At 46.9% G+C, this 86,017-nt stretch carries 75 protein-coding genes and 1 pseudogene; 37 read left to right on the forward strand and 39 right to left on the reverse strand.

What is annotated here, in order from left to right; translation table 11 throughout:
• The first annotated feature begins 223 nt into the window (after window positions 1-223).
• Window positions 224-1,186 (forward strand): integron integrase, encoded by a 963-nt coding sequence (locus LRP50_RS17660; protein WP_274165772.1) that lies wholly within the window; start codon window positions 224-226, stop codon window positions 1,184-1,186.
• Window positions 1,187-1,407: 221 nt separating this feature from the next.
• Here LRP50_RS17660 and LRP50_RS17665 read toward each other — a convergent pair whose 3' ends face one another.
• Window positions 1,408-2,922 (reverse strand): fumarate hydratase, encoded by a 1,515-nt coding sequence (locus LRP50_RS17665; RefSeq protein ID WP_274165844.1) that lies wholly within the window; start codon window positions 2,920-2,922, stop codon window positions 1,408-1,410.
• A gap of 315 nt (window positions 2,923-3,237) precedes the next feature.
• On the opposite strand from LRP50_RS17665, the gene pabB reads away from it, so the two are divergent.
• The 4 genes from pabB to LRP50_RS17685 all read left to right on the forward strand — a co-directional run bounded on the left by pabB (window position 3,238) and on the right by LRP50_RS17685 (window position 8,364).
• Window positions 3,238-4,605, forward strand: a complete 1,368-nt coding sequence (pabB, locus tag LRP50_RS17670) for an aminodeoxychorismate synthase component I (protein ID WP_274165773.1) — start codon at window positions 3,238-3,240, stop codon at window positions 4,603-4,605.
• 49 nt (window positions 4,606-4,654) lie between these two features.
• Window positions 4,655-5,350, forward strand: a complete 696-nt coding sequence (locus LRP50_RS17675; RefSeq protein WP_274165774.1) for a CoA pyrophosphatase — start codon at window positions 4,655-4,657, stop codon at window positions 5,348-5,350.
• Between the two features lie 202 nt (window positions 5,351-5,552).
• Window positions 5,553-6,818: a serine/threonine transporter gene (locus tag LRP50_RS17680; protein ID WP_274165775.1), complete on the forward strand. Its 1,266-nt coding sequence runs from the start codon at window positions 5,553-5,555 to the stop codon at window positions 6,816-6,818.
• Window positions 6,819-7,002: 184 nt separating this feature from the next.
• Complete coding sequence (locus LRP50_RS17685; protein ID WP_274165776.1) at window positions 7,003-8,364, forward strand: L-serine ammonia-lyase; 1,362 nt, start codon at window positions 7,003-7,005, stop codon at window positions 8,362-8,364.
• Between the two features lie 226 nt (window positions 8,365-8,590).
• On the opposite strand, the gene LRP50_RS17690 is transcribed toward LRP50_RS17685, so the two are convergent.
• The 4 genes from LRP50_RS17690 to LRP50_RS17705 all read right to left on the reverse strand — a co-directional run bounded on the left by LRP50_RS17690 (window position 8,591) and on the right by LRP50_RS17705 (window position 13,194).
• On the reverse strand, window positions 8,591-9,172 hold the full coding sequence (locus tag LRP50_RS17690; protein ID WP_028023403.1) for an RNA polymerase sigma factor: 582 nt from the start codon (window positions 9,170-9,172) through the stop codon (window positions 8,591-8,593).
• Between the two features lie 333 nt (window positions 9,173-9,505).
• Window positions 9,506-10,729 carry an L-lactate MFS transporter gene (locus tag LRP50_RS17695; protein WP_274165777.1) on the reverse strand — a complete coding sequence of 408 codons (1,224 nt, stop codon included), beginning with the start codon at window positions 10,727-10,729 and terminating at the stop codon, window positions 9,506-9,508.
• A gap of 429 nt (window positions 10,730-11,158) precedes the next feature.
• Complete coding sequence (gene nfsA, locus LRP50_RS17700; protein WP_274165778.1) at window positions 11,159-11,881, reverse strand: oxygen-insensitive NADPH nitroreductase; 723 nt, start codon at window positions 11,879-11,881, stop codon at window positions 11,159-11,161.
• A gap of 131 nt (window positions 11,882-12,012) precedes the next feature.
• The gene (locus LRP50_RS17705) at window positions 12,013-13,194 is read right to left on the reverse strand and encodes an iron-containing alcohol dehydrogenase (RefSeq protein ID WP_274165779.1); all 1,182 of its coding nucleotides are present in this window, start codon (window positions 13,192-13,194) and stop codon (window positions 12,013-12,015) included.
• A gap of 319 nt (window positions 13,195-13,513) precedes the next feature.
• Between LRP50_RS17705 and LRP50_RS17710 the strand changes: the two genes are divergently transcribed.
• From LRP50_RS17710 to LRP50_RS17725, 4 genes are all read left to right on the forward strand, one after another.
• Window positions 13,514-13,777, forward strand: coding sequence for a GrxA family glutaredoxin (locus LRP50_RS17710; RefSeq protein ID WP_274165780.1), 264 nt, complete (start codon window positions 13,514-13,516; stop codon window positions 13,775-13,777).
• Between the two features lie 243 nt (window positions 13,778-14,020).
• Window positions 14,021-15,706 carry an aspartate:alanine antiporter gene (locus LRP50_RS17715; protein ID WP_274165781.1) on the forward strand — a complete coding sequence of 562 codons (1,686 nt, stop codon included), beginning with the start codon at window positions 14,021-14,023 and terminating at the stop codon, window positions 15,704-15,706.
• A gap of 178 nt (window positions 15,707-15,884) precedes the next feature.
• Complete coding sequence (locus LRP50_RS17720; RefSeq protein WP_274165782.1) at window positions 15,885-16,559, forward strand: response regulator; 675 nt, start codon at window positions 15,885-15,887, stop codon at window positions 16,557-16,559.
• A gap of 5 nt (window positions 16,560-16,564) precedes the next feature.
• The gene (locus tag LRP50_RS17725) at window positions 16,565-17,908 is read left to right on the forward strand and encodes an ATP-binding protein (RefSeq protein WP_274165783.1); all 1,344 of its coding nucleotides are present in this window, start codon (window positions 16,565-16,567) and stop codon (window positions 17,906-17,908) included.
• Between the two features lie 253 nt (window positions 17,909-18,161).
• Here LRP50_RS17725 and pgsA read toward each other — a convergent pair whose 3' ends face one another.
• From pgsA to uvrY, 3 genes are read right to left on the reverse strand one after another with little or no spacing between them, the layout of a single operon-like run.
• Window positions 18,162-18,713 carry a CDP-diacylglycerol--glycerol-3-phosphate 3-phosphatidyltransferase gene (pgsA, locus tag LRP50_RS17730; protein ID WP_274165784.1) on the reverse strand — a complete coding sequence of 184 codons (552 nt, stop codon included), beginning with the start codon at window positions 18,711-18,713 and terminating at the stop codon, window positions 18,162-18,164.
• Between the two features lie 43 nt (window positions 18,714-18,756).
• Window positions 18,757-20,583 carry an excinuclease ABC subunit UvrC gene (gene uvrC, locus LRP50_RS17735; RefSeq protein WP_274165785.1) on the reverse strand — a complete coding sequence of 609 codons (1,827 nt, stop codon included), beginning with the start codon at window positions 20,581-20,583 and terminating at the stop codon, window positions 18,757-18,759.
• Between the two features lie 14 nt (window positions 20,584-20,597).
• Window positions 20,598-21,242, reverse strand: coding sequence for a UvrY/SirA/GacA family response regulator transcription factor (gene uvrY / locus LRP50_RS17740; protein WP_274165786.1), 645 nt, complete (start codon window positions 21,240-21,242; stop codon window positions 20,598-20,600).
• 364 nt (window positions 21,243-21,606) lie between these two features.
• Here uvrY and LRP50_RS17745 point away from each other — a divergent pair, with 364 nt between their 5' ends.
• Both LRP50_RS17745 and LRP50_RS17750 read left to right on the forward strand, forming a co-directional pair.
• Window positions 21,607-22,338, forward strand: coding sequence for a type 1 glutamine amidotransferase (locus tag LRP50_RS17745; RefSeq protein ID WP_274165787.1), 732 nt, complete (start codon window positions 21,607-21,609; stop codon window positions 22,336-22,338).
• Between the two features lie 172 nt (window positions 22,339-22,510).
• Entirely contained in the window at window positions 22,511-23,398 is an 888-nt protein-coding gene (locus LRP50_RS17750) for a sulfotransferase family protein (protein ID WP_274165788.1), read from the forward strand.
• An 80-nt stretch (window positions 23,399-23,478) separates the two neighbouring features.
• Here the strand turns inward: LRP50_RS17750 and adiA are convergent, their stop codons facing one another.
• Window positions 23,479-25,776, reverse strand: a complete 2,298-nt coding sequence (gene adiA, locus LRP50_RS17755; protein ID WP_274165789.1) for an arginine decarboxylase — start codon at window positions 25,774-25,776, stop codon at window positions 23,479-23,481.
• A gap of 549 nt (window positions 25,777-26,325) precedes the next feature.
• Window positions 26,326-27,678, reverse strand: a complete 1,353-nt coding sequence (gene potE / locus LRP50_RS17760) for a putrescine-ornithine antiporter (protein WP_274165790.1) — start codon at window positions 27,676-27,678, stop codon at window positions 26,326-26,328.
• Window positions 27,679-28,841: 1,163 nt separating this feature from the next.
• On the opposite strand from potE, the gene LRP50_RS17765 reads away from it, so the two are divergent.
• Both LRP50_RS17765 and uraH read left to right on the forward strand, forming a co-directional pair.
• Window positions 28,842-30,056, forward strand: coding sequence for an MFS transporter (locus LRP50_RS17765; protein WP_274165791.1), 1,215 nt, complete (start codon window positions 28,842-28,844; stop codon window positions 30,054-30,056).
• 295 nt (window positions 30,057-30,351) lie between these two features.
• Window positions 30,352-30,705, forward strand: a complete 354-nt coding sequence (gene uraH, locus LRP50_RS17770) for a hydroxyisourate hydrolase (RefSeq protein WP_274165792.1) — start codon at window positions 30,352-30,354, stop codon at window positions 30,703-30,705.
• A 73-nt stretch (window positions 30,706-30,778) separates the two neighbouring features.
• On the opposite strand, the gene LRP50_RS17775 is transcribed toward uraH, so the two are convergent.
• Both LRP50_RS17775 and LRP50_RS17780 read right to left on the reverse strand, forming a co-directional pair.
• Window positions 30,779-31,330 (reverse strand): cytochrome P460 family protein, encoded by a 552-nt coding sequence (locus LRP50_RS17775; RefSeq protein WP_274165793.1) that lies wholly within the window; start codon window positions 31,328-31,330, stop codon window positions 30,779-30,781.
• A gap of 9 nt (window positions 31,331-31,339) precedes the next feature.
• Window positions 31,340-31,963 carry a cytochrome P460 family protein gene (locus LRP50_RS17780; RefSeq protein ID WP_274165794.1) on the reverse strand — a complete coding sequence of 208 codons (624 nt, stop codon included), beginning with the start codon at window positions 31,961-31,963 and terminating at the stop codon, window positions 31,340-31,342.
• 100 nt (window positions 31,964-32,063) lie between these two features.
• On the opposite strand from LRP50_RS17780, the gene LRP50_RS17785 reads away from it, so the two are divergent.
• Window positions 32,064-33,008: an AraC family transcriptional regulator gene (locus LRP50_RS17785; protein ID WP_274165795.1), complete on the forward strand. Its 945-nt coding sequence runs from the start codon at window positions 32,064-32,066 to the stop codon at window positions 33,006-33,008.
• A 96-nt stretch (window positions 33,009-33,104) separates the two neighbouring features.
• On the opposite strand, the gene LRP50_RS17790 is transcribed toward LRP50_RS17785, so the two are convergent.
• The 3 genes from LRP50_RS17790 to LRP50_RS17800 are packed head-to-tail and all read right to left on the reverse strand — an operon-like array spanning window position 33,105 to window position 35,917.
• Complete coding sequence (locus LRP50_RS17790; RefSeq protein WP_274165796.1) at window positions 33,105-34,400, reverse strand: TRAP transporter large permease; 1,296 nt, start codon at window positions 34,398-34,400, stop codon at window positions 33,105-33,107.
• The gene (locus LRP50_RS17795) at window positions 34,397-34,903 is read right to left on the reverse strand and encodes a TRAP transporter small permease (RefSeq protein ID WP_028023385.1); all 507 of its coding nucleotides are present in this window, start codon (window positions 34,901-34,903) and stop codon (window positions 34,397-34,399) included. The genes LRP50_RS17790 and LRP50_RS17795 overlap by 4 nt, the downstream gene beginning before the upstream one ends.
• 9 nt (window positions 34,904-34,912) lie before the next feature.
• A complete protein-coding gene (locus LRP50_RS17800; RefSeq protein WP_274165797.1) occupies window positions 34,913-35,917 on the reverse strand; it encodes a sialic acid TRAP transporter substrate-binding protein SiaP in 1,005 nt (334 codons plus the stop codon).
• Window positions 35,918-36,203: 286 nt separating this feature from the next.
• Between LRP50_RS17800 and LRP50_RS17805 the strand changes: the two genes are divergently transcribed.
• From LRP50_RS17805 to LRP50_RS17820, 4 genes are read left to right on the forward strand one after another with little or no spacing between them, the layout of a single operon-like run.
• Window positions 36,204-36,848 carry a GntR family transcriptional regulator gene (locus LRP50_RS17805; RefSeq protein WP_274165798.1) on the forward strand — a complete coding sequence of 215 codons (645 nt, stop codon included), beginning with the start codon at window positions 36,204-36,206 and terminating at the stop codon, window positions 36,846-36,848.
• 41 nt (window positions 36,849-36,889) lie between these two features.
• On the forward strand, window positions 36,890-37,954 hold the full coding sequence (locus tag LRP50_RS17810; protein WP_274165799.1) for a Gfo/Idh/MocA family protein: 1,065 nt from the start codon (window positions 36,890-36,892) through the stop codon (window positions 37,952-37,954).
• Between the two features lie 34 nt (window positions 37,955-37,988).
• Window positions 37,989-38,450, forward strand: a complete 462-nt coding sequence (gene aroQ, locus LRP50_RS17815; RefSeq protein ID WP_274165800.1) for a type II 3-dehydroquinate dehydratase — start codon at window positions 37,989-37,991, stop codon at window positions 38,448-38,450.
• Window positions 38,447-40,300, forward strand: a complete 1,854-nt coding sequence (locus tag LRP50_RS17820; protein WP_274165801.1) for a bifunctional sugar phosphate isomerase/epimerase/4-hydroxyphenylpyruvate dioxygenase family protein — start codon at window positions 38,447-38,449, stop codon at window positions 40,298-40,300. Before aroQ ends, LRP50_RS17820 begins: the two co-directional genes overlap by 4 nt.
• A gap of 158 nt (window positions 40,301-40,458) precedes the next feature.
• Here the strand turns inward: LRP50_RS17820 and LRP50_RS17825 are convergent, their stop codons facing one another.
• Both LRP50_RS17825 and LRP50_RS17830 read right to left on the reverse strand, forming a co-directional pair.
• Window positions 40,459-42,270 (reverse strand): M28 family metallopeptidase, encoded by a 1,812-nt coding sequence (locus LRP50_RS17825; RefSeq protein WP_274165802.1) that lies wholly within the window; start codon window positions 42,268-42,270, stop codon window positions 40,459-40,461.
• Between the two features lie 325 nt (window positions 42,271-42,595).
• Window positions 42,596-43,027, reverse strand: a complete 432-nt coding sequence (locus tag LRP50_RS17830; protein ID WP_274165803.1) for a GNAT family N-acetyltransferase — start codon at window positions 43,025-43,027, stop codon at window positions 42,596-42,598.
• A gap of 555 nt (window positions 43,028-43,582) precedes the next feature.
• On the opposite strand from LRP50_RS17830, the gene LRP50_RS17835 reads away from it, so the two are divergent.
• Complete coding sequence (locus LRP50_RS17835) at window positions 43,583-45,223, forward strand: MFS transporter (protein WP_274165804.1); 1,641 nt, start codon at window positions 43,583-43,585, stop codon at window positions 45,221-45,223.
• 87 nt (window positions 45,224-45,310) lie between these two features.
• Here the strand turns inward: LRP50_RS17835 and LRP50_RS17840 are convergent, their stop codons facing one another.
• The gene (locus LRP50_RS17840; RefSeq protein WP_274165805.1) at window positions 45,311-45,805 is read right to left on the reverse strand and encodes a DUF2867 domain-containing protein; all 495 of its coding nucleotides are present in this window, start codon (window positions 45,803-45,805) and stop codon (window positions 45,311-45,313) included.
• Between the two features lie 393 nt (window positions 45,806-46,198).
• Here LRP50_RS17840 and LRP50_RS17845 point away from each other — a divergent pair, with 393 nt between their 5' ends.
• Window positions 46,199-47,419: an NRAMP family divalent metal transporter gene (locus LRP50_RS17845; RefSeq protein ID WP_274165806.1), complete on the forward strand. Its 1,221-nt coding sequence runs from the start codon at window positions 46,199-46,201 to the stop codon at window positions 47,417-47,419.
• Between the two features lie 182 nt (window positions 47,420-47,601).
• On the opposite strand, the gene LRP50_RS17850 is transcribed toward LRP50_RS17845, so the two are convergent.
• The 8 genes from LRP50_RS17850 to LRP50_RS17885 form a co-directional block, all read right to left on the reverse strand.
• Complete coding sequence (locus LRP50_RS17850) at window positions 47,602-48,612, reverse strand: aldo/keto reductase (RefSeq protein WP_274165807.1); 1,011 nt, start codon at window positions 48,610-48,612, stop codon at window positions 47,602-47,604.
• 241 nt (window positions 48,613-48,853) lie between these two features.
• Complete coding sequence (locus LRP50_RS17855; protein WP_274165808.1) at window positions 48,854-49,801, reverse strand: Gfo/Idh/MocA family oxidoreductase; 948 nt, start codon at window positions 49,799-49,801, stop codon at window positions 48,854-48,856.
• Window positions 49,798-50,712 (reverse strand): class III extradiol dioxygenase subunit beta, encoded by a 915-nt coding sequence (locus tag LRP50_RS17860; RefSeq protein ID WP_274165809.1) that lies wholly within the window; start codon window positions 50,710-50,712, stop codon window positions 49,798-49,800. Before LRP50_RS17860 ends, LRP50_RS17855 begins: the two co-directional genes overlap by 4 nt.
• Window positions 50,705-51,214 carry a protocatechuate 4,5-dioxygenase subunit alpha gene (gene ligA / locus LRP50_RS17865; protein ID WP_274165810.1) on the reverse strand — a complete coding sequence of 170 codons (510 nt, stop codon included), beginning with the start codon at window positions 51,212-51,214 and terminating at the stop codon, window positions 50,705-50,707. Before ligA ends, LRP50_RS17860 begins: the two co-directional genes overlap by 8 nt.
• A gap of 35 nt (window positions 51,215-51,249) precedes the next feature.
• Window positions 51,250-52,299 (reverse strand): amidohydrolase family protein, encoded by a 1,050-nt coding sequence (locus LRP50_RS17870; protein WP_274165811.1) that lies wholly within the window; start codon window positions 52,297-52,299, stop codon window positions 51,250-51,252.
• Entirely contained in the window at window positions 52,296-53,006 is a 711-nt protein-coding gene (locus LRP50_RS17875; RefSeq protein ID WP_274165812.1) for a 4-carboxy-4-hydroxy-2-oxoadipate aldolase/oxaloacetate decarboxylase, read from the reverse strand. Before LRP50_RS17875 ends, LRP50_RS17870 begins: the two co-directional genes overlap by 4 nt.
• A gap of 10 nt (window positions 53,007-53,016) precedes the next feature.
• The gene (locus LRP50_RS17880) at window positions 53,017-53,889 is read right to left on the reverse strand and encodes an amidohydrolase family protein (RefSeq protein ID WP_274165813.1); all 873 of its coding nucleotides are present in this window, start codon (window positions 53,887-53,889) and stop codon (window positions 53,017-53,019) included.
• A 101-nt stretch (window positions 53,890-53,990) separates the two neighbouring features.
• Window positions 53,991-55,067 (reverse strand): 4-oxalomesaconate tautomerase, encoded by a 1,077-nt coding sequence (locus LRP50_RS17885; RefSeq protein WP_274165814.1) that lies wholly within the window; start codon window positions 55,065-55,067, stop codon window positions 53,991-53,993.
• A 123-nt stretch (window positions 55,068-55,190) separates the two neighbouring features.
• On the opposite strand from LRP50_RS17885, the gene LRP50_RS17890 reads away from it, so the two are divergent.
• Window positions 55,191-56,084, forward strand: a complete 894-nt coding sequence (locus tag LRP50_RS17890; protein WP_274165815.1) for a helix-turn-helix domain-containing protein — start codon at window positions 55,191-55,193, stop codon at window positions 56,082-56,084.
• Window positions 56,085-56,221: 137 nt separating this feature from the next.
• Here LRP50_RS17890 and LRP50_RS17895 read toward each other — a convergent pair whose 3' ends face one another.
• Window positions 56,222-56,692, reverse strand: coding sequence for a phosphatase PAP2 family protein (locus tag LRP50_RS17895; RefSeq protein WP_274165816.1), 471 nt, complete (start codon window positions 56,690-56,692; stop codon window positions 56,222-56,224).
• 493 nt (window positions 56,693-57,185) lie between these two features.
• Here LRP50_RS17895 and LRP50_RS17900 point away from each other — a divergent pair, with 493 nt between their 5' ends.
• From LRP50_RS17900 to gltS, 4 genes are all read left to right on the forward strand, one after another.
• Entirely contained in the window at window positions 57,186-58,199 is a 1,014-nt protein-coding gene (locus tag LRP50_RS17900) for an adenosine deaminase (RefSeq protein WP_274165817.1), read from the forward strand.
• A gap of 96 nt (window positions 58,200-58,295) precedes the next feature.
• On the forward strand, window positions 58,296-60,095 hold the full coding sequence (locus tag LRP50_RS17905; RefSeq protein WP_274165818.1) for an amidohydrolase: 1,800 nt from the start codon (window positions 58,296-58,298) through the stop codon (window positions 60,093-60,095).
• Between the two features lie 303 nt (window positions 60,096-60,398).
• On the forward strand, window positions 60,399-61,637 hold the full coding sequence (locus LRP50_RS17910; RefSeq protein ID WP_274165819.1) for a glycosyltransferase family 87 protein: 1,239 nt from the start codon (window positions 60,399-60,401) through the stop codon (window positions 61,635-61,637).
• A gap of 412 nt (window positions 61,638-62,049) precedes the next feature.
• Complete coding sequence (gene gltS, locus LRP50_RS17915) at window positions 62,050-63,276, forward strand: sodium/glutamate symporter (RefSeq protein WP_274165820.1); 1,227 nt, start codon at window positions 62,050-62,052, stop codon at window positions 63,274-63,276.
• Window positions 63,277-63,496: 220 nt separating this feature from the next.
• Here the strand turns inward: gltS and LRP50_RS17920 are convergent, their stop codons facing one another.
• Together LRP50_RS17920 and LRP50_RS17925 are read right to left on the reverse strand one after the other, a co-directional pair.
• Window positions 63,497-64,624, reverse strand: coding sequence for a GGDEF domain-containing protein (locus LRP50_RS17920; RefSeq protein WP_274165821.1), 1,128 nt, complete (start codon window positions 64,622-64,624; stop codon window positions 63,497-63,499).
• Between the two features lie 329 nt (window positions 64,625-64,953).
• The gene (locus tag LRP50_RS17925) at window positions 64,954-65,856 is read right to left on the reverse strand and encodes a LysR family transcriptional regulator (protein WP_274165822.1); all 903 of its coding nucleotides are present in this window, start codon (window positions 65,854-65,856) and stop codon (window positions 64,954-64,956) included.
• A gap of 105 nt (window positions 65,857-65,961) precedes the next feature.
• Here LRP50_RS17925 and LRP50_RS17930 point away from each other — a divergent pair, with 105 nt between their 5' ends.
• The gene (locus LRP50_RS17930) at window positions 65,962-66,831 is read left to right on the forward strand and encodes a DMT family transporter (RefSeq protein WP_274165823.1); all 870 of its coding nucleotides are present in this window, start codon (window positions 65,962-65,964) and stop codon (window positions 66,829-66,831) included.
• Window positions 66,832-66,854: 23 nt separating this feature from the next.
• Here LRP50_RS17930 and LRP50_RS17935 read toward each other — a convergent pair whose 3' ends face one another.
• Window positions 66,855-67,268: a GNAT family N-acetyltransferase gene (locus LRP50_RS17935; protein WP_274165824.1), complete on the reverse strand. Its 414-nt coding sequence runs from the start codon at window positions 67,266-67,268 to the stop codon at window positions 66,855-66,857.
• 524 nt (window positions 67,269-67,792) lie between these two features.
• Here LRP50_RS17935 and LRP50_RS17940 point away from each other — a divergent pair.
• The 6 genes from LRP50_RS17940 (at window position 67,793) to LRP50_RS17965 (ending at window position 73,265) form a co-directional block, all read left to right on the forward strand.
• Window positions 67,793-68,902: a tetratricopeptide repeat protein gene (locus LRP50_RS17940; RefSeq protein WP_274165825.1), complete on the forward strand. Its 1,110-nt coding sequence runs from the start codon at window positions 67,793-67,795 to the stop codon at window positions 68,900-68,902.
• A 15-nt stretch (window positions 68,903-68,917) separates the two neighbouring features.
• On the forward strand, window positions 68,918-70,432 hold the full coding sequence (locus LRP50_RS17945; protein ID WP_274165826.1) for a 4Fe-4S dicluster domain-containing protein: 1,515 nt from the start codon (window positions 68,918-68,920) through the stop codon (window positions 70,430-70,432).
• Window positions 70,432-70,743, forward strand: coding sequence for a hypothetical protein (locus LRP50_RS17950; RefSeq protein ID WP_274165827.1), 312 nt, complete (start codon window positions 70,432-70,434; stop codon window positions 70,741-70,743). Before LRP50_RS17945 ends, LRP50_RS17950 begins: the two co-directional genes overlap by 1 nt.
• Window positions 70,744-70,872: 129 nt before the next feature.
• Window positions 70,873-72,093, forward strand: a complete 1,221-nt coding sequence (locus LRP50_RS17955; RefSeq protein ID WP_274165828.1) for an FMN-binding protein — start codon at window positions 70,873-70,875, stop codon at window positions 72,091-72,093.
• The gene (locus LRP50_RS17960; protein WP_274165829.1) at window positions 72,090-72,308 is read left to right on the forward strand and encodes a hypothetical protein; all 219 of its coding nucleotides are present in this window, start codon (window positions 72,090-72,092) and stop codon (window positions 72,306-72,308) included. Before LRP50_RS17955 ends, LRP50_RS17960 begins: the two co-directional genes overlap by 4 nt.
• A gap of 81 nt (window positions 72,309-72,389) precedes the next feature.
• The gene (locus tag LRP50_RS17965; protein ID WP_274165830.1) at window positions 72,390-73,265 is read left to right on the forward strand and encodes an AraC family transcriptional regulator; all 876 of its coding nucleotides are present in this window, start codon (window positions 72,390-72,392) and stop codon (window positions 73,263-73,265) included.
• Between the two features lie 103 nt (window positions 73,266-73,368).
• Here the strand turns inward: LRP50_RS17965 and LRP50_RS17970 are convergent, their stop codons facing one another.
• Both LRP50_RS17970 and LRP50_RS17975 read right to left on the reverse strand, forming a co-directional pair.
• Complete coding sequence (locus LRP50_RS17970; RefSeq protein ID WP_274165831.1) at window positions 73,369-75,369, reverse strand: methyl-accepting chemotaxis protein; 2,001 nt, start codon at window positions 75,367-75,369, stop codon at window positions 73,369-73,371.
• A 423-nt stretch (window positions 75,370-75,792) separates the two neighbouring features.
• A complete protein-coding gene (locus LRP50_RS17975) occupies window positions 75,793-76,323 on the reverse strand; it encodes a hypothetical protein (protein WP_274165832.1) in 531 nt (176 codons plus the stop codon).
• A 542-nt stretch (window positions 76,324-76,865) separates the two neighbouring features.
• Here LRP50_RS17975 and LRP50_RS17980 point away from each other — a divergent pair.
• The 4 genes from LRP50_RS17980 to LRP50_RS17995 all read left to right on the forward strand — a co-directional run bounded on the left by LRP50_RS17980 (window position 76,866) and on the right by LRP50_RS17995 (window position 80,757).
• On the forward strand, window positions 76,866-77,468 hold the full coding sequence (locus LRP50_RS17980) for a VOC family protein (RefSeq protein ID WP_274165833.1): 603 nt from the start codon (window positions 76,866-76,868) through the stop codon (window positions 77,466-77,468).
• A 107-nt stretch (window positions 77,469-77,575) separates the two neighbouring features.
• On the forward strand, window positions 77,576-78,859 hold the full coding sequence (locus tag LRP50_RS17985) for a HupE/UreJ family protein (RefSeq protein ID WP_274165834.1): 1,284 nt from the start codon (window positions 77,576-77,578) through the stop codon (window positions 78,857-78,859).
• Window positions 78,860-78,978: 119 nt separating this feature from the next.
• A complete protein-coding gene (locus LRP50_RS17990; RefSeq protein ID WP_274165835.1) occupies window positions 78,979-80,028 on the forward strand; it encodes an FUSC family protein in 1,050 nt (349 codons plus the stop codon).
• A gap of 162 nt (window positions 80,029-80,190) precedes the next feature.
• Window positions 80,191-80,757, forward strand: coding sequence for a hypothetical protein (locus tag LRP50_RS17995; RefSeq protein WP_274165836.1), 567 nt, complete (start codon window positions 80,191-80,193; stop codon window positions 80,755-80,757).
• A 185-nt stretch (window positions 80,758-80,942) separates the two neighbouring features.
• Here LRP50_RS17995 and LRP50_RS18000 read toward each other — a convergent pair whose 3' ends face one another.
• Entirely contained in the window at window positions 80,943-81,371 is a 429-nt protein-coding gene (locus LRP50_RS18000; protein ID WP_420791236.1) for a GFA family protein, read from the reverse strand.
• Window positions 81,372-81,588: 217 nt separating this feature from the next.
• Between LRP50_RS18000 and LRP50_RS18010 the strand changes: the two are divergent.
• Window positions 81,589-81,732, forward strand: a pseudogene (locus LRP50_RS18010) (IS4 family transposase); the annotation flags it as partial.
• A 245-nt stretch (window positions 81,733-81,977) separates the two neighbouring features.
• On the opposite strand, the gene LRP50_RS18015 reads toward LRP50_RS18010, so the two are convergent.
• The 6 genes from LRP50_RS18015 to LRP50_RS18045 form a co-directional block, all read right to left on the reverse strand.
• Window positions 81,978-82,286 (reverse strand): hypothetical protein, encoded by a 309-nt coding sequence (locus tag LRP50_RS18015; protein WP_274165838.1) that lies wholly within the window; start codon window positions 82,284-82,286, stop codon window positions 81,978-81,980.
• Between the two features lie 157 nt (window positions 82,287-82,443).
• Window positions 82,444-82,842, reverse strand: coding sequence for a hypothetical protein (locus LRP50_RS18020; RefSeq protein WP_274165839.1), 399 nt, complete (start codon window positions 82,840-82,842; stop codon window positions 82,444-82,446).
• A gap of 133 nt (window positions 82,843-82,975) precedes the next feature.
• Window positions 82,976-83,374 carry a VOC family protein gene (locus LRP50_RS18025; protein ID WP_274165840.1) on the reverse strand — a complete coding sequence of 133 codons (399 nt, stop codon included), beginning with the start codon at window positions 83,372-83,374 and terminating at the stop codon, window positions 82,976-82,978.
• Between the two features lie 638 nt (window positions 83,375-84,012).
• On the reverse strand, window positions 84,013-84,894 hold the full coding sequence (locus LRP50_RS18035) for an NAD-dependent epimerase/dehydratase family protein (RefSeq protein WP_274165841.1): 882 nt from the start codon (window positions 84,892-84,894) through the stop codon (window positions 84,013-84,015).
• 161 nt (window positions 84,895-85,055) lie between these two features.
• Window positions 85,056-85,316: a hypothetical protein gene (locus LRP50_RS18040; protein WP_274165842.1), complete on the reverse strand. Its 261-nt coding sequence runs from the start codon at window positions 85,314-85,316 to the stop codon at window positions 85,056-85,058.
• Between the two features lie 134 nt (window positions 85,317-85,450).
• The coding region (locus LRP50_RS18045; protein WP_274165843.1) for a hypothetical protein at window positions 85,451-86,017 on the reverse strand (567 nt) is incomplete at its 5' end.

Raw genomic sequence — 86,017 nt, forward strand, 5'->3', positions numbered from 1 at the left:
ATTTTAATAGACATCAAAATGGTGTATTTAAACACCCCGAAGTGTCTCATAATAACGAACTCCCACTTTTTAAAAGTGAGCAACATATTGTTTTCATGTATTTTATTATGCACATCTCAAACTGGTTAAGTGAAAAAGCCCCAAAACGGTCTTCGCGAGTATTATGCACCGACATTGGCTAAGCTGGATGTATTCACAGTATCCAATAAGCAGAAAAACAGCAATGACATCGCCCTTTCTTCAAATGGTAAGCGAAAAAATGTATGTGCAACGCTACGCGAAACGAACCATACAAACGTACCTTCATTGGATCTCTGCTTACATTCGCTTTCATCAAATGCGTCACCCTTCAACAATGGGCGACAAGGAAGTTGAAGAGTTCCTCAATGATCTCGTTAACATAAAAGATGTTGCGGCAAACACCCAAGCACTGGCACTAAACGCCTTGGTCTTTCTTTACAAAGACATCCTTGATAGTCCGCTATCTCTTAAGCTGAATTTCGTATCAAGCCAAAAAAAGCAAAAGCTTCCTGAAGTGCTCACCCAGAGTGAAATAAAAAGGTTCTTAGAATACTGCCCGACAAAGCATCATCTTGCCTGCTCGCTCATGTACGGCAGTGGGCTACGCCTAATGGAAACCGTACGTCTGCGTGTTAAACATGTTGATTTTGATTTTCGCTGTATCAAGGTTATCGACGGCAAAGGCGGTAAAAACCGAGTCGTGACACTCGCACCAGAGCTATTCAATGCCCTTCGAGCCCAAATTCAACAAGTCGATTATGTGTTGAACCTAGATAATAACAATCCGCGTTTCTCCGGCGTATGGATGCCACACAGGCTTCGAGAAAAATACCAAACCCAATCCCGCGCATTGCCATGGCAATACCTGTTCCCGTCCCAAAATCTCAGCGAAGACCCTGAAAGTGGTCTCGTTCGCCGCCATCACATTGACGAAAAGCAGGTGCAACGAGCCGTACGAACAACCACAAAATTGGCTGACATAAAAAAACATGTCACGCCACACACATTGCGCCACTCATTCGCTACACACCTACTGCAATCAGGGGCTGACATACGCACCGTCCAAACTCAATTAGGCCATTCGGATGTACGAACCACGCAAATCTATACGCATATACTTCAAAATGGTGCGCAGGGTGTTACCAGCCCACTATCTCGTATCTAGCCACGCTACCGCCCCTAAGCGGAAGCTCAGTCATTCGTATGTTGAAAGAAAACATGTTATCGCCGTGTGACAATTATTGGAGGGCACGAAGTGATTTTTGCAGGAGAATTCTAAAAGATAAGAATCAAGAAAAGGGATTCAACAGAATAACGTTACGAAATATAAGCAAAAAAAACCGCAGCCTAAGCCGCGGTTTTTACACTCGTTGAGTTTGGTAAAAATCAGTCATCCATTTCAGCGATTTTTACTTTCCAAGTATCAGGGCCAATTTGGTGCGCATTGTCACCGCGTGAATCCACGGCAACCGTCACTGGCATATCTTCCACTTCAAACTCATAAATGGCTTCCATACCTAAATCTTCAAACGCGACCACGCGGGCTTTCTTAATCGCTTTAGCCACAAGGTATGCAGCACCACCCACAGCCATCAAATACACGGCTTTGTGCTGTTTGATTGACTCAACAGTTGCAGGGCCACGCTCCGCTTTACCAATCATGCCCATTAGGCCCGTATCACCCAGCATCATCTCGGTAAACTTGTCCATACGCGTTGAAGTCGTTGGGCCTGCAGGGCCAACCGCTTCATCACCCACAGCGTCAACAGGGCCAACGTAGTAGATAAAGCGTCCGTTAAAGTCGACACCGTCTGGCAAGCCTTCACCGTTATTCAACATTTCTTGAATACGCTTATGTGCTGCATCACGACCGGTCAGAATCTTGCCGGACAGCAGAACGGTTTCGCCAGTTTTCCATTCTTGGATATCATCTTTACTGATGCTGTCTAGGTTCACTCGGCGTACATTGTCGCCAACTTCCCACGTCACCTCTGGCCACTCTTCCAGTTTGGGTGGTTGAAGATCTGCAGGGCCTGAGCCATCAAGGGTAAAGTGAACGTGGCGTGTTGCTGCACAGTTAGGGATCAAACAAACAGGTTTTGATGCCGCGTGGGTTGGCGCTGTTTTTATTTTCACGTCAACAACCGTGGTTAATCCGCCCAAGCCTTGAGCGCCAATACCCAGTTTGTTCACACGATTAAAGATATCTAAACGCAGTTCTTCTTCTGCGTTTTCTGGACCACGATCGATCAACTCTTGAATGTCGATATGTTCCATTAAAGATTCTTTCGCCAGTACCGCTGCTTTTTCTGCCGTACCGCCAATGCCTATGCCTAGCATGCCCGGCGGGCACCAACCAGCACCCATCGTAGGCAAGGTTTTCTCTACCCATGCCGCGACATCGTCAGATGGGTTTAGCATGACCATTTTGGTTTTGTTTTCAGAACCGCCGCCTTTGGCTGCAATTTGAATTTCAACAGTATTACCCGGCACCATGTTGATGTGAACAACCGCTGGTGTGTTGTCTTTGGTGTTTGAGCGTTTGCCCGCGGGGTCGGCAACAACAGAAGCACGCAATGGGTTATCAGGGTTGTTGTAAGCACGACGCACACCTTCATCAACCATTTGTTGAACCGTCATATCACCTTCCCACTGAACATTCATACCAATGTTCACAAAACAGGTGACGATCCCCGTGTCCTGACAAATCGGGCGTTTACCCTCTGCAGACATGCGAGAGTTAATAAGAATTTGCGCGATGGCATCTTTTGCTGCTTGGCTTTGTTCCTTGTTGTACGCCTTTTCTAGGGCCTGAACAAAGTCGATAGGATGATAGTAAGAAATGTACTGCAGGGCGTCAGCGACACTGTCGATGACGTCTTCCTTACGAATGACAGTCATAGTTGCCTCTTTCATTGTTATGATTCCTTGGCGCTGCTTGCTCGCTTATTGATGCGAGCTAAACAGGGCTTCCAGTAAAGCGTTTGTATTATCAAAGCGTAGGCCGCTTTTTAAACAGCGACCTTCCGGTGTCTCTATTTATCAATAACGCTCACTCGGGCTTCATGCCCAAAAACGCGTGACTGTTGCTTTCCACATGGTGATCAGAGCTCAAACTGTCGATAGGTGACGTGAGAATAAACCCCGCGAATATGATACTCTTACGACTCTATCAGCGCCAATTGACGCTTCAATGCCGATCACAAAAACACGAAAATGACTGAATCCAGACGTACGCACCTCGCTTTGCAGTTTCTTGAGTACTCTCCGTCAGCACTCACGTCACTCTTTTCCCGTATTGAGCACCTTCCTTGGGCCATGCTGTTGCAGTCTGCTGCGCAGTCTCACCCTGATAATCGGTTCGATATTTTGGTTGCAGATCCTATCGCAACGCTGTGCCATGAAAATGGCATTAACCAGATTCGTCATCGCGACGGACGGACTTCAGCAAGTGAAACCGACCCATTTGAAGAACTCCACGCGCTGCAAACGTCCTTACTGCCGACGCTAAAACCTATTGAACCATGGCCCTTTTTGGGCGGAGCACTTGGGTATTTCAGCTATGACTTAGGGCGTCAGGTTGAAGTGCTGCCATCATTGGCAGTGAAAGACATTGATATTCCAGACCTTGCTATTGGCATTTATGATTGGGCGGTCATTGCGGATCACCAAGAAAAGCAGCTTGTTGTTATTCAGCCTCAAGGTGATCAACGCCTTGCATGGCTTGATAGCCATCATGCGCATGAAAAAGCGAATTTCAAACTGGAAGGGCCGTGGCAAGCCAACATGACACCGCAAAGTTACACAGAGAAATTCGATCGTGTTCAGGCATATCTTCAATCAGGCGACTGCTATCAAATAAACTTGGCGCAACGATTTGAAGCGCCTTATCACGGCAGTGAGTGGGAAGCTTATCAACGGCTGGCGCGCATCAATGGTGCCCCCTTCTCAGGGTTCATGCGTATGGATGATTGCGCCCTTCTATCGGTGTCACCCGAGCGATTCTTACAATTGCATGGGCAACAGATAGAAACCAAGCCAATCAAAGGCACGCGACCACGAAATGATGACCCAAAACGAGACGCTGAAAACATTCGCTGCTTGCAACATGCGGAAAAAGATCGCGCCGAAAACCTCATGATTGTGGACTTGCTCCGTAACGATATTGGAAGAGTGGCCTCGCCGGGTTCCGTAAATGTGCCTAAACTTTTTGATATTGAGACATTTCCAGCCGTTCATCACATGGTCAGTACTGTAACGGGAACACTCTCAGAAGATAGCCATGCCACCGATTTACTTCGTGCATGCTTTCCAGGTGGTTCAATTACAGGTGCACCAAAAGTACGCGCCATGGAAATCATTGAGGAGTTAGAACCTCACCGTCGCAGTATTTATTGTGGCAGCATGGGGTACATCAGCCGTTGCGGCACGATGGACACCAGCATCACCATTCGCACATTGGTGTGTCATAAGCAGCGCGTTTATGCATGGGCAGGTGGCGGAGTGGTAGCAGACAGCGAAGCCGCTTCGGAATATCAAGAAACATTAGACAAACTCAGTAAGATATTGCCGACGTTGTCATAGCCCAAATCTTCTTCGTTAACAGGGCCTTCGAAACACTCAGGAAATGCGCATGGACAAAGCAACACGGATGACAGATACCACCACGTTGAATCACTCAACGCTTCCCGCGCCAACTCAGCGTAAGAGTCCCATGCGCCCTCTTTCCCGACACTGGCTCGTACAGCGATTTAGCTTAAGTCCGGGCTGTCAGTATGACGAACGGGTCATCAGGCGCGCCACAGATGCCATGAAGCGCCAAACGCAAACTGAATTACGTCCCGCCGCCGTGATGATAGCCCTTGCTGAAAGACAGGGAGAATTGCACGTCTTGCTGACTAAACGTGCTACGCATTTAAAACACCACCCAGGGCAAATCAGCTTTCCCGGTGGCAAGGTTGAACGTTCAGACAAGGACATCATCGACACCGCCATCAGAGAAATGGAAGAAGAGATTGGTGTTACCGCAAACCGAACTAATCTTTTGGGCTGCTTAACGCCCCTTCCTACCGTGAGCGGTTACCTTGTCACACCCGTAATTGCGTTTGTTGATGCCAATTACGACGCCGTGATTGACGAAAACGAAGTCGATGCACTTTTTGAAGTACCACTTGCTCAGTTTCTGAGAAAAAATGCCATACGCAAACAGCCATTCCTTGTTCGCGGAAACACGTATGACATTTATGCCATGACCTACCAAGATCACCTGATCTGGGGGGTGACCGCCCAGATACTTTATGCCTTCAGCCAGCAACTTTGTCTAAACTAATTTTTAACTAATAAACTTTTTTTTAAGTCTTTAAACAGGTTTTTTAAACCCTAAAAAATGCATGTGTACTGAGATCAATTAAATTCGTCGCACGAATTATTATTGCTACAAAAAGTGATCAGCATCACTTTTTTCACTGCAAAAATGTAAATAATACGCATCAGATTCAGATCCGTTCCGTATTTTTATTGGTGATTAATTGATGCAAACTCACTCCACCGCAACTTCAAGCGCAGACAAAATGAAGTGGTCAGCGCAAGACACAACTTGGATGCTATCGCTGTTCGGAACAGCTGTAGGTGCAGGTATTCTATTTCTTCCAATCAATGCAGGCTTAAACGGATTCTGGCCGCTGGTTGCACTGGCGATCTTGGTAGGCCCGATGACTTACCTTGCTCACCGTGGTTTGGCACGCTTTGTACTGTCTTCTAAAAAACCAGGTAGCGACATCACTGAAGTTGTAGAAGAGCACTTCGGCGCGACAGCGGGTAAACTCATCACTTTGCTTTACTTTTTCGCGATTTACCCAATCGTTCTGATTTACGGCGTTGGTATCACCAACACTGTTGACTCTTTCATGGTTAACCAACTTGGCATGGAATCATTGCCACGTGTTGTACTTTCAATCGTTCTTATCCTTGGCATGATGTCTGTTATGCTTGCTGGTGAGAAACTGATGCTGAAAGTGACTCAGTTCTTGGTTTACCCACTGGTTGCTATCTTGGCATTCATGTCAATTTACCTAATCCCAGATTGGAACACATCTGCGCTGCAGCAAGTTCCAACCGTGGCTGACTTCATGACTACCATCTGGATCTCTATCCCAGTGTTGGTGTTTGCGTTCAACCACAGCCCTGCAATTTCTGCTTTCTCTATGGCTCAAACCCGTGACTACGGTGATGACGCTGAGCGTAAAGCAAAACAAATCCTTATCCGTACATCGGGTATGCTGCTTGGCTTCGTAATGCTGTTCGTGTTCTCTTGCGTACTAAGCCTAACGCCTGCTGACCTTGCAGAAGCAAAAGCACAAAACCTTGCGGTCCTGTCTTACCTTGCAAACAAGCACGAAAGCCCATTCATCTCTTACTTGGGTCCAATCGTTGCATTCGTTGCTATCGTTTCTTCTTTCTTCGGTCACTACATGGGTGCTCGTGAAGGCCTAAACGGTCTAATCATCAAGCAACTACGTTCACGTAACAAAACGGTAAACCTGAAGAAAATCGACATGTTCACCGTATCGTTCGTTATCATCACCAGCTGGATTGTTGCAACTATCAACCCAAGCATTCTAGGTATGATCGAGTCACTGGGTGGCCCAATCATCGCAACGATTCTGTTCATCATGCCGATGTACGCAATCAAGAAAGTACCTGCTATGCAGAAGTACGGTGGTAAAGCGAGCAACATCTTTGTGACCTTCATGGGTCTGGTAGCGATTTCAGCGATTATGTACAGTTTCCTATCGTAATTAATCGTGTAGAATAGCGCGAAATGAAAGAGCAGGATGCCAACTACGCATCTTGCTCTTTTTGCTTTCCTTTCCTGAGCCACGGAATGAACGGCTCGCAGAATGTCACCTCCACGGATGGATAAATCGAATTAATCCAAGTGCCCGTCTATGTAGACCACGGGCATTGACTGAGGTATGACACATGATCAGCGTTTTTGATATCTATAAAATCGGCGTTGGCCCTTCAAGCTCACACACCGTGGGCCCAATGAAAGCCGGTAAATCATTCATCGACGATCTACGCAGCATGGAAAAACTGCGTGACGTAACCAAAATCACTGTTGATGTATATGGTTCACTGTCTTTAACCGGTAAAGGCCACCACACTGATGTTGCCATCATCATGGGTCTAGCTGGTAACTCGCCAGAACACGTAGATATCGACAGCATCCCAGGCTTTATTGCTCGTGTAGAAGAAACCGAGCGTCTGCCAGTTGGTATGCACTGCCACACTGTGGATTTCCCACGTGAAGGCGGCATGAACTTCCACACCACCAACTTGCCGATGCACGAAAACGGCATGCAAATTCACGCTTGGGTGGGTGAAGAGAAGATCTATAGCAAAACCTACTACTCTATCGGCGGTGGTTTCATCGTTGATGAAGAGAACTTCGGTAAAGAAGACGACAACAAAATTAAAGTGCCTTACGAGTTTAACAGCGCTGAAGACCTGTTGAACCATTGTAAAGAAACTGGCTTGTCAATCAGTGCTGTTGTCATGGCAAACATGCGCGCAATGCACTCTGAAGATGAAATTCAAACCTACTTCGGTAACATCTGGCGCACTATGCGTGAGTGTTTAGACCGTGGTATGAGCAACGAAGGTGTATTGCCTGGCCCACTACGTGTACCACGTCGTGCAGCTGCGCTTCGCCAACAGCTTATTGCGTCTGAGAAATTCTCAAACGACCCAATGGCAGTGGTTGACTGGGTGAACATGTTTGCCTTTGCGGTAAACGAAGAAAACGCCGCCGGTGGCCGTGTTGTTACCGCACCAACTAACGGTGCATGTGGCATCATCCCTGCTGTATTGGCGTACTATGACAAGTTCATCCAAAACGTTGGCCCACGTGAGTACATTCGTTACTTTGCGGTATCTGGCGCGATTGGCGGCCTTTACAAGCAAAACGCATCTATTTCTGGTGCGGAAGTAGGCTGTCAGGGTGAAGTCGGCGTGGCGTGCTCTATGGCTGCAGCTGGTCTTGCTGAACTGATGGGCGGTAGCGCACAACAAGTGTGTATCGCTGCTGAAATCGGTATGGAACACAACCTAGGTCTAACCTGTGACCCAGTTGCTGGCCAAGTACAAGTGCCTTGTATCGAGCGCAACGGCATTGCAGCAATGAAAGCGATTAACTCAACCCGTATGGCACTTCGCCGTTCGTCTGAACCACGCGTTTCATTGGACAAAGTTATTGAGACCATGCTGGAAACAGGCAAAGACATGAACGCGAAATACCGCGAAACGTCTCAAGGTGGTCTAGCAATCAAAGTCATTTGCTAATGAATACTGTTCGTTAATAGAAGCGACCTTTTACTGAACGCCCGCTTTGCTTAACGCAGACAAAAAAACCGCCATCTGGCGGTTTTTTTGTGAGTCACAAACTTCTTATACCAATCGGATTAAGTCGGTGATCATGAGTTTTCGCCAAAAAAAACATCAATATCTGACGTAGCGCTATTGCCAGTTTTAACCAGCAAGAATGATCAAACGCTTAATCTGATTGGTATTAAGCCATCGCAAGTAACCCCTCCTCTCTCGACACGTGCTTTTCAGCCGCATCAATGGCTCGGTAAAGGCGCATTTTCGTCGCGCTTAAACCCAACCCTAGCACATTACTGATCTCCTCTAGAGACAGGTCATGCTCGAACCGAAGAACAAGAATTTCTTGCGCTGGTTTCGCCAAGGATTTCACAGTCTGAGAGATGCCCTCATCTGTGGTAACAGGGCATTTTTCCTCACTGCCCGGTTCTTCTTGCGTTTCTTCAGAAACGAAGCGCTTCGCGTGGGTAGCACGCTTTTTCAAGTAGCTTCGGCATTGATTGTCTGCAATGGCATAGAGCCAACTTCTGAATGCAGCTTCGCCGCGATAGGCATGGATGTAGCGGAAACTCCGCACTAAGGTTTCTTGCAATACGTCATCCGCATCATAAGGGCAACCTAACCAAGCCATGCATCGACGATGTAATGGTGACAAGTAGCAAGCGACCAATTGATCGAAGTAGTTGCGAGCTAATGGATGCTCCGCCTGAATCTTTGCTATTTGTTCACGCTCACTGTTATTAGAACAGGTTGAATCCACTGAATGCATGTTAATACCCTCCTGGTATTCGAGTGGTGAACACAACCTAGCCAATGCACGGCGAACAATCAAACAGTGTTTTCTATTCAAAAAAGTATAAAAATCACTCAAAAATAGAACAGGTCATACCTCATGTAATGAACAGTGTTTTATTATCAGTCACTTAACCGAAACTATTCAGAACAACATACAATAACCCTGAATATAATGAGCATTTTTCATGTCTCATGAATTCTCATCCATGGAACATAATATTAAATACGGACGCTGGTACGACCATATTTCAGGTATAAAAAAACCCGCTCAATGAGCGGGTTTCGGTATCATTATGAACGCTTGTCGTTACGCGACAACTTCCTGTGCGTTTGTCGCTTCTACTTTCACTGGTTTAGTGATGAAAGACAGAACAACTGCTACACCCAGCATCGCTGCACAGATAGTGTAAGCCATTACGTAGTTACCCGTCATGTCCACTGCGGTAGCCGCAACAACAGGACCAATGAAACCACTTACACCCCAAGCGGTGTAAAGCACGCCGTAGTTACCACCGTAGTTTTTCAGACCGTAGTAATCAGCAGTGATAGATGGGAATACCGCCAGAAGTGTGCCATAGCCTACACCCGCAACCGCTGCACCCACCATCAAGGTGAACTCAGTGTTGTAAGTTGCAAACATCATCATGTTGATGCCTTGCATGATGAAAGCTAGCATCAGCGTTTTCAGGCCACCAATCTTGTCAGATAGGATGCCAGCTGCAACACGACCACCAGAGTTGAAGATAGACAGAACAACAACCAAGAAAGCAACCTGAGTCAAATCAGACTGGTTGATTGCGATAGAGGTAATGTTACCGATAATCATCAGGCCAGCAGATGAAGCCAGTGCATACATCAGCCACAAAGAATAGAACTGCGGTGTTTTCAGCATTGCACGCCATTTCATGTCTGCTTCACCCGCACCGCTCTTAGCCACATAGCCAGCTGGCGCTTCAGGTACATAATCAGCAGGTGGGTTGTTGATGGTGCAAGCCAAAGGCACAGCAAGAACCAAAATACCAACACCCAGAATCAGGAAGCTCGTGTTCACGCCGTACGTGGTGATCAGCATAGACGTTAGCGGTGCAAGGTAAACCGCAGCCAAGCCGAAACCTGCAGCGATAAGACCGTTAACCAAACCTTTCTTAGAAGGGTGGAACCACTTCATTGCTGCTGGAGCAAGACACGCGTAGCCGAAGCCGATACCACAGCCCGTGATCACACCGAAGCTAAGTAGCAATGTCATTGGAGTCGTTGCAAAGCTAGACACGATCATGCCAAGACCTACCATGATGGTACCCAGGATCAACACTTTACGTGGACCCATGCGGTCTTGCAGGTTACCCGCCACTAGAAGAGACAGCGCAAAACAGATAGTTGCGACGGTGTAAGGCATCGATGCGTCAGCGTTTGTCCAACCCTGCTCTACCAAAGACTGTTTGAATACAGACCATGCGTACAGAATGCCTATACACATGTTGATAAAGAAACCGGCAGCTAGAACGCCCGCAGCTTTGTTCAGTTTTTTCATGTTACGACTCAATAAAATCACGAGTAAGAGGTGTCGCTGGAAAAACCCAAAGTCAAAGACCTAACAACGTCACCCACAAAATAGCCAAACCACTAAAATCTCATGACTTTATCCGCCATGCTGACCAAAATGACTCAACTCCATAAATTATTTTTGGTATTTCTCAAATCAAGTGAGAAGAACCAAAGCGCGCGGAGTCTATCAAGGAATCAGAGCGTGATCAAAATCTACTTTTGTTTAATGCGAAAAAAGTTTTTCCCACGGTTAAAAAAGAAGCAAAACAGGCAGAATAGGTGGTGATAAACGGAGGGGAGAAATCGCTCCAACCCCTTATAAACACTGGGCAGAGCGACGAAATATATTGTTACATCCAGCAATGTGTTAACACGAATAGCGCAAAAAGTTACCAGTTCGTAGCGAGTGCAAACGCTACTTAATATCAAAACCTTTGCTTTGCAAAAAATCATGCATAAAGGGGCGCGATTCTTTATCTAACGAGCCAGAAATTTGATCGCTCCAGCTCATTTCTTTATTGCCACCCGTGCGCGTTCGATAGTATTCACGAATGGTTTGGTCGTACGTTGCTAGTGTGTCGACATCCATCAACTGATAGGTATCTTCATGCACATATAAAGATGAAGGTAGGCGCGGTTTCACCTCGGGATTTTGTGCAGGATGCCCCAGGCACAAACCAAACAAAGGGATCACATGCATCGGCAGTCCGAGCAATTCACTCACTTTCTCGGGGTTGTTTCTAAGTCCCCCGATATATACTCCCCCTAGCCCTAACGATTCCGCTGCCGCTAACGCGTTTTGCGCAGCCAATGCGCTGTCTATTGCACCGATCAAGGTCTGTTCAGCAAAACCCAGCTTGGCATCCGGCTTGATCTGAAAGTGGCGATTGAAGTCGGCGCACCATACGAAAAACTCAGCAGCCTCGGCAACATAAGGTTGTCCTCCTGCGTATTCAGCCAGCAAACGACGTTTTTCCTGATCAACGACGCGAATGACACTCGTGCACTGAATGAAACTTGAGGTCGAAGCGGCTCTCGCACAATCTAAAATTACGTTGCGCTGTTCATCAGAAATCGGCGTACTTTCGAATTTTCTTATCGAGCGATGGGCGAGAAGCATCTCTATCACTGAATTCATGTAATTTCTTCCTTTCTGATGACGCGGCAGCCTAGGGATTTGGCCGCCCGAATGTACCTAGTTGCTATGTTATTCACGTGCAAAGGGAAAAATCAAAGCAGACACACAAGGGGTCTGCTTTGCATCACATATCAATAGAGATCCGTGCTTTCAGCAAGATCGGATGATTCACAGACGCGGTGGAGAATATGAAGCAAGCGTTTCTCGCTTAGAGGAAGCGGGTTGCCTTTAATGGAGCTTGAGCGAAGCGCTGAGGCCGCAACCTGCTCAAACAACGTGTCGCACAAACCCAGTGAAGGCAAAGAACAGAGTTCTAACCGTTTCAACGTACGCTGCACCCACACAATGCCATCACTCGGCTCCGCATTGTGGCGCCCTGTCAGAATGCAGGCTAATTGGCGATATCGGTTTAACAGGCTCATTCTACCAACCTCTCGTGCCGCCAGAATGTTCTCCGCCATAACATAAGGCGCAAGCTGCGCGGTAATCGCACCATGTGGGGCATCAAGCACCGCACCCAATGCTGCCGCCAAACCATGTGCTGCGCCCAGTTTGGCATTCGACTGCGCCATGCCTCCCAGCATAGAAGCAAATGCCATGTCTGCCCTCGCCTTCGGGTCGTCATCTTCACAGGCATGAATAATCGCGGGGGCTAACCGACGTAACCCTTCTTCACACACCATGTCGGTAAGCGGGTTGGGGTCACCACATACATAGGCTTCCATCAGATGTGTAAATGCATCCATGCCGCAACGCGCTGAGACCGCTTTGCTGGTTCCATAAGTTAACGTTGGGTCGATAATAGCCATATCGGGGATCAAATCTGGGCTTCTAATTGCCGCTTTCACATTCTCTTGCGCAGAAATCAACACAGCGTTACGAGTCACTTCTGAGCCCGTCCCCGCAGTGGTGGGAATCGCTATGCAAGGGAGTGGCTTGGCGGTGAGCGGAAGTGAACGCCCTACCACGTCAACATAGTCATAAACACTTCCTTGATTGGGGATCAACGCTGAGAGCGCCTTACCCACATCCATCACGCTGCCACCGCCTATCGCAATGATCATGTCAGGTTTAAACAATCGCCCTAGTGCCGCCATTTCCTCCACCATGGCAATCAAGGGTTCATCGTGCACAGCCAATTGCTGAAAGCGTAAGTTTTGTTGCTTGAGGTAACCAAGAAGCGGCGCTGCACGTTGTTCATCTCGCCCCGTTACCACCAACGCGCTGTAGCCGTAGTTGTTTAACAAAGAAAGAGAATGATTGAGCGCACCTTCACCAAAAATAATCCGTGTCGCTGTCATAAACTGAAACATGGAACCTCCCCAATGATGCATCTCTCACTAGCTTCGCTCAGGTCAAAGATAGGTAAATTGATGCAGCGCAGGGAAGTGAATATCCAACAAGCTTGTTTTAAACATGTGTCGTACCAATCACATACCGGCAACAAGCCAACTTTTTTATGAGTGAGGAACAACAAAATACGATTGATAGATTTCATCGATGAGAATAAAAGGCAAAACCTTCTTTTAACTTACGATCGCATCAGGCATAGTTTGCACAAGTCAGATGATGAAGCGCATGGATGTGAACGGCGCCATCTCAAAAAATCAATGATTAATAGGATCGTATATTATGTTCGTAGTTATTTTTGGTCGTCCTGGTTGCCCATTCTGTGTGCGCGCTAAAGATCTGGCAGACAAACTGAAAGAAGAGCGTGACGACTTCAACTACCGCTATGTTGATATTCATGCAGAAGGCATCAGTAAAGCTGACCTAGAGCAAACTGTCGGTAAACCAGTAGAAACAGTGCCACAAATCTTCGTAGATCAAGATCATGTTGGCGGTTTCACCGAGTTTGAAGCTTACGCTAAAGCTAACTTGGGTCTGTACGACTAAGCACCAAATTTCCGCTGTTTTTGAAAACAGACAAACGTAAAAGCCAGCATTCGCTGGCTTTTTTGTGCTTAGATTCCGCAGAATATTCACAATACGTTAGCAATTTCTGCCAATGTACTGAAACCCTGACAAACACCTGAAATAAAATGCCATTTTCGTCACAACTTTCCATTACATTTGGCGGTAAATGCGTATAATACCCGCCCAGAAATTCTCCTTCCTCCCGCTGCGGATAATGGTTCAGTGAACATAGACGTCAACAACCTGCTCGTTCAAAACGACATACTTTTACTCTTCGTCGTATTGGCGATTGGCCTCACCATCGGCAAGATCCGTATTGGTGGTTTTCAGTTTGGTAATTCCATTGGCGTACTTGTCACGGCATTGAGCTTTGGTCATGCAGGCTTTTCATTTAGCCCAGAAGCACTGAACATTGGTTTTATGCTGTTCATCTTCTGTGTCGGTATTGAGGCTGGGCCTAACTTCTTCGGAATCTTCTTCCGCGACGGTAAATCCTACTTGATTCTCGCCTTCACGGTGCTCGCCGCTTCGGTGGGTATCACGCTGCTTATGCGATACCAATTTGGTGTAGATAGCAGTATTGCAACAGGTATGATGGCCGGCGCCATGACCGCGACCCCTGTGCTAGTAGGCGCAAAAGATGCCCTTAATGCAGGCTTGGCAGGCGTGAACTATTCTCCACAAGAAATTGCGACCATGATCGACAACTTAAGTGTCGGTTATGCATTGGCATACCTTGTTGGTTTGGTCAGCTTAATATTGCTGGCAAACCTTATGCCTAAGCTACAGAAAGAAAACCTTGAACATTCTGCCCAGCAAATTGCCATGGAGCGTGGTTTGGGTGACTCTGCCCACCGCAAAGTCTATCTGCCCATTATTCGTGCCTATCGTGTGGGGCCGGAACTGATTAACTGGGTAGACGGACGTAACCTACGCGAATTGGGCATCTATCGCCAGACGGGTTGCTATATTGAGCGTATTCGACGCAACGGCATTCTGGCTAACCCAGACGGCGATGCCATATTGCAAGAAGGTGATGAAATCGCATTGGTGGGTTACCCCGATAGCCATGCGCGCCTCGACCCTTCGTTCCGAAATGGTAAAGAAGTATTCGACCGCGATTTGCTCGACCTGCGCATCGTCGAAGAAGAGATTGTAGTAAAGAACGATGCCATCATTGGTAAACGCTTATCAGACCTCAACTTGTCTGAATACGGCTGTTTCCTTAACCGTGTTGTTCGTGCGCAAATTGAAATGCCGATGGACCATAACATCTTGCTATCTAAAGGCGATGTGTTGCAGGTCAGTGGCGAGAAGCGTCGTGTTATGGGCTTAGCCGAACGAATCGGTTTTATCTCGATTCACAGCCAAGTTTCAGACATGTTGGCGTTTTGTTCGTTCTTCATCTTTGGCTTGATCTTCGGTCTGGTCACCATGACATTTGGGCAAATGACCTTAGGCTTGGGTAACGCTTCTGGTTTGTTGATAGCAGGCATTTTGCTCGGCTTCCTTCGAGCCAACCACCCTACCTTTGGTTATGTGCCTCAGGGCGCTATCAATATGGTGAAAGAGCTGGGCTTGATGACCTTCATGGTCGGCGTGGGACTCAGTGCGGGTGGTAACCTGTGGGACTATCTACAACAAATGGGATTCACCATCATGCTTGGTGCTCTTGCAGTCAGTGTGGTTCCGGTGATCCTCGCTTACTTGGTCGGCGCTTACATTTTGAAAATGAACCGAGCATTGCTCTTTGGAGCAATCATTGGTGCACGTACTTGTGCCCCTGCGATGGACATGATTAACCAGCACGCTCGCAGCACCGTACCTGCTCTAGGTTATGCTGGCACCTATGCGATCGCGAATGTCCTGTTAACCTTTGCAGGCACGCTATTGGTCATCCTCACTTAATTCGATCGCATTCTCGGTTAACAAGTCAGCCACTATTCAGCGAACAGCGTTAAACTGTTCGCTGAATCATTTCATCATATCCAATTATTTATTGATGACATTTACGCTTCGCTAAAGAACCTGACTCTCTCATACGCGCTCTAAAAGGTTCTCAGCGCCATAACAAAGGAAGCTCATTATGCGAATTCTGATTGTCGAAGATGATCCCTTATTGAGTCATCACCTAAAAACTGAGCTGCAAGAGATCGGAAACCAAGCCCATTGCGCCAGCACCGCCAATGAAGGTCTTCACATTGCTAAAGACTACCCAAATGACATCGCAATTGTGGATTTAGGCTTACCCGACAGAGACGGAATTAGCTTAATCAAAGACATTCGCGATGCAGGCATACGCATCCCTATTCTAGTGCTTACCGCACGCGCGAATTGGCAGGACAAAGTCTCCGCACTAGACGCCGGCGGCGACGACTACCTCGTAAAACCCTTCCAAAAAGAAGAGTTAGTGGCGCGTTTAAACGCACTCGTGCGCCGAAGTGCTGGCTTTGTGAAACCTGAAATTAAAGCCGGTGACATTGCGCTCGATTTGCTGGCCAAAAAAGTCACCGTCGGTGACAAACCTCTCGACCTCACCGCGTTCGAATATGACTTGTTGGAATATATGGTTCGTCACAACCGGCAAGTTGTCTCTAAGCACCGCTTATTGGATGTGCTTTACCAAGATCAAGAAGGCGACCCGAATACCATCGAAGTGATGATGAGTCGCTTGCGCAAAAAACTCACGCAAGCAGGGCAAGAAAATCCGATTTCAACCATTCGCGGTCAAGGTTATATTTTCGAACTACAGGTCAGTTAAACAGTATGGCAGCCAAAATCTCTTCCCCGATCCACAAACGCGTCATCTCCACGTCGATTGGCATAATTTTGGTTTTTTCTATCGCGGTTGGCGTCTTGTTAAACCAACTGTATGTACAAAACTATTCTGCCCTCTATGCGGCTGACTTGGTGTCTGCGGTACCTGATATTATTCGTGAACTTCGCCAAGATAAGCCGTTAAAGCGTAAAGACACTTTTATTGAGGCGCAGAATGCCGCAACAAACCCGCATTACCTTTCCTTCATTTGTAGTAAAGAACAAGACATTATTTGGATGTCCTCTGAAGCAAAGAAAGCAAGACTTGATGATATCTGCCGCCATATTCCTGCCGACATCCCAGAGCTCGATCTGGTTTACTACCAAGAAAGTCCCTATGCGGTTCACACAATTTCTGGCGCGACACATGGGATAGAAGAGCACTTCTTTGTATTGCGAAATGTAGAAAATCAGGTCGAAAAGTTCGCCACACTCAAGCGTAAAACGTGGTTCTACGTGGCACTGTTATTTGTTGGTGCTACAGGGCTGCTGTATGCCGCGTCATACTGGAGCTTTAGTCCGCTTCGCAAACTGGCGGGAGAGTTAAACGAAATCGCCGAATCACGGCGCGAGAAGCTTGATGAGGACTACCCACCAGAGCTTGAAGACGTCACCGATGCCCTTAACCGGATGATCACGCTAAGAAAAGCGCAGACTCAGCGCTATCGACATGCCATGGATGATCTCGCCCACAGCCTGAAGAGCCGATTGGCTGCTACCAATGCATTGCTCGATGACGGAACATTGGAGCGCGACATGATGAGCAAGCGAATCATCGAACAGGTTAGTCAAATGGACGACATGGTGCAGTATCAGCTCAAACGTGCCTTACTCGGACAGCAGGGCTTGATGCGAGAAAGCACCTTACTGCAACCACAAGTCGACAGTTTGACAGGCATGTTTATCAAGATTTATGGCGATAAGCCCGTGGACGTGAGCACAGATTTCAAAGGGCTATCTTCCCTACCCTTGAACAAAGCCGATCTCACTGAATTACTGGGTAACTTACTAGAAAATGCGTTTCGTTACTGCATAAGCCAAGTGCGCATTCGAAGTGAAGAAACGCCAGACAGTTATTTACTGATCATCGAAGATGATGGCCCGGGCGTGCCAGTCACTTATCGAGATTCCATTTTCCAGCGCGGTGTTCGCGCCGATCAGTTAAACCCTGGTACTGGCATTGGCCTTGCGGTGTGTGACGATATCGTCCAAAGCTACGAAGGATCGATTTCCGTTGTTGCGTCAGATCTAGAAGGTGCCGCGTTTATTATGCGCTTTCCGAAGCACCGTTAATGTGTTGAGGGGAAGCAGGATCTAAACCCCACAACTCAATGACTCTGTTCTAGGCGCTAGAAGCTAGAAGCTAGAAGCTAGAAGCTAGAAGCTAGAAGCTAACGTTACGACTTTAGACTCAAGTAAGCGTCTAGATTTGAACGAAAAAAGGCCGCATTCACATGCGGCCTTTCTTTTTGATTCTGTGCAGCGCCTCTGCAGCGTAGCAATCTACAACACTGCTAGTCTACAAACCTGCTAATCCGCAAGCGTGCTAATCAGCGTTAAGCAAATCGTCTTTGGCAGCGCGCAGGTATTGATACATAGACCAATAGGTCAATCCCGTCGCTACATAAAGCGATGCATAGCCGACATAAACAATGATGTCATTGTCGTGCCAAAGTAGCATAGTCAATGCGAACATTTGCGTCGCGGTTTTAAATTTACCTACCCATGAAACAGCAACGCTGGCACGTTTCCCCAGTTCCGCCATCCACTCACGCAGTGCAGAAATGATCACTTCTCGTGCAATCATTGTCGCCGCAGGGATCGTCACCCATACCGAATGGTAATACTCAGCAATCAGTACTAACGCAATCGCCACCATCACTTTATCCGCGACGGGGTCAAGAAACGCGCCAAAACGAGTTGTTTGATCAAGCGAGCGAGCTAGATAACCGTCAAGCCAATCCGTAAAACCAGCAATAACGAAAATCAAAGCCGCAGCAAATGCCGACCATTCATATGGCAAATAAAACGCGACTACAAAAACGGGAATTAATGCGATGCGTATAAGGGTCAGGATAATGGGGATATTCAGTCGCATAGTTCTTATTATTTGTGAGTGTCGCTGTTATGGTGCTTGAAAGTCACTGCTGTTGCAATGAGGAATGAATCTTCTCAGCTAAAACTCGGCTAATTCCCGGCACTTTGGCTATTTCTTCAACAGAAGCGCGCTTAAGTTCCTGAATTCCGCCCAAGTATTTTAACAAAGCTTGTCTGCGCTTTGGCCCAACACCTTCGATTTCTTGCAACACACTGCTTTTCCGCACTTTTGCACGTTTTGCTCTGTGCCCTGAAATCGCGTGATTATGACTTTCATCTCGAATGTGCTGAATTAAATGGAGCGCAGGTGAGTCCGTCGGCATGGAAAACTCTTCACCCGTTACCTTAATCAGAGTTTCAAGCCCTGGGCGACGTGTGGTGCCCTTGGCAACACCCAACATTAACGGATGCCTTGGCCACTCCTCTAAAAGCGGACCAACCACTTCCCAGGCTCTGTTTAACTGCCCTTTACCACCATCAATAAGAATAATATCAGGGATTTTATCTGGGTCTGTCTGCTTGCTGTAACGACGTTCAAGCACCTGCGCCATCGCCGCATAATCATCGCCACCCGTAATGCCCGTAATGTTGTAGCGTCGGTATTCTTGTTTCACTGGCCCATCTTGGTTGAACACCACGCACGAGGCGACCGTCTGCTCACCCATCGTATGGCTAATATCAAAACACTCCATGCGTTTTATGGGCTCAAGGCTTAACGCGTCCGCTAACACCGCGAAACGATTATGGATGGTCATTTTCTGGTTAATTTTGGTCGTCAACGCCGTGGCGGCATTGGTTTGGGCCAACTTCAAGAATCTCGCCCTCGCGCCGCGCGGCTTGCTTTGCAAGCTCACTTTCCTGCCAGCGATTTCAGAAAGAGCGGTAGCCAGTGACTCACTTTCATCGCCTAAATCTTGTCCCAATAACAAGCTAGTCGGAATGGTGCGCCCTTCGGCCTGATTGAAATAAAACTGGCTAACGAAACTCGATACCAGTTCAATCACATCCGTATTCGCGGGCATTTTCGGGAAGTAACTTCTGCTCCCCAACACTTTACCTTGGCGCAGAAACAAAACGTGGATACACGCAATGCCGTTTTCGATGGATACGCCAATGGCATCTAAATCATCTTCACTGTTTTGAGAAACAAATTGCTGCTCTTGTACTCGACGCAGTGACTGAATTTGGTCGCGGTATTCCGCCGCTTTTTCAAAAGCCAATGCTTTGCTCGACGCTTCCATTTTTTCCACCAGCGACGCAATCACTTGCCGGTCTTTACCCTGTAAGAATAACCGGGTGAAATTCACCTGTTCGGCATAATCTTCATCAGAGATGATGCCACTCACACAAGGTCCTGAGCAGCGACCAATTTGATACATCAAACACGGGCGTGAGCGATTGGCATACACCGAGTCCTCACACTGACGGACAGGAAATATTTTCTGGAGTAAATACAAGCTCTGTCTAACCGCACCCGCATCGGGAAACGGGCCGAAATATTCACCTTTGCGTTTTTTAGCACCGCGATGAATCGACAAACGTGGATGTTTACTGGCAGAAAGGAAAATATAAGGGTAGGACTTATCATCACGCAGCAAAACGTTGTAACGCGGTAAATGCTGCTTGATAAGATTGTGTTCGAGAATGAGCGCTTCTGTTTCGCTGTGTGTGATGGTGACTTCAACATTGGCAATATTTTTCACCAAGGCTCGCGTCTTTTCCCCCACGACATTTGCGCGAAAGTAGCTAGAAAGTCGCTTTTTAAGCGACTTCGCTTTACCGACATAAATGATCTCACCGGAGTCGTCCATCATTCGATAGACGCCCGGTTTGTCTGAGACGGTTTTTAGAAAATTCTTGGCATCAAACACAGCAAATAGATTACTTAAAGAGCTTCTGTGTCTAGCATACCATGGCGTATCGCCAAATGGGTCAGTTCAACATCACCATTGATACCTAGCTTACTAAATAAGCGATACCGGTAACTGTTGACAGTTTTAGGGCTAAGGTTCAATTGCTCAGAAATATCCGTCACCTTCTGCCCCTTTGTAATCATCATCATGATCTGCAGCTCTCGCTCAGACAGATTTTTGAAAGGGTTCTCTGCATCAGGTGTAAATTGACTCAATGCCATTTGCTGCGCGATTTCAGGCGAAATGTAGCGTTGACCGCTATTCACTGCACGGATCGCATTGACCATTTCGTTCGCACCAGCGCCTTTTGTCAGGTAGCCAGCAGCGCCAGCCTGCATAACTTTGGTTGGAAATGGGTTTTCTGTATGAATAGTAAGAACAATAATCTTAGCATCTGGGTTATAACGAAGGAGCTTTCGCGTCGCTTCTAAACCACCAATGCCAGGCATGTTCATGTCCATCAAGACAATGTCCGCATGATTGCTACGACACCACTTGACTGCTTCCTCACCGCTTTCGGCTTCCCCTACCACTTTAACACCACGTTCGTCTTCAAGAAGACGACGTATCCCTGTGCGAACCAGCTCGTGATCATCTACAAGGAAAACACTAATCAAGCTTGTTTCTCCACTATGATTTTGGCTCGCCATGCGCCAGTATGGCGCTCGACTTTGTGCTGCATCTTACTTGAGTTTAACCTAACAATAAAAGACCGAACACTTTGATTCTGTGTAAGAGAGCATGTTTTTAGTTTCATTTAGTCACAAATTAACCACTACAGTCGTTAAATTTGGTCTTAATCAAAAACTTAAAATAAAAAACTCATTCATGACAGTAAGTTAGAATTGAGCCCTATTCTTGAGGTAAATGTTTGCATATCCAGTTATCAGTACAATGAATTATGCTAAAAAGGCATAAAATATGCTTATTAGTGAAATGGATAACAAATAATCACCATAACGCGCAAGGAGCACAAAGCGGATGATGAAACTAGGCATTCTACTCTGTGATGATCACTACCCAGACTCCATTCCCACCTATGGCCATTACGATGATGCCTTTAAGAGAATGTTTCACGGCAGCGTCATTAGCCACTACGAGACGTATCGGTGTTTCGAACAACACTACCCCGCTCAACCTAACGAGTGTGACATCTGGATCGTCACTGGCAGTAAATGGGGCGTTTATGACAATGAACCTTGGATTCGCAGTGTCAGTGAGTTCGTTCAACGATGCCACGCCCAATCCCGCCCGCTTATTGGCGTGTGCTTTGGTCATCAACTGATTCATCATGCTTTGGGTGGCGAGGTAACAAAATCAGATAAAGGCTGGGGCATGGGGGTCTACCCCATCGATAACCTCAAAAATACCCAACAGGGCTTCACTCAGCCTGATGCACCAAATGCACTGAATTTGATCGCTTGCCATCAAGATCAGGTCCAAGAGCCCGCACCCGCGTTTTCTGTGATTGCGGGATCGGACTTTTGCCCTATCGCAATAACAGCAAAAGGCCAATACGTGTTAACCATGCAGTGCCACCCTGAGTTCACGCCAGATTTTCTCGTCCAACTGGTAGAACGACTAAGAGACAAAGCGGGCAATGACACCGTTGATAAAGCCATTGAGTCAGTCCGACAGTTTGGTGGTGGCGATCGTGATTTTGTCATTCGCACACTGCATCAGTTTGTTGCGCAGCACAGTCGGGTTGCATAGTCTCGTTAACCCTTAAGGTAAGTCGTCGTCAAGTTGTGCAGCTTGGGTTTTCAATTTGCAACCCAAGTTGCCATGCCGTATAGCATTCTGAAGCAACTCATTGATTATTAAGATCTAAGATTTTGGCACTCAAATTGCTCCTTCATAAATATCTCGTTGAAGGAGCGATAGTATGAATACTAAGACCACAGTGTTGAATCAACCTCTGATTTTCGTCGGCCCACCTCGCTCGGGGGTAAACTTAATTTCAGACATTGTTTTTCATCACAGTGATCTCTGTTGGCTTGATAAGAACTTTGACAACCACCCGAGATCGCAATGGCAACATCGACTCTTTCAACACACAACGCGTTGGCGCAATCACGCTGTGCACTCTTCTTCACTGCTAGGTAGCATCGCGAAGGAATTCTCCCCAACCCCTACAGATGCGATGTCATTCTGGGATGACGTAACACGTGATGACATCGATTTCGAACGAGGTTTTTTGCGAGGAAAGCATGCTACGCCCATTGAAATCTCCTCTATCAAAGATGTGCTAGAAGCACGCATTACGCTTTCGCAAAAAGATCGCTTAGGTTTGCGTTTCACAGGGCCATCACGATTGTGCTTCCTTCACAGTATTTTTCCTGACGCCAAGTTTGTGCACGTAGTCCGAGACCCGGCCTCTACCGTGCATTCCATGATCAACTCTGAGGAGTGGGAGTATCAAGGTCGCCGTTTACTTTGGTGGCGTGGCGCCTATTCCCTGCAAGAGCTCGCGCAATATGACATGCTAAGAGACCATGCCGTCGCTGGTACCGCGTTTCAATTGAATAAATTGATGCAGACGACCAAGCAAGAAGCGCAAGAGTTGAACATCGACATGATCACGGTGGAATACGAAGATTTCGTGCAAAACCCACAAGAGACCGTATCAAACATTCTCTGTCATGCTGATCTACCGCACAGCAACACGATTGATAAGGTTTTGAAGCAGAATGAGATTCGCGGCAGTAACAAGGTTCTAAAAATGCCCGCGACCGACATCAATACGGTTTATACATGGTGCCCTGCTTCCTAGAACCCTCGCCCGCAAGTATTTAGTCATCCAACAAACAAAAACGCCTTCCCCAAGGGGAAGGCGTTTCTCATTGATTTTACTTACAGCGCACCAGATTTGATGCAAAGCACGTGGTATTTCCCGTGTTCTTTCTCTGCCCCTTCAGTTTCATGTTCAAAACCAGGGAACTCGTCATCCCATGCTTCTAAGGCTTTCAGGTACTGAATTTGCGGGCTGCTTTCATTACCGAAATTCTCACCCCCCATCAGCATTGGGATGCCTGGTGGATAAGGGATCACTGAGTTTGCTGCAACACGACCTTCCAGTTTGTCCGAAGGCACCAATTCCACTTCGTTTGCCACAATGTGGTGGTAAGCCGTGCGTGGTTTCAGCTCAACATCTGGTAAATTTGAGTACGCTTCGTTCAGTACTTGTGCTGGATTATGGCGAACAAGGTACTGGAACATGCGATCACCCAAATCACGAAGACCTAGGCCTTTGTAGATGTCTGGCGCACTTTCTACCAATTCTGGCAGCATAGTTTCCAATGAGACGTTTGCATCATAGTGACGTTTGAACGACAACAAGGTATTGATCAGCGTATCGCGTTTACCTTTCGTGATACCCATAGAGAACAGGAACATCACTTGGAAATCCGTCGTACGGGTTGGCACAATACCAAAGCGACCAAGATACGCACTCACCAGTGCTGCTGGCACACCTTTTTCAAGAAACTGACCGTTGTCATCCAAGCCTGGTGTTAGCAAACTCACTTTGATCGGATCCAGCATGCACCAGTTGTCGTCCATGTGATCGAAGCCATGCCATTTGTCTTCTGGATGCAGAATCCAGTTGTCTTGCACCGTCATCAGCGCTTCGACAGACGCATCTTCAAAGTTTACTTTTTCACCGCTGGTATCGGTCACCACTTCCGCATTCCAAGGCTTGAAGAACCAATCACCATCAGTGGTGTAATCGTTGAACAGTTTGCGCACGCTTTGACGGAAGATAACCGCTTCACGGATCACTTCATTCGTCAGCGATAAACCGCTCTCCCCTTTCATCATGTTTGCTGCCACGTCATTAGACGCACAGATCGCATAAAGCGGTGATGTGGAGGTATGCATCATGTACGCTTGGTTGAAGCGATCAAAGTCGATAGCATCTTCGCCATTACGCACATGAATGTAGGACGCTTGAGACAAGGCATTCAACAGTTTGTGGGTTGAATGGGTCGCAAACACGGTTGGCCCTTTGTGTCCGTCAGCACTGCCGCGCATGGCAAAGTGACCTTTGTATACAGGGTTGAATCGCGCATAACCAAACCACGCTTCATCCATATGAATGCGATGAGAGCTTTCAGAGAGCAATGCTTCAGCACGTTCTGAGTTGTAACACAGGCCGTCATACGTACAGTTGGTGACAACCGCGTAGCGAGGTGATTTACCCACGTATTCTTTCGTCAGTTTACCGTCTGCAATTTTTTGTTTAATAGACGCCGCTGACATGGTGGCTTGGCTGATTGGGCCAATGATACCGTAGCAGTTGCGGCTTGGTGCCATATACACAGGTCGAGCACCCGTCAGGATCAAGCCTTGCTCGATAGATTTGTGGCAGTTGCGGTCAATAATCGCAATGTCATCGTCTTTCAAGCATGCTTGCATGATGGTGCGGTTAGAACCCGATGTGCCCACAATGCCTGAATACGATTGGTGCGCACCGAAGATTTTTGATGCTTCTTCTTCACTGTCTTTGAACGCGCCAGTGTGGTCTAACAATGAACCTAACGCTGCGCGTTCAATGCCCATGTCTGAGCGGAACAGGTTCTCGCCGTAGAATTGGTAGAACTGGTTACCCGCAGGGGTTTTAGTAAAGCCGATACCCCCTTGGTGACCGGGGGCAGACCATGAGTATTCGTGAATATCGTTGTATTGCATCATCGCTTTCATCAACGGTGGCAGTACATGTGAACGGTAACGTTTCATGGCAGCAACAATACGACCTGCGACGAAATCAGCAGTGTCTTCCAGCACCGAATAACACTCATCCACACGTTCCATCAGTTTGCGGTTCGCAAGAATCGAAGTACGGGCACGCTCTGCGAGCAAGAAGACAGGCACTTCTGACTGACGATCTTTGAGCGTGTTTAGCAGTTCAATTTCTTCGTTTGAGTGGAGAATCTGCTCTTCTGATTTATCGAGCGTCAGTACAAGGCTGTCGATGTGGGTTGCAAGAATAACGGCCTTGGCATCTTCATAGGAATTTGCAGTGACGATTTCAATCGTGCGTTCATGCAGTTCTGCAATCAGTGATTGTGTGGTGCGTGCAGCATAGCTGCTTGGGTCAATATTTTGCGGCTCTACAACAAGAGTGCGCATTTTGCTGAAGTAGTTGCTCATAATAATTACCTAATCTACAAGGTGCATTTCAGCGTCAACGCTTTGGATGGCTTGTGTATGTAATACAAATAAGTCAGGCAGAGTGGTTAACGTTAATTAAATACGTTTTTACTAAAAATAAAATAAAACCATTACGTCTAATAAATAGAAATCGACAGTAAGGTTCATTTGCTGGCATATCGTTCATACCCAAACAATCTGGAGATGCAGGATTCAGCGAGGTTTACTGACGTTATGATCTAGGCGTCCCTTTGCCGATGTAGTGATCTCCATCAAAAAGGGATAACACCGAGCATGGCGTCAGTAAACTCGCCCGAAGGGAGGCCCTCAGTGCGTCCACTTCATCGTTAAATTCCTGTGAAATAGAATGACTATTCCTACAAGAATTTGCCTTGAACTGAACGCACTGATGGCCTCTGAAATCGAGCATCTTCAAGTTGATTGGGTATAGATGAAAAAATGGAAATAGTCAGCCCCAATAACTGGAGGGAAAATGAGGCCAACTATTTAATACTTAGTCATTGATGTAAATTGACAATACTATTCTCTTTACGCGTTGACTTCTTTTTCGATAACGTTGGATTTTCTCTCTTCATCATTAACATCGCGTGCTGCGATAAAGCCGTAGAAAATATAACCGAACAGGGTCAATATAGTGCCGCCGAATACGGCTTCCGCGCCACAGGCATACACACCATAGATGCTATAAATCACACCAAGCGTACCCACTGTCGCACCCAGCTTATATTGCGCAGGTGTGACCTTGTTTTTGCGAAGCATCACTTCCAAACCTGTCATGGAGAGGATGTAAGGCACCATGTTCACGAATACCGCAAGGTTGAGCAATGCGTTGAATTGATTAACCAAGTTAGGGGAAATGGTCATCAGGGCAAGCAGCAACTCCGCCGCCAACATAATGAACATGCCAAAGATTGGCGCACCTGCTTTGTTTGTTTTCGCGAAGATTTTAGGGAACAAGCCTTCTTCAGCGGCAGATTTTGATACCTGCGCATTGGTGAACTGCCAACCAAGCAGCGAACCAATACATGCGACAACCGCAGCTATGGTGACAATATTACCCACGGTTGGGTTAAACATATGGCTGAACACAAGACCGAACGGTGCGGTTGAATTTGCCAACTCTGCGTTAGGGATAATGCCTTGGATCACCGTAGTGGAAAGGATATACACCACCGCAGCAAAACCAGTACCAAACAACACGGCTAGCGGCACGTTGCGTTCAGGGTTTTCAACCGCATCCGAGTTAGCACCCGCAGATTCAATGCCCAGGAATGCCCATAATGTCAATGCGATACCTGAAGATACTGAATGCATGGTGGTGTCATGGTGTGGATTCCATGCAGAGATGAAAGTTTGTGGATCGAACCACCACCAGCCAACCACAGACAGACCCAGTACAGGAAGAATAATACCCCATACGGTCAATGACGAAATCTGACCGGTAATTTTAGGGCCACCAAAGTTTGCCAGCATGGTCACGATAAGGATGGCGACAACACCGAAAAAGGTGTGCATAGGCGTATCAAGCCATGGCATGAAAGGTTTGATATAGCCAACCGCTGAAACTGCGATCGCGACACAACTAATAACTAGACAAACATAGTAAGTATAAGAAGCAATGAAGAATGACGATTTTCCATGCGCTTCTTCTGAATACGCTGACATACCACCAGAGCGTTTACAAATCGCCCCACATTTCGCAAAAGTATAGGCAATACACATTGCACCCAGGGCAGTAATAACCCAAGAAAGTAGCGAAATTGTTCCGACTTGTGCCAGGCTCGAAGGTAACATAATAATACCTGAGCCCATCATATTTACTGCAACGAGAACGGTTAAACCAACCAATCCCATTTTTTTACTATTGGCATCTGAAGACATCACTTAAACCCTTAATTCAGACGAGAAAGAATAATAGATTAATTTCAGGCAGCCAGATCCATGGCGACTGTATGTAAACAAGCTTATTTACTTTAACTCGAATACATTTAAGGGCGGCATTTTGATATTGGTGATAATCAGAAATAACGAATGTGCTCTTATTACAGCAATATTTACATAGGTGTTATGCCATGCAAATACATCCATTAATGAATATGCCCTTTTATACCCAACGAACTTGAAGATGCCGGATTCAGCGAGCATCTTCAGGTTGTTTGGGTATATATAAAAGCATATTCATTAAATCGTTTAGATAGTTTAACTCTTAGGCAGCTTAGCTGCTCTTAGACAACATAGCTCTATTCGATGAAGCGTATTCTTCTCCGATTTCGATTTTTTTAAACCCCTAAAAATGCAATCTAGCATTGCAAAAATAAGTATTTTACCGTGATCCAAATCACTATTCAGTTGACGAAAACGGGGAAACTCGCGGACTCCTCTCGGTCAGCGTGCTTGTGATTAAGATCACGAAAATACGCTAATTCAATCAGTTAGATCAGATTTCTGCACGTTATTTTTCCTTGAAACCTACCAGAATTGGTGTCGACGCCAACACGATCCCATAAATAACTATTCACGATAATCATGGTTTCATTTGTCATCTTTTTTCTCTTCATAGCAAACGTTTATGAAAAAATATGCCTATAACCAAGTGACCTGAAGCGCTCGATTTCAGGTTTCAAAGTTGTATTTCAACGCAGATCTTCTTATTCAACACCAAGGTTCGTCTCTCGATATTCTCCAACTTTCACCGTGCGTCATCTTTCCTTGATTCCAATGGTTCATTTGCCATGCATTTTATGCATGACCTTTTTGCATCTAATTCATTTGCTTCATGACCTTGCTGCTACTACTCTACGCGCCTTTCATTACTCGGGAACGTTATGGGCTCGCAAACACTATTCGCACAATTATCCAGATGGTTAGTACTGCTGATCATTACGCTGGTCGTTGTTCATCATTGTGCGCCTCTGCAACGCGCGCTCTCGGACTACGCCGTCGATGGAGGTTGTCATCAACGTCATCACGTCGGAAGCCACGAGTAACATGAGCCACTGCGACCAAGCAGCCTTCTGTTTCAACAACATTTTTAAGGTATACCTATGAGTATTTTCCGGTTCCCACTTCTTGTCTGGCTGGGGATAGGGATTTTGATTATCAGCCTAGGGATCAGGCAATCTTTCGGCATTTTCATGATGCCTATCAGTGACACGTTCCAATCAGGACGTGAGTTTTTCAGTCTCGCCATTGCCCTACAAAACCTCATGTTTGGCATGTTCCAACCCTTTATAGGAATGGCAGCTGATCGCTTTGGTTCGAAACGCATTATCGCTGCTGGCGGTATCGCGTATGGTCTAGGGTTATATCTCACATCAATCGCCACAAGCTCAGGGATCCTTTACCTGTCTATCGGGGTTCTTGTGGGCTTAGGTCTAAGTGCAACCAGCTACGTGATTGTGCTTGGTGCGGTAGCGAAAGTCGTTCCCGCTGAACATACCGCCAAAGCCTTCGGCCTGACAACAGCCGCCGGCTCATTCGGTATGTTTGCTGTTATTCCTGGTGCTCAAAGCCTGCTTGCACACTATGACTGGCAAACCGCCATGCAAGTGTTCGCCGTGCTTTGTACATTAATGATCGCGTTCTCGGCGTTCATGAAAGCCGCGCCAAATCAGGGCCAATCCCAAACAACCGCTGACACACAAACCCTGCGCCAAGCCTTGGCTGAAGCATTCCGTCATCCCGGCTATTGGTTCATCCATGCTGGCTTTTTTGTCTGTGGTTTTCAGGTTATGTTTATTGCCACGCACTTGCCTAGTTACATTGCAGACAAAGGCTTACCAGGCAATACCGCAGCCATGGCGCTTGCATACGTGGGTATTTTTAACATCTTTGGCTCTTATTTCTGGGGAGTCATGGGCGATAAATTCAACAAGCGTTACGTCATGACGAGTTTGTACATGATGCGATCAATCGTACTTGCATTGTTTGTCTCGCTGCCATTAACCAGTGAAACAGCCATCATCTTTGGTGCGGCAATTGGTTTTTGTTGGCTAGGAACCGTGCCACTGACATCAGGCTTGGTACGTCAAATCTTCGGTGCGCGTTATATGTCGACGTTGTACGGCTTGGTATTCTTTACTCACCAAATCGGCAGTTTCCTTGGCGCATGGGTTGGTGGACGTGTATTTGATTACTACGGCTCGTACACTCCGATCTGGTGGGCTACGGTTGTCTTGGCTATCGCGGCGGCACTGTTGCACCTACCTATCAATGACAAACCGCTAGTACGTTCTGCTCTGCAGCCAGCTGCGGTGTAAATCTTACTGATTTAATGATTCGATCATGCGCTGAAGCCATGATCAGTGGTTATACGAGTTGAAAGGGTGATACACCTCGGTGTTCACCCTTTTTGTTTCCGGCTCATCACCTACGCTCGTATGACACCTCGCACTTTCATCACGCCTTTAAAATCCCCCTTCTCATTCAACATGTTCCTGCGCACGTATTGAACCATTCACGTTAGAAACCGCACCGATGAAATGCTAAATTTTAAGCGAATGATGATATGAAGTAATGGCTCGGTGTTTATGAAACGTTCAAAGGTGATTCTTGATGGGTAAGCTCACAACGCATGTCCTCGATACTGCACACGGTAAACCTGCCAACGGTGTCAAAGTCTCTCTCTATCGCATCGATGACGATGGGCTCCAACCTCTAGTTACTACAGTAACTAACAATGATGGTAGAACTGATGCTCCGTTACTTCAGGATGGCGCGTTGTCCGCAGGTCTCTATCAACTGGTGTTTTCAACCGCTCCTTACTTTCGAGCAACAAATACCCCCCTTGACCCTATTCCGTTCCTCGATGAAATCGTGATCCGTTTTGGTATTTCGGATGAAAGCCAGCACTTACATGTCCCCCTACTCGTATCTCCTTACGGCTATTCGACCTACCGAGGTAGTTAACACCTGAAAATCCTTCATCGCACAAAGTAAAAACCAGCCTTAATGGCTGGTTTTTACTTACTTCATAATTCAGTTACTCTGCCAAAATTGGATACGCTTCGGTGTATATCCAATCTTTGTCTTTTGCTGGAACATGACAGCCCAAGCAATCCATTTTGTAATCAGACGATGCATTGGTTGTCAGGTTATCGGGTTTGAACAAAGCCCATCCCCAACCGTCCCCCCAAGAACCGTTATCGGAAAAACGACCCTTGCTGTCTTTGACCATAACGAACCATTGCTTAAGACTCGCGGTTTCATGACTGACATTTGAACCCGTCGTGTAATTACCACTATCGTGCGCCCGCAACTCTTTCACCAACGTAGCGCCATCTGGGAACTTCCCGGTTTTACGGAAAGCTTCTACGGTCGATTTCTCGGTGTAAACGCCATGAAAACCGCTCGCCCCTCCCTCTGGAACAAACCAAGAACCTAAATGCACCATGTTGGTTCTGAGGTCTTGAGGAAAACTGATAGTCCCCTTGTCGTCAACAATGGGTGAAAAACCACCGTGCGTGGCAGCGATGCTTACGCCTGATGCGGCGGCACTCACAATGAGGGCTGCAATAAAGGTTTTCTTCATCATGTCGCTCCTTTATTTCAACATAGACGAGTGACCGCCAGTCGCCAATGTACCCGCGCCTTTGCCAGCACGGAGGACTGGGTAGTACTGAGTAAACACAAAGTCGTCAGCCGCTGCTGCCGCGTGACAAGCATTACATGCCGCTGCTGGGAACGCTTTTGCCGTATCAGTCAACGATTTATGATCTGGGGTAGAGAAGCTGTAGTAAGACCAATTTCCCGGTTCATTGGGGTTAATCGACGTACTCTTGATGGTCGCTTCCAATCCGATAAAGTCACCCTGAAAGTAACCTGCGCCGCTCACTGCCGCTTTTGAGCCTACAGCCACTAACTCTTTGATTATGATCGTACCATCACGAAATTCACCGGTTTTCTTCCAGTGAGACCAACTGGTTGGGTCGATATATACATTGTGGTGCTCTGGAAACGCAGCTTTGCCGTTGTTCATATCATTTGGGGTGACAGGTGTGCCAACGTACACCCACTCACGATAACCCGTTGGTCTTTGAAGCTCCCCATCAACTACGTTGAAATACTCTTCTGCCATGACCGATGTTATTGAAGCCGCTCCTCCAAATAAAATTGCGCCGATGCATAGACAGCGACGAATAGTTTTTGAGCTTATTTTTCTTTCCATTTTCTCACCTCACTTACAGTTCGAACGCGCGAATTTTGAGCGTTCCGAAACAGTCTAAGCTAAAGTAGGAAAGTCGAGTGCTGCCGAGGGAATCAGATCTGTGTCCAAAGGAATCAAAGACATTAAAATGTTCAATTTATTTACCGATATCATTGAAACGCTTAAGTTTCGGGGAACCATTTTCTTCAGTTCGGACCTCAGTGCACCTTGGGGAATTTCACTGGAAAAGCGCAAATATCCTCGCTTTCACATTGCCCTAAAGGGAACACTTTACGTCGGCGCAGACAACACATCGAACGTCAAAGCCAATGAGATGGATATTTTCATGCTCCCCAAGGGGGACAGTCATTGGATAGCTGATAACCCGGGAAACAAAAAGTTGTCGAGTAGCCAAGCAGTTGATGCCTGTGAACTGGGGTCACCACTTTTTCAAATTGGGCCCAATACTCATAGAATAATGTGTGGTCTTGTAGAGTTTGATGAAGGCCTAACGCACCCTATATTGGATGCGTTGCCAACCGTTATCCATGTTCAAAACGTAGACCACAACAGCATTATATGGCAGTTGATTATGCTTATTGATCAAGAAATCAGGGAAAATGGTATCCACCAAAACCCGAGCATTGATAAGCTAACCGAAGTGCTTTTTTTGAAGATTCTGATTCAATTTTTCAATGAAAACACCGAAAAATACAGTTTCTTGCGTGCCATTCATGACAAACGCATTCATCAAGCCCTCATGTTAATGCATCAAAACCCGCAACACGATTGGACACTAGAAGAGCTTGGAAGCCAGATTGGCATGTCAAAAGCGACCCTAGTTCGTCACTTTCAAGATGCACTCAACATGGCTCCTATCGCTTATTTGAATCACTGGCGCCGCCTTAAAGCTTATAACGCGATTCGCTACACCAATGATTCAATGGACAAAATCGCAGTGTCGCTTGGCTTTACATCTGGTAGAACCCTTAGCCGCGCATTAATTCGAGAGCTTGGAATGACGCCTGCAGAAATTCGTCACAAACAAAAAAGAGAAGGCGTATAGCCTCCTCTTTCAATCGTTACATCCAGTATTGTCGCAGGTTATTAAGGCTTCACCACCAGGTGGTTTTCCTTTTAACCTGTATCTAACCCAGCACCACTACCCTTGATATCCCATTAGGCGCGGAACATACAGCACCACATCAGGAGTCAAAATCATGATCATCAAGGCCCCCAGCAATACAAAGATAAACGGGATCACTTGCTTGATAATACCTGCCAGCGGGATTTTGGTTGTACCGTTAATGACGAACAACAACACCCCATAAGGCGGCGTGATTAAGCCAATCATCAAGTTAACGATCGTGATAACGCCGAAGTGAACAAGGTCGATTCCCAGCTCGCGACATGCCGGAATAAACAAAGGTACTATCACCAATATTACGGTGGTCGCATCCAGCAAGAATCCAAGCAACAGATAAATCAAATTCACCAATAGCAAGAATGCCAGTGGTGATAAGTCAGCCTGATTAATCAGTTCTGCAATCGCCGTCGGCACATTCTCTGTCGCAATGATGTAGTTGAAGATCAACGCTGAACCTATCACCAAGCCAACCGAAGCCGACGAGTAGGCACTTTCCTTCAGTGCGGCATACAGTTGCTTCAAGCTGATAGAGCGATAAACAACAGCGGCAAGAAGCAAAGCATACGCAGCAGCAACCGCTGCAGCTTCTGTCGGTGTTGTCACACCACCATAAATACCGAACAGCAGAATCGCCGGCATCAGTAAGGTTGGCAACGCACGGAACGTGATTCTAGGAATATCTTTGACCGGCGTTCTTGGCTCTTTGACGATATTCATCTTCGTCGCCATGTAAGTGTTCATTCCCATAAGAACGACACCCATCAGCAGTCCAGGAACCAAACCCGCGATAAAGAGGTAACCAATTGATGTATCCGACACCAAGGCATAAATCACCATGGGAATCGACGGAGGAATGATCGGCCCAATCGTCGCTGAAGCAGCCGTGATCGCCGCCGCATACGCAGGAGGATAACGACCGTCTTTCGTCATCATGTTAATGATAACGCGTCCAACCCCAGCGGCATCCGCAACTGCAGAACCTGACATGCCTGAGAATATCAAGCTAGACACAATATTCACGTGCCCTAATCCACCTCTAAAATGCCCCACCATGGCGACACAAAATTGGAGAAGTCGGTCAGTGATACTGCCTGCATTCATGATATTAGCAGCGGCAATAAACAATGGAACAGCCAGAAGAATAAAGCTGTTGTAGAAACCCTGAATAATTTGCTCACCCGCCAGCGCCAAATCTTGACCGCTCACCGCGAGGTACACAATGGCACCAATGATCATTGAAAATGACACGGGTGTGCCAAAGGCAGCCAAAAGAAGCACTGTTACTAAGCAAAGTGTTAACGCCAAACTCATTCTTCCACCTGCTCGTCCTTGTCACTGTCTTGCACTTTATAGTTCGGATTCAAATACTGAATCAGTGCAACACCGTAGCGGAGAATAATGACACCCAAGAAAACCCCGTAAATGCTAAACACATAGTCGAGGCGCCACTTCAAGATCGCACTCTTTTTGATCTTATAAAAAGTGATGTAATCCCATGTCGGAAGAAAGCTGATACCAAAACCAATGATGATGCCAAGCGCCGACAAAATGAGAAAGATACGCTGCACTTTCCCGGGTACGTTTAAATAAAGAAGATCAAAGCGAATATGATCTTTGTTACGCAAACAGAAAGCCCCAGCCCAAAAGATGACCCACAGCCACAGCGTCAGAAGTAACTCAGACGACCAGCCAAGGGGCATATTAAGCACATAGCGGGAGAATATTTGCGCACAAAAAATAAGGAACATTGCGGCCAACATAGTGACCGCAACCCCATCTGCTATTCGCTGAATCCAAAGCAGAATCGTTTTCACGCGTTAACCTCACAGGTTGTTGATGTTTTCCACCATGCCTTCTGGCCAGGTTTTAGAAAACTCAGACTCAAGGTATGCTTTTTGAACATGTGCGCGGAACGCTTCAAGGTTTGGTTCGTAAACTTTCAAGCCTTGCTCACGGAAGAAATCAACCAACTCAGCTTCCAGTGCCAACTGATTCTTACGACCAAATGCAGCCGAGTCATCCGCCGCTTTTTGCGTTTGAGCTTGTTGCTCTGGCGTCATGTCATCCCACACTTCTTTCGAGATAGCGAGGTAGTTCAAATCCACCAAGTGATTGGTGAGTACAATCTGCTTGGTCACTTCATAGAACTTCGCATCTTTATCAGTAGGCAATGGGTTGTCTTGACCGTCAACCGCGCCAGTTTGCAATGCTGTGTAAACCTCCGTGAAGGCCATTGGCGTTGGGTTTGCGCCAAGCGCTTTACCCAGGAACTGCCATGCATCGGAGCCCGGCATACGCAGTTTTACGCCATCAAGATCCGCTGGCGTTTGTACTTCTGCATCCGTACGCAAGTTCAACTGACGACGGCCAAGGTAGATAACACTCAACAGCTTCACGCCCAAGGTGTCTTCCACTTCTTCTTTCAGCGGATCCATCGCTTTAGAATTGAAAACAGCCACTTGGTGGTCCGCATCACGGTGCATGTAGCCCGCAGAGAAAATGGAGAACGCAGGAATGAATTCTGCCAGCTCTTGCGCCGATGCCATCGCCATGTCGAGGTTGCCTCGAGCAATGGCCTCCAACTCAGTGCCTTGTTTAAACAACGAAGCATTCCAGTGCGGTTCAAATTCCGCGAAACTCGCAACACCCGGACCAAAAACTGTCGTCAGTGCAACTGCACGCTGATCAGTTTCTGAACTTGGGGCAGACAAGCGTAACTTCATGTCTGCTGCACTTGCAGCAGTCACAGAAAACATCGCAATCGCCAATGTCGTTGCTTTCGTAACGTTACCAAGCCATTTAGCCGAGGTTCTGGACAACAATTTCATACACCACTCCTTTGTACGGGCACTTGACGACCAAATGCCCAATGTTGGTTTGCTCAATGACCCCCTTGGTCAAAAAATCAGCTCACCGTTTAACATGAACATAGCGTAGACGATCGGATTACGTGAATGTTGGTCAAATGTGTCTCAATTGTTAAAACATCACCTATTTTCCATTTTAGGGGATATTTTTTGTCTTATAGTGAATTCATGAAAATAAGACATATTTGTTGTCGCAATAGGACGAGAATGTGGATCTTAGCTAACCCAATGCTTGAGGCGAGCGGTCATGAACCTCTATGAAACGTTAAGAACAGATCTACTTCGGGGCGATTTTAAACCAGGCAGTCGTTTACGCATGGAGTCGCTAAAAACGCGATATGGAAGTGGTGTCAATTTATTGCGCGAATGCCTCACTCGCCTTGCCAGTGACGGTTTAGTCATCGCTGAGGGGCAGAAGGGTTTCCATGTCGCTAGCTTTTCTCCGAAAAAAATGGAAGAGCTAACACGGCTTCGCATTCTTCTAGAAGCCGATGGCGCGGAGCAGTCTTTCGTTAATGGGGATATGGAGTGGGAAAGTAATTTGGTTGCCGCTCACCATAAGTTAGAGCATGTCGAAAGCAAGATGCGTGACAACATCGTAGACAACTTTGTCATGTGGCATCGCTGTGACTATGAATTCCACGCGGCACTCATTGGTGCGTGCAACTCGGAGCTGCACATGCACTATCACCGCCAGATTTACGACCAGTTTCGACAATTTGTGATGATGGAACTACGTACGAATGGCTTCCGTGGCACTCACATCATTGATGAACATCAGATCATTCTCGAAGCCGCGTTAAATCGTGACTTATCGGCTTGCGTGAGCGCACTGGAAGCGCATCTGGGTGGGTTTGTCGAGCGCTTACGTGAATTTGGCGAGAACGAGTAATACCGATTAACTGCTAGTAACTATAAGGACATTCAACTTAAATGGAACCATTAAACCTTGCCGTTGTTGGCGCGGGGCTGATTGGAAAGAATCATATAAAGCTCATTAATAACAGTGATATTTGCCGTCTCGCCGCCATTGTTGACCCGTTTGAAGCAAGTGCTGCGCTAGCCCAAGAAAATGGCGTACCCCACTTTTCAGATCTTAAAAACATGTTATCCACGCTAAAGGTAGATGGGGTCATTCTTGCAACCCCCAATAACCTGCATGTTCAGCAAACCAAGCAGTGTATTGAACATGAAGTGCCCGTCCTTATTGAAAAGCCCGTTGCTCATTCGGTGGCAGAAGCCACAGAACTGCTTAACATTGCTGTCAGCTCTCCCGGTATTTGGGACACATTGCTAGTTGGGCATCACCGCATGCACAGCCCGATCATTAAACGCACACGTGAATTGATTGATTCCGGCGTATTAGGTGCGCTCGTAGCAGTTCAAGGCAGCGCTTTGTTCTACAAGCCTGACGATTACTTTGATGCCGCGCCATGGCGCACCAAAGAAGGTGGCGGCCCAATTTTAATCAACCTCATTCACGACATAGGCAATCTTCGCTATCTGTGCGGAGAGATTGTCGCCGTTCAGGCCATGGCGTCGAATCGACGTCGAAACTTCGATGTAGAAGATACCGTCTCCATCAATCTGAGTTTCGCTAACGGCGCGTCTGGGACTTTTTTGCTTTCTGACACGGCAGGATCAGGCCGCAGCTGGGAGCAAACATCGTTGGAAAACAAAGCCTACGCCAGTTATCCCGATGAAGATTGCTACCACATTGCAGGCACGGACGGCTCAATCTCTGTGCCGACCATGCGCCTTAAACACTACACAGAAAAAGCCAACCGTTCTTGGTGGAAACCGTTTGTCAGTGACACGCTGGCGCTACAGCGCAAAGATCCTCTAGTCGAACAGCTCAATCACTTCTGCGATGTGATCAACAAACAAGCTAAACCTCTCGTCACCGTGCGCGATGGATTACAAAACCTCCGTGTGACAGAAGCCGTCGTAGAAGCAGTGAAAACCGGAAGAACCATATACATCGATGATATTGGCTGAGCCCAGATTGAGTAAACGAACAAGGAAGGACGCAATGAAATCGATTCTCGTAATGAACGGCCCGAACCTTAACTTATTAGGGCAACGCGAACCCGGCCTCTATGGCCACACAACATTGGCTGACGTAGAAACCCTATGCCATCAAGCGGGTGATAAACACGGCGTCGCCATTGAGTTCATGCAAAGCAATCACGAAGGTGTGTTGATTGATACCCTGCACGATGCAGGAAAACGCGTCGCCGCAGGTGAAATGATCGGCGTGGTATTTAATGCCGGCGCGTTTACGCATACATCCGTTGCGCTGCAAGATGCTATCAAGGGTGCTCAGGTCCCTGTCATTGAGATCCACATTTCGAATGTGCATGCCCGCGAAGCGTTTCGAAATCACTCCTACCTTTCCTCTGTCGCCACCGGCATTGTGGTTGGATTTGGCGTAAAAGGATACGCGTTAGCCATTGATGGTCTCGTGATGAAACATGGCGAGGAAACGCAATGATTTACTCCATCGCAACCGTCTGTCTGTCTGGCACCTTTCGCGAGCGCATTGAAGCCATCGCCAAAGCGGGGTTTCGCGGCGTCGAAATTTTCGAAAATGACCTGATCACACACAAAGGTTCAGTCAAAGATATTCGCCGCATGTTGGACGACCACGGCTTAGACGTTGTCACCTACCAACCATTTCGAGATTTTGAAGGCCTGCCAGCGCCTTATCGTCAAAAAGCCTTTGACCGCGCCGAACGCAAATTCGATCTTATGGAAGAACTCGGCACGGATTTGCTAATGGTATGCAGCAGTGCATCTCCACACGCGTTAGGCGGCATTCAACGTGCTGCGGATGATTTTCATGAGCTGGGAGAGCGAGCAGCAAAGCGGAACATGCGGGTTGCCTATGAAGCCTTAGCCTGGGGGAAATACGTTTACGACTATCGTGATTCATGGGAGATTGTGCGTCGAGCGAATCACAAGAACGTCGGCGTCTGTTTGGATACGTTCCATATTTTCTCTCGCCAGACTGAGCTCGACACCATGCTCAACATTCCCGGCGATCGCATATTCCTCGTGCAAGTTGCCGATGCTCCGAGTCTATCAATGGACCACTTAAGCTGGAGCCGACATTATCGTTGCTTCCCTGGCCAAGGTGATCTCCCCCTCGATAAGTTCGTTGCCAATATGCACGCAACGGGATACGACGGCCCATTCTCACTTGAGATCTTCAACGATCAGTTCCGCGCTGGTTCGGCAGAGAAAACAGCGCGTGATGGATATCGTTCACTGGTATATGCAAATCATGCTGCCGAACAAACGCCTGAGAGAGCAGCAACGCCACTTCCCGTGGTTTCGCCGCCAAGTGATGTCGAATTTATTGAGTTCGCCCTCAATGACAACGAAAAGCAAAGCCTTACTGCCTTGCTATCACAGCTAGGGTTTGTTCATGCCGCCACACACAACAAAAAACATGTAGAGTTGTGGCAGCAAGGCAACGTCAATTTAGTCATGAACATGGAACCCGACAGCTTTGCGCAGAACTTCCATCACAACCACGGCGTTTCAGTTTGCGCTGTTGGCATGAAGTGCAACAACGTCGATGACATGGTTGAACGCGCCAAAAAGCTCGAATTTGCGCCGGTTTACGGCAACCCTGAAACAGATACTCACGGTATCCCCGCCATCTATGGCCCCGGCGAAAGCCTGCTCTATATGGTCGAAACCTCAGACAAGCCCGCGCACTGGGAGCGTGAATTTCATTGGCACGATGACGTCGAACCACAAGCGTATTTGAGCAATGTCGACCATATTGCGCTTTCAATGAGCTACGAAGAGATGCTCCATTCCGTGCTGGTATTTCGTTCCATGTTTAACATGCAAACAATGCCAACCGTCAATGTAACGGATCCCGGTGGCCTGATACGAAGCCAAGCCCTGCAAACACCGGATCGAAAAGTGAGTTTCACCTTAAACAGCAGTCAAGCATCACGGACTGTATCAAGTCGTATTCTTGACCAATATGCAGGGACTGGCGTCAATCACATTGCCCTTTCCACCCATGATATTTTCGCCACCGCGGAATTCATGAGTGAACAAGAAACAGAAACCTTACCCGCCACCAGCAATTACTATGAAGACCTTGCCGCACGCTTTGCGCTGTCAGATGAAACCATCCGTAAGCTAAAGCAATTCAATATCTTGTATGACGAAGATGAGAACGGCAGTTTCTATCAACTGTATACCACCTTGTTCGCGGGGAAATTCTGCTTCGAAATCGTTCAACGTAATGGTTACAGAGGGTTTGGCGCGGCAAACAGCCAAATGCGCTTAGCCATGCAGGCGAGAGAGCTCTCACATTAGTCTCATCTGGCTATATCTATATAGCAAACTGCTCAAACACAGCGTGAAGATCTATTACCAAGTGGCAGCGATGCTAAAGCAGCAATACACAAACAGGGAGCCAAATGGCTCCCTGTTTTTTACGTTGATTAACTTACAGCTACGTAAATCGAGACAAGCTATTCGCGGTCTTGATCGAAATCACCGTGGAAGTGACCGTGGTCTGCCACTTCACGAGAAGCAGATTTGATTCGCTCACCGATACGATGCTGATGACTAGACTCTTGTGTTGAGAAAGAACGCAGCAGGGTGCGTTGTTCTGGCTCATCTTCTCGACCATCAGCGTATAAATCTTCACTCATGGCGTAGAAAGTAGCAACATAAGACAAGGCTTTCGAGTTCGTTGTCATTGCCGAATTGCTGACGTTATTCAAGTCATCACAGGCTTGGTGATAACACTTGTCATAAGCAACATCGACTTCTCCGCCAAATTCCTCGACTTCTTCTGCTGATTTGATTTTCTCTGCGCCCGTGAATAGACCACCAAATGCAATACCCCAATCAGCAAAGCCAGAGTAATCAGAACGTTTAGACAAGGCTTGAGGTACGGTAGACTCGCCGACATCGGTAAAGAACTCGTTGAACAACCCTTCGATATGAGACGTACCTTCAGGTGGCTCAAAGTCACCCGGATAAGCATTGTCTGGGCTATCTTTGGTATCAGACAAATCGCCATCCATCACTCCAAAGATATAGTTTGGCGAACCAATCATATCGAAGTTGAGGTACATCTTAATCGGGTTAATATCGAGGTAACGCGCTTCGATTTGCTCTCGATGCTCTGCGGTCAAATCGGCAGGATCAGTAATACCTAATTCCTCCATGATTTGCGTTTGAGCCTCACTGTAATACCCACCTAAGATTTCATTTGTGTAGTATTCAGAGCCAATCAAGCCCGCCTCTTCTGCCGCCCACCAAGCAAAGCGCACTTTGTTCTTTTGGGTCACAGGGAGTTTTCTCATTTTCTTTTTCAGGCGAATCGCATATTCCAAGATCCCAGCACTACCCGTACCGTTATCATTAATACCAGGGCCTTCAGGCACCGAATCCAAGTGCGCGCCCAACATGACGATTTGGTCAGGGTTGCCTTTCTTGGTTTCAGCAATCAAGTTTTCTGTTACCACCACGTCATCTTCAACCGTGATCGTTAACGCCGCAGCCACAGCATTCGATTGAGACAAGTCATACCATTCCTTGCCCAAGTCATAACGTGCGCCAAACGCAGGGATCGTTGCTTCACTATCGCTACCCAAGGTGCCGTTCACCACCGCCTTGCGGCCATCGTTATTCCCTTGGTTGAAGACAATCACGCCAGCAGCACCCGCGTTTTCAGCATTCACTACTTTAGCGTCGAAGGTACAGCCACCGCGTTGAATGGCTGCCACTTTTCCGGTGACATCAACACCATCAAAGTCGGAGGCTTCACACCCATCGGTATCGTCGTAATCTGGAGATTCAAAATCAAAATCGGGGGTAACAAAGGCAATATCAGCGCTTAACGCGCCATCAGAACTACCAGAGTAGGACATAGCGGCATAATCAGGAGGAATATCATCAGTGGCATCACGAACATGCACCAATGCTTGACCGTTTACAGTGAGTGAGGTGCCATCCAGCTCAGCCCAACTTCTAAAGTCGAATGATTGGAATTCCACATCGTAGCCATGTTTTTCAAGCGTGGCTTTAATGTATTCCGCTGAATTTGCATAGCCTTCGGTGCCAGCCGCTCGGGTTGTTGAACCGCCATCAGCCGTAGGTACTGCAGCAGCTTCCATAGCTTCAAGATGATCAACAAGGCGCTTTTCCTTGATTGAGGCACTGACTTTGTTCGCTACCCATCTTGGGTCTTCACAGCCAGCAAAACCTGTCAGCAGTGCGGCACTGATTGCCACCACTACGACTTTCTTTGCACTAACGTTGAATGTCTTCATATTATGTCGTCCTTTTTATTTGACTTAACCAGTCAAACACTCAGACGCACATTCTTCCACATAACGTAAGGATATTAATTTCACTAACGGAAACAGCATCACGATTTATTAATACAAAGAAGCCTGATGTTCAATAAGAATAAATGACCCAATAGAGAAACGCGATCTCATTAGACAATCAAACATGTAAAGAAATCACAGCGCGGAATAAAACATAAATATATGAATATTTATATCCGTTAAAATAGAATATGACATCCAAAAGCTATACGATCAACAGATTTTATAAACATGGATATGAATAGACATTCAACATTAACGAATTTCAGTTAACCAATGGGTGCCTCATAATGTGCTGCGGGCCATTAGGTCCAGCTAAGTAAAACGTATTTGTATCTTCAAACCCGGCTTTCAAATAACACTGATATGCAACCACATTTTTGCAGTTAACCGTTAAGTACAGCCAATCATCTTTCGGGTAATAGCGTGGCAGCTCTCTGGCAAGCGCAATCACAGTCTCCTTGCCCAACCCCTTTCCTTGCTGCCCCTTATCAATGGCAAATTTTCTCAGGCCAATTGCGTGACTTTCACAAGGTTGGAGTTGGTTTGAAAAATCTCGATATATTTTAAAATATCCAATAACCTTCGCTTCATGGACGACAACAAATCTATCTGCACTACCCTGATCTTCCGTAAGGAATGCAGCAGGAAGTGCCGTATATTTTACTTGTTCCTCAGCGAGCGTAATTTTACGCACCTCGGGCTCGTATTTTGAAGTGAATCTCTCGATTGTTATCACGGCCAACCTTTATTTATTTTCTTATTAACTCTTTAAAAATGAAATTAGAATCTCTCACAGAAATACACCCACCACGTTTTAAACGCTCACTATATAACGCGAGCAACCATGGATATTATCAACCATCTAGTCACCCGCCTATTAAAAAGCATCAAATATTGGATTTTACTCATCTTAGCCAAAATTTAAACGAAAACGTAGAAACGCATTCACTCGAGGTGTCATCTCTATGGTGAGAATGATGTCACAAACACAAGAGGCAATCATATTGTACTAGGATCAGCGCAAGGGGACAGACTATCCAATGGTACAATTTCAACGCACTGCACATATAGCCAGCGTCTAACCAATACTACTGCATCAACACGTTTATTACGCTTCTAGGTCACTTCCTCATGCTTTTCTTTGCCTGAATGGATGACTTTCGCCGGCTTTGACCCAAGTAACTAGAAAATGCAGGACTCTGGTCATTGGGTATATGCTTATATTGGAAGAATTAACCGACATACGGATATGAAAGCAAACATTTTTTGGCGTATACGCCCCATCCTTTTCACCATCTTCGGCTTTGCCATCAGCCACAATTTGTTTTTCATCATGCTGCCGATACGCATGAAGGAAACAGGTTACGAAACCTCAAACATTGGTCTCGCCATGAGTATGTTTGCGGTGGGCGCTATTTGCGCTGGCCTGTTTGGTTCTCGCGCTGTGCTGCGTGCAGGCCACATTCGCGCGTTTGCCTCAATGGCTGCGACGCTATCGATTGTCTCCGTCATTCACAGTTACACAACGGACATTTGGCTAACTGGCGCATTGCGAATGATCGCCGGTTTTTGTTACGTCACATCGTTCATCACGCTCGAAAGCTGGCTGAATGTTCTCAGTGACCGGAGCAACCGAGGGCGGGTCTACGGCACGTATCAGATTTGCTTCGCGATTGGGTTTGGCACCGCGCCATTTTTGTTCGGGATGTTTAACGAACAAGATCCGCGCTTGTTTGGCTTGATCTCCGTCTTCCTCTGCTTTTCACTCATCATCATGTCGATGAGCCGATTGCCAGCACCTGAATTACCGGCAAGAAGCACACCAATATCACTGAAAAAGCTATGGGACTATTCTCCTTCAGGCACGCTGTCATGCTTTTGTGCTGGCTTGATCAACGCCGCTAGCGTCTCGCTTATTTCCCTATATGCCTACAGCAAAGGCATTTCAGGGATTTGGCTCTCGCTTATCTTGGGCTCTTACCAAATGGGCGGGCTGCTCACTCAGTTTCCTACGGGTTGGTTAGCAGACCGATATGATAAGCGAGTTATCGCATCCGGCTTAATGGTCATGGGGGTGATCAGCAACAGCTTGATTATACTCGACAACTTCCACCCCTATCCGATTGAAATATTAGCGGTGCTTTTCTGGATTTCCGGCGGTTCTGGTGTGGCATTATTTCCATTGGCCGTCACCCAAGTGTTTGACCACATTGACCCCAAAGAAGCCATGCCAGTCACCAGTACCATGCAAATATTGTTGGGAGCAGGCGGCGTGATCGGCCCAATTGTCGCCAGTGCGTTGATGAGCGAATTTAGCGTGGTGTGGCTCTACTACTACATCATCACTGTGCATGTTTTTGTGTTCGCGTTTTTGATGATTCGCAAGCTCTATGTACGGACAGAACGTATCCCTTCAACCAACCCATTAAAAGTCAGTGTGCAACCCATTGGCTCGTCAGATTTCGACCCGATGTTGGACTTTAAAGACACCAATACAACCAACCCTGAGCTTAAACTCTTGATTGCCGCTTTGGGGCAAAATCCTTCAGATCCAGGCTTGCTGATCAAGCTGGCGTTGCAAGGTTCTGCATTGAATGCGAATGATGTCGCCAAAAATATTGTACTGGCCTATCCAAAACGCGCCGGTGAAATGATGCGTCACCTAATTGAACAGTTCCCTAAACGTCGACTCGAGGTTGCCGATTCATTGCATGATTTGTTTATTCTGAGGAAGGAGCGAATCAACACACTGTTGCAAGATGCTTTGCTTGATGGCGCAACACCCGACGAAGCTGCGGCAATTATGGATTTGATTGATGAAATCAAACTCAAATTAGAAGAAAACGTAGAATCAGAGACGCCAAATAGTCAACCAAGCAATCCAGCATGACGATGTATCTCTATACGCTTTCATCTATCTAGTGCTCATGTATATAGTGTTCATTTATCAAGCATTCATGAACACAAGGTTAGAGCCCTATAGCTTTGGCAGCTTATTCAGTGTGGCGGGCACGATGAGCTTGTGAGCAGGGCCAACAAAGAACATGTATAGCTTGCCCAGTCTGTTTTTCTCGTGCACTACCGTGCTTGCCGTAACGGTGGCACGGTCTCCATTGGGGGCGATGTGGAATGACACTTTCACATCGAGGTGTTTATCTTTATCTTCCATAATCACTTCAACGGGTGATTGATAAATCATGGTAAAAATACCGACACGATCGCCGACCTTGTAATCTGTTTTATCAGGAGAAAAATTCTCGAAGTTCCCCAAATGTTTTAAACCCAATGCCGAGGCAATGCGATTGCGAAGTCGCATCAAGACGCCAACCCATTTAGGCGTGCTGTTCATCACCTGTAAGTAAATATCCATCGCCGTTTCCCCATCATAGGGAATTTCTCGAACATGGTTGTCGGAGAAGGACGCTGCATCGCTGTACTGTTTGAGCATGACATGGTTAGGAATTCCATCCATAAATCTTCCTCTACATTTTAAAGTGAAAAAAATCTGCTGCTTCGACCTTACGAATTGCCATGCCCAGTTTCAATGGCAACGCCTATCAAAAAGCGCAAACATCGACCACTTTTAGTGGAATCCTTGACCACATCTCAGAAACACTGTCGAACAATGCAGATGTGTTACATGAGCGACTCTCAACGCTTGGGCATACCATCAACAGAAAACATCCAATTTTTTATGACTTAATGATTGACTTAGTTTTAGTGAGTCTTTAGTATCCGCTCCCAGCAAAAAGAAGGGTCGCAAGGACTAATCTTTTCAAACAGTTACCTGCCAAACGTCAGCTGATCCCGGTCAGTTGTTTTTCTTTTTTTATAAAGAGAGAGACAACAATTTTTTGGAATCGGCATGACAACGCAAACAATCAATCAAAACACCTCAACAACGTCTTGGCAGAAAAAAGCCATTCTTAGCGTTGCATTCCTGATGGCGACAACATCTGTTGGCCCAGGATTTCTGACACAAACCGCCGTATTCACCAACATCTACAAGATGGACATGGCTTTCCCTGTCTTCGCATCCATGTTTATCACCTTTGGTATTGTGATGAACCTTTGGCGCATCGTGGGTGTGTCTGGCCTTCGCATTCAAGATATCGCCAACAAGATTGCACCAGGTGCAGGTTACTTCATCGGTATTTTACTTGCCCTTGGCGCAGTGGCCTTCAATTTCGGTAACGTCAGCGGCGCAGCGCTCGGCATCAACGTGCTTACGGGTGTTGATACCACATGGGGTGCATTGTTTACTGGCGTGATCGGTTGCTTGCTATTTGTGGTGCACAATGCATCAAAACGCATGGACCAAATGGCTCGCTACCTTGGCCTGTTCATGATTGTGCTGATTGCATACGTCGCCATGACAAGTTTGCCGCCGATGGGCGAAACCCTTACCGCTGCCGTTCTGCCGACTGATATTGGCAACCTTCTTCTTCCTACCCTGACCATCGTAGGTGGCGCAGTGGGCGGCTACTACACCGGCGCACAACGCTTGGTGGATATCGGCCTTCAAGGTGAAGACAACGCTGATAGCATCAAAAAAGCAGCATGGGCGGGGATTTCTATCGCTGTGGTGATTCGTATTCTGCTGTTCTTAGCGGTGTTCGGTGTGATTGCAACAGGTGCGACGCTTGATACGTCAAACCCAGCGGCTGATGCGTTCCGCCAAGGTGCTGGCGAAGTGGGTTACTTCATCTTTGGTTTAGTGTTGTTTGTTGCTTCTATTACTTCGGTTGTCGGCAACTCCTACATGGCGATTTCACTGATTAAGACTTTGTTCCCAGTGGTTGCACGCAATGAGAAAGCATGGTGTGTGGCCTTCATTATCATCACCAGCGTAGGTACGGTGATGATGAACATGCCAATTCTACTGCTCATGCTTGCAGGCTTGGTGAACAGCATTATTCTGCCAGTGGTGCTTGCCTTTGTACTGGCTGCAACGCGCCGTAAAGACATCGTGGGAGACTACAAACACCCGCTTTATCTTACTCTCTCTGGTGCCTTTATTGTGGTTGTTATGGGCGCGGCAAGTTTCAGCAACATCGGTAACTTTGTTGGAAAATTCATCGGCTAATGGATTGTTGGGCTGTTGGATTATTGGATTATTGGATTGTTCTCCAACTTCAATAATCAGTAATCAGTAATCAGTAATCAGTAATCAGTAATCAGTAATCAAGCTTGCCAAAACGACAAAGCCGTCTGCATTCAGACGGCTTTTAGATTACATCTTTTGTAGCATTACCAACGCTTTACGCCTTAGTCTCTGTCTCGCTCAGAGTCCATCACTTTCATTTGCGCTTCGTTGTAACGCGCACCCACCACTTTGTCGTCATCTATTAAGCCAGAGACATATTCAGCCACTTCCAATGGCAAATGCACGTTGGCTGCCGCAATGTTCTCACGCATGTATTCAATGTGTTTAGTGCCTGGGATCGGTACCAAGGTTTGCTTACCCGCGCGGTTGGGTAACGCAATAATCCACGCTAGCGCCAATTGTGCCAACGAGCAATTGAACTCTTGCGCCACTTCTCGCAGTGGTTCAAGTAGCTTGCGGTTGTAAGCAAACGCATCCGCCTCAAAACGTGGACGTGCATTGCTGGTACGAATATCACCTTGCGTAAGCTGATCAGCCTCTTGGGCTTTCCCCGTGAAGAATTGACGACCGAGTGGTGAAAACGGCACAAAAGTCGACCCTAATGCTTCACACGCGGCGAGCATTTTTAGCTCAGGTAAACGCGTCCATAATGAGTATTCGGACTGCACCGCCGCAATAGGGTGAATAACACTGGCACGGCGTAGGCTATCAGCAGACACTTCTGACAGTCCGATTTCGCGGATTTTACCTTCGCTCACCAACTGAGAAAGCGCACCAACGCTTTCCTCAATCGGCACCTTAGGGTCAAGGCGATGAAGATAGTAGAGGTCGATGACATCCGTGTTTAAACGCTGCAAGCTCGCTTCACATTGGGCTTTAATGGTCTCTGGGCGACCATCAATGGTTGGCTTGCCGTCTTTGGAAAACAACGCACATTTGCTGGCCAGTACATATTCGTGGCGGCGTGTTTTCAATGCTTTTGCCAGTAGCTCTTCGTTCTTGCCACCGCCATACATGGTGGCGGTATCAAGAAAATCATACCCGACGTCAAGCGCCTCATTAAGCAGCTGAATGGAGGTTTTCTCATCGCTAGGTCCATACCCATGAGACATGCTCATGCAGCCTAACCCAATCGGCGACACCGACAACGATCCAATCTGACGCTTATCCATCTAGTGATATTCCTCTTATTCCCAAACAACCTGAAGATGCAGGATTCAGCGAGATTTGGGTATATCGCTGAATCATAGGCAATGACTCACTATACCAATTGGATTAAGTAGGTGGTCATAAATTTGCGCATGGAAAATCGTCAAGAGCAAGGAAGATATTGCAGTAAGTGGTTATTCTACCTACAAAATATCTGACGCCGCTATTGTCGATTTTAACCAGCAAGAATGACCGAATATTTAATCAGATTGGTATCAATACTTTTTCAATGCTATCAAGTATCTTCATTGCCGCGAGTGCTTGTTGCACGCTGGCGTTGGGTTCACGATTCTCACGAATCGCTGCGATAAACTCACGATCTTGCAGCTCAATGCCATTCATCGACACATCCACCTTGCTGACATCAATTGGGTTCTCGCGCCCGTCCACCAAGTCATCATACCTTGCAATATAAGTACCGTTGTCACAAATATATCGGAAGAAAGTGCCAAGTGGACCATCGTTATTGAACGACAAAGACAGTGTACACAAGGCGCCAGAGGCGGTTTTCAAACCAATACTCATGTCCATCGCAATACCAAGCTCGGGATGTTTTGGCCCCTGCATGCCCTGAACTTGAACAATTTCCTCACCCGTTTGATACGCAAAGAGATCCACCGTGTGGCAGGCATGGTGCCAAAGCAGGTGATCGGTCCAACTACGCGGTTCACCCAGCGCATTTAGGTTTTGTCTGCGGAAGAAATAGGTTTGCACATCAAGCTGCTGAAGCTTCAATTCGCCCGCACGGAATTTCTTATTCAGGTACTGGTGGCTTGGGTTAAAACGACGCGTGTGCCCTGCCATGGCGACTGTGCCCGTTTCTTTCTGCACACGAACAATGCTTTCTGCATCTTCTAGGGAATCCGCCATTGGGATTTCAACCATCACGTGTTTACCCGCTTGCATCACTTCGATGGCTTGTTGGGCGTGTATTGGTGTCGGCGACGTAATAATTGCCGCCTCAACACCCGGCTGTGCCAGCGCTTCCTGTAAGTCCAACGTCCAGTGCGTGATGCCATACTTCTCTGCGGTCGCACGGGTGCTTTCTTCTACGCCACCCGCAATCGACACAACCTCCACATCGTCTATGTTTTTTAGTGCGTCTAAGTGCTTATGACCGAATGCACCCTCTCCCACCATGATGATTTTCATTCGCTACTCCTTGAACCTAAGTCTGCCTTGAACGTCAGCGTGCCTTCCGTGACCCTGTCACTGGCATTCTCTAAAACGGTTAGCCCATAGTGGGAATTCGACACTGGGGCGTGGGTGAATCGATAAACTTCATCTACCTTGTTATCCATTGCGCCGCGCATAACAAGCCACATGATCGCTTCGATGCCTTCTGAGCCGGCTTCACGTAAATATTCAGTGTGAGACACCGCCTTCGCTGCATCTGGATCATTCACCATTTTATCTAGCCAATTGCAGTCATATTTGGTGTTGATCAGTCCCGCGCGCTCACCTTGAAGCTGGTGTGATAAACCGCCCGTACCAAGAATGGCGACGGTGGTATCTTCTGGGTAAGACTCCACCGCTCTGCGAATCGCTTTGCCTAGATTGAAGCAGCGGTTGCCCGTCGGTTGCGGGTATTGCACCACGTTCACTGCAAGAGGGATCACTTGGCAAGGCCATGCTTCAGGCTGCCCGTAAGCCACAGACAATGGCACGGTCAGGCCATGATCCACATCCATCTCGCTCACGATGGTCATGTCGAATTCATCAAGCACCAGCGATTCGGCAATGTGCCATGCAAGCTCGCTATGGCCTTCACATGATGGAACTTGGCGCGGGCCATACCCTTCGTCTGCAGGGTTAAACTGAGGGGCGACACCAATAGAAAACGTTGCGACAGATTCCAATGAAAACGCTGAGGCATGATCGTTATATACGATCAGGCAAACGTCAGGTTTCACCGTATTCATCCATTCGCGAACGGGCTGAATACCGTTTACAAATCGCTGCCAGTAATCGCTGTGCGCGGGGTCATACATGGTGCCGTTATCCATCGCGGCACCAATTGACGGAATATGAGAGGTACCAATACCACCGACTATTTTACCCATTGGAATCGTCCTTGTTTTCGCTCTGTTCTGTTCTGATGGTGCTAGCATCACCTTGACTCGCCACTTCACCAGGAGCGTGCGCACGATTTTCAGGCTTGGAATAGTACTCCGCCCATTCCTGCTTGCTGCGATTGCCGTCGATACCGCGACCACCTGCCAGCATCATGTCGCGAAAATCTTCAAACGTCATATTATTGCCTGACATCGCCGCACCTGCGTGTTGCATGGTCATACCATCAAAAATAGCCAACTTGAAGGTGTAGTAAATATTGCCGCCTAAGCGCAACATGCCGAGCCAATCTCGTGTTAACACAGCTTCACGCTGCGCGTCAGTCATGGGGTATTTATCCAGGTATGCGGCTTCATCTTGTCGAAACACATCTCGGTTCTCGCCCTTGTTGAGCGACATACAAAACATGTTCAAGTGATACCCTTGACGCGATGCCTGGCCATCAAACACATAGGTGCCAGGAATGTCGTCATAATCTCTTTTTTCGCGCATTATTCACTCCTTAAATAACACTCAAATAACGCACATTAAATCAAACCGACTTCTTTCAGTCTGGCATCTAATCGAGAGAACACTCGACGCGTATTACCATTGAAAATCTTGGCTTTGTTTTCATCGCTCAGTTTAGAACCGTCGATATAGCGCTTGGTATCATCAAAGAAATTGCCCGTTTGCGGGTCAATCCCGCGCACCGCACCAATCATTTCAGACGCAAATAAAATGTTGTCTTTAGGCACCACTTCAAGCAGTAAATCGATGCCTTCTTGGTGGTACACACAGGTATCAAAGAAGATATTGTTGCCCATGATGTCGTTCAGCGGCGGCAAGCCCATCATGTCGCATAAACCACGGAAGCGTCCCCAGTGATACGGCACAGCGCCACCACCATGCGGCACAATGAACTTCAACTCAGGGAAATCTTTAAACAAGGTTTTTGACATCATTAACTGCTGGAACGCTGTGGTGTCAGCCCCTAAATAGTGCGAACCTGTGGTGTGAAAACATGGGTGGCAACAGCCGCTCACGTGGATCATAGCAGGGACATCCAATTCACACATTTTCTCGTAAATTGGGTAATAGTATTTGTCGTCCAACGGCGGTGCAGTCCAATAGCCACCTGAAGGGTCGGGGCTTAGATTACAGCCCACAAATCCAAACTCTTTCACGCAGCGCTCAAGCTCGGCAGCACTCGCGGTTAAATCTGCCTCGGGTGATTGTGGCAATTGCGCTGCACCAATGAAGTTCTGCGGGTAAAGCTCCGCAATGCGGTGAATCAGCTCATTACAGTGTTCTGTCCAATATTTGCTCGTGGTTTGGTTGCCAATGTGGTGTCCCATCCAACTTGCACGCGGTGAGAAAATGGTCACGTCCGTGTCGCGCTCGTTTTGTAGCTTCAACTGCGCCCCTTCAAGGCTGTCACGAATTTGGTCATCGGAAATGTTCACCACACCTTTGACGTGATCGAACAGAGGATCGGTCGCCAGCTCGGCTTTTTGTTGGTCACGATATTCACCCAGCTCATTCGGTGCTGTGGTGTAATGACCGTGACAATCAATAATCAGCGTATCCTTGCTCATTCCAAATCCTCCAATACATCAACATAACGAAAGCCCGCTTGGTCCAACTTAGGGCGCATGTTGTACATGTCTAACCCTAGAATGCCGGACTCGAGCATTTGCCGTTTTTCTTCTTCCAATTCCACACGCGCTTGCGCTGCTGCTAATACCATTTCAGCGCGGTCTTTTGGCACCACACACACGCCATCGTCATCTGCCACAATCACATCACCCGCATAAATGGGTTGATCGCCACAAACAACTGGCACGTTTACCGAGCCCAATGTCGCCTTCACCGTGCCTTTAATGGACACCGCTTTTGACCACACAGGGAAATTCATTTCTTTCAGGTCTTTCGTGTCACGTACACCTGCGTCGATAATCAGCCCTTGCACGCCGCGCGCTTGGGCAGACGTTGCTAACAAATCACCAAAGTAGCCATCAGTACATGGCGAGGTTGTTGCGATGACCAGCACATCACCCGGCTGGCAAAGCTCAATCGCCACATGCACCATCCAGTTATCACCAGGTTGTGCCAACACAGTGACGGCACTGCCCGCGATCTGTGCGCCAGAGTAGATAGGACGCAAGTTATGGTTAAGGTTGCCTGTTCGCGCTTGCGCTTCATGCACGGTGGCGCTTCCGCATTCGGCGAGCCCTTCCAATACTGCCTTGTCAGCACGTTCAATGTGTCGAACGGCGACACCTTGGATTGTTCTCATAGACATACTGCTTTCCTTACTCGTCAAAACCGTAAAGGCGTGCTGGGTTGTCCACCAAAATCTTCTTCTGCGTGGCTTCGTCACGCGCTATCAAAGGCACGAGATCCAGCAGATCTGCATCATTTGGCATGTGTTTTTTGATGTTCGGGTGCGGATAATCCGTTCCCCAAAGGATGCGATCAGGGGCGACTTCCACCAGCCCTTGCGCGTATGGCACAGCATCGTAAAAAGGCGGCGAAATCGCGATGCGCTCAGAACCACACACCTTCACCCACCAGTTATCACGCTGCATAAAATCAAGCAGGATTTGATACGCCTTTTGACCTACACCTTCTGATGTCGGCACACGGCCCATGTGGTCTACCACGATGTCCATGTCGAAACGGTTGAAGAAGTCTTCGTAGCGAATGATGTCTTCCGCATTAACATGGATCACCAAATGCCAGCCAAATGGCTTCACACGCTTCAACACCCTTTCCATCATTTCAAGGTTGGGTGCGCCGCCGAGGTGGGTCACGAAGTTGAAGCGAATACCGCGAACGCCGCCTTCATGAAGATCCTGAAAATCATTTTCTGTAAACGTATCGTCAGCCATACACACGCCACGGTAAGCGCCGTTGCTTGTCGCAATCGCATCCATCATGGCGCGGTTATCACGACCATGGCAGCTCGCTTGAACCAACACAGCGCGGGAAATACCCAGCTTGTCATGCACACGTTTCAGTGCATCTTTACCCGCATCAGGCGGCCAATACGTCGCGGTATCCGCATAAGGAAATTGCGCATGAGGACCGAACACATGGCAATGGGCATCGCACGCATTCGCAGGTGCCACAAATCGCGGTGTGCGCGTGTTGTTATCAGGTGGCATACAACTGGGTTTGGTCATTCCGTGACTCCTATACAGCCATTGGTGACTGCGTATCGTTATTCAAATTTAGCTATCGTTATTGGTGCTTTCTTGTGTTGCTATAGCGGTTTCTTGTGTTGCTATAGCGGTTTCTTGGGCAAATAAAGCTCGCCCTTCGCGAGCAAACGCGCCGTTCTGACCAACCCAGCACTCTGCACTGCGCCAGATGAGTCGAACGTCAACGTCATGGAGAATTCCCCTGAAGGGTGTTCAACGGACAAGGTTTTCACCAAGCCGTCAGGGATGGAGGCAATCCCTTCTGCGACCGAGCCGGATAACGCACATGCCGTCGCAACGGACACTGCGCCCAGCACGCCAATGGCAGAGTGACAAACGTGAGGGATAAAGGTACGGGAAGAGACATTTCCGCCCTCAACAGGCGGGGCAATCAGGCACATTTTGGGCACAACCTTGTCAGTCACATCGCCAAGGTTCATCGCCACGCCTGCTTTTAATCGAACAGCTTCAATGCGTGCTTTCAGCTCAGCGTCGTTATTCAACGCATCGGCATTTTCGTAACCTGTCACGCCAAAATCATCGGCACGCATCACCACAACCGGCATGCCGTTATCAATGCAGGTCACTTCGTAATGACCGTCTAGGCCTTCAAATGTATCGCGAGTATTGCCCGTCGGGAGTAATGCGCCAGTGATCGAGCCTGCAATATCTTGATAATGACAAATCACCGGAGAGGCGGTACCGGGCACGCCATCGATCGCAGCATCGCCATCATATTTCACGTGACCGTTAGGTGTTTCGATTTCCAAATCACAGCGATTACCGCTATTGGTCATCAACACACGCACCATGGTTTTTGGATGGGTCGCTTCAACAAGGCCAGATTCAATGGCAAAAGCACCGACACCCGCCAAGATGTTTCCGCAATTGGGTGTGGTATCTACGCGGTTCTCACCCACCACCACTTGTACAAACAGATAGTCGACATCGCAGTCAGCATCCGACGAGGCTGAGACCACCGCCACTTTGCTCGTTAATGGGTTTGCGCCCCCTAAACCATCAATTTGGCGAGCATCACGGCCAACGGCATCAAGAATGGCTTGGTCTCTCGCATCAACATCTTCCGGCAAATCACTTGCAAGGAAATAAATGCCTTTGGAGCTTCCGCCTCTGAGCTGCATATAGGGGATTGAATTCATGTCGTACTAACCTTCGCATTAAGTTAACACTCAGAATAGTGGCGATATGACTCGCAATAAATTCAACTTTTTTACATTTTGTTGTACATTTTTAACATTACTGATTTTTGAAGCATGAGTGTGATGTCGAACATTCCCCACTACTTCCTTTATGGCGAAGAGTTGCCTGAAAGCTCACCGGATTACATGCATATCGCTCGCCTTGAGCAGTCTCTGCCAAAACACAACTGGGAAATTCATCCGCACCGGCATGACGATCTCCACCAATTGATGATCCTCGAGTCCGGTTCGATGACGGCACAAATCCGAGATAGAAGCGCTGAATATCAGGGTGGCTGCGTCCTTTCTATTCCTGCCAAAGAAGTGCATGGGTTCATCCACCAGCCCGAAGTGAGGGGCTTCATCCTTTCTATCTCCCAGCCTTTCATTTTGAGTTTGTTTAATGAAACTGAACGACAGGCGCTCTCATCTCTTTTTCGTGAACCTTTGGTCATCCCGATGACGGAAGGCAGAAATGTCGTTGAACTGAAATCTCTTGGAGAGCGCTTATTGGCGGAATACCAAGGCCGTGAAGTCGGACAAGCCTCTATGATTGGCGCGTACTTGAAGATTGTGTTCGTATTATTGAGCCGACAGTTACAGCACAAAGCCCCGCAGCAAACAGCAGATACCAAAACCGCGGTATTTGAGAGATTCACAGCATTGGTAGAGCGCCATTACACCGAGCATTGGAGCGTGAATGAATACGCCGCGGAACTGGGGCTGAGCCAAGGGCAGCTGAATCGTATTTGCCAGCGCAGCGCTGACCAACAAGCATTGGAGATTGTTCACGGGCGCATTGTCGATGAAGCCAAGCGATTGCTGATTTTCACTCAGCTTTCATCGAAAGAAATTGGTTATCAACTCGGCTTTAAAGATCCGGGCTATTTTTCTCGTTTCTTTACTCGCCATGTAGGACAAGCACCCAAGCAGTTTCAACAGCAGCTACTTCTAGAACAGGTGCAGCGATTGCAGTAACAGTGCCGGTTAGAACATTGAGCAGTAACTAAATCACCCAGCCCCCATACAAGCATCTAAGCCACCAAGTAACCAAGCAATAAAACGAAAAAGGCTGCAAATGCAGCCTTCTTGTCAGTTAAACATGTTGGCTTGAATTAGATCCAAGCAACCGCCGCAATGGCGGTGGAAAGGCCAACACACAAACCCACAATCACGTCTCGCCAATGGTGCTTTAAGGCCTTGACTCGACCCACACCCACCAGCATTGCCAAGCCATAAGAAAGCAAGCCAATAATCCAGCCATAACTCACCGCTAGCACAGTGGATGCAGCAAAAGCATTGGCGGTGTGGTTTGATGGAAAGCTGTCGTTGCCGCTTTTATCTGGGCGCTTGGCATCGATCAGCATTTTTCCGACCAAGCCAATACCAGAAGCTATCGCTATGATGTATCCCGCGAACTTAAACTCTCCCCATTCGCCATGAATCACAGGGAAAGCAACCGCAGTCGCGACCAAACCATATACACCCACATCACTCACCATCTGCCAATTCAACGAGCTAGAGAAGTGAACAAAAAAGCACACCCACAGGGTAACCAACAGCAGAGCAGGATAGAGAATTGTCATTAGCGCGTCAGTTCATCCTTAATACATCCAAGTAGAAACATCGAGTATCTCAGACTCTGGTCACTATTAGCCATACAGAATGTAAGCAAATATTGCTCGTGGCAAAAAAACACAGAAATAACTCTAAAAATAAAGGTGTTACACCCTAACAACCGGAAGATGGAGAGTACCAAGGCCATCAGTGCCTTAAGGGTCAATATTGCATCGCAACCACACCAACAACACTCAGAAATCACCATAAGTTGACCGAACGGTCAGTAACCACTAATTTTTATAGAGGTGCGCATACGGAATACGCGCACCGTTTTCTTTTCATCAATCAGCATTAACTGCCAAGGCTGCGACAGGCGAGCCAACGGCCTCCATGGTTACCGTCGCCGAAGTGACAGCCGCTGTAGTGACGGTTGCCTCACAAATTGTCATATCGCACTGGCAATGTGAACGCATCACCCTTTGATGACGACAAACAACTCAACGTGTAAGGGAGAATCTTATGGAAGACTTTATCCGACACTTACCCAAAGTAGAGCTGCACCTTCATATTGAAGGCTCATTGGAGCCAGAACTGATGTTCGAATTGGCGGAACGCAACAACATTACCTTGCCCTACGCCAATGTTGAAGAAGCTCGCGAGGCTTACCATTTCCATAATCTTCAATCTTTTCTAGATATCTATTATCAAGGCGCCAATGTACTGCTCACAGAACGAGATTTCTTCGATCTTACTTGGGCATATTTAATGCGCTGCAAAGCCGACAACGTCATGCACACAGAAATTTTCTTCGATCCGCAAACCCATACTGGCCGTGGCATTGCTTTTGATACTGCCATCAACGGTATTTACCACGCATTGCGACAAGGTGAGAAAGAACTTGGTATTACAAGTCAGCTCATCATGTGTTTTTTACGCCACCTGTCAGAAGAGGCCGCCTTCGAAACCTTAGAACAGGCGAAGCCGCACCTACATCGCCTTGTGGGCGTTGGGTTAGATTCTTCCGAGTTGGGGCACCCGCCTGAGAAATTCGCCCGTGTATTCGCGGAAGCTCGTGCACTTGGCTTAACCACCGTCGCCCATGCAGGTGAAGAAGGCCCAGCGAGCAATATTTACGATGCCATTGAGTTGCTTCACGTCAGCCGCGTGGATCATGGCGTGCAATGCACGCAAGATCCGGCGTTAGTCGAACTGTTGGCGCAGACGCGCATGCCGCTCACGGTTTGTCCGCTATCCAACATCAAATTGCGAGTGTTTGACCGGATGGAAGATCACAACATTCTCAGCCTGTTGGACAAAGGGCTTTGCGTTACCGTGAACTCTGACGATCCCGCTTTTTTTGGCGGCTACATGAATGACAACTTCCTTGCCCTCAATCGTGCGCTTTCACCCAGTAAAGAACAGCTCACACAGCTCACGCGCAATGCCATTGAGGCAGCATTTGTCGACAAAGATACTCGTCAAAGTTTGCATCAAAAACTGGACGACTTTTCGGCAAACCACGGCGTACACTAAAGGAATATTCCCCTCACAGTGTTAACGTGAAGGTGGTTTGAGAAAGCACAGAAAGAAAGCGGGCTTGCCCCGCTTTCTTTTCATCAAGGAGAGACCATGAAAGCCTCGTTGTTTACGCTCACCGCACTCGCCGTATCATTTTCTGTCTTTGCCGACAGCCCTACAAAGCCCTTTGCTGAGACCATTTACCACAATGCTGACGTCATTACCGTTAATGATAATCAGCCAGAGGCCAGCGCCGTTGCAGTGTTAAACGGTAAAATCCTCGCGGTAGGGAGCGATGAAAATGTGCTGAAGTTAGCCGATGCACGTACCAAGGTGATCGACTTGAAAGGCATCACCATGATCCCAGGATTTGTTGATGCTCACGGTCATGTCATGAACACCGGCCTTCAAGCTGTCTCCGCGAACTTGCTCTCTCCGCCAGATGGACCAGTCACAGACATTGCCAGCTTACAGACGTCGCTTCGCAAGTGGGCAGAAAAGCCCATCAATAAAGCGCAAGACTTCATCATTGGGTTTGGCTATGACGACTCGCAATTAAAAGAACAAATACACCCCACCCGATACGATTTAGATGCAGTGTCCACCGAGGTACCCATTCTTATTATTCACCAGTCAGGGCATTTGGCGGTACTCAACAGTAAAGCGCTCGACATGCTGGGTTTCACCGCCAAAAGTAAGAACCCACCGGGTGGCATAATACGCCGAGTTGCTGATAGCAACGTGCCCAATGGTGTGCTTGAAGAATCAGCCTTCTTTGGCGCATTGATCCCACTGTTCACACAAATCAGCCCCGAAGAAAACGAATTGTTGTTTCAAGCAGGCATGGAGCTTTACGCCAAATATGGTTACACCACGGCCCAAGAAGGCCGAACCATGTCTGACAGTGTCACCACCATGTACGACATCGCTCAGAAAAAGAAACTGCTGCTCGATGTGGTTGCCTATACCGACATTCAGCTTGGCACCGACATCATGAAACCACCGTACCTAAGCCAAAGCTACAACAATGGCTTTCGTGTGGGTGGCGTAAAGCTGACGTTAGATGGCTCACCACAAGGCAAAACGGCGTGGCTAACCAAGCCGTATTTGATCCCACCAGAAGGTCAAACTGCAGGTTACGCAGGCTACCCCATCATGTCTGATGAAGAGGCAGAGAAATACGTGGGCATGGCGATGAAGAACGGTTGGCAGTTGCTAACCCATGCCAATGGCGATGCCGCGATTGATCAGTACATTCAAGCGGTCGAAAAAGCGACACAGAAATACGGTGCTGGCGAGCGACGCTTCGTTTCTATTCACGCCCAAACAGCGCGAGAAGACCAAGTACAATCGTTTAAAGATCTCAACGTCATCCCTTCGTTTTTCCCCATGCATACCTTTTATTGGGGTGATTGGCATGCGCAATCGGTATTAGGCGATGAAAGAGCCGAGAACATATCACCAACAGGCTGGGCATTAGACCGCGACATGATATTCACATCACACCACGATGCTCCCGTCGCATTCCCCAATTCCATGCGCGTGTATTCCGCCACGGTAAACCGCATTACACGAAGCGGTCGCATTCTGGGTAAAGACCAACGCGTGTCTTCGATGACCGCACTGAAAGCACAAACCATCTGGGCGGCGTATCAGCATTTTGAAGAAGACACCAAAGGCTCGATTGAAGTCGGTAAAGTCGCCGATTTGGTGCTGCTGTCTGACAACCCTCTGGAGATCAATCCTTTAGAACTTGCTGACATCACGGTGCTTTCAACCATTAAAGAGGGAGAAGTGATATACACCCAAGAGGCCGCCATTGCCGATAATAGTTGTTCGACATCGAGAAAATGTCAGGCACTCGCGACACACACCTTCATGATCGCGGGGTTGATCCCCCACATTCACTGATACGACATTGAACGACACTTCATTCAACGACGTCGCCAGCCGAAAAGGGAAATTCAGTTAGGCAGCAAAGCAAGCTGCCTAACTGTCTCGTTGCCAGTGGTACCTGATATTTAACCACCAATGCGCAATAAACCCTCCTACCCGCACCTTCTTGTTATTTCACTCATTTCTCTCACGTAATATTTGATGTTCTCTTTTCACTCAATGCGCACTTTGTTGCATTTTATCTACACTCACAGATAAGGAAGAAACAAACCGATTTTTCGTGGCGTATGTTCGCCACATTTACCATTTGGGATAGATATGCGCATTTTTTCTGCATCAACCGACAAGTCCGCTCCTCTGCAGCGCGCTTGGCACTTGCTTCTCAATATGTCGTCGTTCGTTTTTGCATTAGTGCTTATTTACTGTATCTATCGTCTCTTCCAAACCTACGACTGGGGGCATCCGTTTACCAAGTTCCTCTGTTTTAGCGGGCTGTTTGCACTGGTTCTCACGCTGTTCCGTCACCGAGAACAAACAGACGACGTGGGCAATCCCATCTTGATCCTCGAATCCCTGTTTGCGGCCTTGTTGCTGGCGCTAATTTTTGCGCGCATGGTGCCCGCCTATGGCGACTTCCTGTTTGCCGCACCAACGGTCGATATTGGCTACACCACAGAGCACGCCGCCAAACTGCTATTCATTCAGGGTGAAAACCCTTACCTAAGTCAGAGCATTAATATCCGACCAGAATTGGCACCGGAGCACCGCGGGTTTCACTACGGGCCGGGCATGATCTTAGGGTATGCTGCCGCCGCCTATTTCCCAGGCATTGGTTACAAGTTAACGAGCCTTGTGTTTCTCGCCATCACTGCCGTAGCGCTGTGTTCGTTAGTGGCAGGCTGTTTAGCATCAAGAAGCCAGAATGAAACCAACGACTGGCAAGTGCGGAGCGCCGTGTTGGCCTCGATGGTGTTGTTATTCTTGCCAGAGCGATTGTGGTACGAAGTGTTGCAAGTCGGCGCGAACGATATCTACCCCGTGGCACTGTTGCTGTTGGGCTTGGTGTGCGTTCAAAAAGAAAAGTGGTTGCTCGCGGGTGTGTTAATGGGGTTGTCATTCGCCACCAAGTTTTCCCCTGCCGCTTTCCTGCTCGCGATGTTTTTGCGCAAAGATATTCGGCTGAATTTTTTGATTGGTTGCGCCATTGGTGCATCACCCTTACTGATTTTCCTCGCGTGGGATCATCAAAGCATGATTGAGAACGTATTCATTCTGCGCTTTAGCCTGAATTTCGACTCCACTAGCCTCTACTCCATCACGCCAGACGTACTGCATGTGCTGTTCCCGCTCACCCAGCTTTGCGCCCTGCTCTACTTCTTGGTGCGTAACGCCACCCGAACCTTATCTGTTGAAGAAACGGTGGTGTGCTTTACCTTGCTGCTGATCATTATTGAAGTCACCTTTAAGGAGATTCACGCTAACCATTTGATTTGGTTTTATCCCCTGATCGCTTTTACGGTAGCACTGTACCGACACAAACTCTTTCCAACCAAATAGCGACAACGAGCAGCGACAAAGTACGCATGAAAAATCCCGTGGCGACGAAGCGTAATAACGTTTGCGTCGCCTTTCCTTCCTAATTGTTAAATTCGCGACAACCATTCCTATCGATTACTTCTTAAGCTTTCTTCAACGCAACCAAACGATTCGCGGCACGCAGCGTAGAAACATAGCCATTGTAGAATCAGGTCAAAATCAGACAGTAAGTGGTTAAAATGCCCCCGAAAGTGAATATATTTTCACTTAGGTACTGTGTTTAACGCGCACAATATGAGATAACGTCGCCCTTGCAGCCAATCTGCATACTCGGCGAAGGATGCCGACGTCACTCTTTTAGCTCCATATCCATAAAATCAAAGAACAATTTGCACTCATACATTAAGGAGGATGTTGAGGCTTAAGAGGCTTTATGAATCAATTAATTTCTGTTGGTGCGCTTGAATCATTTCTGATCGCCATTTTTGTGCTGTTCCTCGGCCACTTCATCAACGCACGAATCCCTGTACTTAAAAAATTCAACATCCCAGAGCCGATTGTCGGCGGTCTAGTCGTAGCAAGTGCCATTACTGTTTTGCACTTCAGAGGCATAGAACTCGACTTCCACTTACCCTTGCAACACACCTTTATGCTGATGTTTTTCGCCACGGTTGGCCTCGCCGCTAACTACACGCAACTCATCAAAGGCGGCGCAAAGGTCTTCATATTCCTGGGTGTCGCGTCGCTCTACATCATGATCCAAAATGGGATAGGTGTATCCTTAGCCACCGCCCTTGGCCTTGACCCATTAATGGGGCTAATAGCCGGTTCAATAACGCTCTCAGGCGGCCACGGCACAGGTGCAGCGTGGGCACAAACCTTCCAAGATGTTTACGGCATGAACAACGTGCTGGAAATCGCGATGGCATCTGCCACCTTCGGTTTGATCATGGGCGGTATTATCGGCAGCCCTGTCGCACAGCGTTTGATTGATAAAAACAAACTGCAGTCGCAATACGGCACAACAAACAAAACCCACGACCAATTCCCGGAACTCGTGACTTATAGCGAGAACGAAGAAGATAACGTCACGGCGAAGAAGGTGATCGAAACTCTGTTCATCTTGCTTATCTGCGTGACTGGCGCAAAGTACCTAGAACAATGGGTAAGCAGCTTCGACATCAAATGGCTGATGATCCCAGATTTCGTGTATGCGCTGTTCATCGGCGTGGTGATCACCAACTTCGTTGAAGTGAGCAAAGCACAGAAACTGGACGTGGAAACCGTCGATATTCTCGGTACTGTGTCCCTCGCGCTGTTCCTCGCCATGGCGTTGATGAGCTTAAAACTGTGGAACATTCTTGATCTGGCGGTGCCTTTCCTCATCATCTTGATTGTGCAATCTATGATGCTGGCGGCATTCACCTACTTTGTGACTTACCGCGTAATGGGGCGTAACTACGACGCTGCCGTTATCGCCAGCGGTCACTGTGGCTTTGGCCTAGGCGCAACCCCAACGGCAGTCATGAATATGGGCTCCGTGGTCAACCGCTTCGGCCCCTCACCACAAGCCTTCATGGTAGTACCGATTGTTGGCGCGTTCTTCATTGATATCGTTAACCTGATCATCTTACAAACCACGTTGACCATCATTGGCTAATGTTTCTTATTGCCGCTCTCTCTAGTTGGGAGAGCGGTGATAATCTGCTGTTCACTTCTTTTTTCGAAAATACTCTTCCACAAACTGTTTCATGACCGCCTCAAATTACAACTTCTACATGCAACACACTGCGGGGACACACACCTTAAAATGTCCCATTAGTTCCTCGTTCCATAGAAGCCACCGCCGCCTTGCTAGAATAGGATTGGGCAATCCCTCGTTACTCTGACAGATTGACTTCCTCGGCCGCTCGCTCATTTGCAAACTCAATCCGGCACTGTCCAATCATATTTTCCAGCGACTGTACCGAAAGGCTGGGGTTCCATTGGAGTATGCGGTATCTCACGTCAACTGGTTGTGCCAAATGCGTTTGAATGATTTGAGAGCAACTCATAAGTACCAACCTCTCCAAGCGTTTTACTACCTGAGTTGCGCCTTCAAAATCCGTTCCTGGCAGGATAACGCCAAACTCATCAGAGCTTAAATGTCCAACAAAGTCCCGAGGACGCAATAGACCAAGGCGCATACAGCGGGTAATTCGACGTAAAATCTTCACCGTCGCCGTGTGCCCGTAAGTCATTCTATATAAGCGCAATGAATCTACGCTAAGTACGATAATGTGCAATGGAGACTTATCACGATTCGCAGCAGCCACTTCTTTCATTAGCGACAGAGAAAAACACTTCTCGTTTTGTAACCCCGTTGTTGCATCAATCAGAGCAACGGTTCCCAACTCTTCGTTCAAGGTATAGTTCTTATAAATATGCTTTATAGCCGCTCGATACCAGTGCGTAAGGGTCTGCTGAAGCGTAAAGCTCAGGATAAGTCCTGTGAGAAGAAGCAAGATGTCGATTTTGAAAATATCGGCAAAGTACTCCGTCGGCATAAATAATACACTTCCCAAAATTCCACCAACAAGACCTAAGCCAAGGCCGAGGTAGAGTGCCGGCGGGTAGCTAAAAAATGCAGAAATTGTAGAGACGGAAAAGATAACGCCGAAGATGAAGTAGGAAAGGCTACCGCCTGAAAACTGCAATAAAATGGCGATAACGAGCCACGCTAAAGTACTGAGTACTGCCGTGATCATAGCGGCGTTTTGCCATGTCACGATGTCGGCATGCGTTACTACCCATACACCGTAACCAAGGAAAAACAGGGTCGAAAGGGCAACAATGATAACGATGAATACATCATCTGCACTGTGAATCCACACATATTCACCGCTAACAATAAGCGCAAGTGTAATGAGCGATAGCAGAAGCCTCTTCCATCCCTGTTCCTGTTGATTACGGTTTTGTCGGTCAATATAAGTATCGCTGCTAAAGCGTTCTTCTTTACTCGGGATCATCTAAAAGTGCAGCACAAAAGAATAAGGTTTACAGAATAAAGCGACCCAATCTGTATTCACTTAAATGATTTATGCGATAAATGTGTGAAGCACCCATGAAACCTTTTATTTAGTGGCACTAACCATAGAGAAACGAACGACGTACACAGCGTGAAACACAGTGATAGTAAGGGACTTCGGCACTGATAATGATAGCTAACCGGACACACACCTTTATATGGCAGAAAACCACCTCAGTTATCTTTCTACCATTGAGCCCAATAACACCCCCTCCCTTGGTTTAGATCAGGAACGTAGAAAAACTCGCTGAAATCACACAAGTGCTTAGTTTAAAACTCATTCAGCGAAAACCATTGCTGCAAAGCTTCTGCTGTGGTTTTGATGACTTCGTTTTTGCGGTCTGTTTTGCGGCTAATAATAAACCAAGTGAGAGGCAGCCCTTGCTTGGTGACAGAAACCGGTGCCACCAGCGCTTGTTTGATAGAGCGTTTGAGCGCCCAACGGGAAAGAATACTCACACCCAAATCAACAGCGATCATTTCTACAATGGCATCGGTCATTTCCACCACTTGCATGTGTGGCAGGCGAATACCGGAAGGACGAATAAAGCGTTCATATTCAAAGCCGGGAAGCGCATCCAAACTGTATGTTAGGTATTCGACATCCACCAAATCCTGCGCCTCTATCCAAGGTTTAGCTGTAAGCGGATGATTTGGGTGAGTTACCAGCACCAATTCATCTTGCATTAGGGTCTTGCAGTCCAGTGCCGGATTCTCTGAACGCGCGGGAGAAATAACGATATCGCTTTTTCCCGTTATCAAGGTGGCTTCGGCATCGCGTGTGGCGGCAGCAACAAAATCTATCTGGATCTTTTCTCTGCTAAACGCAAGCGATTTAAGAAAACCCGGCACCCAGTGGTAAGCGGAATATTCAGCAATCCCTATTCGGACTAGATGGCTGGCATTGGCAGCAGTGCGTTCAAATTCGTCTTCGGCGCGCGATAACTCGGGCAACATCGATGAGGCGGTTTGAATCAACGCTTGTCCGGCTGGCGTGGGTTTGAGTCTTCTTCCGTCACGCTCGAATATCGCACTTCCCAAACGACGCTCAGCTTCGGCAAGGCGATGGCTCATTGCGGGTTGGGTAACGCCAATGGCATCTGCCGCAGCGCCCAAACTGCCATATTTCCCAATCGCATCAAGCAACTGCCAGTGACGGATATCCAGCCTCATACATGCATCCTTTTTATGTATATATAGAGTTATTCATTAATCATTCTACATAAACATAGCTAGTATTCTCCCGTCGTTATTTAAAAAGTGGTAGGGAGACGTTTCATGGGCATGTGGATGGTGCTGGCAGCTGCATTGGGTTTCAGTTCGAACCCTTTGCTGGCGCAGTTGTTGCTGAGTCAAGGATTCTCGCCGGACTCCATCACTCTGTACCGTTTTGCTATTCCGACACTCGTGATGCTGCTTTTACTGAAAAAACGTCCGGTATTGGATGGTGAATTTCTGCGTTTTATCGCAGTGGGTGGCCTATCGGCACTTGGTATGTTGGCGTTTATGTCGAGTTTAACCAATCTTGAGCCGAACGCCGTGATCCTGACCTATTACGCCTACCCTATGTTCGCCATTCTGATTGGCTGGCTTTGTTTCAATAAAACAATGAGCCGCAACCGAATGATTGCCGCGATGCTCATTGCTATCGCGGTCGGCATTATGCAGGAATCTCAAGATTTTGGTGCTTCTTGGCTCGATTTTATGGTTTGTCTTGCGGCTCCTGTGTCGTTCGCCGTTGTGATCAATATGTTCTCGCTGCCGCAGAAAACCCAAGATGCAACTGCCCGTATGTTTGCGGCATTGTTGGGTCACATGGTGATTCTTGTCCCTATCACGTTGCTCAGCAGCAATACGCTTTCGATGCCAACATCCTTTGACCAGCTCTGGCTGATTCTGGCGCTGGGTGTGTTTTCCGCCGCCTTGCCCCAATACCTGTTTTCACGTGGGGCGCAATTAGCAGACATGGAACAAACCACCATGATCAGCAGTTGTGAGGTGGTATTTGCGCTGGGATTAGCGTGGATCTTTTTAGGTGATGAGATGAATCAAAGTGATGTGATGACCACTGCCCTGATTTTGTTGGCGGGTTTAATCCGCTATGAGGGTATACCTCAGCCGGAGAGGGCAACAGATACACATGCTTAAGCGAAGAACGCAAAAGACCGCCGTTAGCCTATTTGTTTACCACGCGGTAATTCCCACGCTCTGTCGTTCTTCTCGAAGCCAACTTTAGGATAATACTCGCTCGCGGCGGGCGCAGAAATCAGGAACAGTTTGCAGTGATGCCCGAGTTGATCATTCGTTAATTGCATCAGCTTTTTGCCAATACCCAACCCTTGATACGCATCCTTGACCGCCAAGTCAGAGAGGTAGCAAGCATAGTGAAAATCAGTGATCGAGCGAGACACCCCCACCAGCGCATCACCATCCCATGCTGTTACTGTTAAATCCGCATTTTTCACCATACCTTCCATTGTTTCCACATCATCAAGCGGACGACGAGCGCCAAGGCTTGAATGCGCAAGCACGTCAATGAATTCAGCAGCAGTAATCGCACGGTTTACTTCATAGGTGATTGTCATTGATCTTCCCTCTCTTCTCGTCCTGTCTGCTTTTGCTTGTTTCAGCGTGGTGGTTTACGCGTAGTGGTTTACACATGGTTTCTTAACCAACACCTTCCCTATCACTAAAACGATTACATACTTATCATACCCGTCCGTCTCCCACTCGAATCCATTGTTCAACGCGGATCACATATAGAACTTAAATCTGTGGCTTAAATGCTTAGGAATGGAAGTCTTACGGACTTCTTACAGTGCTAAATTGACCCTGCATGTGCTTTGTTCTGCGAAAGTGTTAATTTGAAGACCGTGGTGGCTTGCTCTCCGCTTTCACACCCACAGTCATTAACGAGTGCGCAACACACATCTCCCCTTCTGATAGCGTATTTATTCTGACGCATCATTGCGAGCCACATCAATAGATTGATCAAAATCATAAATCTCTTCAAAGGGCGGATTTCTACCTTTTTTGGGGAGATTTGTACCTTTTGACCACTTTATTAATAAAGGAAATTGAGCACGAATTTACAGTGTGGATTTCCTCAATGATCAGCAACAAATGGCTAGAACTCTATCAATACATTCAAAAGCACATTGAAATGCTCCCTGCGGAGAGCGATATCGTTGAGTTGCTGAATGATAGAGTGATGTTCCTCAGCGCACAGTTCGTCAATGACGTGTCAGCGAAAAATAAGAATCAACAAGATTGGCTTGAGCACGAAGCGTTTACGCTTGTGATGAGCAACGTTGTTCAACAACTGTCTTTGACGAAACCTCTCATCACCTTTTTGTTTGAAACCCTGATGGCTGCGCAACTTTGTCAGCTTGCAATGGTTACCATCAATGCGCACAAATCCCTGCTTACTGATGATGACTATACGTGCAAATGCGCCTTGGCTTATCAACAGCTCGGTGAGTACGACTTGGCCAAAACTGCCTTTGAAGAATCCCTTTCTTTGAACGCTGAGAATGCCATGACCCTTTGTCATCTTGGCTTTAATTACCTGTTCCAAGGACAAACTCAGGAAGCCATTCATTACTTTGAGCAAAGCACGAAAATCGCGCCTGATTTCGTTGGTGGTTACCAAAACCTTGCAGGTGTCTATTACCAAAATGGTGACTTTGCCTTAGCCGCGCAAAATGCCGAACTGGCGTTCAGCAAAGATACCTCGCTCGTTTCTACCTATATCACGGCCATCAGCAGTTACATCGCATTGGGTGAAAAAGCGAAGGCCGATGAATGGGTGAATGCGGCGTTTGAACATAACGTTTCGTCCATCGAGTTAGTCAGATTGGCGGGTATCGCCGCGCATCAAAGTGGTCGTTTGGAAGAAGCTTTAGAAGCACTGAATCACTATTTGGCACATAAGCCAGAAAGCTTTGATGTGTTGAACATTCGTGCACATGTAAAAGCGGACCTTAAGCTCTATGCCCAATTAGAAGAAGACATTGTTCAGCTTCGCGTCTTCGAACCGAACGATGAGTGGTCACTGGAGCAGTTGTTCTTGTGTTACTTCCACACCGAACGATGGAACGAGGCGCAGGCAGTCATGGTGCAACTCAACCGTCTTGCACCCCGTTACAAAATTACTTACCGCGATGAACTCAACACGATCAAGAAAAAGCTGAGCATCGACGTTCTCGAATTATCCTAACTATCTGGAGCAAATGTGAATACGCAAAATCATGACGGCGTTAAGAGCAATTCACGCCGTGATTTTCTGAAGCTGGGCGGTGTTGCCGCAGCAACCGTTACGGTTGGTGCAGCGGCGGGTGCCGGCTTCGTTTTGGGTCGCGACCCTGATGCGAACGTGGGCTGGGGCCGTACTGAGTCTGGTCACGACATGTTCTTCAACCGTGAACCGTTTCGTGTAGATGTTGCACCAACCATGGAAGTGGCGGGCAAATTGGAACGCCCAGAGTGGAGTGATTTCCTTTTCCACCGTACCCGTGTGTTTGCTGCTGAAATGAAAAAAGGCTGGGTGCCAACCAATGATTGGCGCGATATTCCCGACGCGCGAGTGCGTGACTACTACTCACGTTACCCAGAGCGTTGGGCTGACATGCGCCAATCGTTTGAAGAAAAAGCAGAGCACACCGCGAATTTTGAAAGCCACCGTTCCCGCTTTGCACTTGGCTGGGCGTATTCCGCAGCATACATGCGCGGCAACATGAGCAACTTCCCGCCTAGGCCAGAAGGTCACCCAGACGTGGTGGATTTCCAGTGGGTTAAACGTGCTAAACAAGAATTTAAATCGCCAGCGCATGCCTCTGAACTCATCAAGAAGATGGCGTTTAAATTCGGCATGAGTATTGTTGGCATCACCAAGATGGACCCGAACTTTGTGTTTAAAAACACCATGCGCGGTATGCCTGATTGGGATGAAAGCATTCCTAAGCACTGGAAGAATGTCATCATTTTCGGTACCCCAATGAACTGGGATCCAATGTATGCCGCGATCGGTTACTCCACCTCTTACGATGGTTACTTCCGTGCGAAAAATGCCTCTGGTCTGATGGCAGCTTACCTTGGTGAGCTAGGTTATGCGGCTCGCCCGCAATGGCCAGGTTCTGATTACGAAATCGTTGTTCCACCACTGGCTATTAAAGCGGGTATGGGTGAAGCGGCGCGTAACGGTATTCTTCTGACACCAGAGCTGGGTCCAAACATTCGTTTAGCGGCGGTGATCACTGAGCTGGATCTGGAAGCAGACAAGCCAATCGACACCAAAGTTAAGCACTTCTGTGAAGAATGTAAGATCTGTGCGGACTCTTGCCCGAGCGAATCTATCAGCAAGGCCGACAAACCTGATGCAGTGGTTCGTGGCTACCGTAAATTCGAATTTAACCAAGACAGTTGCTGGACTATGTGGCGTCAAGGCCCGACGGAAACCGCAATGGGTTGTCGTGTGTGTATTGCGGTTTGCCCTTACACCCGTAAGAACAACTGGATCCACGCACTGGTGAAAGAAGCGGATCCGCGTGACCCAACGGGTATGACACGTAAAACACTGCTCGCGATGCAGCATAACTTCTTCTACTACCCAGAAGCCGAAGCGTATCACGGTGATTGGAATGGCGGTCGCTTTGCTGGTTATCACCAACCGCCAGAGTGGATGCGCAGCGAGAACTACCTCAAGGTCGAGAAAACTTGGGAATACGACGGCAACTGGGAGGGTTTCTAATGTTTCCACAATCTACAGTACTGGACCCTCTGTTCTGGATGGCATTCGGTGCGCTTCAAGTGCTGGTGTTTGCTGGTGCGAATCAATGGGCTAAACAGTTCGACCTAGGCATGAACTGGTGGAAGTGGGGCTTGGTCGGCGGCTGGTGGGCATCCATTGTCCTGACCGTTGCAGGTGCCTTTACGCTACTGGGCGAAAACGAAGGCCTTGCTGGTTGGTACTTCCTTGGATTTGCTGGCACTGCGCTGATCATTGCAGGTGCCGTGATCTTGCGTCTGTTGTTTGCATTGAAACCAAAAGCAACGCTGTAACAGCGTGATTGTCTAACCCATACCCAAACAACCAGACTCTTAAACTTTCAGGGTGTTTGGGTAGCCAAATAGTAGGAACAGATCTTGGGCGTGTTCGATGAACTCGACAGCCTAAGATCTGCTTAGATCATGACGAATAAGAAACCCGCTAATCGAAATAAGAACCTTGAGAAGATATTGAGCGTCGCTTCCGTGATTGTTCTGATCTTGGCTTGGTTTCTGGGTGGGCTGCGCACCAACAATTCGCAGACACAATTTTTTGAAAGTATCACAAACAGCGGAGAGCAAATCGTACAGGTTAGCCCTCAGCTGTATAAAATCGTGCCACTCGGCGACAACGCCGATAAGTTGGACGCGCTTAAATGGATAAGCTTCGGCTCGGGCATTGGCTATGGTGGCTCGCTCACTATTGGTGGTGTGTTTATGCCCGATGGTGAAGTGCAAACTATCTCGCTACTTTCTTCCAAAGAAACCTCGTCTTACTTTGAAAAAGTGGTCGATGAGAAACTGCCAGAAGCCTTGCTGGAACAAAACATTCGAACAGCCTTGTACGTAGACGGTGTGTCGGGTGCAACTCTGACATCAGATGCTTATTCCGCTGCGCTGAATCAAGCTGCTGACCCAGTTCGACAGCAGCTATTTAGCTATCAACTGACTGAGAAAGCGTCGCCACTGTCCTATTTCAAATGGCTAGATGCAGCCGCGCTTCTGTTCTTTGTCGCCGCTGTATGGGTAAACAAAACTCGGTCACCGCATAAAGCGAAGATGAATGCAGTCTTGCTAGCGGGATCGACGTTGGTGTTCGGTTTCCACGCCGCCGCCTTGTATTCCGCCTCGACGATGGGTGGTTTGATTTTTGGCTCATGGCTGACTGGTGTCGCAAACTACACGCCGTTTATTCTGCTGGTACTGAGTATCGGCTACATCCTTTACTATAACCGCAATGTTTACTGCCAAAGTCTATGTCCTTTTGGAGCCATTCAGCAGTGTTTGGCAAAAGTGGGCAAAGCCAAAGCATCGCCTGTGCGTCATACCTTTTTTGTTTGGATGCCACGTGTACTTCTGATTGTTACCTTGTGTATGGGCGCATATTTCCGAAACCCTGCCGGTTTTGTGTATGAACCCTTTGGCATTGCTTTTGGCATGATTGGCGGCATGTACCTATTCGTATTGACGGTCATGATTTTATTAACCTCGTTGATCGTGCGTCGTCCATGGTGTCAGAGCTTGTGCCCAATTAACGCGATGACAGATTTCATTGTGTTCAATAAAAACTGGTTTAAGCAGACGCAAAACAAAGCGAAGAAAAAGAACCGTCAACCGCGTGTGGGCAAGGAAGGGACAGAATGAGACAGAAACTTTCGTTTGTTTTCTTTTGTGCGGCGACAGTGCTGATATTGCTGCAATTGATGTCTAACGTCATGGAACTGAGCGAGGAACAAAGTGAAAATCGCCTCATTCACACGGTGAGCCGCCAAATTGAAGTGAAAGCAGTAGATGTGGTTGAAAAGCCGGAAGTGGACTTCAAACAAATGGCGCAGGATATGCAGGAAGAAATGTACTGATTATCTCTGCATGAGTGACACCGAAAAACAACAATAAATATATCGGCACTTGGGATTACCTAAGTGCCTTTTGAGCTTTGCATGGTCGAAAAGAATATCCCCGTTGAACGCATGCGTTCAGAAGTCTCGTTGGTGAACCCAAACGGTTTCCGCATCTCTGAATTGTATGCCACAAGAGGCGTGGAAGATGTTTCCAGACCTCACCGTCTGAATTTCAGCGCCTTGGTTTACGTGACCGAAGGTGAAGGAGTTCACTACGTTGATCACCAAATGTATGTGCTGAAACCGGGCACATTGATCACGATTGGACGAAATCAAATCCATGGCTTCGCACAATCGCGCACCGTTAATGGCTTCGTGATCCCCTTTAATTGTTCCTATCTATCCAATGGGCCGGATGATCCGCATGTCGATCTGATGCTGGATGCGATTACACACATCAACCGTATTCCCAATGTCGGAGAAAATGTCGATACACTCATTAAGCTCCTTGCTGAAGAGTTTGAGTCGACATCTGAATTTAAAGCTGAGGTCATTCGTGGCTTGCTAAGAGCAGTATTGCTTAAATGTGTCGTGCCAGAATATTTAGCGATGCAAAGTTTGCCAATGACGACCAACACGCATACGGATTTTATTCGTCTAAAACAGTATATCGAAGCAAACTTTGCAGAAAGGCCGTCGACCACTGACATCGCCCTTGTGTTAGGAAAAAGCGTTAAACAACTGGATAAACTTGCCCGTTCAAACACAGGCGACAGCGTGAAAGACTTGGTGGACGATCGCGTGCTGGTGGAAGTGAAGCGTTTACTGGCGTTTAGCCAATATTCCATCGCTGATATTGCAGCAAAGTTGGGCTTCAATGAAGCCACCAACATGACGAAGTTCTTCAAACGGCACACGGAAATCAGCCCTAAAGACTTTAGGCAGCTATGTCGTATGGGGCTGTGTAATAGGTAGATACACCGGTTCGCAGGTTCGCGTTACTTACCGCATATCAATCTTGAATAGAGAACGAAAAGAACAAGGGTACTCCATAAAATTCGTTACCCTTGCCTAGGCGCTATTGCTCGACTCTAAACATCTGAACCTTGTTGTCTAAATCGTTCATTTTCTGACTATAGTGTCCAAGCTTATTCTGAATAATCGCTGACCCTTCACGGGATTTCATTGCAATAGCAACCAATTGTTCCAGCTCAGTTGACACACTCAATACCGTCAGCGCCTGCTGTCTTGCTGCCTCTGTGATGCTGGCATTTTTTTCAGCCATTTCACTGATGTTGGTGCCTAACGTTTGCAAAGAGTCTTTCGCACCTTCAACAGACTGCTGAGTTTGATAGCTTACGTCTCGACTCTGCTGCATATTCGAAAATGAAGCTTCTGTGTTGTTTCGAATTTCATCAAGCATTGTCGCAATTTGCTCGGTTGATACCTTACTTCGCTGTGCCAACGTTCTCACTTCATCAGCAACAACCGCGAAGCCTCGACCCAAGTCGCCCGCTCGTGCCGCTTCGATTGCCGCATTAAGTGCCAATAAATTGGTTTGCTCCGAGATTCCATTAATACTTTCAAGAATCTCCTTCACATTCATCGTCTGCTGTTCGAGCTCTTGCATCATCAGGAACGTCGTATCAATACTGCCAATGAGTTTTGCCATCGTAGCAACAGATTGCTCACCATTTGACACCGCTTCTCCCGTTACATCCTGAGCAGAATGGGTCGTCTCTTCTACATCAACGGCAAATCTAGCAACTTCATCACTACTCTGTGACATTTCTACCATTGCTGCCGCGAGGCTGTCACAACGTGACGAAGTATCGTGACTCGATTGAACATCTTCTTTGGTAAGCTTCATCACCTCCTCAAGCGTGGCATGTGATTCTTTTGAAATCTCAGTGACCGACGTTAATATGACGCGAATACTCGAAACAAAGGTATCAAAGTGTTTCTCGATATCGCCAAACTCGTCGTCAAACCCGCTGTAAATTTCTTGCGAGATATCTTTGGTGCTTGCCATGTCTTCCATGTGTCGGCCCAATGAGTGAACACGACGATTGATATCTTTTACCGTAAAAATCGAAAGTAAGAGCAATGGAGCAAAAACCGCACCTACCATTACCATTGAAATCACGCTCATCATTTCTACGCGCCCAGTTGCCTCTCGCACGTAGTTCATCATGTTTTCAATAACCTGATTTTTTAGCTTATTGACGGCCACAATGCGTTTCGTCGCCATTGGAAACCATTCTTTCGCAGTAGGTCCGCTGATCTTATCTAAATTCTCACGCTGACTTAGAAATTGAGATTCAATCGTTGATAGTTCATTCCACAAAGGCGCATTTTCTAGTTGCGTAAATGCCGATAACAACTCCCCGCTTAGAACGGTACTCGTACTGTGCGCCTCATAGTTAAAATCGCTAATGTAACTCTCAATATTGGCGTACATTCTTAGGTCAGTGCTTCCGCGTGCAAAAACACCATTTAACGCCCCTCGAGATTGACCGGCCTTCTCTTTCATTTTGATCAACGAAAGAAGCCCAAGCAGTTGTTGTGAAATGATAGGGTCTGAAGATTGGGCGATGATGGCTGAAGCACCTAAAATTGCGTAGCGATTTAGTGTCGAATAATAGTTAAATGGTGAATCGACAATTTCTAAGCGATCAACTTGCGAGCGAATAGATTGTGTCTGTCTAAATTGCGTATTCAAATCGCTCGAAATGGTATTCCAAATTGCAGCATCAATATATTCGGGCGAGAAACTCAGTAAACCCATTTGTGCCGCATCGGCTTTAGGTCGATGATTTACTAATTTCTGAACTTGTTCTGCTTCTCCGTTTGACCCAATAACACCCGCCGTTAAACCGCGTTCGACAGCAAAGTTATGTGCCACATTGTCTAGAAGATTAAACAGCTCTACGACTTCAGCATTCTTGTGGTAATCGTCCACTGCAGCGCGAGAGTTCACAACCTCTCTTAGGCCAAGCAAAACCAGTAAAAAGAGAGGGATACCCGATATTATGATCAGCTTTTTGCTTAAGCGAATTGAACTTAGAAAGTGCAACATAGACAGATACCTAGCGTAGTATAAGACACTATTATCCTAGTAAGAAAATTGTCTATAACTTCATCTATTTACATGCTGAATATGGGGTCTGTGGCTACTATCTCAAATTTGCCAATAAACCAGATTACATGTCTCGAAATCAAATTAATTCCCTTGTTTTTTGCGTGGTTATGAAACAGGCATTTCAAATGAACTTTTTGTCACAATTGTACGGAGCCATACCTTTTTGAGCGTAAGATTTGCACAAATAAATATCTATTCGATCACACTTAACGGAGATTGAAGGGTACGGTACGCGCATCTCATTGTTTGGATAAAGGATTTGAAAGGGATTCTTTAGAAGGTGGCACTACTCGCTACCTAGCAACGTTCGAGGACATTTCGCCGTCGGCCTTTGGTGCCAATCCAATTAAATCACAAAGATCAATTTGCAACTTTCTTGACGGAATCTGCCTTGGATGACGTTGAACCCAGCGTTCGCCACGCTTCATATTCTTCGCCGTTTATCCAAGTAACGCCGATGTGTTCTTCCCAGTGCTTAAAATCCGCACTGCGATAACGCTCCACCGCGCAGCCACCCGCGCCGAATGCCATTTGGCACACGCTAAGAATGAGGTATTCACCATCATGCCGAAGCGAAGCTCCATCTCCTTTCCAAGGACTACACGATGCCAATGGTCGTGAAGGAGCGCGGAATACGTCAATTTCAGAGGCGACGCCATCGAAGGCTTGTACCCGAGTAATCGAACATTTTCCCGCGTAAAACTCGTGATTACCGATAACCACATCAGGTTCGAGTGGTTGCCACCAAGGTATTGGCTTCGACACATCCATTTGGCGTTCGTTTTCTCGTTTATCACACCCTGTTAGCTGGCTGGTAGTCACGACCACAAAGACCGCAACTAGAAGCGGCATCAAAAAAACATATCGCGATGAAGAGGGAACGTTGCTCATCTGCTTACTTGCCTATCTGTTTGCCTTAGCGCCGCTCTCGATTTTTTTCGTTTTTAACGAAAACAATTTTGGCGTCATCGTTCGGTTAATGTCAAAGATGATATTCACTATGCTTCTTTCTGCTTCCCTCCTTCGGCTTCCCAGCGACAACCCTCATCGGCCTCCTTAGTTATATCCATTTCCTGCAGTGTTTGTCTTGATGTTCCGCCCGCCTCTTCATTTAAGTGTTATTTACAAAACAACGAGAGCACTTCTGTTGTTGCGACAATTGCTAACGCTTCAAGTACTTCACTGTGTCGCACTGAATGAAACACTCTGTGCCAATCGCTTCACGCCGCTCTTATATATTTCACCCTCAGTAGACGCAACACTTAGGCGACACACTAACAACGTATTGCTTTTTATAACAAAAATAGAAAAAAGAACGAGACATATAAATTCAGACTCTATTTGGCATGGTTGTTGCGAATAACACCTTCGACTCACGTCATTTGAACCCCTTAATTTTAAGGCACGTTTATTTATTGAAGGATACGTTTAATATGAATTTCAAACGGACGAGAAAATATTCACTCCCCATTTTCGGTGCACTGTTGGCACTTATGTTGTCACTTCCTAGTCAGGCGGGTATTCCAGGAATGCGCGGCTCTCAACACCTTGGTTTTACCGTGCCAAATGCACAAGAAGCGGTGGACTTTTTTGTCGATATCATTGGCTGCGAGGCATTTTACACTATCGGTCCTTTTGGTCCATTCGACGACGATTGGATGACCGATAATTTGAATGTGAATAAAAAGGCCGTGATCGATATCGCGCACCTCGTTCGCTGTGGTAACGGTGTTTCACTAGAGATCTTCGAGTATTCCTCGCCAGACCAAAATACCACAGGCCCGAAAAACAGTGACATTGGTGGTCACCACCTTGCCTTCTATGTTGATGATATGGATGCGGCAGTCAGCTATCTAGAAAGCAAGGGCGTGAAAATCCTCGCGAAGCCCCATACGTTTACGGATACAGGGATGGAAGGGCTAACTTGGGTCTATTTTATGGCGCCATGGGGCATGCAATTAGAAATTGTTAGCTACCCGTACGGCCAAGGCTATGAGAAATCGACAAAAAGCAGAATGTGGGATCCCCGCTATTAATTCACCATTATACCCAAACTACCTAAAGGTACAGAATTCAGGTTGTTTGGGTATATCACAAAGCGGCGGTGAATCAATTTACCTCCGCTTTTCCAAGGAACAACCCTATGACAGCGTTCAAACGAAAGAGAATAAATATAACCTGTAAACACATTGCCACTTCCATTTTGCTGATCTTTGTTCTTTTCCTCGTTAACGCTCAAAATGCCTATGCCCATTTCACACACTTTGAGCCTCGAATTATTCATGTTTCAGAAAAACATGGCGGCTTAGAACTTTTACTAAGGATGCCGCTCCCCTTACTGTTATTAGATAAAACATGGAGAGGCTCAGACTCACTTCAGAGTATTCCTTTCACTTATCAGAAAAAAACAGGCGAAGACACGCAATACATTGTTGATGTCAGCGCAATAGAAGAGCACTTTTCCGCTTTCAGTCAATTAGTTACTGATAACTATTCCCTCACACATACCAACCGCCCGCCCAGCGAACTTATCGTCACCGATATTCACATATTCAATAGTGACCAGCGGAAACCATTTAGCTCACTTGAGCATGCGGAGCATTCCTTTATCGGTGGCAATATCGTGGTGGATGCAGATGCCAGTAACTTATTTGAAAGCAGTATCGACGTGCGATTACTTGCCCCCACGGCTACTTTTGATGGCAGGTACAACATTGATAGCGAATTAGGAGTCCACCTGAATGCCATTGAAAAACTAGCAAATATCGTACAAGTACATTCGCAGCAAGGCACATCCAACACATACAGTTCTATTGGTCCATTGCACCTGAGCTTTGAACCGGAACAAAATCCACTCGGTGCATTTATCAATCATTTAGGTAATGGTGTACTTCATATCCTGATCGGCCTAGATCACGTGCTGTTTGTGCTTCTTATTGCTCTAGCGTCAACCTCTTGGTTGCAAACGCTAAAACGCGCAACAGCGTTTACCATTGGGCACTCAGTCACACTCGCTATGGGCCTTTACGGGCTGACACCCGCAGGTACTTGGTTTATTCCTGCGGTGGAGATACTGATAGCACTCACTATTCTTTACGCCGCTATTGCTGTGGTTACCAAACACCAAGAAATCTTTGGCTATATGGCAATTTCCTTTGTGGGCCTTATCCACGGTTTCGGCTTCTCTTTTATTCTCAATGAGTTGGTATCAGAGGCTGGAGGGTTGAATGTACTCGATCTTATTGCTTTCAATCTCGGCATCGAATTTGGGCAATTGATCATTTATGGCGTATTCGCCATCTTACTGCTCATAAATAGACGATTTGACCCGCTTCAACGACTGCAGCTCAACAAATGGCTACCGTTTGCCGCGATCCTTCTTTCGGTATTCTGGGTCTATGAACGCAGTGTCCAACTATTGACGTAAGTCGAGACCGATGAAATATGTGTCCCGTCCTAAATTTAGTTAATCCCTACGAGCTTTTTGTTTGTCGCACTTTTCGTCATACAGCCTAAAACACAGTGATTATGCTTAACGCATCAAACATGTCAGCAGGTCACACAATGACGCAATACACCGATTTTGCTCACAAGCATGCCCGCTTTCTCTACATGATTCGCGTCACCTTGGTGATGGGGTTTATGTTAATTATCGTCAGAGTTTTCGATGTTCCCTACGGATATTGGGCGTTAATCACTGCGGTCACCATACTCGGCGCAATACCTTTTGTCGGTGGTGTGCTTTCGAAAGCCAAGCAGCGAATATCTGGCACAGTCATGGGCGGATTACTTGGTATGGCGCTGTTTCTTATTCCACCTGACTATCATTGGACGCATCATATCGCCTTTTTTGTCTTACTCATTGCTGCTATGTATTTCACACAAGAACACTATGCTTATGCTGCGCTGATGGCCGCAGTGACCATTGTGGTTGTGGCGGGTGGCGGGCCTGCTGATTTTGAAGCAGCAGGATGGCGAATACTCAATGTGCTTTGGGCAGGTGTTCTCGCTGTGGTGGTCAGTGTATATGTTTTTCCTGCCAAAGCGACCGACCAGTTTCTGCTATTAGTTGAATCATTTCTGCACGAACTAAGCCACTACTATACACAGCACATTGAGTCAGCAAAGCAAGGCGCATTCGAACCTGCACATGCAGACAGGCTCAACGAATTGGTCGACAAGCAACAAAGTATTTTACCGCACGCGCTGAAAGAATCAGGCGTTCACACGCCTGCCCTCAACACCATCTTACTGATCGAAAAACGACTTTATGCGGAGCTTGAAGCGCTGATCAGCACCCAATGGGATGCACAGCAAGGGAAAGACGAAATCAGCGAACTGGATGGGCTGACAGACTCACAATATGCACTTGCAAAACAGTTTGATGCACTTGCGCTTCAAATCACCAATAAGAAGGTCACGGCAATACTTGAGCAAGACATTGGCATTCTCAATCTGGCTTCCAGCAACATCGCCCACCCCAAAGGCGACACCCGTGACATCAGCTACTTTGGCTATCTGTGGTTGAACCGTGAAATGGCGAGACAATTTGCACAATTAACCGTAGTTACCAAGAAAGTGTTTGCCTACCAATAATTGCATGAGCTAAGTGCGGCGACATTGCCATAGCACCTTTGGTGCGGTTATCCTTCCACACCCAATAAAGGTAGACTTATTGTTCTGAACACGTATGATCTCGGATAACGTTACATTAAAACAACCTAAGTGGTTGTTTAAAAATAAGATTTAGAATCTATTATGATCAGAGATACAACCCTCGCGCCTTACAGTAAATGGACAAAACCTTTTGTTTCAGAAGTCGCTGAGATCATTAACCTACTGAAAGACAACGGCTATGATGCGAATCAGCTAATGAGCGTGACTGGCCTACAGCCAAAGAACGTGAACGCATGGACAGCGCGTTATAAGAACGAACCTGACAACGTGTCATCGATTCCTTATCCGTGCTGGTGCTTTTTGTGCGCCCTTGCAGGTAAGCCAAATATTCAAAGTGACGGTGAAACGATTCAGGTCAACGTGCGAAGAGTGTTGTCTTACTTCAAACCAACCGCGTTTAGACCGAGCGACGTTTTTGTTTGCCCAACCAGCGAGCAATTTAGCAACCTAATCGATAACGAGAACTACGAAACACTAACGACCGAGAAGCTGTCTGAGGTTTTCCATTGGAATGCTAAGAACTTCGCGCATGGTATTTCACAAGGTTCGTTACCTTTCTTGAACTGGAGCCTGATCGTCATGACGCTCGGCATTGATATCCAGAAAATGATTCTGAAAAACCTCGAAGGCCCAGTCTTTATCGACTAACTTCGACGCTTGGCTCCGAAACTCAAATTCTGACGTCTAGATTCGGGGATCCAAGATTCAAAAAACTCAAAAGCCGCTGATTGAAGTGACCCCGTAAAGTTGGACATTTCTGTTAAGCGGCTTTTTTGCTGGCGGTATTTTGCGTCGGCCTTGAAAACCCTTGTTGTGTGTAGCGGGTTAGTACACTACTTCATGCCTGCACCGACTGTAGCTCGGACTTCTATGCCTGTTGGATCGAAACCTTCTAGGCAATATACATTTACGCCGAAATAGTCCGGCGTAACCCGCTTTCTATGAAAAGGATAAATACCACAGACCTTACAAAAGTAGTGTTCGGCTGTGTGTGTATGAAATTGATAAGTGTTTAGTGATTCAATGCCAGATGTGATGCGCATTGACGTTTCATGAACTTTGACCATAAGAGCGTTCTTCTTAACGCAAATTGAACAGTCGCAGGTCGTTAACTCTGGAAAATCCGAATCAATTTCGAATTGTACTGCCTGGCAGTGACAGGAGCCTTGAAAGGTTTTTTTGTGATTCATAGGTAATTTCCTGTTTCGGTGCCCAATATCCACATCTCGTTGCCGCTGGAAAACCAAGAAAATCGCCATCATCGACTGAGTTCGGAAGATGGTCGTTATCTTAAATTCAATAGTAAGAGACGAGGCTATGTGGGATGAATAACACTGCCAAATTTAGCTATTGAAGCCATAGTCGTTTGCTAGTGAATCCCATCAAAATCTCTTTTCTAAACAATGAGAAGAACACGCTTCGACCCTTTTGATCTAATGAATTTCGCCAAAAACAACATTCCAACGAAAGGAATGAACGATGCGCGATATTCAAATTCTACAAGATACTCTACAAAATCAGTGTCCCACTATTCATAAAAAACGGCTTCAGTCGCTGATACTTGCGACCCCATCCTCACTCGATGGGGCTGACCTCACGCTCACTAAACTCGGTCGCTCCCTTAACGTTATGACCACGGCTAAACGTTCCCGTGGCGCGATGTTGTCCAACGTGCGACGAACGACTCATGGTCTTCGTGGGCGTCACTCGACCGAGGTAGCCGAAAGGCGAACAGAATAAGGAGAATGGCGGGCATACATCCATCCGGAGCTCACCCGAGCAATTGACTTAATAAAGCAGCAACGGACTTGTCCAACACCCAAATAAAGCGTCGGCTGCGCGACACGCATTCTTATTTGTTATGTGTTTCACTCTAACTCACTCAAATCCAGCTTTTCAGCAAAAGAAATAGCAGATTCTTTATCAATGCCATTTATCGTAATCATTCGAGCAGTCTTATCACCAACTGCGTCAATTGTAACCTCGATATGTTTTGCGGAATTTTCACCAATGAGTTTCCGTTTTTCAAATATTTCCCACGCATCAATTTGAAACTCGTTACTTAACAGACTCTTCATATCATCCGATGACATGATTGGATCTGGAATCATCCCCTCGTAAATATCATCAAAATCTCTGATTTTTCCTTTTTTTACGAAGACATAGTGCTGGCTCATACTTGATTCTCGTAAGACACATAACGCATTAAACACCGGATTGGTGAAGTTGGCAGTTTTTTTAACAAAAAGGTGACAGCTTTACCAAGTCCACGTGCTTTGACTTGTTAGTACTTTTCACCACCAATTCTCGAAAGATCCTTATCTATGCGCTATGTTAAATGGCATAACCGCCAAGCCTGCTGATTGTAAATGCAACATACTCACCGATAACCTTAGGGTCGTGAGTATGTAAAACATCCTCCTCAATGAGAACCCCACAATCTACCATGACGGGATTTATTGAAATAATTTCTCCAAATGCTCTGTATTTCCAGCCTTGAATTTGTTCAAGACATTTTTTCTTTTCGGGATTCCCATGAAAAGTCGACTCCCAAGACTCTTCTTCGTCAAGCATATTTGAGAATTCAAATTCAAAGGCTTCTCCAAGCTTGGGCATCGTCTCAATATCAAGAGTCAGTTCATCCATAACACAGTACACGCAGCCGTCTATTTCAATGAACGCCTCAAGATATGTGCCTTCTGTAGAAAGTAACTTCGCTATCATATTTGCCATTTAACGCCTTGTTAACGCGCGAAAAACTAGCGTGCCATACGATTGAACGAAGCGAAAATGGCACGCGTTTTGAGTCACTTCCGAACAACTTTCCATGTACGCAATCAACCATTATTCCTTTACTATTAACTGCTTATGTATTCCATTCTCTATTTTGTAGCACAACCCTATAGCCATCAAGATCTTCAAACGTTTTACCTACAACGTCCCAGTAATCATTGTATGAAGTAACAACCTTAAAGCCTGCTTGCACCATTTGAGTACAGCACTTTTCCCAAACACTATCTTCAGAAAAGTAAAAAACCAAAAGGTTATCTTGTGTTGGGGCTGTACCAACAGTCGTCCCCTTATGGTGGGTAAACTCTAAGTGATAATTATGGTTTTCATGCCCGATGATTGAACCGTCAAAGCCATTGTGACCCTCAAAAGTTCCTAATAGTTTGAAACCTAGACCATTTACATACATTTCAGTAATAGCATCTAAGTTGTCCGTAGGTCTAGCAACCCTCATTTTCGCTGTTTCTGGTATCATCAAATATCCTTATTTTTCATCAAAACACATAACGTTTGCTAGCGAATCCCCACAAAATCTCTTTTCTAAACAATGAGAAGGACGCACATCGACCCTTTTGATCTAATAAATTTCGCCAAAAAACACATTCCACCAAATGGGATGAACGATGCGCGATATTCAAATTATACAAGATACTCTACAAAATCAGTGTCCCACTATTCATAAAAAACGGCTTCAGTCTCTGATACTTGCGACCCAATCCTCACTCGATGGGGCTACCTTACGCTCACTAAACTCGGTCGCTCCCTTAACGTTATGACCGCCGCGAAACATTCCCGTTACGCTATTTGTCCAACCTGCGAGGAACGACTAATGGTCTTCGTGGGCGTCACACGACCGAGGTAGCCGAAAGGCGAACAGAATAAGGAGGATGGCGGGCATTTAATCGAAGGAGAAAGCGCGGAAGAATAGACACACAGTGACGTAACCCGTTGAAGCTATGGAATGCCTAATAACTTCATGGCGCCCCTCGCCTGTTAATCAGTGGCGAACATCATCTATCCGGCGCTCACCCGAGCAATTGACTTAATAAAGCAGCAACGGACTTGTCCAACACCCAAATAAAGTGTCGGCTGCGCGACACGCATTCTTATTTGTTAGCTGCGTTTCAAAACTGGTAATACTTCAGCGGTTTCAGTATCTAGCATGTCTAAAACACTTTCAAAACCATGTATAGGAGACCAACCTAATTTCTCACGTGCGTACGACGAATCATATACGCGATCTAAGCTTTGAGGTAATTGCCAACTTCTATGTTGAAATGCTAGCGCGATTTCTGGGCACTTACGTTTGATAACAACCCCAGCTTCAGTATATAGAGCTTCACAATCAGAAAAATGAAAAGGTGTTGCACCTGAGATTATAAAACGATTAAAACCGCTTAAGCGCTTTTCCACAGCACATAAATGAGCATTTGCTACATCGCGAGCATCAATACCACGAGTCAGGCGAAATACAGCCATTAAATCCGCAGGCTCAGGAAAGCATCTCGACATTTGCAGCACAGTCACTGGAAGCTGAAACAGATTTGAAATTTCTTCTAGCTTAGTTTCGGCCGCAATTTTACTTTTATGATAAATCGACTTGGGTTGAGGGGTAACTTCCTCATCAATCCAACCTGCAATACTTTTAGGTGTCGAAGCATAGCCGTACAACGCGGTTGTACTGGTAAAAATAAAGTGCTTAACACCTGCGTTTACGCCAGCCAAAGCCAATTTCTCAGTTGCATCTACGTTTATAGATGTAAACTCTGAATCAGGTACTAAACCAACATGAGGAGCATGAAGAGCAGCTGTATGAACGATGACATCAATATTTTCAAGAACCCCATCAATCAAAGCGCTATCACGGATATCACCAATGTAATCGGCTGTTGAGCAAGGTGTTTTATCAATGCCGACTACGTCATGTGTTCGCATTAATTTAATATAGATTGCACGCCCGACCCTACCCGCAGAGCCTGTTACCAAAATTCTCATTACAACACCTTACTAATGATTAACCTCAAAGCAGCTAACGTCGCTTTAAAGGGCGAAAAACACTAGCTTCACTCAAAAATGCCACCTTAATCGCCATAATTAAATTTAACAAAATTTGCGGGTCGTTTTTTCGTCCGCCTTCAAAGCCCTTGTTATACGACTTAATCACCTGAACTTGAGACGCCAATGCTGTCTTTAGGACCACCGCCAAACTTACCTCCGCCTGGTTTGTTGTCATCATCTTGGTTTTTATGAAACAGCCAAAAGCCTATAGAGGCAATTAAAGGTAGAAGCCAAACGATTAAAATTTGAAGTGATTTCTGTATTGTATCGAGATCATCGCGCTTTGATATGGAAAACGAAACAATGGTATTGAGAAAAATCACTAACGCGATAAAAGCGTACCAATAATTCAATTCCAACCAGCCCCCATGCGATATAACGCTGTTATAGCAGCCACTTTCCAGTACTAAACCCGACTAGACCTATGTATTCACGAATCTTTCTAAGCGCTTCGAGATTGGCAAGGTGTCCCGTTCACGACTTGGTTATGTACCTATTTATCAAATGCAGATTTGTACAGCTCTAGACTTGTGTTAAGTGATTTTGTCAAATCGGAAATTTCTTTTAGCACAAGCCTCATATCTTCTTTTTCAGTCACTATATAAGCTTCAAACCAAAAGCTTAACGTGCTGCCAAGCTGAACTTTTTCACCAACAATAGGTGGTAAAGCGATGGTTCGTATTTGAACATTATCACCAGATCTTGATAGATCACGCACCCACCATGATAGATATTCTAATGCTTTTAAACCTGTCGCATCCTTTTGAATGGTGAACGCAACATTAATTAAAATTTCATTATTTAGGTTGCCTCCACTTCTTCTATACATTGATATTGGTAAGTCAGCATACTCCCCTGCAAAATAAATGGCATTCAGTTCAGCAATATCTTCCTTCGAATAGTGATGTTTTCCTACATCAGCACTGCTTATTCCTGGGATGTTTTCAAATGCATTTTTGAGATCTTTTACCTCTGAAGGCATACCGCTCGCGTAAGCAGCATTAACCATAAAGGTAAAAGTAATCATTACTAATCGAAAATTCAAAGCCTCTCCTTGGCA

This window comes from Enterovibrio gelatinilyticus, from assembly GCF_028683095.1.
In the GTDB taxonomy this organism is placed as follows: domain Bacteria; phylum Pseudomonadota; class Gammaproteobacteria; order Enterobacterales; family Vibrionaceae; genus Enterovibrio; species Enterovibrio gelatinilyticus.

Bases quoted from the DNA above. Each gene is read 5' to 3' on its own strand.
- LRP50_RS17750 (WP_274165788.1), top strand. From the start codon at position 22,511: ATGAATACTAAGACCACAGTGTTGAATCAACCTCTGATTTTCGTCGGC.
- LRP50_RS17790 (WP_274165796.1), bottom strand. From the start codon at position 34,400: ATGAGTTTGGCGTTAACACTTTGCTTAGTAACAGTGCTTCTTTTGGCT.
- LRP50_RS17895 (WP_274165816.1), bottom strand. From the start codon at position 56,692: ATGACAATTCTCTATCCTGCTCTGCTGTTGGTTACCCTGTGGGTGTGC.
- LRP50_RS17665 (WP_274165844.1), bottom strand. From the start codon at position 2,922: ATGACTGTCATTCGTAAGGAAGACGTCATCGACAGTGTCGCTGACGCC.
- LRP50_RS17690 (WP_028023403.1), bottom strand. From the start codon at position 9,172: ATGCATTCAGTGGATTCAACCTGTTCTAATAACAGTGAGCGTGAACAA.
- LRP50_RS17935 (WP_274165824.1), bottom strand. From the start codon at position 67,268: ATGACAATCACCTATGAAGTAAACCGTGCGATTACTGCTGCTGAATTC.
- LRP50_RS17850 (WP_274165807.1), bottom strand. From the start codon at position 48,612: ATGGATAAGCGTCAGATTGGATCGTTGTCGGTGTCGCCGATTGGGTTA.
- LRP50_RS17765 (WP_274165791.1), top strand. From the start codon at position 28,842: ATGAGTATTTTCCGGTTCCCACTTCTTGTCTGGCTGGGGATAGGGATT.
- LRP50_RS17800 (WP_274165797.1), bottom strand. From the start codon at position 35,917: ATGAAATTGTTGTCCAGAACCTCGGCTAAATGGCTTGGTAACGTTACG.
- LRP50_RS17660 (WP_274165772.1), top strand. From the start codon at position 224: ATGACATCGCCCTTTCTTCAAATGGTAAGCGAAAAAATGTATGTGCAA.
- LRP50_RS17705 (WP_274165779.1), bottom strand. From the start codon at position 13,194: ATGTTTCAGTTTATGACAGCGACACGGATTATTTTTGGTGAAGGTGCG.
- LRP50_RS17685 (WP_274165776.1), top strand. From the start codon at position 7,003: ATGATCAGCGTTTTTGATATCTATAAAATCGGCGTTGGCCCTTCAAGC.
- pgsA (WP_274165784.1), bottom strand. From the start codon at position 18,713: ATGCGACTGAATATCCCCATTATCCTGACCCTTATACGCATCGCATTA.
- LRP50_RS17680 (WP_274165775.1), top strand. From the start codon at position 5,553: ATGCAAACTCACTCCACCGCAACTTCAAGCGCAGACAAAATGAAGTGG.
- LRP50_RS17960 (WP_274165829.1), top strand. From the start codon at position 72,090: ATGAGACAGAAACTTTCGTTTGTTTTCTTTTGTGCGGCGACAGTGCTG.
- LRP50_RS17900 (WP_274165817.1), top strand. From the start codon at position 57,186: ATGGAAGACTTTATCCGACACTTACCCAAAGTAGAGCTGCACCTTCAT.
- LRP50_RS17940 (WP_274165825.1), top strand. From the start codon at position 67,793: ATGATCAGCAACAAATGGCTAGAACTCTATCAATACATTCAAAAGCAC.
- LRP50_RS18015 (WP_274165838.1), bottom strand. From the start codon at position 82,286: ATGAGCCAGCACTATGTCTTCGTAAAAAAAGGAAAAATCAGAGATTTT.
- LRP50_RS17855 (WP_274165808.1), bottom strand. From the start codon at position 49,801: ATGAAAATCATCATGGTGGGAGAGGGTGCATTCGGTCATAAGCACTTA.
- adiA (WP_274165789.1), bottom strand. From the start codon at position 25,776: ATGAGCAACTACTTCAGCAAAATGCGCACTCTTGTTGTAGAGCCGCAA.
- LRP50_RS18035 (WP_274165841.1), bottom strand. From the start codon at position 84,894: ATGAGAATTTTGGTAACAGGCTCTGCGGGTAGGGTCGGGCGTGCAATC.
- nfsA (WP_274165778.1), bottom strand. From the start codon at position 11,881: ATGAATTCAGTGATAGAGATGCTTCTCGCCCATCGCTCGATAAGAAAA.
- LRP50_RS17880 (WP_274165813.1), bottom strand. From the start codon at position 53,889: ATGACCAAACCCAGTTGTATGCCACCTGATAACAACACGCGCACACCG.
- LRP50_RS17675 (WP_274165774.1), top strand. From the start codon at position 4,655: ATGGACAAAGCAACACGGATGACAGATACCACCACGTTGAATCACTCA.
- LRP50_RS17745 (WP_274165787.1), top strand. From the start codon at position 21,607: ATGATGAAACTAGGCATTCTACTCTGTGATGATCACTACCCAGACTCC.
- gltS (WP_274165820.1), top strand. From the start codon at position 62,050: ATGAATCAATTAATTTCTGTTGGTGCGCTTGAATCATTTCTGATCGCC.
- LRP50_RS17840 (WP_274165805.1), bottom strand. From the start codon at position 45,805: ATGGATGGAATTCCTAACCATGTCATGCTCAAACAGTACAGCGATGCA.
- LRP50_RS17905 (WP_274165818.1), top strand. From the start codon at position 58,296: ATGAAAGCCTCGTTGTTTACGCTCACCGCACTCGCCGTATCATTTTCT.
- pabB (WP_274165773.1), top strand. From the start codon at position 3,238: ATGACTGAATCCAGACGTACGCACCTCGCTTTGCAGTTTCTTGAGTAC.
- LRP50_RS17725 (WP_274165783.1), top strand. From the start codon at position 16,565: ATGGCAGCCAAAATCTCTTCCCCGATCCACAAACGCGTCATCTCCACG.
- LRP50_RS17920 (WP_274165821.1), bottom strand. From the start codon at position 64,624: ATGATCCCGAGTAAAGAAGAACGCTTTAGCAGCGATACTTATATTGAC.
- LRP50_RS17885 (WP_274165814.1), bottom strand. From the start codon at position 55,067: ATGAATTCAATCCCCTATATGCAGCTCAGAGGCGGAAGCTCCAAAGGC.
- LRP50_RS17930 (WP_274165823.1), top strand. From the start codon at position 65,962: ATGGGCATGTGGATGGTGCTGGCAGCTGCATTGGGTTTCAGTTCGAAC.
- aroQ (WP_274165800.1), top strand. From the start codon at position 37,989: ATGAAATCGATTCTCGTAATGAACGGCCCGAACCTTAACTTATTAGGG.
- LRP50_RS17775 (WP_274165793.1), bottom strand. From the start codon at position 31,330: ATGATGAAGAAAACCTTTATTGCAGCCCTCATTGTGAGTGCCGCCGCA.
- LRP50_RS17975 (WP_274165832.1), bottom strand. From the start codon at position 76,323: ATGAGCAACGTTCCCTCTTCATCGCGATATGTTTTTTTGATGCCGCTT.
- LRP50_RS17875 (WP_274165812.1), bottom strand. From the start codon at position 53,006: ATGTCTATGAGAACAATCCAAGGTGTCGCCGTTCGACACATTGAACGT.
- uraH (WP_274165792.1), top strand. From the start codon at position 30,352: ATGGGTAAGCTCACAACGCATGTCCTCGATACTGCACACGGTAAACCT.
- potE (WP_274165790.1), bottom strand. From the start codon at position 27,678: ATGTCTTCAGATGCCAATAGTAAAAAAATGGGATTGGTTGGTTTAACC.
- LRP50_RS17860 (WP_274165809.1), bottom strand. From the start codon at position 50,712: ATGGGTAAAATAGTCGGTGGTATTGGTACCTCTCATATTCCGTCAATT.
- LRP50_RS17780 (WP_274165794.1), bottom strand. From the start codon at position 31,963: ATGGAAAGAAAAATAAGCTCAAAAACTATTCGTCGCTGTCTATGCATC.
- LRP50_RS17810 (WP_274165799.1), top strand. From the start codon at position 36,890: ATGGAACCATTAAACCTTGCCGTTGTTGGCGCGGGGCTGATTGGAAAG.
- LRP50_RS18020 (WP_274165839.1), bottom strand. From the start codon at position 82,842: ATGGCAAATATGATAGCGAAGTTACTTTCTACAGAAGGCACATATCTT.
- LRP50_RS18025 (WP_274165840.1), bottom strand. From the start codon at position 83,374: ATGATACCAGAAACAGCGAAAATGAGGGTTGCTAGACCTACGGACAAC.
- LRP50_RS17845 (WP_274165806.1), top strand. From the start codon at position 46,199: ATGACAACGCAAACAATCAATCAAAACACCTCAACAACGTCTTGGCAG.
- LRP50_RS17910 (WP_274165819.1), top strand. From the start codon at position 60,399: ATGCGCATTTTTTCTGCATCAACCGACAAGTCCGCTCCTCTGCAGCGC.
- LRP50_RS17720 (WP_274165782.1), top strand. From the start codon at position 15,885: ATGCGAATTCTGATTGTCGAAGATGATCCCTTATTGAGTCATCACCTA.
- LRP50_RS17805 (WP_274165798.1), top strand. From the start codon at position 36,204: ATGAACCTCTATGAAACGTTAAGAACAGATCTACTTCGGGGCGATTTT.
- LRP50_RS17890 (WP_274165815.1), top strand. From the start codon at position 55,191: ATGTCGAACATTCCCCACTACTTCCTTTATGGCGAAGAGTTGCCTGAA.
- LRP50_RS17825 (WP_274165802.1), bottom strand. From the start codon at position 42,270: ATGAAGACATTCAACGTTAGTGCAAAGAAAGTCGTAGTGGTGGCAATC.
- LRP50_RS17985 (WP_274165834.1), top strand. From the start codon at position 77,576: ATGACAGCGTTCAAACGAAAGAGAATAAATATAACCTGTAAACACATT.
- LRP50_RS17950 (WP_274165827.1), top strand. From the start codon at position 70,432: ATGTTTCCACAATCTACAGTACTGGACCCTCTGTTCTGGATGGCATTC.
- LRP50_RS17820 (WP_274165801.1), top strand. From the start codon at position 38,447: ATGATTTACTCCATCGCAACCGTCTGTCTGTCTGGCACCTTTCGCGAG.
- LRP50_RS17710 (WP_274165780.1), top strand. From the start codon at position 13,514: ATGTTCGTAGTTATTTTTGGTCGTCCTGGTTGCCCATTCTGTGTGCGC.
- LRP50_RS17955 (WP_274165828.1), top strand. From the start codon at position 70,873: ATGACGAATAAGAAACCCGCTAATCGAAATAAGAACCTTGAGAAGATA.
- LRP50_RS17835 (WP_274165804.1), top strand. From the start codon at position 43,583: ATGAAAGCAAACATTTTTTGGCGTATACGCCCCATCCTTTTCACCATC.
- ligA (WP_274165810.1), bottom strand. From the start codon at position 51,214: ATGCGCGAAAAAAGAGATTATGACGACATTCCTGGCACCTATGTGTTT.
- LRP50_RS18000 (WP_420791236.1), bottom strand. From the start codon at position 81,371: ATGATGGCGATTTTCTTGGTTTTCCAGCGGCAACGAGATGTGGATATT.
- LRP50_RS17870 (WP_274165811.1), bottom strand. From the start codon at position 52,299: ATGAGCAAGGATACGCTGATTATTGATTGTCACGGTCATTACACCACA.
- LRP50_RS17695 (WP_274165777.1), bottom strand. From the start codon at position 10,729: ATGAAAAAACTGAACAAAGCTGCGGGCGTTCTAGCTGCCGGTTTCTTT.
- LRP50_RS17965 (WP_274165830.1), top strand. From the start codon at position 72,390: ATGGTCGAAAAGAATATCCCCGTTGAACGCATGCGTTCAGAAGTCTCG.
- LRP50_RS17980 (WP_274165833.1), top strand. From the start codon at position 76,866: ATGAATTTCAAACGGACGAGAAAATATTCACTCCCCATTTTCGGTGCA.
- LRP50_RS17995 (WP_274165836.1), top strand. From the start codon at position 80,191: ATGATCAGAGATACAACCCTCGCGCCTTACAGTAAATGGACAAAACCT.
- LRP50_RS17925 (WP_274165822.1), bottom strand. From the start codon at position 65,856: ATGAGGCTGGATATCCGTCACTGGCAGTTGCTTGATGCGATTGGGAAA.
- LRP50_RS17990 (WP_274165835.1), top strand. From the start codon at position 78,979: ATGTCAGCAGGTCACACAATGACGCAATACACCGATTTTGCTCACAAG.
- LRP50_RS17970 (WP_274165831.1), bottom strand. From the start codon at position 75,369: ATGTTGCACTTTCTAAGTTCAATTCGCTTAAGCAAAAAGCTGATCATA.